General features: G+C 66.1%; 60 protein-coding genes (2 of these 60 running past the window's edge). 35 read left to right on the plus strand and 25 right to left on the minus strand.

Translation table 11 applies throughout. From position 1 onward, the window contains the following. From AC0MRV_RS10825 to AC0MRV_RS10870, 10 genes are all read left to right on the plus strand, one after another. Window positions 1-323, plus strand: partial view of a type II secretion system minor pseudopilin gene (locus AC0MRV_RS10825; RefSeq protein ID WP_472764482.1) — the 3' portion only. Its footprint begins 874 nt before the window's first position; 323 of the gene's 1,197 nt are visible here — the last part of the coding sequence; its start codon lies beyond the left edge, outside the window; its stop codon occupies window positions 321-323. Between the two features lies 1 nt (window position 324). Further along, on the plus strand, window positions 325-1,524 hold the full coding sequence (locus AC0MRV_RS10830; RefSeq protein ID WP_472764483.1) for a hypothetical protein: 1,200 nt from the start codon (window positions 325-327) through the stop codon (window positions 1,522-1,524). A gap of 11 nt (window positions 1,525-1,535) precedes the next feature. Beyond that, window positions 1,536-2,051, plus strand: a complete 516-nt coding sequence (locus AC0MRV_RS10835; protein ID WP_472764484.1) for a hypothetical protein — start codon at window positions 1,536-1,538, stop codon at window positions 2,049-2,051. A 16-nt stretch (window positions 2,052-2,067) separates the two neighbouring features. Then, on the plus strand, window positions 2,068-2,544 hold the full coding sequence (locus AC0MRV_RS10840; RefSeq protein ID WP_472764485.1) for a MarR family winged helix-turn-helix transcriptional regulator: 477 nt from the start codon (window positions 2,068-2,070) through the stop codon (window positions 2,542-2,544). 107 nt (window positions 2,545-2,651) lie between these two features. Continuing rightward, window positions 2,652-3,830 carry a DUF3570 domain-containing protein gene (locus AC0MRV_RS10845; RefSeq protein ID WP_472764486.1) on the plus strand — a complete coding sequence of 393 codons (1,179 nt, stop codon included), beginning with the start codon at window positions 2,652-2,654 and terminating at the stop codon, window positions 3,828-3,830. Between the two features lie 92 nt (window positions 3,831-3,922). Beyond that, complete coding sequence (locus AC0MRV_RS10850) at window positions 3,923-4,819, plus strand: FAD:protein FMN transferase (protein WP_472764487.1); 897 nt, start codon at window positions 3,923-3,925, stop codon at window positions 4,817-4,819. Next, window positions 4,806-5,312: a TlpA family protein disulfide reductase gene (locus AC0MRV_RS10855; RefSeq protein ID WP_472764488.1), complete on the plus strand. Its 507-nt coding sequence runs from the start codon at window positions 4,806-4,808 to the stop codon at window positions 5,310-5,312. Before AC0MRV_RS10850 ends, AC0MRV_RS10855 begins: the two co-directional genes overlap by 14 nt. A gap of 5 nt (window positions 5,313-5,317) precedes the next feature. Then, window positions 5,318-5,551 carry a DUF4266 domain-containing protein gene (locus AC0MRV_RS10860; RefSeq protein WP_472764489.1) on the plus strand — a complete coding sequence of 78 codons (234 nt, stop codon included), beginning with the start codon at window positions 5,318-5,320 and terminating at the stop codon, window positions 5,549-5,551. A gap of 31 nt (window positions 5,552-5,582) precedes the next feature. Continuing rightward, entirely contained in the window at window positions 5,583-7,493 is a 1,911-nt protein-coding gene (locus AC0MRV_RS10865; RefSeq protein WP_472764490.1) for an immunoglobulin domain-containing protein, read from the plus strand. A gap of 79 nt (window positions 7,494-7,572) precedes the next feature. Then, complete coding sequence (locus AC0MRV_RS10870; RefSeq protein ID WP_472764491.1) at window positions 7,573-9,630, plus strand: peptidylprolyl isomerase; 2,058 nt, start codon at window positions 7,573-7,575, stop codon at window positions 9,628-9,630. Between the two features lie 70 nt (window positions 9,631-9,700). Here AC0MRV_RS10870 and AC0MRV_RS10875 read toward each other — a convergent pair whose 3' ends face one another. From AC0MRV_RS10875 to AC0MRV_RS10885, 3 genes are all read right to left on the minus strand, one after another. After that, window positions 9,701-11,737 carry a rhamnogalacturonan lyase gene (locus AC0MRV_RS10875; RefSeq protein WP_472764492.1) on the minus strand — a complete coding sequence of 679 codons (2,037 nt, stop codon included), beginning with the start codon at window positions 11,735-11,737 and terminating at the stop codon, window positions 9,701-9,703. A gap of 78 nt (window positions 11,738-11,815) precedes the next feature. After that, a complete protein-coding gene (locus AC0MRV_RS10880) occupies window positions 11,816-12,697 on the minus strand; it encodes an alpha/beta hydrolase (protein WP_472764493.1) in 882 nt (293 codons plus the stop codon). 32 nt (window positions 12,698-12,729) lie between these two features. Continuing rightward, on the minus strand, window positions 12,730-15,315 hold the full coding sequence (locus tag AC0MRV_RS10885) for a glycosyl hydrolase (protein WP_472764494.1): 2,586 nt from the start codon (window positions 15,313-15,315) through the stop codon (window positions 12,730-12,732). 279 nt (window positions 15,316-15,594) lie between these two features. On the opposite strand from AC0MRV_RS10885, the gene AC0MRV_RS10890 reads away from it, so the two are divergent. From AC0MRV_RS10890 to AC0MRV_RS10915, 6 genes are all read left to right on the plus strand, one after another. Then, entirely contained in the window at window positions 15,595-16,785 is a 1,191-nt protein-coding gene (locus tag AC0MRV_RS10890) for a Gfo/Idh/MocA family protein (protein ID WP_472764495.1), read from the plus strand. Between the two features lie 343 nt (window positions 16,786-17,128). Further along, complete coding sequence (locus AC0MRV_RS10895; RefSeq protein ID WP_472764496.1) at window positions 17,129-20,809, plus strand: TonB-dependent receptor plug domain-containing protein; 3,681 nt, start codon at window positions 17,129-17,131, stop codon at window positions 20,807-20,809. A gap of 382 nt (window positions 20,810-21,191) precedes the next feature. Then, window positions 21,192-24,866 carry a TonB-dependent receptor plug domain-containing protein gene (locus AC0MRV_RS10900; protein ID WP_472764497.1) on the plus strand — a complete coding sequence of 1,225 codons (3,675 nt, stop codon included), beginning with the start codon at window positions 21,192-21,194 and terminating at the stop codon, window positions 24,864-24,866. A 165-nt stretch (window positions 24,867-25,031) separates the two neighbouring features. Next, window positions 25,032-25,397: a hypothetical protein gene (locus AC0MRV_RS10905; protein ID WP_472764498.1), complete on the plus strand. Its 366-nt coding sequence runs from the start codon at window positions 25,032-25,034 to the stop codon at window positions 25,395-25,397. A 197-nt stretch (window positions 25,398-25,594) separates the two neighbouring features. Then, entirely contained in the window at window positions 25,595-27,649 is a 2,055-nt protein-coding gene (locus tag AC0MRV_RS10910; RefSeq protein ID WP_472764499.1) for a sodium:solute symporter family protein, read from the plus strand. Between the two features lie 66 nt (window positions 27,650-27,715). After that, a complete protein-coding gene (locus AC0MRV_RS10915; protein WP_472764500.1) occupies window positions 27,716-31,003 on the plus strand; it encodes a glycosyl hydrolase family 95 catalytic domain-containing protein in 3,288 nt (1,095 codons plus the stop codon). 8 nt (window positions 31,004-31,011) lie between these two features. Here the strand turns inward: AC0MRV_RS10915 and AC0MRV_RS10920 are convergent, their stop codons facing one another. Then, window positions 31,012-31,671, minus strand: coding sequence for a DUF6250 domain-containing protein (locus AC0MRV_RS10920; protein ID WP_472764501.1), 660 nt, complete (start codon window positions 31,669-31,671; stop codon window positions 31,012-31,014). 111 nt (window positions 31,672-31,782) lie between these two features. Between AC0MRV_RS10920 and AC0MRV_RS10925 the strand changes: the two genes are divergently transcribed. Further along, window positions 31,783-33,366, plus strand: a complete 1,584-nt coding sequence (locus AC0MRV_RS10925) for a GDSL-type esterase/lipase family protein (protein WP_472764502.1) — start codon at window positions 31,783-31,785, stop codon at window positions 33,364-33,366. A gap of 16 nt (window positions 33,367-33,382) precedes the next feature. On the opposite strand, the gene AC0MRV_RS10930 is transcribed toward AC0MRV_RS10925, so the two are convergent. After that, window positions 33,383-34,480 (minus strand): LacI family DNA-binding transcriptional regulator, encoded by a 1,098-nt coding sequence (locus tag AC0MRV_RS10930; protein ID WP_472764503.1) that lies wholly within the window; start codon window positions 34,478-34,480, stop codon window positions 33,383-33,385. 131 nt (window positions 34,481-34,611) lie between these two features. On the opposite strand from AC0MRV_RS10930, the gene rhaM reads away from it, so the two are divergent. From rhaM to AC0MRV_RS10945, 3 genes are read left to right on the plus strand one after another with little or no spacing between them, the layout of a single operon-like run. Next, window positions 34,612-34,926 (plus strand): L-rhamnose mutarotase, encoded by a 315-nt coding sequence (gene rhaM, locus AC0MRV_RS10935; protein ID WP_472764504.1) that lies wholly within the window; start codon window positions 34,612-34,614, stop codon window positions 34,924-34,926. Between the two features lie 17 nt (window positions 34,927-34,943). Then, window positions 34,944-37,694, plus strand: coding sequence for an exo-rhamnogalacturonan lyase family protein (locus AC0MRV_RS10940; RefSeq protein WP_472764505.1), 2,751 nt, complete (start codon window positions 34,944-34,946; stop codon window positions 37,692-37,694). A gap of 11 nt (window positions 37,695-37,705) precedes the next feature. Continuing rightward, window positions 37,706-40,933 (plus strand): DUF5107 domain-containing protein, encoded by a 3,228-nt coding sequence (locus AC0MRV_RS10945; protein ID WP_472764506.1) that lies wholly within the window; start codon window positions 37,706-37,708, stop codon window positions 40,931-40,933. Between the two features lie 35 nt (window positions 40,934-40,968). Here AC0MRV_RS10945 and AC0MRV_RS10950 read toward each other — a convergent pair whose 3' ends face one another. From AC0MRV_RS10950 to AC0MRV_RS10975, 6 genes are all read right to left on the minus strand, one after another. Beyond that, window positions 40,969-41,493 (minus strand): hypothetical protein, encoded by a 525-nt coding sequence (locus AC0MRV_RS10950; RefSeq protein ID WP_472764507.1) that lies wholly within the window; start codon window positions 41,491-41,493, stop codon window positions 40,969-40,971. A 63-nt stretch (window positions 41,494-41,556) separates the two neighbouring features. Continuing rightward, on the minus strand, window positions 41,557-41,679 hold the full coding sequence (locus AC0MRV_RS10955; RefSeq protein ID WP_472764508.1) for a hypothetical protein: 123 nt from the start codon (window positions 41,677-41,679) through the stop codon (window positions 41,557-41,559). A 61-nt stretch (window positions 41,680-41,740) separates the two neighbouring features. After that, on the minus strand, window positions 41,741-42,103 hold the full coding sequence (locus AC0MRV_RS10960) for a hypothetical protein (protein WP_472764509.1): 363 nt from the start codon (window positions 42,101-42,103) through the stop codon (window positions 41,741-41,743). A gap of 12 nt (window positions 42,104-42,115) precedes the next feature. After that, window positions 42,116-43,480: a TolB-like translocation protein gene (locus AC0MRV_RS10965; protein ID WP_472764510.1), complete on the minus strand. Its 1,365-nt coding sequence runs from the start codon at window positions 43,478-43,480 to the stop codon at window positions 42,116-42,118. 13 nt (window positions 43,481-43,493) lie between these two features. Next, entirely contained in the window at window positions 43,494-45,068 is a 1,575-nt protein-coding gene (locus AC0MRV_RS10970) for an alpha-N-arabinofuranosidase (RefSeq protein ID WP_472764511.1), read from the minus strand. After that, a complete protein-coding gene (locus tag AC0MRV_RS10975; protein ID WP_472764512.1) occupies window positions 45,065-46,483 on the minus strand; it encodes a sodium:solute symporter family transporter in 1,419 nt (472 codons plus the stop codon). The genes AC0MRV_RS10970 and AC0MRV_RS10975 overlap by 4 nt, the downstream gene beginning before the upstream one ends. 166 nt (window positions 46,484-46,649) lie before the next feature. On the opposite strand from AC0MRV_RS10975, the gene AC0MRV_RS10980 reads away from it, so the two are divergent. After that, a complete protein-coding gene (locus AC0MRV_RS10980) occupies window positions 46,650-47,432 on the plus strand; it encodes a glycosyltransferase family protein (protein ID WP_472764513.1) in 783 nt (260 codons plus the stop codon). Window positions 47,433-47,534: 102 nt separating this feature from the next. On the opposite strand, the gene AC0MRV_RS10985 is transcribed toward AC0MRV_RS10980, so the two are convergent. Next, window positions 47,535-49,484: a family 43 glycosylhydrolase gene (locus tag AC0MRV_RS10985; RefSeq protein ID WP_472764514.1), complete on the minus strand. Its 1,950-nt coding sequence runs from the start codon at window positions 49,482-49,484 to the stop codon at window positions 47,535-47,537. A gap of 47 nt (window positions 49,485-49,531) precedes the next feature. Continuing rightward, window positions 49,532-51,565, minus strand: coding sequence for a S9 family peptidase (locus AC0MRV_RS10990; RefSeq protein WP_472764515.1), 2,034 nt, complete (start codon window positions 51,563-51,565; stop codon window positions 49,532-49,534). 161 nt (window positions 51,566-51,726) lie between these two features. On the opposite strand from AC0MRV_RS10990, the gene gnpA reads away from it, so the two are divergent. Both gnpA and AC0MRV_RS11000 read left to right on the plus strand, forming a co-directional pair. After that, window positions 51,727-53,928, plus strand: a complete 2,202-nt coding sequence (gene gnpA, locus AC0MRV_RS10995) for a 1,3-beta-galactosyl-N-acetylhexosamine phosphorylase (protein WP_472764516.1) — start codon at window positions 51,727-51,729, stop codon at window positions 53,926-53,928. A 25-nt stretch (window positions 53,929-53,953) separates the two neighbouring features. Then, entirely contained in the window at window positions 53,954-55,966 is a 2,013-nt protein-coding gene (locus AC0MRV_RS11000) for a beta-galactosidase (protein ID WP_472764517.1), read from the plus strand. Here the strand turns inward: AC0MRV_RS11000 and AC0MRV_RS11005 are convergent. Further along, a complete protein-coding gene (locus AC0MRV_RS11005; RefSeq protein WP_472764518.1) occupies window positions 55,949-56,947 on the minus strand; it encodes an LLM class flavin-dependent oxidoreductase in 999 nt (332 codons plus the stop codon). The two genes, AC0MRV_RS11000 and AC0MRV_RS11005, sit on opposite strands and share 18 nt — an antisense overlap. Window positions 56,948-57,008: 61 nt before the next feature. Next, on the minus strand, window positions 57,009-57,977 hold the full coding sequence (locus tag AC0MRV_RS11010) for a mechanosensitive ion channel family protein (RefSeq protein WP_472764519.1): 969 nt from the start codon (window positions 57,975-57,977) through the stop codon (window positions 57,009-57,011). A 226-nt stretch (window positions 57,978-58,203) separates the two neighbouring features. On the opposite strand from AC0MRV_RS11010, the gene AC0MRV_RS11015 reads away from it, so the two are divergent. Next, a complete protein-coding gene (locus tag AC0MRV_RS11015; RefSeq protein ID WP_472764520.1) occupies window positions 58,204-58,863 on the plus strand; it encodes a 4'-phosphopantetheinyl transferase family protein in 660 nt (219 codons plus the stop codon). A gap of 22 nt (window positions 58,864-58,885) precedes the next feature. Here the strand turns inward: AC0MRV_RS11015 and AC0MRV_RS11020 are convergent, their stop codons facing one another. From AC0MRV_RS11020 to AC0MRV_RS11050, 7 genes are all read right to left on the minus strand, one after another. After that, on the minus strand, window positions 58,886-59,440 hold the full coding sequence (locus AC0MRV_RS11020) for a YcjF family protein (protein ID WP_472764521.1): 555 nt from the start codon (window positions 59,438-59,440) through the stop codon (window positions 58,886-58,888). After that, on the minus strand, window positions 59,437-60,114 hold the full coding sequence (locus AC0MRV_RS11025) for a YcjF family protein (RefSeq protein WP_472764522.1): 678 nt from the start codon (window positions 60,112-60,114) through the stop codon (window positions 59,437-59,439). Before AC0MRV_RS11025 ends, AC0MRV_RS11020 begins: the two co-directional genes overlap by 4 nt. Window positions 60,115-60,132: 18 nt before the next feature. Next, window positions 60,133-60,702, minus strand: coding sequence for a nucleotide-binding protein (locus AC0MRV_RS11030; RefSeq protein WP_472764523.1), 570 nt, complete (start codon window positions 60,700-60,702; stop codon window positions 60,133-60,135). A gap of 85 nt (window positions 60,703-60,787) precedes the next feature. Further along, entirely contained in the window at window positions 60,788-60,967 is a 180-nt protein-coding gene (locus AC0MRV_RS11035; protein ID WP_472764524.1) for a hypothetical protein, read from the minus strand. Window positions 60,968-61,018: 51 nt separating this feature from the next. Then, window positions 61,019-61,531 (minus strand): YcjF family protein, encoded by a 513-nt coding sequence (locus AC0MRV_RS11040; RefSeq protein ID WP_472764525.1) that lies wholly within the window; start codon window positions 61,529-61,531, stop codon window positions 61,019-61,021. A gap of 121 nt (window positions 61,532-61,652) precedes the next feature. Beyond that, on the minus strand, window positions 61,653-62,432 hold the full coding sequence (locus AC0MRV_RS11045) for a thioesterase II family protein (RefSeq protein WP_472764526.1): 780 nt from the start codon (window positions 62,430-62,432) through the stop codon (window positions 61,653-61,655). Between the two features lie 16 nt (window positions 62,433-62,448). After that, a complete protein-coding gene (locus tag AC0MRV_RS11050) occupies window positions 62,449-62,679 on the minus strand; it encodes an MbtH family protein (RefSeq protein ID WP_472764527.1) in 231 nt (76 codons plus the stop codon). 152 nt (window positions 62,680-62,831) lie between these two features. Between AC0MRV_RS11050 and AC0MRV_RS11055 the strand changes: the two genes are divergently transcribed. Further along, a complete protein-coding gene (locus AC0MRV_RS11055) occupies window positions 62,832-63,917 on the plus strand; it encodes a polyamine ABC transporter substrate-binding protein (protein WP_472764528.1) in 1,086 nt (361 codons plus the stop codon). Window positions 63,918-63,949: 32 nt separating this feature from the next. On the opposite strand, the gene AC0MRV_RS11060 is transcribed toward AC0MRV_RS11055, so the two are convergent. Next, window positions 63,950-65,038: a prohibitin family protein gene (locus AC0MRV_RS11060; RefSeq protein WP_472764529.1), complete on the minus strand. Its 1,089-nt coding sequence runs from the start codon at window positions 65,036-65,038 to the stop codon at window positions 63,950-63,952. Window positions 65,039-65,063: 25 nt separating this feature from the next. Continuing rightward, window positions 65,064-66,695: a cyclic peptide export ABC transporter gene (locus AC0MRV_RS11065; protein WP_472764530.1), complete on the minus strand. Its 1,632-nt coding sequence runs from the start codon at window positions 66,693-66,695 to the stop codon at window positions 65,064-65,066. A gap of 208 nt (window positions 66,696-66,903) precedes the next feature. Between AC0MRV_RS11065 and AC0MRV_RS11070 the strand changes: the two genes are divergently transcribed. Then, a complete protein-coding gene (locus tag AC0MRV_RS11070; protein ID WP_472764531.1) occupies window positions 66,904-67,761 on the plus strand; it encodes a 2OG-Fe(II)-dependent halogenase WelO5 family protein in 858 nt (285 codons plus the stop codon). Between the two features lie 8 nt (window positions 67,762-67,769). Here the strand turns inward: AC0MRV_RS11070 and AC0MRV_RS11075 are convergent, their stop codons facing one another. Further along, complete coding sequence (locus AC0MRV_RS11075) at window positions 67,770-71,252, minus strand: non-ribosomal peptide synthetase (RefSeq protein WP_472764532.1); 3,483 nt, start codon at window positions 71,250-71,252, stop codon at window positions 67,770-67,772. 180 nt (window positions 71,253-71,432) lie between these two features. Between AC0MRV_RS11075 and AC0MRV_RS11080 the strand changes: the two genes are divergently transcribed. From AC0MRV_RS11080 to AC0MRV_RS11120, 9 genes are all read left to right on the plus strand, one after another. Beyond that, complete coding sequence (locus AC0MRV_RS11080; protein ID WP_472764533.1) at window positions 71,433-79,172, plus strand: type I polyketide synthase; 7,740 nt, start codon at window positions 71,433-71,435, stop codon at window positions 79,170-79,172. Next, window positions 79,169-83,776: a MupA/Atu3671 family FMN-dependent luciferase-like monooxygenase gene (locus AC0MRV_RS11085; protein WP_472764534.1), complete on the plus strand. Its 4,608-nt coding sequence runs from the start codon at window positions 79,169-79,171 to the stop codon at window positions 83,774-83,776. Before AC0MRV_RS11080 ends, AC0MRV_RS11085 begins: the two co-directional genes overlap by 4 nt. After that, entirely contained in the window at window positions 83,776-87,135 is a 3,360-nt protein-coding gene (locus tag AC0MRV_RS11090; protein ID WP_472764535.1) for an amino acid adenylation domain-containing protein, read from the plus strand. Before AC0MRV_RS11085 ends, AC0MRV_RS11090 begins: the two co-directional genes overlap by 1 nt. 115 nt (window positions 87,136-87,250) lie before the next feature. Further along, window positions 87,251-88,045 (plus strand): phytanoyl-CoA dioxygenase family protein, encoded by a 795-nt coding sequence (locus tag AC0MRV_RS11095; protein WP_472764536.1) that lies wholly within the window; start codon window positions 87,251-87,253, stop codon window positions 88,043-88,045. Window positions 88,046-88,121: 76 nt separating this feature from the next. Further along, window positions 88,122-95,984 carry an amino acid adenylation domain-containing protein gene (locus AC0MRV_RS11100; protein WP_472764537.1) on the plus strand — a complete coding sequence of 2,621 codons (7,863 nt, stop codon included), beginning with the start codon at window positions 88,122-88,124 and terminating at the stop codon, window positions 95,982-95,984. Window positions 95,985-96,001: 17 nt separating this feature from the next. Beyond that, entirely contained in the window at window positions 96,002-103,648 is a 7,647-nt protein-coding gene (locus AC0MRV_RS11105) for an amino acid adenylation domain-containing protein (RefSeq protein ID WP_472764538.1), read from the plus strand. Window positions 103,649-103,659: 11 nt separating this feature from the next. Next, window positions 103,660-110,019, plus strand: coding sequence for an amino acid adenylation domain-containing protein (locus AC0MRV_RS11110; RefSeq protein WP_472764539.1), 6,360 nt, complete (start codon window positions 103,660-103,662; stop codon window positions 110,017-110,019). Next, window positions 110,016-113,336, plus strand: coding sequence for an amino acid adenylation domain-containing protein (locus AC0MRV_RS11115; RefSeq protein WP_472764540.1), 3,321 nt, complete (start codon window positions 110,016-110,018; stop codon window positions 113,334-113,336). Before AC0MRV_RS11110 ends, AC0MRV_RS11115 begins: the two co-directional genes overlap by 4 nt. Beyond that, window positions 113,333-115,343, plus strand: the 5' portion of a protein-coding gene (locus AC0MRV_RS11120) for an SDR family NAD(P)-dependent oxidoreductase (protein WP_472764541.1). The gene runs 1,076 nt beyond the window's last position; the window shows 2,011 of its 3,087 coding nt (coding positions 1-2,011); its start codon is at window positions 113,333-113,335; its stop codon lies off the right edge, out of view. Before AC0MRV_RS11115 ends, AC0MRV_RS11120 begins: the two co-directional genes overlap by 4 nt.

The following is a 115,343-nucleotide window of genomic DNA, read 5'->3' on the forward strand; positions in this document are numbered from 1 at the left end:
TCATCACGGTGACGCAGGGCAAGTCCTCCTACCGGCTCAACGCCGTGATCTCGCCCAACGGCGGTGCGCGCCTGCCGGCCCTCGATCCCTTGCCCCGCAAGGTGTCCGACGCTCAGCGCGCGGCGGCCGATTCGGAGGCCGCGGAAGACTCCGCCGGCGCCGACTCGAGCGACGGGCAGCGCTACTCGGCCGCGGAACTTGCGGCGGCCGAAGGCGACGAATCAAAAATCCAAGACATCGAGTATCCCTTTACACTGCTGGAGATTCGCGAGATTGATGCCCCGCCGCTCTTGGCGGATGCTTCCGCCAGCCCGGAGTCCTGACATGCCCTCCCTTTCCTCACGCCTTTCGGTCTTCAAGACGCGCCCGCGGTCGGTCGTGCTGCTGCCCGATCACCGCTTCTTCGTCCGTTCGGTGCCGCTCTCCCGTGATGCCGAGGCGGGCAGTGAGCGCGACCAGATCGAGCTCGCGCTCGAGGGCATGGCCCCGTTCCCGCTCGCGCAACTGTATTGGGGGTATTGGAGCCGCCCCGACTGCGACCGGGCACTGGTTTTCGCCGCCTACAAAAAACGCTTCATGGCGGACGCGACCGAAGACTGGGCGGAGGCCGAATGGGTGGCGCCGCGTTTCGCCGCGCTGCTGGCGGGCGACGCTCCGGCGCCGGCGACCACCTGGTTGCTGCGTAGCGAGGAGGGACTGACGGCCCTGCACTTCGGCGACGCCACCGGCGTGCCGACCCAGGTGCGCTCGATTGAACTTTCCGATGAAGCCACCGAAGCGGAGCTGCGCGCCGCCCGCGAGCAACTCATCAAAGCTGCCGGGGGCAGTCGCTCGGTGCAGGACATCGACGACCTGGTGGTCGATCCCGGTCAGCCCGGCGACGACGAGCTCGAAATCCAGCGGGGCGCCGCCAAACACGAACTCAGCCTCAACGACGCCCAACGCCTCGATGTGCGTGATCAGGACGAGTTGACCGCCCGCCGTCGGGCGCGGGTGCGTGACACCTGGATGTGGCGCACGCTGGTGGCCGCGGCGTTGGTGCTGCTGCTTTCGGCGCTGAGCGAAGCGACGCTCTTTGGCCTCGAACTCTGGCAGAAAGGCCGGCGCGCCCAGATCGCCGCACAGACTCCCGTGGTGAACGAAATTGAAACCGCCCAACGTCTCGCCAGCCGCATCGAGGAGCTGCGCACCCAACGCCTGCGGCCCTTCGAAATGATCGCGCTGGTGGATGGTCCGCGGCCCGAGAGCATCATCTTCATCGAGACCGAGGCGACGGGACTTTACACCATGGAAATCGAGGCCGAGACCGACAATCAGGCCGATGTGGATGTCTACATCAACCAGCTCCAGGCCCTCGATGCCACGGAGAACGTGGAATCGCTCGGACTCAACGCCCGCGGCGGTCGCTCCACACTGACGCTGCGGGTGACCTTTTCGCCCAATGCCTTCGACACGCGCGCGCCGGAAGCACCGGTGGCCGAGGATGTCGCCGCGACCGATGGGGAAGGGGAGGTGTCGTCGTGAGAGCGTGGTTCATGGGCAAACTCGCGCGGGAAAAGATCCTGTTGCTGGCCTTTCTCGTCGCCGCCGCAGTCCTGTGGTCGAGCGACCTGAGCGAACGCCTGCGCGATTCGATTTACGAGGTAAAGATGACCAGCGGCACCCTGGGCACTCAGTCGCAGTGGTTGGCCGATCGAGAGCGCATCGAGGCCGAAGCGCGCGCGGCGGTCGAGGACCTCGACAGCTCGCGCACCTACAACAGCGTGCGTCTCTCGGCTGAGATGAACACCCTCGCCAACCAGGCCGGCATCGCTTCGACCCTGCGCTCCAATGTCATCGGCACGCAGCAGACCGCGCAGTTTTCCGTGCACCAGGTCGAACTCACGCTCACGCGCGTGCCGTGGAGCAACCTCCTGCAGTTTTATGAAGCGCTCTCGCAGCGGGCGCCCTACATCAGCATCGAGCGTTTCCGACTGTATTCAGTGCGCAGTGACACCTCCTTGCTCAACGCGCAGTTGTTGGTTTCCTCGGTTGAGATCCAGAATCCCTGAGTCTTCTTGAGCAGCCATGCCTTCGTCCGCTCCCATTGCCGATGATCTCGCTCCCACGGCGGCCCAGTGTCGCGCCGCGGCCGAGGTCTGCGCGTGCTTCAACGTGCGGCGCACGGCGCGCCTGGTGACGCAGGTCTACGACGAAGCCTTGGCGGGGGTGAAGGTGAGTTCGGGGCAGTTCGTCATTTTGCTCACCGCTCGCATCGTGGGCTCGGCCACCATGCAGGAGCTGGCGGAGGCGGTGTCGCTCGACCGATCGGCGCTGTCGCGATCGCTGCAGCCCTTGGTCGCGCGAAAACTGCTCCGCGTCTCCGTGGGCCAGGATCGGCGTCGGCGTGAGGTCTCCATCACGCCGGCCGGGCTGCAGTTGCTGGCGGACGGGACGCCCTTTTGGGAACGAGCCCAGCAACATCTTCAAACCGCCTTGGGCGAGAAGGGCTTCGTGGGCTTGCTGCGCACGAGTCGCGAGAGCTTCCAACGACTGTCGGTCTGAGAACCCAAATTTCTTCGATCTTCACGGGGAACTTTTTTGCCAGTGATTGTCTCTTTTGTGGTCAAAGCGGGTAGATGCACGTTTTGACCCGGCTTTCCCAAATCACTATGTTTACCCCAGTTTCGCGATTCGCGGCCGCCTCCAGCCGTTTGCGTGTCCTTTGTTTGGCTTGGATGCTCAGCCTCCTGCTCCCTCAACGTTCGGCGCGGGCGGAGGATAGCCTGTATTACAAGTTTCAATCCTGGCAGGAGGACGACGGCCGAGTTCGGGTCGACGCGCACTACGCGCAGGCGGAGACGACGTTATCCAACGAAACCAAACTGAAGCTGGTGGGGCTGGTCGATACCATCACTGGCGCGACTCCTTCCGGGCAGCCGCCGCCGGCGGGGTCAGAGCAAGTGCCGCTCTCCACGCTCACCGACCGTCGTGAAGCGGCGCAGGTGGAGGTGTCACATCCCTTTGCGCGGGTGACTCTGACCGCTGGTTACGGTCGCAGCGTCGAGAGCGACTACGTTTCGGATGTCTGGTCCCTGAACAGCCTATGGGACTTCAACCAAAAGAACACCACCTTGCTCCTCGGCTACGCGCGGGCCGACGATGACGTGACGGCTGCGGTCCTGCCGGGCCCGCGCGGGAAAGTGGTCGAGGATGCGATCATCGGCATCACCCAGGTGCTGAGCCCACGCACGGTGCTCACGGCCAATTTAAGCTACGGCTATGCGAGCGGTTATCTCTCCGATCCCTACAAGATCGTGCAGCGGCGCACCGAGGTGATTCCGGGCCTGGAGCTCAATCTGACTTTCCCGGAAAATCGCCCCGACTCGAAAGAGAAGTGGATCGGTTATTTCCGCCTCAATCACGCCTTCGAACCGCTCAACGCGGCGGTCGAGACCTCGTATCGCTGGGTCGATGATTCCTACGGCACGACGAGTCACACCCTTGAAGCGGCCTGGTTTCAGCGTTTCGGCGAACGGCTGATTGTGCGACCGGCGGTGCGTTATTACCAACAATCCGCCGCCGATTTTTACCGGGTCACGTTCACGGGCACGTCGATTGTGCCGGAGAATGTGGCGACGGGGCAGGCCCCCTACTATTCGTCCGACTATCGGCTTTCCGGCATGAACACCTGGATGGTCGGATTGAAGGTGCTGTGGAAGATCACTGATTGGTGCGAGGTCGATGCGACGGTGGAGCGCTACCTGATGGAGGGGCGCGATGGCGTCACGCCGCGAAGCGCCTACGTCGATGCCGATGTCTTTACGGTGGGGGTGCGGTTATGGCGATGATCCAGCCCGCGTCTCGCCAGGACGGTGCCGCCGGGGCCCAAGCGACGATGACCCCAGGTGACGTGCCACTGCGGCGACTCGATTTTCGCGCGATGGGCACGCGTTGTTTTGTGCAGTATGCGACCACCGACGCGGCGGCGGGCGCGGCGTATGAGCACGCGGTGCAGACCTGGGTGCAAAACTTCGAGGCGCGCTACACGCGCTTTCGCGACGACAGTATCGTTGGTCGCATCAACCTCGCCGCCGGCAACGGCGAGTGGATCGAAATCGACGCCGAGATGGAGCGTATGCTCGAGATGGCGGGCATGGTGCATTTCATGACGCGCGGCATCGTCGACTCCACCGCGGGGCCGCTGGCGCGCCTGTGGGACTATCATCAACCCAAGCCCACTTTGCCGCCGCCCGAGCGCGTCGACGAGGTGCTCGCGCTGGTGGGGTGGTCGAAAGTCGAACGCGAAATGGGTCGCGTGCGCCTGCCGCGCGCGGGCATGTCGCTCGACTTCGGCGGTTGGGGCAAGGAGCTGGCGGTCGACACCGTGACCCAGCTCGCCGGTCAGCATGGCATCGCCAATGTGTTGGTGGATTTCGGTCACGACATCCGCGTTGCCGGCACGCCGCCGGGCCGTCCGGCTTGGCATGTGGGGCTGGAGGATCCCAACCAACCCGGCGCGATGTGGGGCAGTATCGGGCTCAGCAATCTCGCGGTTGCCAGCTCCGGCGATTACCAGCGTGGTTTTGTCATCGATGGCCAGCGCTACGGGCACATCCTCGACCCGCGCAACGGTCGACCGGTGGCCAATGGTCTGCGCCAGGTCACGGTGGTGGCCACGAGTTGTCTGCAGGCGGGAATGCTCGCGACGGCGGCTTTTGTCGAAGGGCCCGATCGCGGACTGGAGTTGATTCAACAAACGATGGGAGCCGAAGGCTGCATGGTCTCGGCTCACGCCAAACACCAAACCCGGGGATTTTTTCATCATGTGGTCTCTTAAATCGTCCTCCTGGCGCCGCCTGGCCGGAGCCTTCGCCGCGGTCCTCGTGGCGACCGCCGCTTCCGCCGCCCTCGCCCCCGGTGACCCCCTCCCGGATTTTTCGGCGTATGAGCTTTCCGGTGAGGTGCCGGATCTGCGGGGCAAGGTCGTGCTGGTCGACGTGTGGGCCTCGTGGTGTGCGCCGTGCAAGGCGTCGTTCCCGGCCTTCAACACGCTGCAGGCCGAACTCGGCCCGGATGGGTTCGTGATCCTTGCCGTGAGTGTCGATCGCAAGGCCTCCGCCTATGCGAAGTTCATTGAGCGGCTCGATGCCTCCTTTGCCACGGTGCATGACGCCAAACAATCGTTGGTCGCGACGCTTTCCCCGCCGGCCATGCCCACCAGTTACCTCTTCGGTCGCGATGGTCGTCTGCGATCGGTCCACACCGGATTTCACGGCGACTCGACGGTCGATGAACTGCGCGCCGAAATCACCCGATTGCTGAAAGAATGAACCCCATGAAGTCTCCCCGTTTTCGACTCCTGCTCCTCTCCCTGACCCTGCTCGGCGCCGGCCTCGGGCTGACGGGGTGTCAAACCGTGCAACCCTGGGAGCGCGAGCTGCTGGCCGACTACACCATGCGGCCCGATCGCGATCCGCTGCACGAGACGATGTCGGAACACATCTATTTTTCGCGCGAGGCTTCGGCCGGCGGCAAAGGCGTCGGCGCCTCCGGCTGCGGCTGCAACTAACCCCCATCGAAACCACTTATATCTCTACCCCATGCATTCCCTGACTTTGCTCTACTTTCGCTTTCGCTGGCTACATGTGCCCGGCGCCCTGCTCGTGTTCCTACTGCAGCGGACGCCGCTGGTGCGGGCCGTGGTCTCGACCGAGTTCGTGCTTACGTCCTCGATCAGCTCGGTCCTAAAAGGCACGCTGGGTGTCGTTGCGGCGATGGGAGCCGTGCAGACGGTGGCTGGGGCCACTGAAATCGATCCGGCTCCCGGCGCCGACGGCAACCCGGCCAATGGGACGGTGGGTGAGCCCTTCACCGGAGGGTTCGCGGTCGTTGGCGCCCCGGCGGTCGCGGCCTCCTACCAGATTACCGGAACGATTCCCGAGGGCCTAACGGTGTCGGGCCTCACCGGAGACACGGTCAACGCTAGCGTGGTCACGATAACCGGGACTCCCACGGTAGCCGGTAATTTTGATCTCACGGTGCGAGCGTGGAAAGGACCCAATAAAACCGATCTCGGTGGCACACCGTCCTTCACTTATTCCATTCACATCGGCGCCGCGGCGGGGACCGCGCCATCCTTCACTACGCAACCGGTGTCGCAGACCGTGGATGAGGGGGCTAATGTCAATTTCACCGCCGCCGCCTCCGGCGATCCAACTCCCACCTTTCAGTGGCGCAAGGACGGCGTGAACATTGGCGGAGCGACCGCGGCAACCTTGAGCCTCACGAGTGTCGGCACCACCGACGCCGGTTCCTACACCGTGGTGGCGACCAACAGCGAGGGCAGCGCGACTTCGAATGCGGCGACCTTGACCGTCAATCAGGTGAGTTCGGGTGAGCTGACGGTGGTTCAGCAACCATCCAGCCGCGACGTCGACGCCGGGGCGAGCGTGACCCTTTCGGTCGGTGTTTCCACCGCGACCGGCAATACTTACCAGTGGTTCTTCCACCGTTCCGGCCTGCCCGCACCGCAGGCGATCAGTGGAGCGACCAGCGCCACTTACACGGACAGCAACGTGCAGGCGTCCGACATGGGGGCATACTTCGTGCGGGTCACCAACGGCACCCAGTCGGTCGATTCCCAGGCCGTTCTGGTGACGCTGTCCGGTGGCAGCAGCCGACTCGCCAATCTCTCCACGCGTGGACGCATTGCCGCCGGCGGTGAATTGAAACCGGGCTTCGTTCTTGGCGGCACCGGCAACAAGCAACTGCTCGTGCGTTCCATCGGCCCGACGTTGACGGCTCCCCCGTTCAACCAACAGGGATACATCTCCGATCCTTTCATGGAGGTCATCCCGCTGGGCGGTTCGACCGCGGTGGAGAGCAGCGATAACTGGGGCGACGAAAGCAATCCCGCCGCCATTCGCGATACCGCCAGCGCGGTCGGCGCGTTTGCGCTACTCGAAGGCTCCGCCGACGCCACGCTACTGAAGTCTTTGCCGCTCCCCAACGCCGCCGGCACGAAGGGCTACTCCGTGCGAATGGTGAATCGGGTTGCCGGCGAATCCGGTTTGGCGATTGCGGAGGTCTATGATCCCGATCTGACCAGCTCGCAGCGGCTCGTGAATGTCTCTGCGCTCGGTTTCAGCGGCAACGGCGCTGATGCCCTGGTGCCCGGTTTCGTCATCTCCGGCACCGCTGCCAAGACGATGCTCATTCGCGTGGTGGGTCCGTCCCTGACCGATTTCGGTGTCACTGGAGTCATGGCCGATCCCCGGTTGAGTGTGATCCCGATTAGCCAGAATTTTGTGGTCGCGAGCAACGATAACTGGGGAGGCACCCCGGAGCTCAAGGCCGCATTCGCATCGACCGGGGCGTTCAGTCTGCAGTCCGACGCATCGCTCGACGCCGTCGTATTGGTGCGTCTGCCGCCCGGCGGCTACTCTGTGGTGGTGAAGGGCGCAAACGACACCACCGGTAACGTGATTGTCGAAGCCTACGAGGTCGACTGAGCGGGGCGGACGGGCAATTTGGGCAAAACAGACCTTGCGGCGGCACCAAGTCCGCCAACGGTGGTCTCTTTTGCCCTCCATGACCCGCCCCCTGTTTCGTTCTCTCCTTCTTTCCCTCGCCGCCGCTGGCGGCTTGTTTGCCCAGGATCTCCCGCTGCCCACTGGGGCGGTTCCGGTGGTTTCGGCGTCATTGCCCAACCTTTCGGGTCAGGTAGGCGGCCCGACCGTCGATCTCGACCTGACCGGCCATTTTGGCCTCAACACGGCCCGTTCGACCTTTGTCCGTTTCGACATGACCTTCGGCAAGGTCGACATAGAGGTGCTTGAGGATCTGGCCCCGCAAAATGCGGCTAACTTTCTGGCGCTGACCCGAGCCGGATATTACGACAACACCATCATTCATCGGGCGGTCGATTTCTCCGACGAAGATTTCTACAGCAATATCGTCCAAGGCGGCGAATTCTCCAACGTGGATGATCCTCAACCCATCGAAGACTTTGGCAATGTGCCCTTGGAGATCAGCATCCCCAATGCTCGTGGCACGATCGCCATGGCGCGTATCGGCGGACAGCCCAACTCAGCCAACACCAGCTGGTTCTTCAATGTGAACGACAACAGCGAGATCCTCGGCGTGGAGAACGACGGCGGTTATTCCGTGTTTGGGAAGGTTGTTGGCTCCGGCATGAAGGTCTTGGACCAAATCGCGTTGATCGATTATTTTCAATACAACCTCACCTTCCAAAGCATTCCGCTGCGTTTCTACTCCGGTGGTGTCTTCACCACGAACAACTTCGTGAAGGTCTTCACCGTGAAGGATATTCCGGTGTATCCGTCATCCAATGACGATGAGGCCGTGCTTACCTTCAGTGCGACGAGTTCAAATGCTGCCGTTGTCTCGGTAGCGGTTGAGGGTTCCACCCTCACGCTCACCCCAGGCGTGGCGGGTGACGCCACCGTCACCGTTGCGGCTGAGACGAGCAGCGGTGATCGAATCGAGGGGTCGTTCACCTTTTCCTCCGGCGGGCTCGTGATCAGCGCGCAGCCCGAGGACCAATCCGTCGCGGTTGGCGGTTCCGCGACCCTGTCGGTGACCGCTCCCGCCGCATCCGGCACCAATACCTACCAGTGGTATTTTTATCGCTCCGGTATGTCGGGTCCGCAGGCCATTGCCGGTGCGACCGGCGCGACCTACACCGACAACAACGTGCAGAATGCCGATATGGGCGCCTACTTCGTGCGGGTGACCAACGGCGACACCACGCTGGAATCCGAGGCCGCGCTTCTCACCACCACGGGCGGTAGCAGCCGCCTCGCCAACCTCTCCACTCGCGGCCGCATCGCCGCCGGCGGGGAACTCACTCCCGGTTTTGTGCTCGGCGGCAGTGGGGCGAAGCAGCTCCTCGTTCGTGCGGTCGGTCCCACCCTCATGGAGGACTTTGGCCAGACCGGTTACATCACGAACCCCAGCTTCGAAGTCATTCCCCAGGGCAGCGCCACTGTCGTTGAAACCAGCGACGACTGGGGGAGTCAGTCCAACGCGGCCGAGATTCGCACGGTTTCGTCCTCTCTGGGTGCCTTCCCGCTGGTCGAGGGTGGTGCCGATGCCGCCTTGCTCAAGTCGCTGCCGCTGCCCAACGCGGCCAACAGCAACGGCTACTCCGTGCGCGTCAAAAACCTGACTGCCGGTGAAGCGGGTCTGGCCATCGCCGAGGTCTATGACCCGGACCTTAACAGTCCCCAGCGTCTCGTGAACGTATCCGCGCTCGGTTTCAGTGGCACCGGCGCCGACGCGCTCACCCCGGGATTCGTGATTTCGGGCACCGGCGCCAAGACGATGCTCATCCGCGTGGTCGGTCCTTCGCTCGAAGCCTACGGTGTCACCGGCCGCATGGCCGACCCGCGTCTGCGCGTCGTGCCGCTCGGCCAAAGCTTCACCGTGGCCAGCAATGACAACTGGAGTGGCACGGCCGAGCTCAAGGCCGCCTTTGCCAGCACGGGGGCGTTCCAGTTTTCCGCCGACAACTCGCTCGACGCCGCGGTGCTGGTGCGTCTGCCGCCGGGCGGTTATTCGGTGGTCGTCGCCGGCGCCAATGGCGGCACGGGCAACGTGATCGTCGAGGCCTACGAGGTCGAGTAAGCCACGCACGTCTTCAATCTTCCGAAGCCGGGGTCCTCGACCCCGGCTTTTCTTTTGTCTCCGGATCGAATCAGTTTTTCGGATACGTCACCGCCGGCGACGGCGGCAACGGCAGCGAGGGATCGAGTGCGAAGCTCGGGTGCGGCGGCTGGTTGTAGGCGGTGTTCTGCCACGCCACCGCCATGCGATACTGCGGATCCTGCATGAGCGTGATCAGGCGCGTGTCGGTCGGGATCGTGCTGGTGTAAATTCGGAGCTCGGAGTTGTCGCGCGCGCGCCAGATGACTTCTTCGCGCCAGTCGCCCCACAGGTCGGCGCTGACGGCCGGGGTGGCTTTGGTGCCGTTGTTGGACGTCGCGCCGTGGGCGACGAGCAGCGGTTCGATGGTGTGGGTCTCCCAGTTCCATTTCACAATGCGGTTGCCGTCGAGCAGCTCGCGCAGCAGGTCGCCATCCCACCAGATGCCGAAGTTGACCGGGAAACCGCGCGGGCGTTTTTCCAGGATCAGGGTGCCATCGGCGGCGAAGAGGCCGTCCACCCCGGCACCGGCCGCCCACATCTCGGCTCCGGCGAATCGCGGATCGATGTTGAAGGCGTTGCCGCGGCCCGGTCCCTCACCTTTGTCGCCCCCGGACTCGGCAGCCTTCACGGAGGGCAGCAGGAACAGGGGTTTGCCGGTGCGGGCGTCGCGCAGACTCATGCCTTCGGCGTCGAAGCGTTCCTGAATGTCGTGCACCTCGAGACCTGGATTGGTCCAGTCGAAGTCCGAAACGTGCAGGGCGTCGCCATGGCCCCAGCCGGTGGAATACAGACCCGTGCCGTCGTCATCGACCACCATGGCGCCGTAGATCACTTCCTGCCGGCCGTCGCCATCGACATCGGCCACCGAGAGCTGGTGGTTGCCCTGGCCGCGCCATGGGTTGCCCCGACCGGCCGGGCCATGCTTGTCGCTGTCGAAGACCCAGCGCGAAGTGAGTTGGCCGTCGCGGAAGTCCCAGGCGGCGATCACGGAACGCGTGTAGTAACCGCGGCAAAAGAGCAGCGAGGGGAGGTGGCCGTCGAGGTAGGCGACACCGGCCAGAAAACGATCCGAGCGGTTGGCGTAGCCGTCGCCCCAGATTGCGGCCATTTGTTCGGGGGTGGGGTCGTTGGTCTCCGGATGGCGACCGGGAATGTAGTCGACGGTCGCCAATGCCGCGCCGGTTTGGCCGTCGAAGACGGTGAGGTATTCCGGACCGCGCACGATGCGGCCTTCCAGGCGGGCGCGGAAGCCGTTGGGCGTCACTTCAGCCCCGGAGCGATCCGGCGAAGGCACCGTGGCTTCGCCGCCTTCGCGCCAATCGGCCTCCGGGTCGCCGATCACGCGGCCGGTGCCGTCGACCGTGCCATCGGCGGTCTTGCAGGCGACTTCGGCGCGGCCGTCGCCGTCGAGATCGGCCACCATGAACATGGTGTAGTGCGCGCCTTCGCGGATGTTGCGGCCGAGGTTGATGGTCCAGAGTTGCGTGCCGTCGAGGCGGTAGGCCTGCAGCAGGGTTTGGCCGGTGAGGCCGGCCCGGGAGTTGTCCATCGGCCGCTGCTCCTGCTTGAGAATGATTTCGTAGTCCCCGTCCCCATCGAGATCACCGAGCGACGCATCGTTGGGGGTGTAACCGGCGGGGGTGTTGATGGGCACCGCGTGGTAGGGCAGGGGCGCGGCGCCCGCGGCGAGGAAAAACGCGCCGCTGGCGGCGCCCTCGACGCCGTTGATCACCGGTCGCACGGTGTATCGGGTATCCCGATACAATGAGGCATCACGATCAACCAGCCAAGTGCCGGCGGTCAGCGGGGTGGCGTTGACCCGGTGAACGCCGGCGCGCGGATCAGGACGCGAGGCGAAAGGACCGGAGGTCGGACGGTCGGGGCTCGGACCGGTTTCGCGGTAGAGGTTGAAGGCAACACCGGTCGGATCGTCGGCCAGCAAGCGCCAGGAGACGAAGACCGAGCCGTCCGGCTGATGCACGGCGGTGACGCCGCGCGAAAGGCGTTCGACCATGGGTTGGGCGCTGAGGCAAAGGCCAGTCAGGCTGGCGCATAAAAGAGCGAGGCAGGAGCGAAAGGACAACATGGGTATTCCCATGCTGTCGCCCGGTCATGGGTTCGCACCCGATAGCGGAATCTGACGGTTCGTTCGGCTGGTGTCCGTTCAGCGAGTGAGGAGTCCGCGGTCGCGCAGCCATTCGCGGGCGCGGTCGGGCCAGTCGGAGGCGGTGCCCAATCCCGGCTTGAGCGCCATGCCGTGGGGACCGTGCTGGAAGATGTAGAGTTCGCCGGAAACTCCGGCCTCACTCAGCGCTGCGTAGTAGCGCAGGGCGTTGGCCACGGGCACGCTGCCGTCATCCTGCGTATGGACGATGAGGGTGGGTGGGGTGGCGGCGCTGACCCGATTCTCCAGCGAGAGCAGGGTGCGCAGGGCGGGGTCATCGCGGGTGATGTTGTGCCGGGAGCCCTCGTGCGTGACGCCGTCGGCCATCGAAATGACGGGATACATGAGGATGGCGAAGTCGGGCCGCGCGCTCACGGTGTCGATCGAGTTGCCGGTGCGGCCGTCGGCATGGTCAAACAAGGTCGAGGCGGAGGCCGCGAGATGGCCGCCGGCGGAACTGCCCATGACGCCGATGCGATCCGGATTGATGCCGAAGGATTCGGCCTGGCGGCGCACGGTGCGGATCGCTTGGAGGACATCCTGCAGCGGATAGGGGTGTCCGTATTCCTGGAGGCGACTTTTCAGGATGAAGACCGTGATCCCCTGGTTGGAAAGCCAGCGGGCGTATTGCCAACCTTCGCGTTCAAAGGAAAGAAATCTGTATCCACCGCCTGGGCACACAATCACGGCGGTGCCGGTCGGTCGGTCGACGGCCGGGGCGCAGTAGGTGAGGGTGGGGGTGTGGACGTTGCTGACGCTGCCGTTCTGCCAGACTTCGGGCGTGGCATCGACGTGTTGCCCCGGCACCCCGTCGGGCCAGAGCGCGAACTCGGTGCCGTCGGCCGGCGGGGCCGCGCGGGTGGTCGACAAAAGCAGGGTCATGACGGCAAGGGGGAAGACGGGGCGTGGTAAGATCATGGGGCGAGGCGAAGCGGGGTGAGCGTGACGGGGCCGAGCAGTCCGGATGGTGTGAGCGGCCATTCGGCGGCGTTGAACGGTTGGTAGCGGATGTTGACGAAGTTGATTTCGCGCATGATGCGCCACTCGACGCCGCGCCGGTCCAGGTCCCGGATGCGGTTGGCCGCGAGGTTGGTGACCTCGATCTCGAGCAAGTTGGGGCCGGGCCGCAGGCTTTCGCCGACGATCAGACGATGGGGTAGAGACCAGGACGTGCCGACGAGGCGACCGTTGAGGCTTACTCGCGCGCTCTCGCGCACGTCGCCGAGATCGAGCGACCAGGCGATCGTATCAGCCGATACTTCGGGCAGATCAAAGCGGAGGGCGTAGCGGGCGGTGCCGGCGAAGCGTTTGACTTCGGGATCGTCAAGAGTGGTCCAGTCGGTCAGGTCGCTGAAGGTGGCCGAAGCCGGGAGCGTCGGGCCTCCCCGCAGGAATGTCAGCGTCCACTCGCCGCTAAGCGGAATCGGATCGGCCGCCGGTGTTGCCGCCGGCCAGTCGGGTGGGGTGGCGCGCGGCATCGCGCGGTAGGCGTGGATCAGAATGGATTGCCCCGCCGCGAGCTGGAGTCGGGTTGCGCAGCCGTCGGCCCTTGTTTTCTGCGGCGGCGTGCCAACGCGACCAAGCGGGTCGTTCACGATGATGTGCTCGGCCGGGACCGACAGCGGGAGCCAGCCGTCGAAGTCGTCGGCGGTGAGGTTGGTCACAAAGTAGCTCCAACCGTCGGCGTTGCGGCGGCGGATGAATTCCAGGCCGTTGGCCGCCATGGGCTCTGCGCGCACGCCGCGATCGTTGAGCCAGGTCACCAGAGCTTCGTCGGAATGCAGTGACCGGAAAGCGTCGGTCTGGAGCAAAGCCGCCAGCTCCGCCCGACGCTCCTCCAAGCGGCCGAATCCGGGCACGTCGGTCGGTGGCGCCTGAAACCGAATCTGCGCGCCGCGGGCGGCGAGATCGAGAAGTTGGCGGAGGGTGGTCAGCGGGAAGTGGGTCACGAGCGGCACCACGATCGTCCGATAGGTCTGGCCGGGTGTTTGCAGCTCACCCGCGGGCGTGACCGTCGTGGCCGCGAGTTGGGCGTCGGAGATGTAATCGAACTGGATGCCGGCGGCGGTGAGTTCGCGCGCGGTTTGGCCGCAGGGTGACTGCGTGAGCCAGTCGACGTGGTGCACCGTGAGGAGTTGCACGAGGTCGCCGTCGGCGCGGTGAATGACGTCCGCATGCGGCCAGTAGAGCAGCACCTCGCCATCGGGTTCACCGGCCTGCAGGACTTCTTGGACGCGCGTCACATAGGCATTGAGGGCAGCGAAATCCGTCCACCATGGGTTGTTGGGGTTGAACTGGGTGGACGCGTAGAACAGCCAGCCCGGCCATGGCGCCTCGGGCGGGGAGTAGACCGTGCCGTGGTAAAAGAGGTGGTTGATGCCGTTGACGAACAGGCGGTCGATCTCGGGCTTGGCCATCGCCAACGATACCTTCCAATGTTCGCGCAACCAGGTGCAGGTCTCGCTCGAAACCAGCGGGCGGCCCGTCACGTGCGCCGCCGAGGAAGCCATCTTCATCATCAACGGCTCCGGCAGATCTTCGTTGCCGCGAACTTCCGCCGCGCTGCGTCGCAGGCCGGGAATAGGAAAGGGGGTGGAGCCGAAAGTCTCGGTTTCGGGGATGTCGACCGCGCCGTAGAGGTCCAGCAGGTTGGCCGGGGCACCGTGGGATTGGTTGCGGGTGATCCAACCGCGCGCGTGCGACCACTTGGTCCATGTATTCAAATACTGGAGATGCAGCGCCCCGAGGGTCGCGCGGTAGTCCGCGCGGAGCCGGGCCAGTTCGTCGGGCGGCAGCACGTCTTTGCCGAGCAGAGCGGCGGCGTAGGGCGCCAGCTCGTAACCGTGCATGGCGGTGAAAGTCGCGCCGATGTCCGGCGTCCAACCGGCGCCATAGTATTCGAAGGAGTCGTGAAACTGCGCGCGCAGACCGGCGGACTCCGGCACCGCGGCAAGGGCGTCGGAGATGGGAGAGAGGTAGCGGGTGAGGGCGGCCGTGGAAAAGGGGTCGATCACGAGGCCTTCGCCGCCGGGGCCGGCGCGTTTGACCATCATTCCAGTGGACGTGCCGATCAGTTGACCGGCATCAGAAAGGGTTGGTCGTTGGGAACCGTCCGTGGGATTCACCCACGGTCCGCCGAAAGGCCAGCCGGTGCCGGTGGCCATGTCGACCCCAAGCCCCAAACGCTCGGCTTCGCGCAGCGTGTGGGCGATCGCCTGCTGCCAGCCTGGCGATAGGAACGGACGGTAGAGATCCTCCGCCCCTTGGGCGCCGTAGATCGGAGTGATTTCAACCCCGCCCAAACCAGCGGCCGCGAAGGCTTCGAGTTGAGTGGTGATGCCGGCTTCCGTCACCGCGTTGCCCGGCCACCACCAACGGGTCCAAGGGCGCGTGGTCTCCGGCGGGGCGGCGGCCAGCATGGCGCCGATGAGGTGAAGGCAGAGCACGACCCGACTGCAGCGGGTGTGCCGCCGCGCCGTGGGGCAACAGGGGAGGGGCATGCGCGAGATCAAAACGTCCTGTTCTGTCGCGGCGATGGCGAAGCTATGTGGGTTTGCTCTGACTGTCAAAAAATGGGGCGCATGGCATCTGTTCACACCGATCCTAACGTGCGCCAGTTCCTCGCGCCGACGCGCCCCTTGTCAGCGCGGTATTTCTCTTTCCCCCATTCGGCTGGCCGCGTCTTAACCCCCCTTCGGTCGAACTTTTCCCCTGCATATCGATCCTGCTTAAGCGTCGCAGCACGCGGCTGGAGTGATTTGCGGGACGCTCTCCCTTCCATGTCATCCTCCTCTTCCACGTGTCCGCGAGTGGCTCTCATCGGAGTCTCGGGTTATGGGCGCATTTACCTGCAATTGCTGCAGGAATGCCAGACACAGGGTCGCCTGAAATTGGTGGCGGCGGTGGTCATCAATCCGGAGGAAGAGCCGGAGACGATGTGTTGGTTGCAGTCCCAGGACTGTCGCATTTACGCCGACTACGAGGTCATGCTGGCGACGGAAGCCGGTCGCTTGGACCTGTGCATGGTGCCGACGGGCATTCATTGGCATTCCCGCATGACCATCGCGGCCTTGCGCTGCGGGGCCAATGTGTTGGTGGAAAAACCCCTTTGCGCTTCGATGGCTGAAGTGCGTGAGATCGAAGCGGTTGCCGCCGAGACAAACCGATTTGTGGCGGTCGGATTCCAGGACTTTTACGAACCGGGCACCCAATGGTTGAAGGACCAGCTGGGGCAGGGGGTGATCGGCTCGATCGAGTCGGTGCGTTTTCTCGGACTCTGGCCCCGTGCGCGCCAGTATTTCCTGCGCAACAACTGGGCCGGACACCTGTTTTCCGAAGGGGCGCCGGTCTTGGACTCTCCGTTGAGCAACGCCTTTGCGCACTTTGTGATGTTGAGCCTATATTTCTCCGACCGAGGACGCGATAGCGTCGCGGCGGCGGAGATCGTCGAGGCCGAACTCTACCGTGCTCATGCGATCGAGAGTTTCGATACCGGAGTGGTGCGTTCACGCACGGCCAACGGCATTGAGCTTTGGTTCGGCGCCAGCCATGCCTGTCGCACCACGATCGAGCCCGTCATCGAAATTCGCGGAACGGGGGGCGTGGCCTGCTGGAGCTACGAGCAGGAGAGCTGGTATCAGGACCATGCCGGCCAAAAGTGCACCCGTCGCCTGCTTTCCGTGGAAGGGGCCCGGCAGCACATGCTCGCAGCGGTCCTGCAGCGGCTGGAGGACCCCACCGCGCGGGTTTGCACGCCGGCCATGGCCGCTCGGCATACCGCTTTCATCGAATCGTTGCACGAGGTGGGCACCATCATGGACTTTGATCCCGCGCTCGTCGATTGGGGCGCGGATCCGGCCGCGGTGACCGCCGTCCCCTTGGTGCGTGACCTGGAACCCGCCATCCGGACCGCGCATGCGTCAGGTGGAGCATTGCGTTCGCAGGAAGCGATGTGGGCCGTCGCCAAGTGACAGCCCGGCGGGCGGGGGTTTACGAAGTATCGAAAAATCGAATACGACGGTTCCAGGGTGAATTTGTCCGTGTCAGCAGAAACCGTGACCGGTGCCTGGCGGTGGTTTTGGCGGGCCGTCGGACTGTCCGACAGTGGGGTCGTTGTCGAACCGGGACTGCGCACCTGTTATCACCGCATCGCTTTTGAGTGCTGCGGCTTTCTGAGTCGTGGGGCTTTTGCTAGGCACCCCCTCCCCTTCCCTCAATCCCTGTTCCCTTTGGGGAACTAAACTTTGGTTGGAATCACGGACTGCGTATTTTCGCGTTCGTCGGTTCCGACCACTACCCAACCCCAAGCTACAAATGATGCAGAAACCCTCCACCCCCCGGAGTCTGTTTGGTCGCGTTCCGCGATCCCTGCTGGCTCTCGCGCTAGGCGCCACGGCCTACGCACAATCCACGGAAGACACCGCTTCCGTTTCCGATGAAGACGAGGACATCATCACCCTCACTCCGTTCCAGGTCGATACGACTCAGGATCAGGGCTACTTCGCCCAGAACACCCTCGCGGGTTCCCGCATGCGCACCAACGTCGCCGACTTGGCAGCGTCGATCACGGTGATCACGGCGCAGCAGCTGGAAGACACCGCTTCGACCGACATCAACGATGTCTTCCGCTACGAAGCCAACACCGAAGGTTCCTCCACCTACACGCCGGCGATCCAGTCGCTGCGTAACGACGGTGTGGTCGACGTGAATGCCGGTTACACCCACGGTGGTGATGGCAATCCGCAGACCAACGCCGTGGCCAATCGGGTGCGTGGTCTCGGTGTTCCGGGCTCCTCCCAGAATTTCTATCCGACGATTTCGCAGGTGCCGTTTGACGCCTACAACGTGCAGTCGATCGAGATCAGCCGCGGTCCGAACTCCATGCTCTTCGGTATGGGCAGTCCGGCCGGTATCGTGAATCAGAGCACCGCGCAGGCGGTGGTCAACAAGGAGAACTATTCGACCTCCTTCCGCGTTGATGATCGCGGTTCCTACCGGGTCGCGGCGACCTTCAACAAGGGTCTCATCGACGACAAACTCGCCATCTACGGCGCGATCCTGTCGGACAACAAGCGCTTCGAGCGCAAGCCGTCCTACGATGACACCACCCGCATGTATGGCGCGCTCACCTTCCGTCCCTTTGAGAAGACGGTCATCCGCGCCAACATCGAGCAGTATGACAACGACAACCGTCGTCCGAATACCCTGACGCCGCGCGACACCGTGTCGGAGTGGCGCCAAGGTGGTGGCTGGGCCTTCGATGCCGCGACCGGTATGCAGCACAGCACCATCACCGGTGAAGCGCGCGGTCCGGTTGCGATGCGCCCCGGCTCTCCCCGCATCGATGACACCCGCACGTTCATCATGAACCTGCCGGGCTACGACGACGCGCTATGGAATGGTGACATGACCCAATACAACGGGGTCAATATCTGGGGCGGCAACGCCTTCACCGATTCGCGTTCGGTGTTCTACACCCCGGGCATGGGCCTGGGCAACGGCTCGCGGCCGAAGCTGCAGATCCAGGACGGCGAGGTCGTCAATTGGAACTACTGGAGCGCCGATCGCTATCGCACCTACTACGGCAATCCCAACGGCCCGATTTATCCCTATGAAGAGGCGGACATCTTCGCCAACCCGGCTTGGGACGCGGCCTACAACACCGTCTTCACCGAGTCCTACCTTTGGACGCAGCCGGCCGGCGTGGGCAGCTACCGCTACCCGGGCGTGACCGACAAGAGCATCTACGATTGGGAAAAGGTGAACATCCTGGCGTCCAACTTCGCCCATCAGGAAAACACCACCTACAATGTGGAACTCGAGCAGGAGATCCTCCCCAGCCTCAACTTGAGCGCCGGCTGGTTCCGCCAGGACTTCGAGGATGCGGTGAACTACACCATCTCGCAGCTGAACGTCGCGACCATCTTCGTCGACACCAACATCTCGCTGCCGGACGGTTCGCCGAATCCCTTCTTCGGCGCGCCCTATGTGCAGGACTTCGATCCCGACCAGTTCGTCCACACCCAGGTGAATGACAACTACCGCGCGCTCCTCGCCTGGACGCCGGACTTCACCCAGAACGACAACTGGACCAAGTGGCTCGGTAGCCATCAGGTGCTCGGTTTGGTGAGCCGCAACGACGTGGAGTCGACCTTCATCCGCAAGCGTTGGTTCGAACTCGAAAACGACCAGATCGCCAATGGCACAATCTTCTGGCAACAGGATCCCTCCGCTGCCGACTGGACCCGTCTGCGCCGCTCCAACCAGCGTATGTATTATCTCGCCAATCCCGGCTCCCAGCCGCTCGGCCAGGTTACCCGCGACCAGGGTTACTTCAACAACGACACCTATAACGGTCGTCGCGGTTACTACGACTACAACAACTCCGAGTGGCGCGGCCTCGGCACCACCATGGGCTTCATCGACACCCCGTGGGGCACCGGTGCCACCCAGCGCATCGTTGATTCCTCCAGTCTCGGTATCACCAGCAACCTCTGGAACGGCCGCCTCGTGACCACCTTCGGTGTGCGCAAGGATGACTACAAAGCCCGCAACACCACCACCGGCGCCATCCTCGCGTCGGCCGGCGGCGAGCAGCTCGAGCCGGGTCTCACTTCGGCCGAGCAGTTCATCGACGGTCACTTCCAGACCGACCTCGTCATGAAGCGCTGGAACTACTGGGATGAGCTCAGCGGCACCACCCGCACCACGGGGGCCGTGCTGCGTCCGTTCGACAATTGGGGCAGCATTGAGGACCGCGCCGACAACGGCTCGCAGTTCCATCAGTTCATTCGCAGCCTGGGCTTCTCCTACAACAAGTCGGACAACTTCAACCCGCCGCCCGCGGCGCAGGTGGATGCCTTCGGCAATCCGCTCCCGAAGCCGACCGGCGAGGGTGAGGATTGGGGCGTCCAGTTCTCCCTCTTCGACAACAAGCTGTTCGCCCGCGTGAACTGGTTCAAGGCGACCAATCAGAACGAGCGCACCAATCCGGGCACCTCGATCTCCCGCCTCACCGGCAACGTCGACACCACCTTGTTCCGCAACTGGGCCCAGACCATCGCCATGATCAACTCGGGTCTCGATCCCACCAGTGACATGTTCAACACCGATGGTTGGAGCCAGAGTCAGATCGACCAACTCGAGGAAGACACGGCCGCCATCTGGGGTCTGCCCTACGATTACTACACCGACATCGGCACCATCTACGCCACGCGTGATGCCGTCGCCGAAGGTATGGAGTTCCAGCTCACCTACAACCCGAACCGCAACTGGACGATGAAGTTCACCGCCGGTCAGCAGGAGACCAAATACTCCAACGTGTTGAAGGAATTCGACGACTGGTTCGCCGTGCGCAATCCGGTGTGGTCCTCCGCTCGCGCCGCCGACTACCTGCTCCCGCAGTATCAGCAGTTCGCCAGCTACACCATGAACAACGGTGTTGAGGTCGACCTCACGGACTTCTGGTCCTCCTACGGCTACAACAGCAACATCCGCCTCGACAACCGCTGGGGCCTCACCAACGCCCAGCTCTATTACGACGGTGTGGTCACGCCGCAGTATGCGATCGCCTCCGATCTCGAAGGCCAGGCCGCTCCGGGTCAGCGCAAGTATCGCTGGTCCTTGCTCACCAACTACACCTTCGACGAAGGCCTCCTCAAGGGCTTCTCCGTGGGTGGCAGCACCCGTTGGGAAGACAAGGCCATCATCGGTTACTACGGTAAGCCGAATGTCGCCACAGGTTCGACGGACCTCACCCTGTCCGACACCTCCCGTCCGATCTACGACAGCTCCAATACCTACGTTGATCTCTGGGTCTCCTACACCACCAAGGTCTTCAACGACCGCGTGCGCATGAAGACCCAGCTCAACGTGGTCAACGCCTTCGAGAGCGGCGGTCTCCGCGTCGTCGGCGTGAACTACGACGGTTCGCCCAATGCCTACCGCATTGTCGATCCGCGTCAGTTCATCCTCTCGACCAAGTTCGAGTTCTGAGCGCCGCTCGATCGCAGTTTAGTTAAGGTATGCACACACCCCCGGGCGGTCCGCCCGGGGGTGTTTTATTTTCCTCCCGGGCGGGCAGGGGACGCAGGGGTTCGATTCTGACAGTGCGATGAGGGCTGCGAACTGTCCGAATCTCGGTTCGCTGTGCAGGCAGATTCGCTTGGCTCATGAGCAGATCAATCCCGAGCGGGTGCCTCCGAGGCACCGCCCGAACCCCGCCTCTCGACCCCAAGGATACCCGCTCACGCTTTCGTCTTCCGTTCTGGAATTGGCCAAGTGTTGTGGTGTGCCCTCTTGGAGTGGAGCAGCGACCCAAGACACCCAACCCCCAAGCAAAATGATCTCCCGACGATCTCCCCGTGTGGTCCGGCCTATGGGCCGACCGCAAGCCCTGTTGGCCCTCGCCTTAGCGCTGGGCGGCACGGCCTTCGCTCAGTCCACCAACGACTCCACCGCTGCGACTGACGAAAACGAAGATGACATCATCACCCTCACGCCCTTCCAGGTCGATACGACCAAGGACCAGGGTTACTTCGCCCAGAACACCCTCGCGGGTTCCCGCATGCGCACCAATGTCGCCGATCTGGCGGCTTCGATCACGGTGATCACGGCGCAGCAGCTGGAAGACACCGCCTCAACGGACATCAACGATGTCTTCCGTTATGAAGCCAACACCGAGGGTTCCTCGACCTACACGCCGGCGATTCAATCGCTGCGCAACGATGGTGTGGTCGACGTGAACGCCGGTTACACCCATGGCGGTGACGGTATCCCGCAGACCAACGCGGTGGCCAACCGCGTGCGCGGCCTCGGCACGCCGAGCTCGGCGCAGAATTATTATCCCACGATCTCACAGGTGCCGTTCGATGCCTACAACGTGCAGTCGATCGAGATCAGCCGCGGTCCGAACTCCATGCTCTTCGGCATGGGCAGCCCGGCCGGTATCGTGAATCAGAGCACCGCGCAGGCCGTCCTCAACAAGGAAAACTACTCGGCTTCCTTCCGCGTGGACGACAACGGTTCCTTCCGCGCCGCCGCGACCTTCAACAAGGGTCTGATCGACGACAAACTCGCCATCTACGGCGCCATCCTGTCGGACAATCGCCGCTTCCAGCGCAAGCCGTCCTACGATGACACCACGCGCATGTATGGTGCGCTCACCTTCCGTCCCTTCGAAAAGACGGTCATCCGTGCCAACATCGAGCAGTATGACAACGACAACCGTCGCCCGAACACCCTGACGCCCCGCGACACCGTGACCGAGTGGCGCAGCGGCGGGGGCTGGACCTTTGATGCCACCACCGGCATGCAGATCAGCACCGTCACCGGCGAAGTGCGCGGCCCGGTCGCGCTCCGCACCGGCTCGCCCCGCATCAACGACACGCGGGCCTACATCGAAAGCCTGCCGAACTACAACCCGGCGCTGTGGAATGGTGACCGCACGCGTTACAACGGCGCGCCGATCTTCGGCGGTGGTGCCTTCACCACGATCGGCGGCGTGTTCTACACCCCCGGTATGTGGATCGGTAACACCAACCGTCCCCGACTGCAGATTCAGGACGGTGCGATCCAGAACTGGTTCTTCAGCGATGCCGCCCGCTACCGCACCTTCTACGGCACGCCCTCCAATCCGCTCGCGAACGGTCCGGTTTTCCCCTACGCGGAAGCCGATATCTTCGCCAACCCGGCGTGGGACCAAGCCTACAACAACACCTACACCGAATCGGGCTTCTGGTCCGCCACCGGCAATGGCGTGGGCAGCTACCGCTACCCGGGGGTCTCCGACAAGAGCATCTACAACTGGGAGAAGGTGAACATTCTGGAACAGAACTTCGGTCACCAGGAGAACACGACCTACAACGTCGAACTCGAGCAGGAGATCCTCCCGTCGCTCAACTTCAGCGCCGGCTGGTTCCGCCAGGACTTCGAGGACGCGGTGAACTACACCATCTCGCAGCTCAATGTCGCGACGCTCTTCGTCGACACCAACGTCAAGCTGCCCGACGGATCGCCCAATCCCTACCTCGGCCAGACCTACGTGCAGGACTTCGAGCCCGACCAGTTCGTCCACACCCAGGTGAATGACAACTACCGCGCCATGCTCGCGTGGACGCCCGACTTCACCGACAACGACGGCATCACCAAGTGGCTCGGTCGTCACCAGTTGCTCGGCCTCTTCAGCCGCAATGACGTCAGCTCGACCTTCATCCGCAAGCGCCTCTACGAGATCGAGGACGACCAGATCGAGAACGGCACCATCTACTGGGCGCTCAACCCGGCCTCCGCCGGCTGGAGCCGTCAACGCCGCTCCAACGTGCGCAATTATTACCTGAGCAACCCCGGCGATCCCTACGGCACCGTCACGCGTTCCTCGGGCAAGTTCAACGACCTCACCTACAACGGTCGGTATTCGTATTACGACTACAATCACTCCGAGTGGCGGACCCTCGGCACCACCATGGGTTACATCGACATGAGTGCCTCCACCGGCGCCACCGAGCGCATCGTGGATTCCAGCAGCTTCGGCATCACCTCCAACTTCTGGAACGACCGCCTCATCACGACCTTTGGTGTCCGCAAGGATGACTACAAGGCCCGCAACACCACCACCGGCGCCATCCTCGACGGTCCGGGCGGCAACCAAATCGAACCCGGCATGACCTCCGCCGAGCAGTTCATCGACGGTTGGTTCCAGACCGATACCGTGCTCAAGCGCTTCAACTACTGGGATGAGCTCAGCGGCACCACCCGCACCACCGGCGCCGTGCTGCGTCCGTTTGCCAAGTGGGATGGGATTGAGGACAAGGCGAACAACGGTTCGCAGTGGCACCAGTTCGTGCGCAGCCTCGGTTTCTCCTACAACAAGTCGGACAACTTCAACCCGCCGCCCGCCGCGCAGGTGGACGCCTTCGGCAACCAGCTGCCCAAGCCGACGGGCGAGGGCGAAGACTGGGGCTTCCAGTTCTCCCTCTTCGACGACAAGCTGTTCGCCCGGGTGAACTGGTTCAAGGCCACCAATCAGGACGAGCGCACCAACCCGGGCACCTCGATCTCCCGCCTCACCGGCAACGTCGACACGACCTTGTTCCGCAACTGGGCAATGGAGCTCGCCATGATCAACCGGGGCCTCGACCCGACGGTCCGCACCGACTTCAACACCGACGGTTGGAGCCAGGCTGAAATCGACCAACTTGAGGATGAGGCCGCCGCCATCTGGGGTCTGCCCTTCGATTATTACACCGACATCGGCAGCATTTACGCCACTCGCGACGCCGTGGCCGAGGGCGTGGAGGTGCAGCTCACCTACAACCCGAACCGCAACTGGACGATGAAGTTCACCGCGGGCGAGCAGGAGACCAAATACTCCAACGTGTTGAAGGAATTCGATGCGTGGTATGACGTCCGCTACCCGGTGTGGAGCTCCGCCCGCGCCGCCGACTTCCTGCTGCCGCAGTATGCGCAATACGCCCAGCCCTTCGTCGCGGACAATGGCCGTGAATACAACTACGGCTCCTTCCTGAGCAGCTACGGTTACCGTAACGAAATCCGGCTGGAGAACGCGGACAACATCACCAACCCGCAGCAGTATTACGACGCCGTCGTGCTCCCGCAGTATGCCATCGCCCGTGACCTCGACGGTCAGGCCGCTCCCGGCCAGCGCAAGTATCGCTGGTCCTTCCTCACCAACTACACCTTCGATGAAGGCCGCTTCAAGGGCTTCTCCGTCGGCGGTAGTGCCCGTTGGGAGGACAAGGCGGTCATCGGCTACTACGGCAAGGTCAACCCCGGCAGTGGCAATCCGGACCTCACCCTGTCCGACACCAGCCGGCCTATCTACGACTCGTCCAACACCTACGTTGACCTTTGGATCTCCCACACCACCAAGGTCTTCAACGATCGGGTGCGCATGAAGACCCAGCTCAACGTGGTGAACGTCTTCGAGGACGGTGGCCTCCAGACCGTCGGCGTGAACTACGACGGTTCGCCCAATGCCTACCGCATTGTCGATCCGCGCCAGTTCATCCTCTCGACCAAGTTCGAGTTCTGATCCTGGCCGGTTTGTCTTGGGTTTAGGTTATCACACCCTCGGGCCGCTTCGGTCCGGGGGTGTTCTTTTTTGCATTGCGGGTGACTTCCTGAAACCTTGCCCGTTGGCGCGCGTCACACGATGAACGCGTTCGCCACCTCCCCCCCTTTGTCGACCTCATTTCCCATGAAGCCCCCGTCAGGCCTGTTGGCCGTTCTCCTGTTCGGAATCCTGTCCTCGCCCCTGCTCGCCAATACCTTGTCGCGCGAGACTGAGGTGGAGCGGCATCTCGAAATCGGCGTGGAGCACGCGCTCTTCGCTTCGTTGTGGGTCGAGGTCTACGATGCGCAGGACCGCTTGGTGGGAGCGTGGTATGCACCGTGGGACGGTGATTGTGAGGTGATTGAAGGCGTGGCTCCGGCCTGGATGGAGCAGTTGCTGTTGGAAGGCTGGAGCGGCTTCGGGATCGAACTACCGGAACCGGGGCTCTACCGGGTCGTCGTCAGCTCCTTGGATGACGTCTGGACCATCGAGCTCGTCACCGCGTTTTGAGGCGCCCGCCGCGGTGGGCGCGAACTGTCAGAAACGGGCATCCGTTGCCGGTGAGCCGGGGGGCGGGCGCAATGCGCCATCCGTCTTGAGTGCGGTTTGCCTCGCCAGCGCCGTGAGGCCCGGCACTTTCCCATTCAACCCCTTTTCGCCCCGCTGGCGAAGCCCGGTGGCACCAGTCACCAAAACCTGAATACCCCATGCGTTTCGGCAGTCTCCACCTCGTCGACCTGCTCGTCATCTTTGCCTACCTCGCGGTCGTCATTTACATCGGTCGCCGCGCCGCCGCCGCCTCGAAGACCGAGGAGGGCTACTTCCTCGCCGGTCGCAAGCTGGGCAAGCTCTACCAGTTCTTCCTTAACTTCGGCAATGCGACCGACGCCAACGGGGCCGTCAGCACCGCCTCCCTCGTTTACCAAAAGGGGGCGTCGGGCGTGTGGCTCTCGCTGCAGACGCTCTTCATGAATCCCTATTATTGGTTCATGAACCCGTGGTTCCGACGTGTGCGCCTTGTCACCGTGGCCGATCTTTTCGAGGACCGCTTCGGCACGCGCAGTTTGGCCCGGTTCTACGCCATCTTTCAGATCGTCGCGACGGTCATCGTCATCATCGGCTTCGGCAACCTCGTGGGTTACAAGGTCACGTCCTCGCTGCTGGTGAAACCCGAGGCCCGCTGGACCGCCGAGGAACGGGTCTCCGTGGAAGGTTACCGCGAGCTCCGCGCGCTGGAGGTGAGCGCCACGGCCGGCGCGCTCAGCGTCGCGGATGAGTCCCGGCTCGAGACCCTCCGCGACCTCAACAAACGCGGCGAATTGCGCAGCTTCGTTTCCTGGCTCGATAGCTCCACCGGCAAGTGGGCCTACTACATCCTCTACTCGCTCGTGGTCGGCGCCTACATCGTCATGGGGGGGCTCGAGGCGGCTGCGATCAACGAGGCCTTTCAAGGCACGCTCATTGTTATCTTCTCGATCATCCTCATCCCCTTCGGTCTCGCCGCCATCGGTGGCTGGAGTCAGCTCGCCGAGCGAGTGCCTCCCGATATGTTTAACCTCCTCGGTGGGGGAGGGGCCTCGAGCATAGGTGGCTGGGAACTCTTTGGCATCTTCCTCATCTCCATCGTCCAGATCCACGGCATCATCGGCAACATGAGTGTGTCCGGCTCGGCCAAGGATGAGTATGCCGCCCGCTTTGGCGCAGTCTCCGGCACCTACGCCAAGCGCATCATGATCATCCTCTGGGCCTTTTGCGGTCTGATCGCGATCGCGCTCTATCAGGGAGCCGATAAGCTCTCCGATCCCGATTCCGCCTGGGGCATGATGTCCCTGCAACTGCTCAAGCCCGGCTTCCTTGGCCTCATGATGGCCGGCCTGCTCGCCGCCAACATGTCGACCATCGCCTCGCAAACGATGGCGGTCTCGGCGCTCTTCACCCGCAACGTCTACGGTTACCTCGTGCCCGACGCCACGCCCACCCAAATGGTGCGCACCGGCCGCTGGGCCATCGTCGGCATCCTGGCGATCGGGGTCTACGCCGCGGCCAACATGAGCGACGTCTACCAGGTCGTGCAGCTCATGCTCACCGTCAACGTGCCCTTTGGCGCGTCGGTCATGCTCATCTTCTTCTGGCGCCGTCTCACCTCCACCGCGGTCTGGGCCACGGTCATCATCTCGGCCGTGCTCAACATCATCGTCCCTTCGCTCGTTGCGCCCAGCCTCGACAGTGTGACCCGCAGCGAGACGCTCACGCAGCAAGTCGACTTCAACGGCAAACCCATGCCGGTCTTCTTCGATACCGTGGTGCGCGAGAACGCCGAGGACCCCACCTCGCCCTTCATTGGTCAAAAGCGCCTGCACCTGGAGCTGGTGGTGCTCGATAAACTCGGTCTCGACGTCGCCGCGCTTTCCCCGTCGGGCCGGAACGCCGCCCGCTTCATCTACGACGGCCTCTTCCCCTTCCTTGTGCTGTGGATCGTGAGCCGCCTCACCCGTGCGCCTGACCAGCGCCGCACCGACCTCTTTTTTGGCAAGATGAAGACTCCCGTCGGGGCGACGCCGGCCCTGGAGGAAGAGGCCATGGCGCAAACCGCGCGTGAGCCGGGTCGGTTTGACGACACCAAACTCTTTGGCCGCGACTCCGTCTGGGAATTCACCAAGTGGAACAAGGTCGATGCCGTCGGCTTCATCGCCTGCCTGGCGGTCTCCTTCGGCATCCTCGGGGCCTTCTGGATGCTCCTCCGCGCCGCCGCCGGCGCGTAGGGATTCAGGGCGATGAAACCACGAATGAACGCAGCTGGACCCGGATCAGTGAAATCGAAGTCATCTGTGTTCAGCCGTGTTCTTTGGTGCTTAAAAAGCGCCCTGCTGGTCCTCTGCTGTGTCGCGCCCGCGCGCGCCGCCGACACCGCCTACCTTTTCACCTACTTCACGGGCAATGGCACCGATGGCCTGCACCTGCTTTGGAGTGAGGACGGCTTCAAATGGCATCCGCTCAACGAGGGTCGGTCGGTTCTGCCGGCGACCATCGGCCAAGGTGAAAAACTCATGCGCGATCCGTGTGTGGCGCGTGGTCCCGACGGCACCTACCACATGGTCTGGACCAGTGGTTGGAACGAGAATCACATCGGCTACGCGTCCACCACCGACTTCATCACCTGGTCCACTCCGCGCGCGATCCCGGTCATGGCGCACGAACCGACCGTGCGAAACTCGTGGGCTCCGGAGGTGTTTTACGACGATGCGGCGGGCGAATTTGTGATCTTCTGGGCGTCCACGATGCCGGACCGTTTTACCGAAACCGCCGGCACGTCCGAGAGTGCCTACAATCATCGCATGTATGCGACCGCCACGCGGGACTGGCAGACATTCACCCCGACCCGGGTCTTCTATGATCCGGGGTTCAGTGTGATCGACGCCACTTTCCTGCGCGATGACGCGGGGGCGTTGCACTGGATCGTGAAGGACGAGACGGTGAATCCGCCCAGAAAACACCTGCGCGTGGCCCCCGCGGCGACGGCGCAAGGCCCCTTTGGCGAACTCGGTTCCCCCATCACGCCGGCGGGCGTTTGGGTCGAGGGCCCCACCGCCTTCATGGCCGACGGCGCGGCGATTCTGCTCTACGATGCGTATCGAGACCGTCACTACGGTGCGCTCCGCTCGAATGATCTGGTGCATTGGGAGGATGCGTCGGCCGAGCTCGAGCTGCCCTTTGAGGGCACGCCTGAGCGAGTGCGCCATGGCACGGTGATCGCAGTGCCGCGTGAGCTGGTGGACCGTCTGCGCGATCCGCGCAGCTGGCCGGAGCGCCACGTGACCTTTGACGCCCCGGCGGATCACTTCACCGCCGCGATTCCGCTGGGCAACGGTCGACTGGGGGCGATGCCTTTCGGCGATCCGATCCGCGAACGTATCGTGCTCAACGAAACCGGTATGTGGTCGGGTTCACCGCAGGATTCCGACCGGCCCGACGCCGCCGCGGCCCTGCCGGAAATCCGCCGCCTGTTGCTGACCGGCGACAACGCGGCCGCCGAGCAGCTTGTCGCGGCCAACTTCACCGCCGCCGGCGCCGGTTCGGGACATGGGCGCGGCGCCGATGTCCCCTACGGTTCGTATCAGTTGCTGGCGGATCTTTGGCTCGAGTTTGACCGACCCTTTGAGGGCGCCTCGTTTTCGGACTATCACCGTTCTCTCGATCTCGCCGATGCCATCGCTTACACCCGCTACGTCCAGGGGGGCACCACCTTTCGGCGTGAGACCTTTGTTAGTCAGCCGCACGAGGTCGTGGTGTCGCAGCTGACGGCCGATCGCGGTGGGCAGATCAGTTTTACGTTGCGTCTCGATCGACCGGAACGGTTCACCACCGTCGCTACGGCTGATGGTCTTTTGCTGACTGGCCAGCTCAACGATGGCGTCGACGATGCGCACGGGGTGCGCTTCGCCGCGGGGGTGAAACTTCAGGTCCGGGGAGGAAACGTAACATCCTACGAAGACGGCACCATCCGAGTTGACGCCGCCAACGCCGTTACGGTGCTGGCCGCTGGGATCACCGACATGAGGTCTTTTGCCGGTCGTCGCTCCGATGATCCCGCCGCGACCGTGGCGGCCGATCTCGCCGCCGCGGCGGAGGTCTCCTATTCGGTCCTCCGCAACGCTCACGTCGCGCACCATCGGTCGTTCTACGATCGCGTCGCCCTGCATCTCGATGGCCCCGCCCCGCCTATGCCGACAACGGCCGCCCGCCTGGCGGCGCAATGGGACGGGGCGAACGATCCACGCCTGGCCCAGCTCTACTTCGACTTTGGCCGCTACCTGCTCATCGCCTCGTCGCGGCCGGGTGGACTGCCCGCCAACCTGCAGGGCTTGTGGGCCGATGGCGTGCAGACGACCTGGAATGGCGACTGGCACCTCAACATCAACGTGCAGATGAATTATTGGCCGGCCGAGGTGTGCAACCTGAGTGAACTGCACGATCCGCTCTTTTCCCTTGTCGAATCGCTCACTGGACCCGGGGCCGTGACCGCACGCAAATATTACGATGCCGATGGCTGGGTCGCCCACGTGCTCTCGAACCCCTGGGGTTTCACTTCGCCTGGAGAAGGCGCCAACTGGGGCGCGACCACCACGGGGTCGGCCTGGCTCTGCCAACACCTGTGGGACCACTACCTCTTCAACGGCGATGCGGCGTTCCTGCAGCGGGCCTATCCGCTGATGAAAGGTTCGGCGAAGTTTTATCTCGATATGCTCATCGCCGAGCCGTCGCACAACTGGCTGGTGACGGCGCCGGCCAACTCACCGGAGAACGGCTTCATTTTGCCCGATGGCTCCACCGCGCACGTTTGCATGGGGCCGACCTTCGACAATCAAGTGCTGCGCTACCTGTTTGAAGCCACCATCGCCGCGGCCGAGGAGCTCGGTGTCGACGCCGAGCTGCGCCAACGATGGCGGGCGGCAGCCGATCGCCTGCCCCCCACTCGCATCGGTGCCGACGGCACCATCATGGAGTGGTTGGAGGATTATGCGGACGCCGATCCGCAGCACCGTCACATCTCCCACCTCTGGGGATTGTATCCGGGCCACGAGATTCATCCGAGCACGACGCCCGAACTGGCCACCGCCGCGGCGGCCACGCTCGACTTGCGCGGCGACGGTGGCACGGGCTGGTGCCTTGCCCACAAGCTCGCGCTCTGGGCGCGGCTCGGCAATGGCGGCCGCGCCGCCGACATCCTGCGTTCCCTGTTGAAACCGGCCGGGCAAAAAGACGGTATCACGGTGCACGGCGGCGGCACGTATCCAAATCTCATGGACGCCCATCCTCCGTTCCAGATCGACGGCAACTTCGGCGGCACCGCGGCCATCGCGGAACTGCTCCTGCAGAGTGAGCCCGGTGTTCTCCACCTCCTGCCGGCGCTGCCTTCTGGTTGGTCAGAGGGCAGCGTGCGTGGACTCCGTGCCCGCGGCGGCGTCGAAGTCGACCTCATGTGGGCCGGCGGGAAACTCACCGCAGCTACCTTCACCAGCGAACGCGAGCAGCTGATCACGCTGCGGGTGGGCGACGACGAAATGAATCTGACGCTCGCCGCCGGAGAGCCTGCCTCGATTCGGCTGTCACGCTAGGCGGTCGGCTATTCTCCCTCGACGACTTCGAAGGATGTGACGCGGGTGGTGCTGTCGACCGTGCGAAAGCCGAACCAGCCGCGGAGCAGGGGCTCGGGGTCTTTGAAGGCGTAGATGACTTCGCCGTCGCGCGTGTAGCTGACACGGCCGTCGGCCGAGACCGCCAGCTCGATGGTGTAGGTGTGATCCGGAATCAGGAGGAACTCCGGCGTGCGCAGGTCGTTCTGTTTGTCCAGCGGCCGTGCGCCGGTGCCGTCGTAACGACGGAAACGCGTCGTGCTGTTGGTGTTGCCGCCGTAGCCGACATAATAGAGTCGCAGTTGGTCGTAGGTTGCGAACTTGCCGGTGCGGCCGTGCCCCTCGGCAAACAAGTCGTGCGGGTGATCCGGATCGGTGGCCATCCAGAAACAGTTCAGGTCCGACACCCGGCCCGCCGAAGTCACTGTAATTTGATAGCGGATACGCACGGGGGCCTGCAGTTCCTCCCGCCACCACACGGTGCAGCCGGCGGCGTCGGTGATGACCAGCGCGCCGTCCTCCATCACCACCGTGCCGCCGGGTTGTTGCTCGACGACCCATTGGTCGAGTCGGCCGGGCTTGAGCACGGCGGATTCGGCCTGCAGTGAGAGCACCAACAGGGGCAGGAGGGGCAGCAGTCGGAGTCGCATGACGCAGGGAATGGGGGCGGGGCAGGGTTGTCAGTGCCGGAATAATTCGGACTGTCTTTCCGTGCCCGAAGGCGACCCAGCCGCCATCCTGATTTGGTTTTCCCCAACCCCATGAAACTCCGTCTCCTTTTCCTGTCACTCTGCGCTGCCATCTCACTTTTGTCGGCGGCCGACGCCCCCCCCGCGCTTGATCCCGCCTTGCCGACCCTGTTCATCGCCGGCGACTCCACCGCCGCCCGCAACGGCAACCCCGATATCCAGGGCTGGGCCGAGCCTTTCGCGACGTTGTTTGATGCCGAAAAAGTGAACATCGCCAACCGGGCGCGGGGAGGACGCAGCAGCCGCACCTTCATGGCCGAGGGGCTTTGGGCGAAACTGTTGGCGGAGTTGAAAGCTGGCGACGTGGTGATCCTCCAGTTCGGCCACAATGACGGTAGCCCGGTCAATGAAGACGAGTCAGTGCCGGAGTCGCGCCGACGTTCGCGCGGCAGTTTGCCGGGGCTGGGAGAGGAGACCGTGGAGATCGACAACATTGTCACCGGTGAGCACGAGATCGTGCGCACCTTCGGCTCCTACCTGCAGCAGATGATCGACGAGGTGCGCGCCCATGAGGCGACGCCCGTGCTGGCCTCGCTCACCGTGCGTGACCGCTGGGAGGATGGTCGGGTCGAGCGCGGCTCGGGTCACTACCGCGAGTGGATCCGTGAGCTCGCGACCCGCAACGAACTGGGCTTCGTCGACCTCACCCGCCTCATCGCCGACACCTTTCAGGCGCTGGGCGAGCCGGCGGCGAAGACCTTTTTCACTGCCGACTACGTGCACACCAACGACGAGGGTGCCCGGCTCAATGCCGCCTTCATGTTGAGCGGCCTCAAGGGCCTGCGTCGCGGCAAGATCGACCGCCTCGACGACTGGCTCAACCGCACCGGCGCCGGTGTGCCGAGCGACTCCATCGGTTGGCTCGCCCTGCCCGAGCCGGCCAACCCCAAGCTGCCGTCCATTGTGCTCATTGGTGACTCCACCGTGCGCAACGGCGGGGGCGACGGAGGCGGCGGCCAGTGGGGCTGGGGTGAGCCGCTGGCGCAGATCCTTGATCCCGACGAAGTCAACGTGGTGAACCGCGCCATCGGCGGACTCAGTTCGCGCACCTTTCTTACCCAGGGCCACTGGGACCGCGCCAAGACCCTGATCAAACCCGGTGACTGGGTGCTCATGCAGTTTGGGCACAACGACGCCGCGCCGCTCACCGACGACCGCCGCGCGCGCGGCACGATTCGCACCGCTGGCGACGAGACCCAAGCCGTCTACAACCTGCTCACGCACGAGACCGAAGTGGTGCGCACCTACGGGTCCTACCTACGTGGATACATCAACGATATCCGGGCGCTCGGTGCGCACCCGGTGATTTGCACGCCGGTGCCGCGCAAGATTTGGGATGAGGAGACGGGCCTCATCGAGCGCAACGGCGGCGGATTTCCCGCGATCGCCCGCGAAGTGGCGGCGGCGGAGCGCGTGTCGCTTATCGACCTGAACGAGCTGGTCGCCACTCGCTACGATGCGCTCAGCCGCGACGAGGTGGAAGCGATGTTTGCCGACGAGCGCACCCACACCTCGTGGGCGGGCGCGGAGCTCACGGCGCAGGTGGTCGCGGATGCGCTGGCCCTGTTGATGAGCGAAGCTCCGAACGCGCCCTGAGCTCAGACCACGGCCCTTAGCGGGACGAAACTTTGCGGCCGGCTGTCTTCTTGGCCGGGGCTTTCTTCTTGGCTGTAGCCCTGGCCGTCGTCGGCTTCTTGGCCGGGAGGGTGTAGCCTTCGACCAGCAGGGCTGAGATGGTGGTCAACGACGGTTGTGACGGCACGCCGAGTTCGTTGTGCAACAACTGGGCGGTCACGAGTTCGGCCGCGCGAGCGCCGAGTTGGCCGGATTGCAGATCGAGGCAGGCGCTGTCGGCCGGCGCACGCAGGGAATTGAGGGCGACGTAACCGTGGGTTTCGGGCACCTTGGCCCCGGATTTTTTCATCCACCCGAGCGCGTCGCCATCGTGGCCAAACACAACGTCGGGTTGATACTGTTCGAACCACTCCCGGAAGTTTTTCTCGGTGATCGAACCCACGCGCAGTGGCGGAACTTCCGTGATGTCCGGCAGGTATTTTTGCAGGGCGACAAAGGCTCCTTCCCAGCGGAACTGCAGGCGCTCGTCCAAGGGGATCTCCATATAGAGCCCCGGCCGCCGGTAGCCGCGTCGATGCACCTCGTGGAGCAGCGCCACCATCGAGCGGTAGTGGTCGGAACAGACACAGTGCAAACCGGGGCGATCGATGAAGTAGTCGGTGTAGACGGCCGTGTAGCGGTTCCAGTTGAGATCCGACAAATCCGGGAAACCAACCGCGGGCAGGATGATGAGTGCCTGGATGCCGCGCGTATGCAGGATCGTGTCGAGGCGCTTGAGGTGCATACCGTTCGGCCCGACCTCAAAACGTTCCACTTTAAACCCCAGTTCGCTGGCGCGCAGGTTGATGCCGGCCACGACCGCATCGGCATAGCGCTGGGCATGTTGGGAGCGGTTGGTCGGCACGAAGTCGATCGCGCCGATCACGCCGCGGAAATCCTGTCCGCCCGAGCGGCGCAGCAAGGACATCACGGTGCCGGTGAGGGGATTGCGTTGGTAGCCAGCGGCTTCGGCCGCCGCGATCACCCGTTTGATGGTGTCCTGTTTCACGCGCGGCGAACCCCGGAGGGCGTCGGACACGGTGGTGCGGGAGAGACCAAGTTGCTTGGCCAGGGAGCGCAGGGTGGGGTTTGGCATGCGAACTGTCCGAAGACAGGTTGCGCCGCACTTGGTTTCAAACAAATTCGGACTGTCCTCCCGGTGCCTCGTGGCGACGTTCACCCCGCCGCGTTGAAGTGCCCGTCACCCCAACCCCTTTTGTCCGAACCATGATTCGCCAAGCCTTTGTGATGTCCGTCGCTGCCGGACAGGAAGCTGAATACGAGCGTCGCCACCGCCCCATCTGGCCCGAGTTGGAGGCCGTGCTCAAAAGCCACGGTGTGCACAACTACTCCATCTTTTTGCATGCTGAAACGCGCCAGCTCTTCGCCTACGCCGAGATCGAGGATGAGGCGCGTTGGAACGCCATCGCCCAAACGCCTGAATGCCAGAAGTGGTGGGCGCACATGGGCGACATCATGCCGGCCAATCCCGACAACAGTCCTGTCAGCCAACCCCTGCGCGAGGTCTTCCACCTCGATTAACCCTTTCTCGACTCGCCATGAAACCCGTTACCCGCCGCGACTTCGTTCGCACCGCCGCTTTCGCCACCGCCGCCGCCAAGTTTGTCTCCACCGCCCGCGCCCAAACGCCGGGCACCGTCGCGCCCGCCATGCCACGTGCTTCCGCCGCGGGGGCCGCGCCGGTGCGGTGGCTGGATGGCGTGCCGCCGGCTCAGTTTGGCGGTGCCACGTGGGGCCTGTCCTGGCCGCAGGGGCAACACCGGGATGCGGGGAGCTTGACGATGAAAAGCGCGGACGGCGCCGCGGTGCCGGTGCAGTCCTGGCCACTGGCTACTTGGCCCGATGGTTCGCTCAAGTGGAGTGCCCACGCGGTGCCGGCCGACGTGCCCCTGGCCGATCACTACGAGGTGTCCACGGGCGCTTCGGTCACTCCGGCGCGTCCGCTTTCCGCTCGGGAAAACGCCGCTGGCATCACCGTCGACACTGGCGTGATCAAGGCGCGCATCGCGAAGTCCGGCGGTGTGCTGGTGCCGGAGATCACGCGGGGCGGGGAGGTCATCGCGCGCGACGGACGTTTGGTGTGCCTGCTGGAGGATCGCAGCCAACCGGGTGTGACGCGCCAGCATGGCTTTGATGGCGTGATCGACGCCGTGACCCTGGAGCAGGACGGCCCGGTGCGCGCCGTGGTGAAGCTGGAGGGGCGTCACAGTGATGGCGATCGCCAGTGGCTGCCGTTTGTGGTGCGGCTCTACTTTTACGCCGGCGGCGACCGGATGCGGGTCATGCACACGATCACGTTCGACGGTAACGAAAACCAGGACTTCATCACCGGTCTGGGCCTGCGATTCGACGTGGCCCTGCGGGGGGCGCTGCACGATCGCCATGTGCGTTTTGCGGGTCAAGACGACGGCCTCTTCGGCGAAGCGGTGCGGGGTATCACCGGCCTGCGGCGTTATCCCGGTCGTGACGTGGTCGAGGCACAGGTGGCGGGCACCGCCACGCCGCCTCTCAGCGAGTGGGATGAGCGCGTGTCATCCCGACTTGAATACATCGCGGCCTACGATCAGTGGACCCTCAGCCAACCCAATGCGGATGGTTTCCAAATCCGAAAACGCACCCAGGAAGGTTACACTTGGCTGACCGCGGCGCAGGGCCAGCGCGCCGGCGGCTACGGTTATGTGGGCACCCCGGCGGGCGGTCTGGGTTTCGGTCTGCGCAACTTCTGGCAGAGTTATCCGGCGGGTTTCGACGTCACCGGTGCCACCACCGACGCGGCGACCGTGACGGTCTGGATGTGGTCGCCGGACGCGCCGGCGATGGACCTGCGTTCCTATCACGACGGGCTTGGGCAGGACACCTACGCCAAACAATACAATGGCGGGCTCGAGATCACTTACGAGGACTACGAGCCCGGCTTCGACACCCCGATGGGCGTGGCGCGGACCAGCGAACTGTTTCTCGATTTCTGCGGGGCGACGCCATCGCGCGAGGCCCTGGCCGAGCTGGCCGCGACGACGCGGGAACCGGCCGTCCTCACGACCACGCCCGAGCATCTGAGCGCAACGGGGGTGTTTGGCGGCACCGATATCTGGCAGCCGGTCGATCGTTCCGACGCCGCCCGGGCCCGCATCGAGGACAAGCTCGATTGGTATTTCGATTTTTACCACGACCAACGTGAGCAGCGCCGCTGGTATGGGTATTGGAATTATGGTGACGTCATGCACACCTATGACAGCGATCGTCATGAGTGGCGCTACGATGTGGGGGGCTTCGCCTGGGATAACTCCGAGCTCTCAACCGATATCTGGCTGTGGCTCGCCTTTCTTCGCAGCGGTCGGGCGGACATCTTTCGTTTTGCGGAGGCGATGTGCCGCCACACCGGCGAGGTTGATGTGCATCACATCGGCAAGTTCGCGCCACTCGGTTCCCGGCACAATGTCCTGCACTGGGGCTGCAGCGCGAAACAGTTGCGCATCAGCACGGCCATTAACCGCCGCTACTATTACTACCTGACCGGTGACGAGCGCACCGGCGATCTCATGCGCGCGCAGATCGAAGCCGGTCGCGCGCTGCTGCGCGTGCCGCCGGGCCGCAAGCTGGCGCATGCCGCGAATCAGGGGGACCTCGATCGCGGTGAGAACCAGGGGGACCAGATCGGTCTGAGCCTCGGCACTGACTGGGGTTCGCTGGCGGGCGCTTGGTTGACCGAATGGGAACGCACCGGCAGCGAGTTGATGCGCACCCGGCTCGTGAACGGCATGCGCACCATCGGCGCGCAGCCCAATGGATTCTTCAGTGCGGGCATGACCATGAACCTCAATACGGGCGAGTTCACCCTCGCGGCGCCCGATGCCATGGGCATTTCCCATCTCAACGCCGTTTTTGGTTTGGTCGAGGTGTGTGCGGAGTTGATTCAGAACTTCGACGTGCCGGAGTTCCGCCGCGCTTGGCTGCAATATTGCGAGCTCTACAGCGCGCCCGACGAAGTGCAGACCGCTCAGCTCGGCCGCGCTTTCCGCGGCAACAACCTGCGCCAAGGCCACGCGCGCCTCACCGCCTATGCGGCGGTCAAGCTGGGACGGGCCGACCTGGCGGCGCGCGCCTGGGATGAGTTCAAAGGCAACAATCGTTGGGAAACCGTCACCCCGGAGCGCACCCGCGTGGAGGGACCCGATGTCCTGCGGCCGGTGGACGAAGCCCGCGGCGTGTCGACCAACGGCACCGCCCAATGGGGCCTCGCCGCCATCGAGTGCCTCGCCCTCGTCGGGGACACTTGGCCGGCTGAATAGGGCTTTCGCCGATGCCGAAGGGAACCGTCTCCGTTCGCGACGAACAACTGGTGTTGCCGACCTATGAGCCGGCGGCGCCGGAGCGGCATCCGCTGTTCTTGGAGAAACGGGTCTATCAGGGGTCCAGTGGCCGGGTGTATCCGTTGCCGGTGATCGATCGCATCGCGGAGAAACCGCGGCCGCGAGCGTGGCGGGCGATCACCTTGGAGAATTGTTTTATGCGGGTCGTGATTCTGCCCGAGCTCGGTGGCCGCGTTCATCGGCTGTGGGACAAATCCAGTGGGACCGATGTCATCTACCACCAGCCGGTCATCAAACCCGCGCTGGTGGGGCTGGCGGGGCCGTGGATCAGCGGCGGCATCGAGTTCAACTGGCCGCAGCATCACCGGCCTTCTACCTTCATGCCGGCCGACGCGGTCATCGAGCAACTGCCTGCCGGCGGGGTGGTGGTCTGGTTGTCCGAGCACGATCCGATGACGCGAATGAAAGGCATGCACGGTGTCTGCCTCGAGCCCGATCGCGCCGCTCTCGAGCTGCGCGTGCGCGTGCACAACCGCACGGACGACACGCAGACCTTCCTCTGGTGGGCCAACGTCGCGACCGAAGTGCACGAGCGCTACCAGTCCTTCTTCCCGCCGGACGTCACCATGGTGGCCGATCATGCCAAACGCGCGGTCAGTTCCTTCCCGCACTGCGCGGGCCACTACTACGGCGTCGATTATGCCGCGCGGGCCCGCACGGGTGTGCCCACCGCCGAAACTCCGCCGAAGTATCCGATCAATGGTGACATCGTATCGCCGGACGACCTGTCCTGGTATGCCAACATCCCGGTGCCCACCTCCTACATGGCGGTGGGGTCGCGCGACGATTTTTTCGGTGGTTACGATCACCGCGCCCAAGTAGGGCTCATGCATGTGGCCGACCACCACATCGCGCCAGGCAAGAAGCAGTGGACCTGGGGCAACCACGACTTCGGCTACGCGTGGGATCGCAACCTCACCGACGCCCGCGACGACGGTTCGTATCCGCCATACATTGAGCTCATGGCGGGGGTGTTCACCGACAACCAACCGGACTTCGCCTTCCTCCAGCCCGGTGAAACCAAAACCTGGATACAGACTTGGTATCCGTTTCACGGGATCGGCCCGGCCATCGCGGCCAACACCGAGGCCGCGCTCAGCTTCCGCCGCACCCAATCCACCCTCCACCTCGGCGTCGCCACCACAAGTGAGCACGCCCAACTCCATGTTCGGGTTACGAACATGGCGGGGAAAGTCGTTCATGAGGAGCGGGTTGGGGTGGGGCCGGGGCGGCCCTGGTTGAGGGACTTGCGGGTGCGGGGCAAAGTGCGCGTGGCGGTCGGCGAGTTGCTGGTGTTCGACGAGGCGGCGAAAAGGGCGGCGGCACCGTTGGAAACCGCCAGCGAACCGCCGGCGCCGAGTGAGATCGCGAGTGCCGACGAGCTTTACGTGACCGGCCTTCATTTGGAGCAATACCGCCATGCGACGCGCGACCCGGTGGCCTACTGGCGTGAGGCGCTGCGCCGTGATCCGGGTGATGCCCGCTGCAACCTGGCGCTGGGCCGCTGGCATCTGCGGCGCGGTGAGTTCGAGGCGGCGGAGACGTGTCTGCAGCGCAGCGTGGCGCGGGCGACGCAACGCAACCCGAATCCGGCGGACGGCGAAGCGCATTTTCAGTTGGGTCGTTGTCTGGTCGCGCTGGAACGTTGGACCGAGGCCGAAGAGGCGTTTGGCAAAGCGCAGTGGAATCAGGCTTGGACGGCGGCGTCCGGGCGGGCGTTGGCGGAACTGGCGTGTCGACGAGGCCACTGGCGTTTGGCGGATGAACGCCTGGCTCAAGCGGCGCGGTTCGATCCGGATCATCTTTGGACGCGCTGTTTGCAGGTCCTGGTCTGGCGGGAACTTGCGCGCGATGTGGATGCGCAACAATTGATCGAAGCCACGACCGCGTTGGATCCGGCGCACGGCTTTGCGTGTGAATTGGCGGGGCGGGGTTTTGTGGGTGACAACCGCGTGCGGCTCGATTTTGCCACGGACCTGTGTCGAGCCGGCTTTTTCTCCGCCGCTCTCGACCTGCTCGGCGGCGCCGATATCCGGGCCCGCGATGGTTCATTGCCGCTGATTCACTATGCGCGCGCCCGCCTGTTGGATCAGCTGGGACGCGGGGCGGCCGCCGCGAAGGCGCGGTCCCAGGCTCGGCGAGCTCCGACCGAGGGTGGATTTCCGGCCACGCTCTACGATTTGGCCAACTTGCAGGCCGCGGTGCGCGTCGATCCGAGCGACGCGCTCGCGCATCGATTGCTGGGCTGCTGGCTCTACGATCGCCGCCGTCACGAGGAAGGCATGAACCACTGGCGCCAAGCCGTGCGCCATGATCCGGCGGACGTGGTGGCGTGGCGCTGCCTCGGGATCGGGGCTTTCAACATCAATCGCGATCCGGCGGCAGCGCGGCGGGCCTACGATCGTGCAGTGAAGTTGGCCCCGGACGATGCGCGGTTGATTTACGAACGAGATCAGTTGTGGGCGCGGTGCGGCGAATCGGCCGTCAAACGTCAGCGGGCTCTGGCTCGGCGACTCGATGTGGTTTCGCGGCGCGATGACCTGAGTGTGGTGTGGGCTGAGTTGCTCAATGCGCTCAACCGACCCGCGGAGGCGCTGCGCTACCTGCAGTCGCGCACCTTTCAGCCGTGGGAAGGCGGCGAAGGCGGCGCGCTCGGCCAATATGTGCGGGCGCGTCTGCTGCTGGGCCAAAGTGCCTTGTCCTCCGGTAACGTCGATGAGGCCCGGGCGCAGTTTGCGGCCGCGCGAGAGATTCCGCCGAACCTCGGCGAGGCGCGTCACCTTTTGGCCAATGAAGCGGACGTGCGCTACTGGAACGGGGTGGCAGCGGAGGCGGCGGGTGATCTGTCCGCTGCTCGCGAGCATTGGGAAGCGGCCGCGCGCACAACGCAGGATTTTCAGGGCATGGCGGTGAAGCCGTATTCGGAGCTAACCGAGTTTGCGATCCGATCCCTGCAGAAGCTGGGTCGTCAACGGGAGGCGCGTCAGCTGGCCCGCGGGCTGCGTGATTACGCGCGCACCTTGCGACGCACGCCGGCGAAGATTGACTACTTCGCGACCTCGTTGCCCACGTTGCTGTTGTTCGAGGACGATCTCGACGCGCGGCAGCAAGTGTATGCCGAACGCCTGCTTGAGCAGGCGCAGGCCTTGCTGGCCTAGCCTGGCGCACCATCCCGGGCCGCCTGGGGAGCAGCTTACATCGCGCTTGCGACCAAAAGGAGCAGACCGACGACCAAGAGGATGAGCACGGCCCAAGCGAGGAGGCTGGTCTTGTATTTGATGTGCGGGGTGGCGGCGATGATCTCGCGATACTCGGGGGAGAACACCGTGGCGCCCTTCTTGGACTGCAGGAGGTAGAGGATGTAGCCGTTGATGAGGGTGCCGATGGGGAAGGCGATCAGGCCGATGACCGCAAGGAGCGTGGCGGGCATGCGGCCCTTGGGGTCGAGCAGGCGAAGCCACCGGCCAACGATGATGTAGATGCCGCCCAGCACGAGCGGAATGGCGCTGACTGCCAAGCTTTCCAACGTGGCCCCTCGGCGTTCGATGAGCGCGAGCACCACCCCCGAAGCGGAGCCCAGGATGACGAGGACTGCACCGATAAGGTAGAGCGTGCCGATTGATTGAACTGACGCCTCATGGGTGAGGTGCCGACGGCGAATGGCCTCGGCTTGGTCGTCGCCGGCGGGTGTGGAAGGAATTTCAGGAGGGGGGGGCATGGGATGAAAGCGCGGCCACCCAAACCAAATTCGTGCCGGGACGGAATCCGAATGTGCGCCGGCTCAGGGGTGGCGCACATCGGGCGCCGACAAGGGCGCGGTGGCCTCGTCGTAGGTGCGGGCGAACCAATCTGCGGGGATGGGAACGATGCAGGTATTCAGCGCGCGACCGTCTTCGGACAGCATGGCGGACTGAACCTGGCCATGGTCATGGCGGCTGATCCAAAATGTGTGACGCCGGCGGGACTCATGGCTTGGTCGGCTCGTCGCCGATCATCTTGGCGGACAGGAATGCCGGTGGTTTGGCTTCGATGACCGCGGTCTCAGCCGGCTTTTCCAGATGATGGATCAGCAGGTCGAAGTGACGGTTGATCGCGCGGCGGGTATCCTTGATCACCGTGAGCAGGATCGTGGCGAAGGAGGTGTAGACCGCGAGCCAGATGAAGGGATTGGCCGGACTTACGTGGTTGAAGACGAGCAGAACCACCGCGTGTAGGATCAACAGCCCATAGGTGCGCCAGTAGTCACGAAGTTGGACGACTGGTTCGCGGAGGAGGCGACGGTCGCGCAGATTGGCCAAGATTTCCGCAGGCTTGATGGCAGTGCTCATGATGGTGGAGATTTAAGGTGTGTTGATATCCGGGATGGGCACGGGTGCGGTGGCCTCGTCGTAGGTGCGGGCGAGCCAGTCAGCCGGGATAGGCACGATGCAGATGTTCAGCGCGCGGCCGTCTTCGGACAGCATGGCGGACTGAATCTGGACGCGGGTGCCGTCCATGCTGAAGGTCGGGTGCACGTGGTCGCGGGCGGAAGTTTTGTGGCCGGTGGTCAGCAGGCGCATCTCATGCGTGCGACGGTCGATCAGCCAGAGGTTGCGGGCAAAGTCGTCGCCGACGGCCCAGCGGCCGTCGGGTGACGCGTGCACGTGCCAGAAGCCGCTGCCGGTGCGGGTCTGGCCTTCGATGAAGATTTCGTTGGTGCGCAGGTTGACGATGGCGAGGCCGGTCGGACGCAGTCGGCTGCCGGCTTTGCCCCAGTCGTCGTCCACTCCGATGGGCCGGTGGCCGAGGATCGCGAGGGCGACTTCGTCGGGCCCGGTGATGGCCTCGTGCGTGACCCAGTCGTATTCATTTTCTGGGAACAGGGGGCGCAGGCCACTGCCGTCGGCGCGCACCGTCCAGGTGCGTTGGGGCGACTTGCCGCCGGTTTCCCAACAGAACACGATTTCGCCGGCGACCCAGGGGTTGGCCTGGATGTGGCCGACCTGAAACGGGACGGCGACGACCGGCGAAACCTCACCGGTGGCCAGGTCCATCTTGGCCACCCCGGTGGGACCGGCGCCCATGTTGCGCGGACCAAAGGTCGGCTCGATGGGAGTATCCTTCGGCAGCAGGGGACCGGCGGCTTCGCCGAGCATGCGGAAGTAGACAAAGTCCTCGTTGGCATCCAGCGCGAGCTCCCCGGCACCGTCGTAGGCGAGCGGGATGGTGCCGTGGACGGTGAGGTAACTGTCGGCCGCTTGGAGGGTGCCCGCCGCGCTGTCGGCGAAAAGGCGGGCGAGGTCGACCGACACGACCTCGACGGGCGTGGCGGGATCGCCGCGGCGGCGTGCGGACATCGGTTTGGTGGCCCAGTCGACGTAGCGGTTGTAGAACAGCCGCATCGACTGCTGGGCGATGCAGAGCGAGCCGCGGTAGCCTCCTTCCGTGACCTGCACCATCTCACCGGTGGCTTCATTGACCGCAACGGCGTCGCCGTTGGCACGCCGGGTGCGGAAGATCACCCACTGCCCGTCAGCGGTCCACTGCGGGTGCGTCGGGTAGATCTTGGAATCACCGCCGTCGGTCGTGGTGAGGAAGTTCAGCTCAACCCCGGTCACCGGGTCGGTGACCAACCGCCGCTCCGACGGAAACCTTTGGCCGAGCTCGGCGAAAGCGGGCAGAGCGAGGCTCAGTGACAGGGCAAGTGAGAGGAGTCGACGGGCCATGGTGATCGGCGGTTTAGAGCTCCAGTGCGACGACGGACTTCGCCGGCAGCTCGATGGTGAGGGTTTGGTTGTGCAGGGACGCGCCGTTGAAGGCGGCAGGGCTGACCGTGTCGGGAGCGTCGAATGTATTGTGGGTGTTGATCGTATCGGCGGTGAGGATACGTCCGGTCACACCGGTCGGCGCGGGGCCTTCGATCGTGCAGGTTACGGTCTGCGGGTGCGTCGGGTCGGCGTTGGTGAGGGTGAGGTGCAACCGACCGTCCGCGTCGCGCGAAGCGGAGGCACTGACCGCGGGCATGGTCTCGTCGCCGTGGCTGTAGTCCGGCGAGAGCAGTTGCAGGGGGACGACGGTGGCGCCTTGGTGGACCTTGAACATCTCGAACACGTGATAGGTCGGCGTGCGCAGCATGCGGGGGCCGTCGGTGAGGATCATGGACTGCAGCACGTTGATCGTCTGCGCGATGTTGGCCATGTGGATGCGGTCCGCGTGCTGTTGGAAGATGTGGAAATTCAGCGCGGCGACGAGGGCGTCACGCATGGTGCTTTGCTGGCGCAGGAAACCGGGGTTGGTGCCGGGCTCGACGTTATACCAGGTGCCCCACTCATCGACGATGAGACCGACCTTTTTGTCCGGGTCTTGCGCGTCCATGATGTCACTGTGTTCGGAGACGAGTTCCTCCATGCGCAGGGTGCGGCTGAGGGTGGAGAACCACTGGTCCTCGGCGAAGTCGGTGGCCGAGCCCTTGTCGCTCCAGTTGCCGGTGGGCAGCGTGTAGTAGTGGAGGGAGAGGCCGTTCATGCGGCGCGGGCCGACCTTGGCCATGAGGACCTCCGTCCAGTGGTAATCGGCGACATTGGGTCCGCAGGCGATGCGGTAGATGGGGTTCGCCCGGTCGTAGTTTTTGACGAAGGTGTTATAGCGCCGGTATTGGTCGGCGTAGAACTCGGGCGTCATGCTGCCGCCGCAGCCCCAGCTCTCGTTGCCGACGCCGAGGTAGCGCACGCGCCAGGGTTTGTCGCGGCCGTTGGCGCGGCGCAGATTGGCCATGGGCGAATCGGCATCGGAGGTCATGTATTCGACCCATTCCATCATCTCCTGCACGGTGCCGCTGCCGACGTTGGCGGAGACGTAGGCCTCGCAGCCGAGCAGCTCCACCAAGTCCATGAACTCATGGGTGCCGAAGTGATTGTTCTCCACCACGCCGCCCCAGTGAGTGTTGATCATGGCCGGACGCTTCTCGCGCGGGCCGATGCCGTCCTTCCAATGGTATTCGTCGGCGAAACAACCGCCCGGCCAGCGCAGGACGGGGATGTCGAGCTCGCGCAAGGCGTTGAGCACGTCGTTCCGGATGCCGCGGGTGTTGGGGATGTCGGAGTCTTCGCCGACCCAGATGCCTTCGTAGATACAGTGGCCGAGGTGTTCGGCGAAGTGGCCGTAGATTTCGGGCGCGATGACGGGGCCGGATTGGTCGGAATGCAGGACCAAGGTGGCGGAGCCCGCCTGGGCGGAGGCGGCGACAAAGAGCCCGAGCAGCAGCGCGGGCAACTTGTCTCGTAGGACGTGACAAAGGGCGCGAAGGGGTTTCATGAGCGCAGGGTTTGGGGGTTGAACGTGGCGCGGCGGCCAAAGAGCAGTCGGTTAACGCTGAGGGCAAAAGCGCCGTTGGCCAAGAGGGTGATTGCACCGATATGCACAAAATGAAGGCCGCCCCACAGGCTGGTGCCGGCCCAGTAGGTGAGGGCGCCGAAAATGAGGGTCGCGATGATGGCGCGGGCGTCGATGCCATCGAAGGCGAGACCGATGATGAAGATTGACAGGATCGGGATACTGAAGACCCCGATGAGCTGCTGGATGAGCTGGATAATGCTCTCGGCGCCAATGTAGGCCGGCACGAGCGCGATGCCGAGCAGGGCGAAGAGCACGGAGGTGATCACACTCACTCGCGGCACGGAAGCATTCGGGTTCACGTAGCGCAGGTGCAGGTCGCAGACGTAGAGGGCGGCGGAGCTGTTGAGGGTGGAGTTGAAGCTGGTCATCGTGGCCGCGACCATGGCGGCGGCAAAGGCGCCGGTGAGGCCGGTGGGCAGCACCTCGCGAACGATCGTGCCGTAGGTCGCATCGCCGAGTTCACGGTGGAGCTGGTAGGCGCAGATCCCGGGCACCGCGACCACGATGGGCACAATGGTGGCGCGGATGACGGCGGCGGCGTAGCAGCCGCGCTGGGCCTCGCGGAGGGAGGTGGCGGCGAGGGCGCGCTGGGTGATCGTCTGGTTGGTGCTCCAGTAGTAGAGCTGCCACAGGATCATGCCGGTGAAAAGGATGGGCCAGGGCACCAGCGAGTCGCCGTCGCCGATGAGGGTCAGGCGTTCGGCGGGCACGTTGCTCCAGGACCAGTCTACGCGGTCCATCGCGAGGTAGGAGACGAGCAGCGCCATGCCGAAGAGCAGGAGGCCGCTGTAGGTGTCCGAAATGGCGACCGCGCGGAGTCCGCCGAAGATCGCATAGGCGGCGCCCACGACGGCCACGCCGGTGGCGATGAGGAGCAACGGGATCTCCAGCCCAAAGAGGCTGCGCAGGAAGAGCGCGCTGGTGTAGAGCATCACGGGCAGAAAGACGAAGACGTTGCCGAGCAGGAAGAGGCTGGCGACGGTCGCGCGCACGTGGCGGCTGCCGTAGCGGCGTTCGAGCAGTTCGGTAACGGTGGCGCAACCGAGGCGGTAGTAGACCGGCAGGAATACCCACGCGAGGAGGAGCAGACCGAACACCCCGAACAACTCCCACCAGAGGATGAGCAGCATCTGGTTGCCGTTCCAGCCGACGAGGGTGTCGGTGTTGATGTTGGTGAGGGTGAGCGAGCCGGCGACGAAGACCCAGTTCAACCCGCCGCCGGCGAGGAAGTATTCCCGGGTGTCGGTGCCATCGCGGCGGGCGTGGCGACAATGCCACCACGTGACGGCGGCGATGGCGGCGGTAATGGCCAGAAAAACGGAAAGCTGAAGCATCGGAGGGGCGGCCGAGAGGGGCGGGGGGCGTTGAGCGGAGGCGGATCGCCGAGCAGGCTCAATGACGACAAATTCGCACCGTCCGAAACGACGGACGGCCGCGCCCGGTTGCGGCCCCACGCTTCGTCGCTTGTCCCGGTGTGGTTGGCCGCGCATCCTGTCTTGCTTGGATCCCCACCCCTCGTCCTCCGATGCCTGCCTCGTCGTCTTGACCGACCCGCTGTATCTGCCGGGCACGCGGCGCTTGCTTGAGTCTTGGGGCCGGCACCATGCGCCGATGCCGATCATTGCGCTGAGCGCGGATCCGGTGGCGCTGGAGGATCCGTTCTTGGTCACCCAATGTTGTCGACGGATTGCGATCGATCCGGCGCCCTATGCGGGCATTCGACCCTACAAAAAGCGTCATTCGCGGCGCCATGCGCAGACCTTCTTCAAGTTCGAGGCCTTCGGCGACTTCGGCTTCGCGCGCAACGTCTTTCTCGACAGTGACATCCTCTGTCGGCGGGAATCTCCGGCCTTGCTCGCGGCGGGCCCGGCGCCATTGCGGGCGGTGCGGGACAGTGGTTTCCGCAAGACCCGCGCCTACAAAGGGCATGCGGTCGAAATCAACAGTGGCGTGCTCTCGATCGGGCGTGCGCTGCAAGGCGCCGAAACGATCGCGCGCTTGCAGGGCCTCGCGCGAAACGAACCGGGGCGCGGCGGTTACAACGCCGGTGACCAAGGCATCGTGAACAAGTGGATCCACGCCGATGGCATCGAGGTCGAGCTGCTGCCGCCGGATTACAACCTGATCAAGAAGGATTACACCGACACGGCCGGACTGGAGGCGTGTCGGCTCCTGCACTTTGCCGGCCATAAACCCTGGATCGGGAGGCAACGCACCGATGGTTCGGCCGCCTCTCAGGAGGCGGTCGAGTTGCTTTGGCATGATTGGCCGGTGCAGGTGTAAGGGCCAGGCGGATACGTCAATCGAGGTCGGGGGCGTCGTGGTAAATCAACTCGAAGTCGTCGATGGCCACACAGCCGATAAGTGGAGCAGGGCCGCGCCGGATCATTTGAGACGCAGGGTGCCGTCGACCTCCTCGACCGCAAAGAAATGCTCGCGCTCCTGCCGCGGTTCGTTGGGCGAGTGCAGCGCGAGCATGAGTTGGCCGTCGAAGCGGCGGAAGAGCATGGGGTGGCCGCCGTCGGCGGTGTAGAGGGGTTCGGCTTGCTGCACCCACGGACCGGCGAGCTTGCCGCTGGTCGACTCGGCGATGCCCACGGTGTAGCCGCCGGCACCAAAGCTGGACCAGAGCATGAGCAACTTGCCTTCGGCCGTGCGATGCAGCCATGGACCGTCGGTGACGAAGCAGCCGTATTCCTCGCTCTTGATGGCCCACGGCGCGTCGCTGCCATGGAACAGGCGGAACGGTTCGCCCACGGTCGCGGAGAGGTCGGGCTTGAGCTGGATGGCATTCACGGTGCCGTCCTTGATCTGCACCCACTCGTGGCAGAAGACCATGTAGGGCACGCCGTCCTCGACCCAGAGGGTGCCATCGAGCGTCATCATGTCGGCGGGCAGGGTGGGTTGTTCGCTGAAGGGTTCGAAGGGGCCGACGGGCGAGTCGGCCACAAGAATCTGGGAGGCCCGTTTCACCCGCGGGCGCCAGTTGCGCCACTGCTCGGGGAATTCGTGCGACGAATCGAAAGTAAGGAAGAGGTAATACTTTCCCTGATACGCGTGCATCTCCGGAGCCCAGATGCCGCGGTCGGCCCACCAGTCGTCCGGCTTTTCGTAGACCACAATCGGACCGGTCCAGCGCTCGAGATCGGTGCTGCGGTAGGCCACGACCGTGGACTTGGGTTTATCGCCGCGCACCCGGTAGGATGTATACATGAGGTAGCCGCCGCTGAGCGGATCCGGGTAGATGCAGGAATCGCGGGCGCGGAGGTCGGCACGATCCCAGGTATTGACGGCGGGCGCGGTGTTGGGCGGCGGCACCCCGAAGTCGGGTGTGCCGTCCTCCCGCCACTGCACCGCTTTGACCCGGGTGTGGCGGTTGGGGTCGCGCAGTGGGTCGCCGCGCATTTCGGTGTAGTCGCGGGCGTGATACACGATGACATCGGTGACGCCGTCCTCGGCCTTGGTGAAGGTGTGGTGACCGGGGCCGTAGATCCGGTGCTCCGGCGCGGATTGGAAAACCGGGACGGGTGACTTGGTCCAGGCGGCGGGGTCCATGATGTCGGCGTCGAGGTCAGCGGTGAGCATGCCGACGCAGTATTCCGGTCCGGTGCCGGCGGCGGAGTAGGTGAGGAAGAGTTTGTCGGGCCCGCGCAGGATGACGGGTCCCTCGTTGACGGCGTAACGCACCTTTTCCCAGTCGTAGTCGGGCTGCGAGAGCATCACGGCCGGGGCGGCGAGGGTGATCGGGGTGGCGAGCGGCGCGATGTAGAGATTGGAGTTGGTGTTGGCGCCGAGGCCTTTCTGGGCCCAGAGCAGGTAGGTCGTGCCGCGGTGGGCGAACAGGGTGGCGTCGAGGGCGAAGTTGTCCCAGCCGGTGTCGACAGGGCCGAGTTCGGTCCATTCACCTTCCATCGGATCGGGGGAGCTGTTCTCGAGCACGTAGATACGCAGGTGCCAGCGGTTCTCCGCGTCGCCCGCGGCAAAGTAGACATACCATTTGCCGTTCATGCGGTGGATTTCCGGTGCCCAGATGTGGTCACCCATGGGACCGGTGTCGTGCTTGCGCCAGATGACCTTGGGGTTGGCTGTGCGGAGTCCGCCGATGGTCGACGCGTGGCGGAGCTCGAGACGGTCGTAGGCGGGCACCGTGCCCATGTAATAGTAGGAACCGTCGTCGTGGCGGTGGATGTGCGGATCGGCCCGTTGCAGGATAAGCGGATTCGGCAGCGCGTCGATGGCGGCGGCGACGGCCGGATCGGGTGTGGCCGCGGTGGCCACGAGACTCAGGCCGGAGGCGAGGAGGAAAAGAAAACGACGACAAACAGAGGGCATCATAAATGGGTTGATTGGGTAGGGGGCGGTCGCGGGTGATGGCGAAGCGACTACGGGGCGGGGTTAAAGGGCACGCCGGGGCCCAGGTGCTTTTCAAGGAAGGCCACAATGGTTTCAAAGGCGACCAGCCGTTCGCCTTCGTCATTGAAACCGTGGCCGGTTTTTTTGAGCCACAGCATCTCGGGTTCACGGCGAACTTTTTTGAGCGCGTCGAGCATGGCCCGGGCCTGGCGGGGCGGGACGGTGCGATCCTCGCGGCCCTGGATGAGCAGGACGGGGGCTTTGATGTCGGCGGCGAAGTTGACGGGGGAGATGGCGCGGAAGAACTCGGGCTCCTCCTCCGGGTCGCCGATCCGTTCGACCCAGTTGCGGCGGGCGGCGGCCATGTCGCGGTCCTTGTCGACGCGGGCAAAGATCTGTTCCCAGTCGGTCACGGCGAAGAGCGAGATTCCGCAACGGTAGAGGTCGGGCGACTTGCCGAGCCCGAACAGCGCGGAGTAGCCACCGTAGCTGCCGCCGGCGATGGCGATGCGCGCGGGGTCGGCGAGCTTGGCTTTGATGGCCCAGCGGGTGGCGTCCTCGATGTCGTCCTGGATACCGCGACCGACGTTCTTTTTGCCGAGGATTTGGAAGGCGGAGCCGTAGCCTTTGGACCCGCGGTAGTTCATCTGCAAGACCGCGTAACCGCGGCTGGCGATGAGTTGAACGAGGGGATTGAAGCCCCAGATGTCGCGCACCCAGGGGCCACCGTGGGGCATGACCACGAGCGGCAGGTTTTTGGGTTCGTGTCCGGCCGGCAGGGTGAGGTAGCCGTGAATCTTGGTCCCATCGCGCGCCTCGTAGTGCATGGCCATGGTGGGCGCCATGGTGGCGGGATCGATCCAGTCCATGCGTGCGCCGAGCGGTTTGAAACTGCGGGCCTGACGATCAAGCAAGTGGTAGGAACCGGGATCGCGGTCGGAATAGGAAAAAAACAACAGGCGCTGGTCGTCGCTGGACTGGTTGACGAGCAGGTTGAGCCGCCCGGGCAGGGCGCGGTCGACGGCGGCTTGAATGGTGGCGTATTCGGGCGACAGCCACTTCACGCGGGGAAACTCGGCGGTGTAGGCGATGCCGAGCAGAGTCTGACGACTTTGCGAAAAAATCGGGCGCGTGAGATCAATGCCCGCGTAGAAGGCGTGGGAACTGTTGCCGGCGACGTCGTAGACCGGGTCGGAAAGCAGGGGCGTGTCGCCAAGGGCACCATCGGCGAGGTCATAGGTGAAGATGCTGAATCGATCCTGATCATTGAACCCGACCACGTAGAGGGTGGTGTTGTTGGGATCGAAGGCGTAGGGACTGAGCTTTTCGTGACCGCGAATCGGGAAGGGCAGGCGGCGCCATTCGGCCTCGGCGTTGTCGCGATAAATCACCCCGCCGTCGTCTTCGTCACGGAAGACGCCGAGGCGAATGACGCCCTCGTGATCGCTGATCCAATCGATCACGTTGCCCGGATTTTCCAGCACGGTCTTGGAGAGTCCGGTGCGGGTGTCGACTTCCAGCACGGTGGGGTGTCGGCGGACGGAGCCGCGGCCATCGTTGCGGTCGAGGACGAGCATCCGCTCCGAGCCATCGCGGAAGATGTGGACCGGTTCAACGGCGAGGGTGCCGTGGCGCGCGTAGGGATCGAATTCGTAGCCGGTGAGACCACGCCAGTCCTTGCCGTCCCGGTCGACCGCGGCGGTGCCGATGACGCGATCCCAGACGGTGGTGGTGAGCACGAGGCGGTCGTTGCCCGCCCACTCGAATTTGCCGACCTCCTTGGGCATGGGGGAACCGTTCCAAGGAATGGTGCCGATCTGGAAGCGCGTGATCTGGTCGGTGTTCAGGTTCAGCACGCAGAGGTGGAGGCGGCCGCCGTAGTCGCGGATGAAGGCGAGGGATTCGCCGTCAGGGGAAAGGCGGGCTTGGCTGATGATCGGCGTGCGGGCGAAGTCGGCGACGGGCGGCCTTTCGGCGGCAATAAGGCGGACCGTCGGTGGGGTCAGCCAGAGCAAGGCGAGGAGGGGCAGGAGGGTTCGGACGGGGCGGGGTCGGGCGGTCATGGGCGGGGCGCCGGCAGTGGACGGGAGCGATCTGGCGCGAGGCAATGGGCGCGGAGTCGCACGGTCCGATTTTTGGAGTCTTTGCCGGTTGAGGGGGAAGATGCGCTATGGTTTTCCCCTTTGGTCCGCTGCGGCGGACCGACACCCCGCTCCCTTTTCCCATGTCCGACCTTTCCCAGACCCACGGCGACTTCACCCTGCCCGGTGAAGCCGGCTACGAAAAACTGACCCTCGATCTCGCCGCCAAATGGGGCGCGGACACCATCCGCGATTCCGACGGCACCCAGCTCTCGCCGGAGATTCTCGAGTCCGGCCATGCGATCTATTCGACCCTGTGCCTGGTGCGCTCGGTGCAGCCCTGGGCGCGCACCCACCAGAATCAGTTGCAGCAAAATTTTCTCATGTCGCTGCCGCAGATCGCGACGCGGACAAAGCTCACGATCACTCTGTTGGAAGGGTATTACACCGAGCAGTTCGTGTTGAACGTCTCCGACAGCCCCAAGCGCTGGTGGCAGGTCTTTGACCGCACCACCGGCGCGGAGGTGCCCAAGCGTCATTGGACGGTGAATACAAAGCGCGGCACAGTGACCATCGACGGCGCCGAGCCGGGGCACACCTACACGGTGAACTTCCTCGCCTTTCGCATCTGGGAGGAGATTTCGATGTATAATCACCTCACCAACAACTGGGGTGACCGCGAGCACCTGGCGGCGGTCGATCCGATGCAGCCGGCGGTGCAGAAGGTGATCCTCAAGTTTCTCGACGGCTGGCTCCGCGATCATCCGGCCACCTCGGTCGTGCGCCTCACCTCGATGTTCTACAACTTCTCGTGGTTTTGGGGCAGCGATCATCAGAAGTTGCGGGATCGCTACTCCGACTGGGGCGATTACGCGATGACGGTGAGCCCGCGGGCACTGAAGCTCTTCGAAAAGCGTTATGGCTACGCGCTCACGTCCGAGGACTTTGTGCAGGGTGGTTGCTACAACTCGACGCACAACCCGCCCACCGCGCGCTACCGCGATTACATGGATTTCATCCATGACTTCGTGATCTCTTTCGGCCGCGAGTGCATTCGTCGGATCCAAGCCGCGGGCAAGAGAGCCTACGTGTTCTATGACGATCACTGGATCGGCGTGGAACCGAGCAGCGAGCGTTTTCCGGAGTTCGGTTTCGATGGCCTGATCAAGTGCGTCTTCAACGCCTTTGAGGTGCGGCTGTGCGCCCACGCCAAGGGCAACTGCACCCGCGAGCTGCGGCTGCATCCCTACCTGTTTCCCACCGGCCTGAAGGGGGAGCCCACCTTTGCCCCCGGCGGCAACCCGACGCTCGACGCCAAGAATTTCTGGATCGATGCGCGCCGCGGCATCCTGCGCGCGCCGATCGATCGCATCGGCCTCGGCGGCTACCTCTCGCTGGTGGAGCCCTTCCCGGATTTTCAGGATTACATTGCCAAGGTCGCGCAGGAGTTCCGTCACCTCAAGAGCCTGCACGCTGGCGGCAAACCGTGGACGGCGCCCTTCAAGGTCGGCGTGCTGACCGCCTGGGGGGATCTGCGCGCCTGGACCTGTTCGGGTCACTTCATCAAGGGGATGGAGCTTTACGACGTAATCGAAGCGCTGTCCGGTCTGCCGGTGGAGGTGGAGTTCCTGTGCCTCGCCGAGATCGCGGAGAACGGGGTGCCGCGTGGGATCAAAACCATCATCAACTGTGGTGCGGCCGGCACGGCCTGGAGCGGGGGCGAACACTGGGCCGACCCCGCGGTCGAGGCCAACCTGACGGCCTTCGTGCAAAAGGGCGGTGGTTTTATTGGCATCGGTGAACCGTCCGCCTTGCCCCAGCCCGGTCGGACCTTCCGCATGGCGGGCGTGCTGGGGGTGGACCGCGACAGCGGCGATCGTCTGGTCAACGGCAAATACAAGTTCGACGCCCCGGCGAACGGGCTGGGCGAGCACTTCATCACCCGCGACTGCACCGCCGCCCCGGTGGTCGGTGAAAAGGTGCACGGGCTTTACGTGCTCGACGGCGACACGACCGTGCTCGCCGCGCGGGGAGCCGAGCCGGGGTTGACCGTGCGCGATTCCGGCAAGGGGCGCAGCGTTTATGCGGCCGGAATGACGTTCACGCCGGAGAACACGCGTCTGCTGCACCGGGCGCTGTATTGGAGTGCTGGTTACGAGGCCAAGTGGTCGGATTGGAACACGAGCAACGTCCGCACCGAGTGCGCGTGGTTCGCCAAAGCCAAGCAGCTCGTCATCATCAACAACGATGGTGAAGCGCAGACCACCAGCGTGCGACCCGCCGGAGCGAAGAAGCCGGTTACGGTCGATCTCGAGCCCCATGGCATCGCGGTCGTGAAACTCTGAGGGGCACGTGGTTCCCTTTTCTGCGATGAACAAGCTTTACCACGGCGTTTGCTATTATCCGGACCTTTGGCCGGAGGAGGACATCGATCGCGACATCGCGGAGATGCAGAAGCTCGGTTTGAACATGATCCGCATGGGCGAGGCGGTGTGGTCGCGCCTCGAGCCCAACGAGGGCGAGGTGTCGTTCGATTTTTACCTCATGGTGATGGATCGGCTGCACGCCGCGGGCATCGATGTGGTGTGGTGCACGCCGACGCCGTGTCCGCCGGTGTGGCTCACCCATGGCCATCCGGAACGCTGTTTCGTTGATGGCGAAGGTCGCGTCATGAACCACGGCGCACGGCAGCACGTGTCGTATGCGCATCCGTATGTGTTCGACGCCTGTGTGCGGATCGCGCGGCAGAGTGGCGAAGCGCTGGGCCAACATCCGGCGCTGGTTGGTTTTCAGGTCGACAACGAACTCTGCTGCCACACGGCGGAGGACTTCAATCCGCACGCCATCGCCGGTTGGCACGCGTGGCTGGAGCGCCGCTACGGTGGCGACATCGAGCGGCTCAACGCGGCCTGGTGCACGGCGCTCTTCAGCGAACGTTACCAGCGTTTCGACCAGGTGCCGGCGCCGGTGCGCACCCCCTTTCTGCACAACGCGTCGCTCAGCACGGCATGGCGGCTCTATTCGCGGGAGCGCATCGCGCAGTTCATGGACGCGCAGGTGGCGGCATTGCGGGAGCACACCGACCGTCCGATCACGCACAACTTTGGTCTCGGATTCCCGGCGGGCTTTGAGCGCATGTGCGAGCAGTTGGATTTTGCCTCGGTGGATGACTATCCGCCCTTCGATCGCTGGACCGATCTTATTCTCGACCACGACATGTATCGCCCGGCGAAGCCTGGCCGCGCGCACTGGCTGATGGAAACGAGCGTGGCTCACAACGGCTGGTTCGGCGCCCATGAGACGGTGCACCCACCGGGCTTTCTCGCGGCGGAGGTGGCGGTGTCCTACGCGCTCGGCGCGCAGACCGTGTGTTACTGGCTTTGGCGGCAACAGCGGGCGGGGTGCGAGCTGCCGCACAGTGCGATTTTCAGCGCCTGGAATACGCCCAGCATCGGTTACCCCGAAGTGGTGAAGGCGGATCAGGCCCGGCAAGAGTTGGAGCCGCTGATTCTGCGCACGCAGCCCGCTCCGGCGGAAGTTGGGCTGACCTGGAGTGACCGTGGCCGCGTCATGCTCGATGTGGAACCGCTTGGGGCCAATCGGGAGCGACACACGGTCGACTACGTGGCGACGATCAAACAATGGCACCGGCTGCTCTGCGACAGCGGCGCGCACCGCGACGTGTTGTTCGAAGGTGCGCCCATTCCGCCCACCATGAAAGTGTTGTTCACGCCGGTGATGGCCTGCGTGGACGAGGCCTTCCTCGCGAAGGTGACGGCCTGGGTTGAAGCGGGTGGCACGTGGGTGGCGGGACCGCTCACCGGCACCCGCACGGCCGAGCACAACGCCAACATCGATGCCGGGCTCGGCGCCGCGTTGGAAAGGTTGGCCGGCGTGCGCACGGTGTATGCCTATCCCATCACGGATACGGGCGTGACCTCGAAGATCGATGGGGTTGCGGAGCCGGTTCCCTTGATCGGCTGGTGCAGTGCCTTGGAACCGATTGGTGATCAGACGCAGGTGCACGGTCGTCTGGTTTGCGACGGCGTGGCGGATGGTTTGGCCTGGTGGACGGAGCGAGCAGTCGGCGCGGGCCGCGTGATCATGCTGACCACGGAGGTCGCTCCGGATGCGGCCGATGCGGTGCTTGGCACCATCATCGCGCATGCCTATGCGGCGGCGGGGGTGCAGCCGGCGCCGGTTTCCGCCGGCACGATGGTGGCGCCGCGCGTGGAGGCGGACGGCCGTGAGCATTGGATTGTCGTCAACCTGGACGGCAAAGGTGGTGTGGTGCGCTTGCCCTCCGGCGAGGTCGCGGTTGAGCGCTATGGCTGGACGGTGATTCAGCCGGGTGACGCTTGCGCGTTACGCGGGCAGGGGTGAAGCGGCCATGGTTTCGGCGATGAGTTGGTAGGAGCGCAGCCGCAGGGCGTGGTCGAAGACGTCGCTGACGATGATGAGTTCGTCGGCGCCGGTTTCGTCGATCAGTGCGGCGATGCCGTCGCGCACCTGCGCGGGTGTGCCGATGATGGAGCGGGCCATCATTTGCCGGGCGTGGCTTCTTACGGGTTCGGACCAATACGTCTCAATGTCATCGATGGGCGCTTGGCTGAGCGTGGGCGTGCCGAGCAGCAGGTTGGTGAACGACATCTGTTGGGTGGTGTGCAGGCGGCGCGCCTCGGCCTCGGTCGGAGCGGCGATGATGTTCACCCCCACCATGGCGTAGGGGCGATCGAGTTGGCCGGAGGCTTGGAAGCGCCGCCGATAGGTTTCCAACGCGGGCAACAAGTCGCCGGGCGCGAAGTGGGAGGCAAAGGCGTAGGGCAGACCGAGCTCACCGGCGAGTGCGGCGCCGTAAAGACTCGAGCCGAGAATCCACAGCGGCACGTCGGTGCCGGCGGCGGGCACGGCCTGCAGTGGCGACTCGGCGGAGGCCGCCGCGAAGTAGTGCTGCAGTGCGCGAATATCGCGGGGGAAGGACTCAACCGCGCCGGGACGTCGGCCGAGAGCGCGCATGGTTTCCTGATCGGTGCCGGGGGCGCGGCCGAGGCCGAGGTCGATGCGATCGGGAAACAGTCGGGCGAGGGTGCCGAACTGTTCAGCGATGACCAACGGGGCGTGGTTGGGCAGCATGATGCCACCGGCGCCGACGCGAATACGTTCCGAGCCGGCGGCGATGTGGCCAATGACGACGGCGGTGGCCGCGCTGGCGATGCCGGGAAAGTTGTGGTGTTCGGCGACCCAAAAACGTTCGTAGCCCCACTGCTCGGCGTGGTGGGCGAGATCGCGGGCCTGGTCGAGCGCGGCGCGGGCGTCACTGCCTTCGCGCACGCGGACCAGATCGAGGATCGATAGTTTGACCATGCCCTCAACCAGTTCAGTCGAGCGCGGAAATCAACTCGGGGTGGGCGCGGCGTGGTTTGGGCTAGGAGTCGGCGGTCGCATCCGCGAAAACCGGCGACAGGTTGTCGGTGAGCGTGTCGCCGCCGCGGGCGTTGAAATCGAGCGTGCGGATCGGGAAGGGGATGAGGATGTCGTGGTCGTCGAAGGCGGACTTGATCGCCTTGATGCCGGCATCGATGGCGTTGAAGTAACCGGCCTCGCCGTCCGGGTAGTCGATCCAGTAGCGCACAGTGAAGTTGATTGAGCTGTCGCCGAACTCGAGCGCGTAGACGTCGATGCCCTTTTCCGCCTTGCGGAAGTCGAGCGTCTCGATCGCTTCCCGCAGGATGTCAGTCACCTCCTTCAGGTCCTCGCCGTAGGAGACGCCGACCGCGAGATCGATCCGCCGTTCGCCGGATTTGGAGTAGTTGATGAGGACGTTTTTGAAGACCTCTTTATTGGGGATGTAGATGATCTGCCCGGAGAAGTTGCGGATGATCGTGTTGCGCAGGTTGAGCTTCTGGATGAAGCCGAACTGACCGTTGGACTCGATCAGGTTGCCCGGCTCAAAGGGTTTGCGAATGCCCATGAGCAGGCCGGCGAGCAGGTTTTCGGCGAGGTCCTGAAACGCGAAACCCAGAGCCAGACCGATGATGCCGGCACCGGCGAGCAGGGACACGACGGCCTTTTGCAGACCAACCAATTCCAGCGCGGCGAAGAACCCGATGAGCACCACGGCGATGCGCGCGAGGGTGGAGAACAGACTGGCAACGGCTCCGGAATCGAAGGCGCGGTTAAAAACCTTGTTGGCGGTGCGGGCCACCACGGCGCCGACGGCGTAGGTGACCGTCATGATGATCGCCGCGATCAGCAGGTTGGGCAGCAGCGCGACGCCGGTGTCGAACCAGGAGACGAATTTCTCCTGCAAGATGGTGAAGGTGCGATCGAGCGTGATGGGCTCGATCTGGGTGCTGAGGGCGGCGGCGGATTCAGTTTCGGCGGGAGCGGGCATGGCTGGAGGACGTGCGACGGTGCATCCGCAGCACAAAGCGCGTTGACCGGTCGGAACGAAAACGGTTCTCGCTGCACCCGGCGGGCGATTGACGCTTGCGGGCCGAGGGCGGCCCAGCGCAGCGTCGCCGCCGTTGATGGACGCTCTGTTGTCATGGCCGCCACGATCCGCGCCACCGCCATTGTCGGCGGACGAAGTTCACGTGTGGCGGGTTCATGTGCCCGCCGTGCGAGCGGTGCTCGCGGACTGGCGTGCTTGGTTGAACGCGGACGAGCAGGCGCGGGTGGATCGCAAGCGTAGAGAGCCGGACCGTGAGCGGGAGCTGGCGAGTCGGGGAGCGGTGCGGGGCTTGCTTGCAGCTTACGTGGAGCGTTCCCCGGCAGGGCTTGCCTTTGCCACCGAGGCGCGCGGCAAACCGGTGCTGGCCAGTGGTGACGAAACGCCGCGGTGGGAGTTCAATGCGTCACATTCCGGCGACTGGGTGTTGGTCGGCATCGGGCGCGGACATGCGCTCGGCGTCGATGTGGAGCAACAGCGCGAGATCGAGAGTGATGAACTGGTGCAGGGCTTTTTCACGCCGGATGAAAAGGCCCAGTGGGCGGAGGTCCCGGCGGGGGATCGGGAGACGGTGTTTTTTGCGACGTGGACGCGAAAAGAGGCCTACCTCAAAGCGTTGGGGGTGGGCCTCATGAAACCTTTGGACAGCTTTGCGGTGCAGGTCTCGCCGGAGCGGGCGCCCGCCCTGCTGTGGTGCGCCGAGGATGCGGCGGCGGCGGCGAACTGGCGGTTGTGGGACGTGGCGCCGGAAACGGGTTACGCGGCCACGGTGGTGACCCGAAGTGAAGTGCGGCGTGTGAGAACCTTTACCCTCGCCCCGTCGTCGTAGTGGTATCCTACGGTCGGATACGTCAGCCCGGGCTGACGCTCCGGGCGGCGGGCGGGAGGCCGAGCTTGCGCCGCAGTTCGTGCCGGAAGTCGGTCCAGTTAAAATTGTGGTAGTCGCCGCCCTGTTCGTAGTGCCGGATAAAGGCGTTGCCGAGAATGTAGGTGTAACCCGCGACCAAGGCGGGGCCCGTGAAGAGGCGCAGCGGCAGCGCAATGAGGGGCAGTGCCGTGTTCACGAAGTTACGCAAGGCGCCGGTGATGGGGTTGGCTGAGAGCAGGAAGTTGAAGACCCCGCCGGCGGTGGCGAGCAACATGGCCTGCGCGATGTTCTGCGCGAAGGGCACGTTGTAGTGACGGGACAGGTCGGCGAGCATCTTGAGCTGAACGCCGGTGACCGCCATGCTGTCGGCGATGGGAATCGGGGTGAAGGAGGCGGCGGCACTCATGGCGGTGTATTCCCGCACGATGCCGCGGGCGCGTTGGGAAACGGCGGCGGTGATGGCGCGGGGCGCGTGCTTGAGATCGACCTCTTCTTCCAGGAGCTCGACCGGAGACTCGACGTCGGGGGCGTTGTTCACGAGGACGCTTTGCCCAGGACACGCCGGCCCTCGGCGGCGAGATCGTTGAAGTGCTGCTTCATGGCGGCGGCGTCGAAATCGAGCAAGGTGCCGCCGGATTCGAAATGATCACGGAAGACGTGGCCCACGGCATAGGTGAGTGCGGCGGAGGTGACGGGCAGGGCACTCATACCGATGAGGGAACCCGCGCCGGGCAGGGCCTTGGCGAGACTGCCGAGCATGCCGGCGGCGAGGGAGTAGGAGCCGGCCCCGCCGAGCAAGGCCAGCGTGACGGCTTGGGCGCGGTGGCGGGAGAAGGGCACGTCGTAGATCGCGGAAAGCGAGGCGATGAGCTTGAGCTGCACGCCGGTGACGGAGGCGACATCCAGCAGGGGCACCGGAATGAGTCCTGCCCCGAGGGCGTAGGAAAGGTGGCGGTTGATGGCCTCCGTGGCGGCTTCGGATCGCGACGGAGCGGCCGACGAGCTGCTGGTCGTGGATGCGACGGGTGGCGGCGGCGCGGTCTTGCGTGGCGAAGCGACGGCGGCGGGTGGAGTGGCGGCGGCCTTACGTGGGGCGCGCTTGCGGGGGGCGGGTTTGGCTTTTGCCGGGGGCACGGTTTTGGCCGCGGTGGGCGTGGGGTGGTCGTCCAAGGATTGGCTCAACTTGGCCAGCAGTTTGTCACTCTTCTTCATGGCGGCAGGGGTGGGGCATCATTTTTTCAACGCGGCGATTTCCAGCGCGGCTTGGAGCAATTCCTCGCGGCTGGCGGCGTCGAGGGCGGTCCAACCCATCAGTGCCGCATGTTGGAAGGATTGGCGACGACCGATTCGCACCTGGAGCGCGGGCAACCCGATACGATCGATCAAGGTGTCGAGGCTGCGTGCGAGCACAGTGCGGTGCTGGACTTGGTTGAACAAGATCCGGGCGGGGCGGCCGGCGGGCAGGTGCTGTTGGATGACACCGACGGTGTTCTTCGACGTCCAGAGGTCGGCCGGCGAAGGTGAGCTGACCAACAAGGCGACATCGGCGCGGGCCAGCGACCGGTGCAGTTGCGGGGAGTCGAGCCGCGGCGGGGTGTCGATGATGAGGTGAGGATGCTCCTCACCGGGGCGAGCGAGGGGCACGTCGCCCGTTTCCTGCAGCCACTGGGTGGCGGTGCCCTGCGGGTCCTCGTCCAACAATGCCACCGGGAATCCGGCCTTGGCCAGTGCGGTGGCCAGGAGCACGGACAAGGTGGTCTTGCCGGCGCCGCCTTTGCCGTTGCAGACGGTGATGATCATGAGATGCGGGGGGCGGGGAAAGCGGGGGGAACGGGCACAAAAAAACTCCCAAGGGAAGCCTTGGGAGTTTCGAAAGTGGTTGGTTTCAGGCGCTGGTGGCTTCGGCGATCGGGCGCTTGTCGGAAGCGAAGACGATCACGAGACCGATGAGCGGCGTGAAGATCAGGGAGCAGAACATGTAGCCCCAGAAGCCGAACTTACGATCTTTGCCGATGTAGCCGACGATCGCGCTGAGAACGAGGAGGGAGATGAGGGTGAGCAGCATGATGTGGTATGACGGTTGATTTGTTTAGACGGGCGAGTGAGTGAATGGCGGTCAGATGTCCAGCGTGGAGCTGATCTTGGAGTCGACCTTTTTAGCAGTCGATTTGAGGTCGTCCATCCCTTCTTTGAGGGCATCGGAAAACTGTTGCTTGGCCGCCATGCTGTCGAAGTTGAGGAAGGTGCCACCGGACTCGAAGTGCTGGATGAACACCTTGCCGACCGCAAAGGTCGCGGCACCGCCGATGACCGGCAGGGTGCCGGCACCGAGCCAGGTGCCCAAGCCGGGAATGGATTTCACCAAGCTGCCGAGGGTGCCCAAGGCCAGGGTGGTGGAGCCGGCTCCGCCCAAGAGGGACAGCAGGATGGACTTGCCGCGGTTTTCGGAGAACTTGATCCCGTAGGCGGCGGAGATTTCAGCGATCATCTTCAACTGCACACCGGTCAGCGCGGCCACATCGACCAACGGGACGGGAACGAAGCCCGCGCCCATCGACCACGGGACGTATTTGTTGACGATCTCCTGAGCCTCAGCCTTCGGGCTGGCGATAGTAGTTTCCGTGGACATGCGTATAAGGGGGTAGAACTGCAGATCTGCCTTTGGTTCCGAGGCTCGTGAGCACGGTCGATCGACTCAAGATAAAAGTCAAACGGTCGGCGGAATGTGACATCGCTGAAACCGCGAGGGTTCAGGGGGTTAGCCACCCCATGCGATATCCCAAGAACCTATCAATGCAGCGGGTGACCGGGACGACCTGACTGGCGGTGAAAAAGTGGTCGCCGGGGAAGAAGGCGACCTCGCAGGTGGCGGAGGTGTGTTTTTGCCAAGCTTCGACCTGCGCGATGGACACGCGATTGTCCTGTTGGCCACCGAGCGCCAGCACCGGCATGTCAAGCAGCTGAAGTCGGGTTTGATGGCGGTAGGTCTCGAAGACCGTGAGGTCGGCGCGCAGGGCGGGGAGAAACAGTTCGAGAAACTCGGGGTTCTCCATGATGGCGGCGGGGATGCCTTGGTAGCGCTCGTGCACCTCGCGGGCGAAGTCGGCGTCCGGGAGGGGGTGGAGGTCCGGTTCGGTCCGGGGGCAATGCGGGGCGCGGGAACCGGACACGATGAGGGCGGCCGGACCCGGATGGCCGTTATCGCGGAGGCGATGGGCGACCTCGTAGGCGATCCAGCCACCCAGACTGTGTCCCCCGAGCACGTAGGGGTCCTGGGTGTGCGGACCGATCACGGCAACGATGGCGTCCGCCAGTGCCTCCATGCGGGTGAAGCAGGTTTCACCGAGGCGGCTTTCGCGGCCGGGGAGGCGCACCCCGACCATTTCAATCCGCGGAGCGAGGGCTCGGGCCCAGCTGTGCCAAGCGGCGGCGCCACCGCCGGCGAAGGGGAAGCCCCAATAGCGCAGGGCGGCGTGTGGCTCCGGTCGCGGGCAACTCAGCCAGGGACTGGCGGGAAGGGGCGTCAGCATGCCGTGAAGGCCGGCGTCAGTTGGCTTCGGCGGTGCCGGCGGCTTCGGCCATGCGTTTGCGCAGGCTGAGGGGGCGCATGTCGGTCCACACCTCGTTGATGTAGGCCAGGCATTCCTCCCGGGTGCCTTCTTTGCCGGCATCTTTCCAGCCGGGCGCGTTCTCGCGGTAGGACGGCCAGATGGAGTATTGCTCCTCGTGGTTGACGACGACCTTGAAGCGTTCGGGGGTGGATTCGGCAGTGCTCATCGGCAAAGGGGACAGGGCGGCGGATGCAGCGCAAAGTCAACGCGGCCGCGCGGGCCGGTGGCCAGCGGAAAGTGGGCGTGCCATAGGTCTCCTTGACATCCCCATGGCGTTGGGGCGATCTGGCACCTTCGCGCGCCGCGACTTCCCGTGCCATGTTTTTCAAGACCCGCCAGGCTCGTTCGATGTTTTTCCGACTGGTCGGCGTTGCGGTCGTGGTGGGGGCCGTGGTGTGGTGGGCAACTCGGGAGACTCGCGAAACCTTGGTGCTCTACATTTGGGACGGCTATTATCCGCAGGCGGTGATCGACGACTTCGCGGCGGAGGCGAAGGTCAATGTCGAGGTCCACACCTACCGCAGTAACGCGGAAATGCTCGCGCGAGTGATGGTGAGTTGGAGCGAGTTCGATATCATCATGCCGACGAGCTACATGATCTCGGAGATGCGGCGGCGGCGGCTGTTGGTGAAGTTGGACCAGGAATCCATCCCGAATCTGCGTAACTTGGCGCCGGAGTATTTGGATGGCCGGTTGGGTGACGCGGAAAACGTGAACTACGCGATTCCGTTCATGGTGAACTTCTCCGGCATCGGCTACGACTCGGCGCGGGTGGCGGAACCACCGACCACGTGGGCGGAGTTCTTCAGTCCGACCTTCAGCAAGGTCTACGGTGACCAGATTGGCGTGCTGGACGAACCGCGCGAAACCTTGGGGGCGGCGCTGCTGGCCCTGGGCTTTTCCCCGAACACGCAGGACGAGGCGGAACTCAATGCCCTGCGCGAATTGCTCCAGGCCCAGCAGCAGGCGGGCGCGGCGCCACAGTTTGTGCTCACCGAAGGCGGCGGCCAATTGGCGGCCGGTGAATTGAGCCTGCTGAGCACCTGGTCGCCGGAAATCACTTGGGCGCAAAAGGCCAAGGCGTCGATCTCACACGTGTTGCCGGCCGAAGGGTCCATTATGACCCTCGATACGCTGGCGGTGCCGCGCACGTCGGTGCGTCAGGACCTGGCCAAGGCATTCATCAACTTTTCCCTGCGTCCCGACATTGCGCGCCGGATCACGGAGTGGAGCCTCTACCTGAACAGTCTCCAGCAGGACCTCATGCAGTTGGACGAAGCGATCCTCTCGACTCCGTCGTTTCGGCGGCCGCCGACCGAAAAGATTTTTGTGCTCAAGGATCTGGGCGAGGCGCAACACCTGCACGACGCGATCTGGTCGGAATACCGACTCGGTCCGGAGTAGGCTCCGGTTCGGACGATTACGCGGCGGCGCGATCAGCCGCCGTTGCTCGGGGTGGGCGGGGAGACGCTGCCGGGCGTCTGGCGGTCCGTGGGCCCGGGCGTGAGGCTCGGACCCGGCGTCACGGTCGGACCGGGCGTCGACTGTGTCGCGTCCAAGTTGCTGTTGTTGGCCGGCGGATTGCTGAAGGTTGGCTCGGGCACGACGGAGGGCGCGCCGGTCTCGGTATTGAGGATGAGGGGCAGGCCTTGTTCGCCGCCGCCAACCACCACGATCTTCGCGTTCTGGGATTGGGCGAGGGAGAGGGTGGCCTCGATGCCTTTGTAGCGGAGGAGTTCCGGGGTGAGGGTGGAATTGATCCGGCTGTGGTAGACCGCGAGACCGGAGGCCTTGGTGGCGAGACGTTCGGCCTCGAGCTCTTCACGGCGGAGGCGGAATTCGTATTCCTTGGCCATCTGTTCCTGCGTGAGCTTGTTCTCGATCGCCTGGCGCACCTGCGGGGGCAGGCGGATGTCCTTGATGTTGATGTCATCGAGCACGATGAACTTCTCCGCGACGCTGCGGACCACGCTTTGGATAATCGCGCGGGAGATGTCGCTGGTCTTCAAGGTGTAGAGGTCGTCCGGCCGATATTTGCCGATGACTTCACGCACGCCGGCGACGACCTCGGGCACGACGACTTTGGTGGCGTAGTCAGGTCCCACCTTTTGGTGCAGCAGCGGCAGATTGGGGTAATCGGGGTAGTAGCGCATCGACAGCGTAACGTCGATGGTGAGGCCGTTGCTGCTCAGGGCATGCACGACTTCGGAGTGCTCCTGCACGCGCACGTTGTAGATGAACATCTTGTTCCACGGCCAGATGACGCGCATGCCTTCGTGGTAGGGCTTCTCGAGGTGGGTGCCGTCCTGCAGGCGGCGGAAGAGCACTCCGGCTTCACCGGGCCCGATCAGGATGAATATCCGATTGGCCAAGAAAACCACCAGGAAGGTGAAGATGAGGCCGGCCAGCATGAAAAAGACCGAATGTTCCCGGATGTAGCGGCGCAGCCGCAGCAGCAGGGACTCCGCCTTTGATACGGTCGGGCGGGGAGGAACGCTGGGCTCGGTGGGGATCGGGTCGCTCATGCGCGGTCAGAGGGGTAAAAGAGATTTAGGTCGCGGGCGCAATGCGACCATATTCCAACTTGATCACCCGGTCGGCGCACTCGAAGTAACGATCGTCGTGGGTGACCGCGATGACGGTTTTGCCCTGCGCTTTCAGTTCGGGCAGCAGGGTTTCGTAGAAGAAGGCCCGGAATTGCGGGTCCTGATCGGCCGCGAATTCGTCGAGCGCAAAGATGGGGCGGTCCTCCATCGCGGCCACGATGAGCGCCAGGCGCTTTCGCTGGCCGGTGGACAGGTTGAGATTGGTGAAGCGGCCGTTGGCGAAGCTCGTCACCTCGTCGAGCTTCATGCGCTGGAGTAGCTGCAACAGTCGCTTTTCATCGACGTCCACCAAACCATAGAGGCGGTCGAACAGATGAAAGTCGGCGAAGATGATGGAGAACAGCTCCCGGTAAGCCGGCAGGTGGGCTGGTTGCAGCCGCAGCCCGTCGACCCGCAGTGCGCCACCTTGGGGAACGTAGAGTCCGGTCAGCAGCTTGAGGAAGGTGGATTTGCCGGCGCCGTTGCCACCCACGATGAATACCACTTCGCCGGCCTGCACCTTGAGGTCGATGGGGCCGGTCGCGAAGCCCGTGCCGGTGCCCGTCTCGCTGGGGTAGGCGAAGGTGACCTGGTCGGCGGCGATTTCCTTGAAGTCCTCGAAGTCGATCTTGGCCGCCACGATGTCGCGCTCGGCGGAGGCCTCGGGACGGTCGAGCAGGGTGTCGAGGGCAATGATGTCGTTCAACGCGACGTTGGCGCGGGCGTAGATCGGGATCGATCCGACCAGTGAAGTCAGCGGCCCGATGATGAACAGGATGATCGCGGTCGCCTTGATGATGACGTCGTTGTAAGCCTCGCTCAGGCTGGGCAGCAGAAAGACCAGCACGGCGATGAGCAGGTAGAAAAAGACCTGCGAGAAGATGAAGTTGCGCACGTAGGCCAGGCCGGTGCGGACCTTCAGGGCCTGCGCGTCGCGGCAGACCTGGGCAAAGTTGTTTTCGAAGACGTCGTCGGACTTGGCCTGGTTGACCTTGAGCTCCTTGAAGCCGCCCATGATCTGACTGAGCGCGGCGAAAAACTCCGTCTCCTTGGCGGTGGCGGCCTGCAGCTCGGCGTTGATCCGGCGCTGGTTGCGCAGGTAGATCGAGACGCCGCCGACGATCATGGCCACGGTGATGAGGAACGCTGCCTTCGAGAGCAGGGCGAGGTAGCCCACGCACACCACGATCATCACCGCCGATTGCACCGCGTTCACGATTTCGCCGGCGGCCTGCGAGATGGTGACGGTGTCCTGCGACAGACGCGCCTCGACTTGGGCTTTGCCGATGCGTTCGGCCACCATGAGGTTGGAACGGCGCAGCTTGTTGACGATGCGCAGACGCAGGCTCGCGATCACTTCCTCGGCGACCACGAAGGAGCGATCCAGCGCAACGCGTTTCGCCAGGATGAAGATGGTGATGGCGAGGCCGAACATCACCAGATAGCGGAAGTTGAGGTCCGGGAAGCTCGCCGTGGACGCCGCCGCGTTGATGATCGCCAGGATGATGCCCTGCGCGATGCCTGAAATCAGCGTGAGCGCCGTGATCGAGCGCAGGGAAACGGAGGTTTCGTTCCCGATGAATTTCAGCAGGTGCATGGTGGTGGCGGGGCGAGGCGGAGGACGGCAAGGAAGTCGGCGTCGGAGGGGCGAATCAAGTTCAGACTCCCGGCCTCACTTCTCAGCCCCGCCGCGACTGGGCCATGGCCCCTGTTGCGGGATTGTGACGCATCTCTCCCGCGGCGGCTTCCAGTAACGTCTGGACATGCCCCCGGGCTAGGCAGACAACCTCTCAAAGCTTCCGCTCATGGATACCTCCACTTCCGTTTCGATCACCGGCAAGGTCTTCTCCGAGGACTATTTTCGCATCAACGAATTCACCGCCCTGAACGCGGCCGAAATCGTGCGCGTCATGCGTGGCGAAGTGGCGGGCTGCATTTTCCGGGGCGCGATGGATCCGGCGCTGTGCGAGGTGATCACCAAAAATTTCTGGGCGAGTCCGCATCTGCGGCAGCGCGGCGACGCCGTGCCGGCCTACTACGTGGGCACCTACCACTACGGGAAGGAACTCGGTCTCTACTGTGACGAGGCGGAGAAAACCCGTGATGCCTTGCACGACCTCTTTGACGGCGGGCGCAACGTCTTCGCCGAGCTCATGGCCGAAGTGCGAGCCGAGCTGGCCAAGGCCGAGGTCGAGCTGCGGGTGGCGGAGCACGAGGGGCGCGCCGCGGGCGAGTTTGTGGCCCGCGCGTGGAGTGGCGACGGCAAGTTCTCCCTCGCGGCCCACGATGACGCCGCCCAGCTCTTCGCCAAGAAGCAGGCCGGGTTTGAGATTCAGGACGTGGGCCGGGGCGATGCCTTTGCGGCCGTCAACATGTGCCTGCAAAACGGTGCCGAGGGCGGCCAATTGGTTTATTGGAACATCGAGCCCGACATGGCCACGCGGCGCGCGCTGGGTTTGGAGGAGACGGGCTACCCGTATCAACCGGAGTGGTTGGAAAACTTCGATCGCATCGACCTGCCGATCCACGCCGGCGACATCTATTTCTTCAATGGCAAGCTCATCCACGCGGTGCAGGCCCAGGCCAAGGCCGGGGAGTTCCGCTCCACCATCTCGTTCCTGATGGGGCTGAAGGACGACAAGACCGCGATCTACTGGACCTGAGCCCGAGCTCAGCCGCGTCGCGCGGCCAACTCGGTTCGGACCTCTTCGTCCGTCATGTCGCGCACCCGCCCGTGGATGCGCGCCACCGCCTCCGCCCGTCCCGGGCGTGCGTGGTCGGCGTCGACTTTGGCGCTCAACGCGGCCGCGAAGCCTCGCACCGTCGGATGATCAAAAAGAAGTCGCAGCGGCAGCTCCGTTGCGAAGATTTCGTAGAGTCGCCACATGATCTTTGTCGCGAGCAGCGAGTGCCCGCCGCGGTCGAAAAAGTTGTCCTGCCGGCCGAGGCGGTCCGCGCCCAGGACCTCTCCCCACAGTCCGGCCACCGTGTCCTCCACCGCGCTTGCCGGGGCGGTGTAACGAACCGCGTCGGCGGTCGGGGCGGCGGCGGCCAGAGCCAGTAGGTCGGCACGCACCACCTTGCCATTGGCGTTGAGGGGAAACGCGGACACCACGTGAAAGGCCGCCGGCACCATGTAATCCGGCAAGCGGGCCGTCAGGTGCTCCTGCAGCTCGGCGGGCGTGGGCTGCGGTGCGCCGGCCGGAGGTTGCACAAAGGCGAGCAAACGTTTCTCCCCGGCGGCGGCGCCTTCCGCCAACACCAAGGCTTTTTCCACGGCGGCATGGGTGACCAACGCGCTTTCGATTTCGCCGAGTTCGATGCGGAAGCCGCGCACCTTGACCTGAAAGTCGCGGCGACCGAGGAACTCTGCGGTGCCGTCCTCCGCCCAGCGGGCGAGATCGCCTGTGCGATACAAACGTTCGCCGGGCGTGCGCGGATGCGGGTGTGGCACGAAGGCCTCGGCCGTGAGGTCGGGTCGCCCCAGGTAACCGCGGGCGTTGCCGTCGCCGCCGATGTAGAGGTCGCCCGGCACGCCCACCGGGACCGGCTCGAGCTTCGCATCGAGGATGTAGAGGGTGGTGTTGGACATCGGGGGGCCGATCGTCACCGAGTGCCCGACGTCCTCGGGGCTTCGCAACATGCCGCAGGCGGCGAAGGTGGTGGTCTCGGTCGGGCCGTAGCCGTTGATCAGCGTGAGCTCGGCATGAGCGGCCAGCACCCGACGGGCGTGGGGCGGGGAGATGATGTCTCCTCCCACCAGCAGGTGGCGCACGGTGGCGAAGGCCTCCACGCGTTCGTCGACCATCAGGTTGAACAGCGCCGAGGTCAGGTAGAGCGTGGTGATGCGTTCGCGTTCGATCAGGTCCGCCAGTTCGCGAATCGAGGGCGGTCCCGGCCGCCACACGACCAGCAACGCTCCGTTGCAGAGGGCGCCCCAGAGTTCGAAGGTGGAGGCGTCGAAGGCGACGGTAGCCAGTTCCAGGATACGCAGGTCGGGGCCGTAGTTGAGGTAGTTGGTGTTGCGCACCAACCGCACGACACCGCGGTGTGGGATGCAGATGCCCTTCGGGGTGCCGGTGGAGCCGGACGTGAAGGTGGTGTAGGCGAGGTTCTCCGGGGACAGGGCGACCACGGGGCGTGTGTCCGGAGCGGTCGACCAAGGCGCGTCATGAAGCGAAACCGGGATCGCGGTTGCGCCGAGGTCGGGCAGGTGTTCCACCGCATCCGCCGCGGCGAGCACGAAGCGTGGTCGACTCTGGTCGAACACTTGTTGCAGGCGTGCGATCGGATCGGTCGGGTCGAAGGGCAGGTAGTGCGCCCCGGCCTTGAGCACGGCGAGCAAGCCGACGACCATTTCGATCGAACGTTCCGCGCTCACCGCGACGGCTTCGTCGATTCCGACGCCTTGGGCCTGCAGGTGATGGGCGAGCTGATTGCTGAGCCGATCGAGCTCGGCGTAGCTCAGTTCGCGGGCGCCAAACTTGACCGCCGGCGTGTCGGGTTGGCGGGCCACGACTTCCGCGAAGAGATCGGGGATGGTCGCCTCGCTCGGGTAGGCGGTGGCGGATTGGTTGCGTTCCACCAACAGCGCGTGACGTTCCGGGGGCGTGAGCAGCGCGTAGTCGGCGAGCGCTTGATCGGGATCGGCGACGATGCCGTGCAGCAGCGTCTGATAGAGCCCCATCAACCGCTCGATCGTAGCCGGTTCGAACAGATCGCGACTGTATTCAAACGCGACGAGCAGGCCTTGCCGGGTGTTCTCCACCGTGATGCTCAAGTCAAAGCGGGCGCTCGGGCTGTCGACATTGAGTTGTTCGAGCGTGAGCCCCTCGCCGAGGCGCAGCGTGTCGCGGTGGGCCTGCAGCAGTGAGAAGCAGACTTGGAAGAGCGGGTTCTGGCTCATGCTGCGCTCGGGCTGCAGCGTCTCGATGATGCGTTCCAGCGGCGTCTCGGCGTGCGCGTAGGCAGCGGCCGCGGTGGCCTTGGTGCGGACGAGGAGCTCGCGGAAGCTCGGGTTTCCGGCGAGATCGGTGCGCATCACCAGCGTGTTGGTGAGGAAGCCGATCAGTGGTTCAAGGTCCGGATGATTGCGGTTCGCGATCGACGTGCCGATGGCGATGTCGGTCTGGCCGGTCAGGCGCTGCAACAGCACCTGGAACGCGGCCAGCAGGACTTGGAAGAGCGTCGCCTGTTCGCGCTGCGCGAGGGCGTTCAGGCCGGCACTCAGCTCCGCTGGAAAGGTCTCGTAGCGAGTCGCGCCGGCGTAGGACATGGCCGGCGGGCGCGGATGGTCGGTCGGCAGGTTGAGCACGGTCGTGCCCGCGAGCGTTTCCACCCAAAAGGCGAGGTCGCGTTCGGCGGCCGCGCTGCCTTGGCGCTGGGTTTGCCAGGCGGCGTAATCGCCGAATTGCGTCCGCAGTGACGGCAGCTCCGCCTTCTCGGGCGCCTGTCCCGCTGCCGCCGCCGTATAGAACGCGGCCAGGTCGCGCACGATCACCCCCGACGACCAACCATCGGAAATGAGGTGGTGAATCGTGAAAATGAAGACATGTTCGGTGGCGCCGATTTCGAGCAGGGTGGTGCGCAGCAGAGGTGCTTGGGTGAGGTCGAAGGCTTGCTCGGCTTCCGCCCGCAGGCGGTCGGCGACGTCTTCCGCGCGAACGGTGTCCGCGGTCCAAGGCACCGTGACGGTGGGGGCGATGACTTGCTCGGGTTGCCCGGCGACGCTGCGAAAGGCGGTGCGCAGGGTCTCGTGACGCGCCGCGAGCGCAGCAACGGCGGCGCGCAAGGCCGCGATCTGCAGGGGACCGGTGATGCGCACAGCAGCCACGATGTTGTAGGCGGCAATGCTGCGCGGATCGAGTTGGTTGAGAAACCACAGGCGCACCTGGGCGGAGGACAGCGGCGCCGGTTGATCGGCGGGGCGAGGGGGAATGGGCGTTGTCTGCTCGCTGCCGTCGGCCTGCGCCTGCAGCAGGTGGGTCAGGGCCGTCTTGTGCGCCTTCAGGGCCTCGCGCAGCTCCGGGGTCAGTTTGCCGGCCGGGGCCCGCACTTTGAGCGCGCCATTTTCACCGAGACTCACCGCGATGCCCCGGGCGGCGCAGGCATCCAACAAGGAGAGAAGTTCGGTTGACGGGGAAGGCGTCGGCATGGCGCAGATACCGCCCTAGGCAGGGGGCTGGACCGAGGGTGTCAATGGGTTTACTACGCGAGAGTTAAGGCAGAAGACCCGGTTTCGGTCCGACGTTTGGCGGCAAACGTTTTTGGTGCTTACGCAAACGTCCATTTACCCCTTGCGGTGGGTATGGCGGGGTTTTCACTTCTGCGGCTTGTGACGCTGCGTCCCCCCAACCATGCCCCCGTTTGGCGGAGTGATTCCGCGGTCACGCTGGGTGGCATTCTGCGCTGGCGGGCGGAACACCAGGCGGACCGCGCTGCTTTGACCTATTTGGCGGACGCGGCGAATGACGAAACCACGCTCACCTACGCGGAACTCGACCGCCGCGCGCGGGCGGTGGCGGTGCGGCTGCGTGAACAGGCCGTGCCCGGCGATCGCGCGCTGCTGCTGTATCCGGCGGGCATCGATTTCCCCGTCGCCTTTTTTGCCTGCCTTTACGCCGGGGTCATCGCGGTGCCGGCCTATCCGCCGCGCAACCCCGGGCACCTGCCGCGATTGCGTGCGCTCATGGCCGATGCCGGCGCCCGGGTCGCCCTCACCAACGCCAAGACCCTCACCGCGCTGCAGCGTCAGTTTGCCGACGAACCGGCGTGGTTGGACCTGAGTTTGTTGGCCACCGACGAGGTCGATCCCCGGCGGGCGGCCGACTGGCGCGACCCCGGACTGAAGTCGGCCGATCTCGCTTTCCTGCAATACACCTCCGGCTCCACCGGCGCGCCCAAGGGGGTGATGGTCACGCAGGACAACATCGTCTACAACGCGCACTACATTCACCACGCCTTTGCCCTGCACGCGGACAGTGTCTCGGTGAGCTGGCTGCCCGCGTTCCACGACATGGGTCTGATCGATGGGCTGCTCACGCCGATCTACGGCGGTTTCCCCGGCGTGATCATGTCTCCGGTCAGCTTCATTCAACGTCCCCTGCGGTGGCTCGAAGCCATCACGCGCTTTCGCGGCACCCACGGCGGCGGCCCCAATTTTGGTTACGACCTGTGCGTGGAGAAGGCCACGCCCGAGGCACTCGCGACGCTCGACCTCTCCAGTTGGGAAAGCGCCTACAATGGCGCCGAGCCGGTGCGCGCGCGCACCTTGCACGCCTTCTCCGCCGCCTACGCGCCGGCGGGATTTCGGGCCACCGCCCACTACCCGTGTTTCGGCATGGCCGAGACGACCCTCATGGTGTCGGGCGGGGACGTCGACCGTGCGCCGGTCATCACGCCGGTCGACCGCGTGGCGCTGGAGCAGGGCCGCTTTACGCCGGCGTCGTCCGGCGCGGAACCGGAGGCGACCTTCGATTTGGTGAGCTCCGGCCGTGCCTGGTTGGACACGAGTATCGCCATCGTGGATACGGAGACCGGCGCGCGGGCGGCGGACGGTGTGATCGGCGAGGTCTGGGTGGCGGGGCCCACCGTCGCCGCCGGTTATTGGCAACGTCCCGACGCCACCGCCGAGACCTTTCAGGCGCGCCTGCCCGGCGACGAGCGGGCGTGGTTGCGCACCGGCGATCTCGGTTACGTGGATGCGGCCGGTGAGCTGTTCATCTGCGGCCGGGCGAAGGACCTCATCATCATTCGCGGCCGCAATCATTATCCCCAGGACCTCGAACTCACCGCCGAGCAGGCGGACCCGGCGCTCAAGCCCGGGGGCGCCGCCGCCTTCTCGGTCGAAATCGACGGCGAGGAGCGCCTGGTCGTGGTGCAGGAAGTCCTGCGCACGGCGCTGCGTTCGGCCGATCCCCAGCAGCTCGGGGCGGCCATTGCCCGCGCGGTGTTGGTGGAGCACGAGGTGCAACCCGCCGTGGTCGTGCTGCTAAAGACCGGCACGGTGCCGAAGACTTCCTCGGGCAAGATTCAACGCCGTGGCGCCCGGGCGCAGTTTTTGGCTGGTGAACTGGCGGCCATCGGCGAGTGGCGTTTCACGCCGCCGACCGCCGCGACCCCGGCTGCGGACGAATCGTCGAAGGTCAGCCGGCCCGAGCTCGTCACCTGGCTGCAAACCCGTCTGGCCCGCCGCCTCGGGTGCGCGCCGACGGCGATCGCGGTGACGGAACCTTTCTCCAGCTTCGGGTTGGATTCGGCCTCGCTGGTGGCCTTGTCGGGCGACCTGCGGGACTACCTCGGTCGGGAGGTTCCGCCGATGGTCCTGTATGACTATCCCGACATCAATCGTCTGGCGGATCATTTGTGTCCCAACGCCGTGGCGAAATCGGCCGTGACTCCCGCACCGGAGGCAACCGGCGACGACGCCGTGGCGATCATTGGCATGGGGCTGCGGTTCCCGGGTGGAGCGAACGACGCGGCGTCGTTCTGGCGGCTGTTGCGTGACGGCGTGGACGCGATCACGCCGGTGCCGGCCGATCGATTTGATGTCGATGCCGTGCATGCGGACGAGGCGGCAACACCGGGGCGCACCAATTCCCGTTTCGGTGGCTTCCTCGCGGGCATCGATCTGTTCGATGAGAGCTTCTTCGGCATCGCGCCGCGGGAAGCGGCGGCGATGGATCCGCAGCACCGGCTGCTTTTGGAGGTGGCGTGGCATGCGCTGGAAAATGCGGCGATCGCGCCGGGCTCTCTGGCCGGCAGCGACACCGGCGTGTTTGTGGGGCTGAGCACCCACGACTACGAGCAGCGCGTGTTGCCGGCGGACGACCTTGGGCGCATCGACGCCTACGGCGGCACGGGCAATGCCCACAGTGCCGCGGCCGGTCGACTGGCCTACGTGCTCGGTCTGGAAGGTCCGGCCATGGCGATCGACACCGCATGTTCGTCGTCGCTCGTGGCGGTGCATCAGGCCGCGCAGGCTTTGCGCGCCGGAGAGTGCCGCCTCGCTTTGGCCGGCGGCGTGAACGTCATTCTCAACCCCGAACTTGCGGTCAACTTTGCCCAAGCGCGCATGTTGGCGCCCGATGGTCGCTGCAAGGCCTTCGCCGCCGAGGCCGATGGTTACGTGCGCTCTGAAGGGTGCGGTCTGGTCGTGTTAAAGCGTTTGGCCGACGCCGAAGCGGACGGAGATCCCATTCTGGCCGTGGTGCGGGGCAGTGCGGTGAACCAGGATGGTCGCAGCAATGGCCTCACTGCACCCAACGGACCTGCGCAGGAAAAGGTCGTGCGCGCCGCGTTGCGACGGGCGCGGCTGCAGCCGACCGACATCGGTTACGTTGAGGCGCACGGCACCGGCACCGAGCTCGGTGACCCGATCGAAGTGCGCGCTCTGGCGGCCTCTTTGGGCGACGGTCGCGAACGCTCGCAGGCGCTGCGGCTGGGATCGGTGAAGAGCAACCTGGGCCACCTCGAGGCCGCAGCCGGCATCGCCGGGCTCATCAAGGCGGTGCTGGCACTGCAACATGGCGAATTGCCCGCCTCACTGCACTGTGCCCGCCTGAACCCCCACTTGGAGTGGGACACCTTGCCGCTGGCGGTCGTCACCGCGCACACGACCTGGCCGGCGGACCTGCCGCGCCGCGCGGGCGTCAGTTCCTTTGGCTTTACCGGCACCAACGCTCACGTCGTGGTTGAGGCACCGCCACCGGTCGCGCGAACGAGCGCGCCGGATCCGGCGCCAACGCTGCTGGCGCTCGCCGGGCGGGATCCGACCCAGGTTGGAGCCTTGGTCGACGCGGTCGCCGGTCGCTTGGCGACCGTGATGGCGTCCGAGCTGCCGGATGTCGTGCACACCCTCAACGCGAGCCGCAGCGTCGGCCCCGTGCGCGTGGCGGTGTCGGGCTCCACGTCGGCGGACTTGGTCGCCGCGCTGCGCCAAGCCACCGTGTCGGCAGGGGCGGCGGTCGCGCCGGTGCGGGTTGGGTTCCTCTTTACCGGCCAGGGCGCGCAAACCGCGCGCATGGGGCGCGAGCTTTACGACTCCGAACCCGTGTATCGGACGGCCTTGGATCGATGTGCGGGTATTTTGGATACATTGTTGCCGGAGCCCTTGCTCCCGGTGCTGTTCGCGGCGCCGGATGAGCCCCGGGCGGCGCGTTTGCACGAAACGGCGTTCACTCAGCCGGCATTGTTTGCGCTGGAGTGGTCGCTGGCGGAGTTGTGGCGCGCCTGGGGACTGACTCCCTCCGTGGTGACCGGACACAGCGTGGGTGAATACGTCGCTGGGACTGTGGCGGGCGTGTTTTCGCTGGAGGATGGTTTGCGTCTCATCGCCGCGCGCGGGCGCTTGATGCAGGCGTTGCCGGCCGGGGGCGGTATGCTGGCCGTCTTTGCTGATGAAGCGACGGCGGCGGCCGCGGTGGCCGGCCGACCCGACACCGCCATCGCCGCCGTGAACGCGGCGACCGAGGTGGTGCTGGCCGGACCACTCACGGCGTTGCAGGAAATCGCACAGGCCTTTGCGGCCCGGAACATCGCCTGTCGGCCACTGACCGTCTCGCATGCCTTTCATTCACCGCTGATGCGGCCGATGCTGGCCGAGTTTGAGCGCGAACTTGCCGCGACCACCTTTGCCGCGCCGAAGTTTCCGGTGATCTCCAATCTGGGCCCGGACGCCGATCTTGCCACCGCGGCCCACTGGCGCGACCACGTGCTGGGCGCGGTCCGCTTTGCCGATGGCGTGCGCGCCCTGCAGGCCACCGGGGTGGCGCACCTGCTGGAAGTGGGCCCGCGGCCGGTGCTTACCGGCTTGGTGCGCAAGACCTGGACGGGGCCGGTGACGGCGGTCGCCTCGCTGCGGCCGGGCCACGCCGAACTTGCCAGCCTGCTCCAGTCGGCGGCGACCCTGTTTGCGGCGGGCGCGGCGGTGCAACCGGCCGCGATCTCGGCGCCGCACGGCCGCCGCCGGGCCGATCTGCCGCTGCCCGGCCAACCCTTTTCGCGGCGCCGGCATTGGCTCGAACGCCCGGTGCGGGTGACGGCGACTGCGGCTGTATCCGAAGTTGCAATACCGAACAATCCCACCCTGCGCGACTGGACCGCGCCGGCGTCAGCCGACCGGATGGCACTCGGCGTCATGTTCTTCAACGGCGAGGAAACGGTGGGCGATCCGGCCAAGTATAGCCTGGTGCTGGAGGCGGCCCGTTTTGCCGATGCGCACGGCTTCTCCAGCGTTTGGGTGCCCGAGCGCCACTACACCCGCTTTGGCGGCCTTTACCCCAACCCCACGGTGTTGGCGGCGGCGCTCGCCCGCGAGACGCGCCAGGTGAGGCTGATGGCCGGCAGCCTGGTGGCGCCGCTGCATCATCCCCTGCGGGTGGCGGAGGATTGGTCGGTGATCGACAATCTGTCGGACGGGCGCGTGGGCATCTCCTTCGCGCCGGGATGGAATCCGGGGGATTTCGCCATGGTGCCGGAGGCCTACGCCAAACGACGTGAATTGGTGAATAACATGGTCGAGCAGGTGCGAACCCTGTGGCGCGGCGAGGCGGTGACGGTCACCTTGCCGGACGGTTCCGCAAGTGAAGCCCGCGTCTTTCCGACCCCGGTGCAGCCGGAGCTGCCGCTTTGGCTGACGGCGGCGGGTAATCCCGAGAGTTTCGCCTACGCGGGCCGCATCGGCGCCCACCTGCTCACTCACCTGCTCGATCAGGAACCCGCGCAGCTGGGCGAAAACATCGCCCGCTACCGGGCGGCTCGGGCCGAGGCCGGGCTTGATCCCGCCGCCGGCCGGGTGGCCGTGATGCTGCACACCTTCTGCGGGCCCGATGATGACAGCATTCGGGCCCGGATTCGCCGACCCTACGTGGACTTTCTCAAGGCCAACCTGCACTTGCTGAAAGGCCTGGCCGCCAGTCGGGGGCAGGAAATGGATCCGACAAAGCTCAGCGAAGCGGACCGCGAGGATTTTGCCGGCATGTTGTTTGACCGCTTTTATGCGCGCCGCGCCCTTTTCGGCACGGTCGACGCGTGCGCGGCGCTTGTGCGGCAGCTCGGTGAAGTCGGGGTGAACGAGATCGCCTGCCTGCTGGATTTCGGCGCCAAGACCGACGACGTGCTTGCTGCGCTGCCTTACCTCGACCAGCTGCGTGCCCGGTTTGCGGATACGCCGGCGGTGGCGCCGGCGACGGCGGCACCGAGCTTCGATCGTCCGCCGGCCACGCGGGTTGCCGACGTCCTGCACGCGGTGACCTGGCATCCGGCGGCGCCGCCCGTGCCGGCCGATGTATCCGGAAACTGGATCGTGCTCGACGAGGGCAGGGGTTTGGGCGCGGCTTTGGCCGACGCCTTGCGGGCCCGGGGCGGCGCCGTCACCATGGTGGAGCCGGAGGCGACGGATTTTGACGGGGTGCTGGAATCGATCGACGGATCGCTGCGCGGGGTGCTGCATTCCCGGAGTCTGGCCGTCGTGGGGCAGGAGCTCACCGCCGAAACCATCGCGGCGGGGCAAAGGCTTGGCTCGGCAACGTTGGTGAATCTTGTGCAGGCCCTGGAGCGGGCCGGGAAACCGGCGCCAATTTGGTTGCTGACGCGCGGCGCGGAAGGATTGGCAGGACCGGAGGCGACCGCCGGTGATCCGGCCCAGGCTGCGGTGCGGGGCCTGGCGAAAGTGGTCGCGATCGAGCATCCGGAGTTGTGGGGCGCGGCATTTGATCTCGATCCGGTGGCAATCGATCTCGTCGCGGAAGCTGAACAGGTGGTGGCCCGCCTTGGTTCGGCGGACGAGGATCAATTGGCCTGGCGCGGCGGTGAAGTGTGGTGCGCGCGTTTGGTTCCGGCCGAACTTTCAACGTCCGCGGCCGTGGCGGTGCGCGCGGATGCGACGTATTTGATCACGGGCGGTTTGGGCGCGATGGGGCGCGCGGTGTTGCGTTGGTTGGTGGCGCGGGGTGCTCGCCGCTTGGTGGTGACCGGGCGGCAGACGCGTGAGCAACTTGATGATGCCAAGCAGACGCTGTTGGCGGAGCTCGGTGACGCGGTGCGTTACGTGGCGGTGGACGCCGCGGACGCCGATGGCATGCGGCGCTTGGTGGCGGAGATCGGTGCCGGCGCCCATCCGCTCGCGGGTGTGCTGCACCTGGCGGGAGTCGCGCAGGACCGACCGGTGCGCGAACTGGAGTTTGCCCGGGATGCCGCGGTGCATGACGCGAAACTTCGTGGCGCATGGATTTTGCACGAGCTCACGCGCGAGCTGCCGCTGGACTGGTTTGCGACCTTTTCTTCCATCACGGTGGTGTGGGGCACGATGGGTTTGCCGTTGTATGCGGCGGCGAGTCAGTTCCTCGACGCCTTGGGTGATTACCGCCGCGCCCAGGGCCTGCCGGCGACCGTGGTCAACTTTGGTCCATGGTCGGATGGCGGCATGGTGGCGGGCGATAACCGCGAGCAACTGGCGCGCGTCGGGGTGTTCACGATGACGCCCGAGACCGGCGTGGCGGTGCTCGAGCAAGCCTTGGCGGGACAACACACCCGGCAGGTCGCGGTGTCGATCGATCGGCAGGTGCTACGGGACCTGTTCGCGGTGCGCGGCCGGCAGAGCCTTTTTAGTCCGCCGCCGGAGGCGTCGGCGGGTGACCCGACGGAAACCGCGAGCTTCAAGTCGTCCGCGCCGACTGCACTGTGGGTGGAGCTCGTGGCGCTGGGGGCCGACGAACGGATCGCCCGCTTGTCGACTTGGCTGCAAACGGCGGTGGCTGCGACCTTGCGACTCGGCGCCGATCAACTGCCGGGCGCGACCCGCGGCTTTTTTGAGATGGGCATGGATTCGCTCATGGCGATCGAGATCAAGAACCGGTTGCAGACCGAGCTGGGGGTGCCGCTGCGTGCCACGGTGGTGTTCAACTATCCCAACATCGGCGCCTTGGCCGCCTACCTTGCATCGCTCCTGCCGGCGACGCCCGCAACCGGCGCTGGCGACGACGAGGAACTCGGCACCCTCTCGACCGACGAGTTGACCGCGTTGCTGGAAGATGAACTGGCGGCGTTGGAGAAAAACGAAGGGAACCACGCATGAGCGAAGCGACGCCTCGTGATCCGGCCGCGGCCTTGCGCGCGGCCTTGAAGGCGATCCGCCAGCAACAGGCGCGGATCGCGGAATTGGAGGCCGCGCAGGCGGCGTCGACCGAACCCATTGCGATCGTAGGGGTGGGGTGCCGTTTTCCCGGCGACGTCCGTGGCCCGGCCGCGTTCTGGGCGAAACTGCAGACAGATTTTGATGCGGTGAGTGAGGTGCCGCCGGAGCGTTGGGCGATCGATGCCTACTTTGACCCGGACCCGGAAAACCCGGGCACGATGTATTCCCGGCGCGGCGCATTCCTGCGTGATGTCGACAAGTTCGACGCGCGCTTCTTCGGCATCTCGCCGCGGGAGGCGGCCTCGATGGATCCGCAACAGCGCCTGTTGTTGGAAACGGCGTGGGAAGCCTTTGAGGACGCCGGCATTCCGCCCGCCACGCTGCGTGGTTCGGCGACCGGCGTGTATGTCGGCCTCACCGTCATCGACTACGTCAAGCTGCTCTACCGCGACGACCTCACCCGCCTCGACGCTTACGCGGCGACCGGCAACGTGGCCAACATCGCGGCCGGTCGGCTGAGCTATTTCTTCGGCCTCAACGGCCCGGCCGTCACGCTCGACACCGCCTGTTCCTCGTCGCTCGTGGCGGTGCACCTCGCCTGTCAAAGTCTGCGCACGGGCGAGTCCGGGGTCGCGCTCGCCGCCGGCGTGAACCTGATGCTCGCGCCCGACAACTCCGTGGCGGTGTCGCGAGCGCGCATGCTGTCGCCCGACGGCCACTGCAAAACCTTCGACGCCCGCGCGGATGGCTACGCCCGCGGCGAAGGCTGCGGGGTGGTGGTGCTGAAGCGACTCAGCCAGGCACAGGCCGACGGTGATCGCATCCTTGCGCTCATCCGTGGCACGGCGGTGGCCCAGGATGGCGCCAGCAGCGGACTCACTGTGCCGCATGGTCCCTCGCAAACCGCGGTGATTCGCCAGGCCCTCGCCGCCGCCCAGCGCCGGCCGGCGGAGGTGGGTTACCTCGAGGCGCACGGCACGGGCACCGCGTTGGGCGACCCGATCGAGGCCGAGGCCTTGGTTGGCGTCTTCAGCCTGGACAAGGCGCGGCCGCATCCGCTGGTGCTCGGGTCACTGAAGACCAACCTCGGTCACATGGAGTCGGCCGCGGGCATCGGCGGGGTGATCAAAACCGCGCTCTGCGTGCGGCACGGTCTGATTCCCGCGCACCAACATTTCGACACGCCCAACCCGGAGGTGCCCTTGGCGGAGATCCCGGCGGAGATCCCGCGGCAGTTGATGTCGTGGCCCGATGGATACAAGGAGCGAATTGCGGGAATCAGTTCCTTCGGTTCCTCCGGCACGATCGCCCACGCGGTGCTGGCGGCGCCGCCACCCGCGCCGGCACGATCGCCGTGGCCGGCCGGCCGACCCTTGACCTTGTTCCTCTCGGCCCAGAGCCCCGGCGCCCTGCGTCGCCTGAGCGCGGCGATGGCGGCGACCTTGCGCGCCTTGCCGGCGGAGGTGGAGGTGGCCGACGTGTGCTGGACGGCGGCGACCGGCCGCACTTGGTTTCGGCATCGACGCGTCGTGCGCGCTGCGGACGCAACAGGTTTGGCCGCGGCGCTGGCGACGGAACCCACGAATACCACGGTGGTGCCCGATCCGGATCTAGCGGCGTGGTTTGGGGACTGGCGGGGCCAACGCGTGGCGCTGCCGACCTATCCGTTTGAACGCACGCGCCATTGGGTCGACGAACCGGCGGCCTTGCGCGGCAGGTCTGCGCCGGCGCCGGTGACGCCGGAGCATGCCGCGGTCGATTTCGGCATCATGTTTTTCAACGGCACCGAGCGTCCGGAGGGCGACAGTTACCGTATGCTGTTTGAGTCGGCGCGCTTCGCCGACCGCCACGGTTTCAGCAGCGTCTGGCTGCCGGAGCGCCACTTCACCGACTTCGGCGGGCTGTATCCCAATCCGGCCACGCTGCACGCGGCCTTGGCCCGCGAGACGCAGCGCCTGCGTTTGATGTCGGGCAGCAGTGTGTTGCCGCTGCACGACCTGCGCCGCCTGGCGGAGGAATGGTCGGTGGTCGACAACCTGTCGGGCGGTCGTGCGGGCATGTCATTCGCGTCGGGCTGGAACCCGGCGGACTTCTCCCTGCGCCCCGAAAATTACGCCGAGCGGCGAGAGCGGTTGTTCAGTGGCATCGAAACTCTGCGCAAACTCTGGCGGGGAGAAACGATGGTGGCGCCGGCGGGCGACGGCGGCGAGGTGGCGGTGCGCATCTACCCGACGCCGGTGCAGGCCGAACTGCCCTTGTGGGTAACGGCGGCGGGCAACCCCCAGACCTTTGCCCGAGCCGGCGCGGTCGGCGCGAACGTGCTGACGCATCTGCTCGACCAGGATGTGACCGAACTGGCGGCGAAGATCGCCACCTATCGTCAGGCGCGGGCGGCGGCCGGACACGATCCGGCGAGCGGTCGGGTTACGGTCATGCTGCACACCTTCATGGGGCCGGATGCCGCGGCGGTGCATGCCAAGGTCAGAGGGCCCTTCACGAGGTATTTGCGCGACAACCTTCACCTGCTCGGCGGGCTGGCGGCCAGTCGCGGCCAGAGCGTCGATGTCGCTTCGCTGGCGGAGGCGGAGAAGGATGACTTTGTAGCTTTCCTCTACGATCGTTTTGCCACGACCCGCGCGCTGTTCGGGACGCCCGACGATTGCCTGCCGCTGGTGCAGCAACTGATCGGCGCCGGGGTGACGGAGATCGCGTGCCTGCTCGACTTCGGCCCGGCGGAGGCGGATGTGCTGGCCATGTTGCCCGACCTGGCCGCGTTTCGGGAACGGGCGGCCCGTGAAGCGATTCCCGCGGTGCCCGGCTCGGTGGCGGGGGCTCCCGTGGTTGCGGCCGGTTGGCATGAACTCGCGTGGGTCCCGGCGGAAACACGGGACGAGGTCGCGCCAACGTCCGCCCGTTGTTTCGTCTGTGGCTCCGCCGGGGGGGATGCCGACGCCGTCGCGGCCGCGCTGGCGGCGGCTGGACGTGCGGTCGTGCGAGCCGCGACCATGGACGAGTTGTCCGACCTCCACGCGACGGATCAGGTGATCAACTGTCGGCCGCTCGATCCGGGTATCGAGGCGACGGATACGCTGGCCCTGTTGCAACAGACGGTCGGGTCCTTCTGGACCCTGACCCGGGGTGCGCAGGCCGCCGGCGGCACGGTGCCGGACCCGCGTGCGGCGGCGCACGCCGCGCTGCTGCGGGTTTTGCCGGTGGAGCAGGCGCCGCGGTGGGGTGGTCTGATTGATCTCGATCCGGCGGCCGAACTCGGACCGCAGCTGGCGGCGGCGGTGCGCGTGTTGGGCGGGGAGTATGCCGAAGACCAATTGGCGGTGCGTGACGGCCAGGTGTGGGGGGCTCGCCTGCACAGCCGGAGCGCTCCGGTCGCGGCGAGTGAAACCTTCGCTCCGAGGGCCGACGCCACCTATCTGGTGACGGGCGGCTGGGGCGGTGTCGGCTGGGCCGTGGCGCAATGGCTGGTGCAGCGTGGCGCGCGGCACCTGCACCTCTGCGGCCGGAGTGTTCCGAGCGCGGCGCAGGCCGCGCAGGTCGAAACGTGGGCGAGTGATGGCATTCACGTGACCTCTGTCGTCGTGGACGTGGCGGATCGGGCCGCCCTGGCCGCGGCCCTTGCGATCGTCGCGGAGCCGGTGGCCGGGGTGTTTCATGCGGCGGGCGCGTGGCGCGATCAACCCTTGGCGGAGCTGACGCCGGCGCAATGGGACGAGGTCTGGCAGGCCAAGGTCGAAGGTGCCCGGAATTTGGATACGCTGTTGGCGGACGCGCCGCTTGAGGTCTTTGTGCTGTTTTCGGCCTTTTCCGCGCTGCTGCCGGCGCCGGGGCAGGGCAATTACGCGGCGGCGAACGCCGCGCTGGATGCTTTGGCCCATCAGCGCCGGGCGCGGGGCGTGCCGGCGTTGGCGATCAACTGGGGGCCGTGGCGCGAGGTCGGTTTCGCGGCGACCGCGCATGGTGCACGGGCTCACTCCCGGCTGGAATCGCTCGGCATCGACCGCTTCGCGCCGAGCGAAGGCGTGGCCGTGCTGGAGACCGCTCTCGCTCAAGCGTCACCGCAGCTGGCCTGCATGCGGGTGGATTGGCGGCAGCTCTTTCAGGCGGACCCGCAGGCGCAGCGTTCGCCGCTTTTGCGCGACCTCTTGGCGCAGCACGCTCCGGCCGCCCCTGCCCGGGCGCCGGAGGCGGGACGGATTGTTCGGCAGCTGGCTGAGAGCGAGTCAGCGGATGCGTCCCGGGTGCTGACGACCGCGCTGGCGGAAGTGGTGGGCGCGGTCCTGCGCCTGCCCTTGGAGGACGTCGATCCCGGGATGCCGATCACGGATCTTGGCGTCGACTCGTTGGTGGCGATTGAAATCAAGAACCGCATCCAACTCGAGGCGGAGGTCGACGTCCCGCTGACCCGCCTTTTGGCCGGACCCCTGTTGCGGGATCTGGCGGCGGAACTGTTACCGCGCCTGAAACTCGCGGCGCTCAACGCAGCGGCGGGTTCGGCCGGGGATGAAGACGTGGAGGAAGTGGAACTTTGATGAGCACCGAGGCGGATCGTAAGGCCCTGTTTGAACTGCTCCTGGCGGAGTCCGGCTGGGCCGGCGCGGCAGCAGGCCCCACGGTGGATGCGATCGTGCCGGGCGCGGTCGACGCGGAGACGGCGCCCTTGTCGTTTGCGCAGCAACGGCTGTGGTTCCTGGAACAGTTCGAACCGGGAGGTTCGGCCTACCACGTGCCGGGCGCCTTGCGTTTGCGGGGGACGTTGGATGCCGCCGCGTTGGCGTCGGCGGTGCGGGAACTGGCCATCCGCCACGACGTGTTGCGGACGGTGTTTGGGGCCGAGGGCGATGAGCCGGTGGCGCGGGTGTTGCCCGACTTGCGCCCGGATTGGACAGTGGTCGATTTGCGCGGTCAACCGGTCGACGATCGCGAGGCGGGCTGGCGGGAGCAGGCGCGCGGGGAAGCGGCGAAGACCTTTGATTTGGCGCGGGGGCCGCTGTTGCGCGGGGTGCTGGTGCAACTGGCCGACGATGACCACGTCCTCCTGCTGACGATGCATCACATCATCAGTGATCAGTGGTCGTTGAGCCTCTTGGCGCAGGAGTTGTCGGCCGGATATGCGGCGGCGCGCGGGCAGGGGCCCGGACCGGTGCGGCCGGCGGTGCAGTATGGCGACTTTGCGCGCTGGCAACGCCGGTGGGGGACGAGCGCGGCCTGTCGGGAGCAGGTGGATTTTTGGCGGCGGCAGTTGGCCGGGGTGACGCCGCTCGAGTTGCCCACCGATTTTGCCCGACCGGCCGAACCGAGCCCCCGTGGCGGGACGGCGAACTTTCGTATTCCCGCCGCGGCGCGCGCCGCGCTGACCGCGCTGGCCCGAGCGGAGGGGGGCACCGCCTTCATGGCGCTGCTGGCCGTATTCAAAGTGCTGTTACTTCGCTACACCGGGCAGGCGGACCTGGCGGTGGGCTCGCCGGTGACCGGCCGGGCGCGGGCGGAGACGGCGCCCTTGATCGGCTTTTTCACCAACACCTTGGTGTTGCGCACAACGGGGGACGGCCATCGTCCGTTTGTCGACTGGCTGCGGGCGGTGCGGGAGACCTGTCAGGCGGCCTACGCGCATCAGGAGGTGCCGTTTGAGTTGTTGGCGGAGGAGTTGCAGCCGGTGCGCGAGCTGAACCGGAATCCGTTCTTTGACGTCATGTTTGTCCACCAGACCGAATTGCCGGCGCTGGTGCTGGCGGGGGTGGAGGCCAGCTTTCTGCCCACGGAGATTCCCGACGCGAAGTTTGATCTGACGCTGACGGTGCGGGATGCCCCGGACGGTGGGTGGGACGGCTGGGTCGAGTATCGGACGGACCTGTTTCGGCCGGAAACGATGGCGCGAATGGGTCAGCATTTTGCGACCTTGCTCGCGGCGGCGGCGCTGCAACCGGATCAGGCGGTGTTGGACCTGCCGATGATGGCGGCACCGGAGCGGAGGCAGGTGTTGGAGACCTTCAACGCGACGGCCTGCGAGTTCCCCGCGACGCCGGCGAAGCGGTTGCACGAACTGGTCACGGTTCAGGCGCAACAATCCCCGGAGCGGTTGGCGGTGCGGGATGGGGCGGAGGCGTTGACCTACGCGCAGTTGGAGACGCGATCCAATCAACTCGCGCAAGTGCTACGGGCGCGCGGGGTGGGGCCCGATGTGATCGTCGGTCTTTGCCTCGGGCGCACGGTCGACATGATCGTCGCGGTGCTGGGGGTGATGAAGGCGGGTGGTTGTTACCTGCCGCTGGATCCGGGTTACCCGGCGGACCGGCTGGCGTTCATGTTGGCCGACGCCGCGGCGCCGGTGCTGGTGTTGCACGCCGAGACGCGCACGCAGTTGGAGTTGCCGGGCGACATCGCGGTGGTCGACCTCGACCGCGATGCGGACCAATTGGCGGCGGCGCCGGATGCCGTGCCCGTGTCCGGGGTCGCGCCGGATCATCTCGCCTACATCATTTACACCAGTGGCTCCACCGGTCGGCCCAAGGGCACGACCTTGAGTCATCGCGCGATGATGAATCTCATCCGCTGGCACCACGCGACCTTGTTGACGGGGGCGCGGGGACTGTTCTTCGCCTCCCTCAGCTTTGACGTGAGTTTTCACGACCTCTTCGCGGTGCTGGGCAGTGGCGGACAACTCCACATCGCGGACGAAGCGATGCGCGGCGATACCGCGTTGCTGGTTGAGTGCATCGAACAGCAGCAGATTGAAAAGATCATCCTGCCGGTGGTCGTGTTGCAGCAGTTGGCGGCGGACTACGCGGATCAGACCGCTCGCTTCGCCTCCCTGCGCGAACTCACCACCACGGGAGAGGCGCTCATTCTCACACCGGCGGTGTTGGACTTCTGCCGGGCGCTGCCGGACTGCGTGTTTCACAACCACTACGGACCTTCGGAAACGCATGTGGTCACGGCCTACACCTTCGATGGACCGCCGCGCCGGCTTAATCCGCCGCCGCCGATCGGTCGCCCCATCGCCAACACGCAAATCTACCTGCTCGACGCCCGTCTCAATCCGGTGCCGGTCGGCGTGCCGGGTGAACTCTACATCGGCGGGGCGAATTTGGGGCGTGATTACCATCGCCGTCCGTCGCTCACGGCGGAGCGTTTCGTGCCGCATCCCTTCGCGCGCCGGCCGGGGGAACGTCTCTACCGCACCGGTGACCGCGCGCGGTGGTTGCCGGATGGCAACATCGAGTTTTTCGGCCGCCTGGATGATCAGGTGAAGATCCGCGGTTTCCGAGTCGAACTCGGCGAAGTGGAAACCCACCTGCTGGAGTATCCGGCCGTGGTCGGCGCAGCGGTGGCGCTGCGCGAACGACCGACCGGCGAAGCGTGTCTGGCCGCCTACGTGGCGTTGGCGGCGGATGTTGAGGTGCCAAGTCATGAGTTGCGGGCCTTCCTCAACGAGCGGGTTCCCGACTACATGGTGCCGGCCGCGTTTGTCGTGCTGCCCGCGCTGCCCCTGACTCCGAGCGGCAAAATCAACCGCCGGGCTTTGCCGGCGCTCAGCGCGGCGGACTTTGGGGGCGGCGCGGAGCATGAACCACCGGCTGATGCGAGTGAAGCCCTCGTGGGGGAAATTTGGGCGGACCTACTTGGGGTCCCCCGGGTGGGTCGACAGGACGATTTTTTCCATCTGGGCGGACATTCCCTGCTCGCCACACGGGTGATCGCGCGCCTGCGGCATCGCACGACGCTGGAGGTGCCGTTGCGCGCGCTATTCGAGCGTTCGACCCTGGCGCAATTCACCGCGGCGGTGGCCGAGGTCGCCGGTGGAAAGGATGTCCTGGCGACGATTGTTGAAACGGTGCGGGAGGTTGAGGCGGAATCCATTCCCGAACCGGGGGATTCACCCACGTCATAAAATCGTTAATTCCAGTCAGCTCGGGGAGGAAATCGACTTTGCATTATGCCCGCGCTTGCACGCGTTCGGGGCGCTGTCTCAGGCTGCTGCCCGTCTGCTCAACCCCACCATTCTTATGGAACTTTCCCCCGACCAACTGAAACGCTACGACGAGGAGGGCTTTTTGTTTCTCCCCTCGGTCTTCGCCGCGCAGGAAGTTGACGCGTTGCGGGCCGCCACCGGTGACCTGGCTGCCATCGATCACCCCAGCCGCGTGCTGGAAAAAGATGAACAGACGGTGCGAGCCCTCCATGGCTGCCACCTCTACAGCGACACCATGGGGCGGCTCACGCGGCTGCCGCGCATGTTGCGTCCGGCGGAGCAGATCCTCGGCGACCCGGCCTACGTCTACCAGTTCAAGATCAACTTCAAGGCGGCCTTCGGGGGCGACGTGTGGAAGTGGCACCAGGACTACATTTTCTGGGCCAAGGGTGACGGCATGCAGCGGCCGGATTGCGTCAATGTGATGCTCTTTCTCGACGAGGTGACGGAATTCAACGGCCCCTTGATGCTCATCCCGGGTTCCCATCGTCACGGTTTGGTCGATGTCGCCCCGGCGGGCAGCGGCGGCTGGAAGGACAATGTGAGCGCGGACCTCACGTATTCACTTTCTCGCGACGTCATTGCCGGCATGGTGCGGGAGGCGGGCATCGTCGCCCCCAAGGGCCCGCGGGGCAGCGTGCTGGTGTTTCACCCCAATCTGGCGCACGGCTCGACCCCCAACCTGTCGCCGTGGGACCGGACCATGATGATCGTCACCTACAACAGCGTGAACAATGTCCCGGTGCCGGTCGGTCCGCCCCGGCCCGACTTTTTGGTGAGCACGGACACCCGTCCGCTGCAGGTCACGGAGGAGGCGCTCGTCGCGTGACGCGGCGCCCGTCCTTAGATTTTCGATACCGGCGGCTGTCGCGACTGGCCCGCCGTCCCGGCGCCCCGATATCCGCATGACGACGGACCGGCAGGCTTTGTTGCGCGCCCGGCTGGCGCAGAAGGGGGTCGCGCTGCAACCGGCCACTGGCGCGGGCCCTGCGCTGACACCGCGCCCGGCCGGCGCCGCGCCGGTGATGTCCTTTGCCCAGGAACGGCTGTGGTTCGTGCAACAACTGCAACCGACCAACACCGCCTATCACCTGGGCGAGGTGTTTGCGCTGCGCGGTCCCCTTGATGAAGCCGCGCTGCGGCGGGCATTCGCCGATGTGGTGGCTCGCCATGAGGTGCTGCGAACGAGCTTTCGGGAGGTGGACGGGAAGGGGAGCTGCGTGATCGCGAGCGCGGACGATGGCTCGGTGCTGCAGGCCGCGGATATCAGCCAGCTGCCGCCGGCCGCGCAGGAGGAGACGGTGGCGGCCCAGGCGGATGAACTGCTCGCCACTCCGTTTGACCTCAGCCGTCCGCCGCTGCTGCGGGCCCGGTTGCTGCGGTTGGCGGCGGAGGATCACCGGCTGATTTTTTTTGTGCATCACATCGCGTTCGACGGTTGGTCGATTGACGTGCTCGTGCGGGAGCTCGGCGCGCGCTACACCGGCGCGGTCCTGCCGCCGCTGAAGCTGCACTACGCCGACTACGCGCAGTGGCAGCGTGAGCGGGCCTGGCAGCCGGAGTGGCAGGAAGCGTTGACCCGGTGGACCGAGCGTCTCGCCGGCACGCCGGTGCTCAACCTGCCAACGGATCACCCGCGGCCGGCGGCACTCACGGGGCGGGGAAGCGTGCATCGCTTCGCAGTGCCGGCCGCGCTCGCCGCCGCCCTGCGGAAACTGGCGCAAGACGAGGGCGCCACGACCTTCATGGTCCTGTTGGCGGCGTGGCAGACGTTCCTGGGGCGCTACGCGGGGCAGACTGATTTTGCCGTGGGTTCCCCGGTGGCCAACCGACCGGAGACCGCGCTCGAAGATTTGATCGGTTTCTTCGTCAACATGGTCGCGCTGCGCACCGATCAAAGCGATGATCCCGACTTTCGCACCTATCTGCGTCGCACCGCGGTGAATGCGCGGGACGTGTTTGCCGATCAGGAAACACCGTTTGAACAGATCGTCGACCGGCTCCAACTGCGCCGTGATCCCTCGCGCCATCCCGTCTTCCAGGTCGGCTTTTCGTTTCAGAATGAACCGAGTGCGCCGGTGAAATTGGCCGGTCTGAACCTGACCACGGTGCCGAGTCCGGTGACGGCGGCGAAGTTTGATGTCCTGTTGGCCGTGACCGACGACCCGCGGGGCGGTCCGCTCACGGCTTTGCTGGAGTTTTCCACCGAGCTCTTTGCGCCCACGACCATGGCGCTTTGGGCGGAGAATCTGCTCACCCTGCTGGGCGGCATCGTGGTCGCCCCGGAGACGGCCTTGTCGCGTTTGCCGTTGGTGTCGGCGGCGGAGCGCGCCTCGTGGCCGCCCGCCCCCGTCGCCCGGGCGGAGCCGGCGGGGCGCGATACGCTGGTGGCCTGGTTCAATGCCACGGCGGCGGCCCAGCCCGATCGGGTGGCGGTGACGGATCAAGCCCACTCCCTGACCTACGGGGAACTCGCCGCGCGCTCCGATCAACTGGCGTATTCACTCCTTGGTGACGGCGTGGGGGCGGACCGGCTGGTGGCCATTGCGATGGAGCGTTCGGTGCACGTGCTGGTGGCCATCCTCGGCACGCTCAAAGCGGGCGGGGCCTACCTGCCGATCGACCCCGCCTACCCGGCGGACCGGCAGGAGTTCATGCTGCGGGACGCGGCGGCGGTGGTGCTGCTCACGGATCGGACTTTGCGCGATCGGGTGGCGGTGCCGGCGGAGTTGCCGGTGCGCGTGATCGATGCCGACTGGGATGTGATCGCCGCCACCGACCCGGTCGATCTGCCGGTGACCGCGGCGGAGGACACGGCCTATGTGATCTACACCTCGGGTTCGACCGGTCGACCCAAGGGCGTGCCGGTTACGCATCGTAATGTCACGCGCCTGTTCACGCAGACCGATCACTGGTTCGGATTCGGACCGGACGACGTGTGGACCTTGTTCCACTCCTTCGCCTTCGACTTTTCGGTTTGGGAGATCTGGGGCGCGCTGCTTTATGGCGGGCGCCTGGTGGTGGTGCCCTTCACGGTCAGTCGGGCGGTCGATCGATTCCATCGCTTGTTGGTCGACGAACGGGTGACGGTGCTGAGCCAGACGCCGTCGGCGTTTCGACAACTCGTCGCCCACGAGGAGTCGGCCGGCAACGCGCCGGCCGCACTGGCCCTGCGCTGGGTGGTGTTTGGCGGCGAGGCGCTCGATCTGCCGATGTTGGCGCCGTGGGTGGCGCGTCATGGCGACCGAGAGCCGCGTCTCGTCAACATGTATGGCATCACCGAGACGACGGTGCATGTCACCTACCGCGAGCTGACGGCGGCGGACATTGCGGCGGGCAAGGGCAGTGTGATTGGCGAACCGATTCCCGACCTCACCGTGCACCTGCTCGATGCGCATTTGCAGCCGGTGCCGCGCGGCGTGGCCGGCGAGATCGTGGTCGGTGGTGCTGGCTTGGCACGGGGTTATCTCAATCGACCGGAGCTGACGGCGGAGCGCTTTGTCGCTCATCCCCTGGCGGGATCGGGTGGCCGCCTTTATCGCTCGGGTGATTCCGCGCGGCGACTGGCCAACGGTGATCTCGAATACCTCGGGCGGATCGATTTTCAGGTCAAGGTGCGCGGCTTCCGCATCGAGCTCGGTGAGATCGAATCGGCACTTTCCCGCCATGATGCGATTCGTGGCGCGGTGGTGTTGGCTCAACGGGCGGACGATGGCGAAACGCGACTCGCCGCCTGGCTGGTCGCGGCCGGCTCGACCCGACCGTCCCTGGAGGCCCTGCGCACGCACCTGAAGGCATTCCTGCCCGACTACATGGTGCCGGCGAGCTTCACCTGGTTGGAGGCCTTCCCGCTCACCCCCAATGGCAAGGTCGACCGCACCGCCTTGCCGCAGCTCGCGGGCGAGCGCGCGGCCACCGCCGGTGAAGTCGTGGCGCCAGCGACGCCGCGCGAGCAGGTGCTCGTTGAGGTTTGGGCCGGCGTGCTGGGCGCGGATACGGTTGGCGTCACCGACAACTTTTTTGCCTTGGGCGGTGATTCCATTCGCAGCATCGAAGTGCGCTCGGCGACGCGGAAACGCGGCTTCGACTTTCCGCTGCAGGCGCTGTTCCAGCATCAGACGGTGCGGGAGCTGGCGGTGGTGCTGGAGCCGCTCACGACCACCGCGACCGTAGCGCCGGGCGCGTTTGCCCTGCTCGAGGCGGCGGACCGCGCCCGCTTGCCGGCTGAGGTGGTCGATGCCTATCCGTTGAGTGCCTTGCAGGCCGGCATGTTGTTTCACGCCGAGCTGCATCCGGAGGCGCCGGTCTACCACGATCTCTTTTCCTACCACTTGCGGATGGCTTGGTCGGAGGACGCGCTGCGGGCGGCGCTGGATGCGGTCACCGCGCGCCACGCCATCCTGCGCACCTCGCTGCATCCGCAGGGATTCAGTGAACCCGTGCAATGCGTGCATGCGACCGGCCAGGTGCCGTTGCAGGTTTTTGATTTGCGCGCCCAAATGGCAGCGGAGCAGGAGCAGTCGCTGGCGACCTATCGCGAGGCGCAAAAGGCGGCGCGCTTCGACTGGACCCGGGCCCCCTTGCTGCGGGTGGCGGTGCACCGGCGGTCTGACGCGACCGTGCAGGTCACGCTCACGCTGCATCACGCGATTCTGGATGGATGGAGCCTGTCTTCACTGCTGGCGGAGCTTTTCACCGACTACGCCGAGCGGGTGGCCGGCCGCATTGGGCCCACCGGTGCGCCGCCGCCGGCATTTCGCGATTTCATCGCGCTCGAACGGGAGGTGTTGGCGTCGGCCGCGAGCCGGGCGTTTTGGTTGAGCGAGCTGGAGGATCCGCCGGCCGCGCGTTTGCCGCGACGGACCGGCCGCGCCAGCGCCGAGGTGCCTGCTCAGGACGCGGTCTTTCACACCTGGACCGGAGACACGCTGCGCCCGCTGCGGGCACTCGCGGCTCAAGCCGGGGTGGGCCTCAAACACCTCCTGCTGGCTGCTCACGCCAAGGTCGTGGCGCACCATGCTGGAGCACGCGAGGTGGTCACCGGCGTCATCACCAACGGTCGACCGGAAGACGATGGCGCGACCGCAACCCTTGGCCTCTTTTTGAACACAGTGCCTTACCGCCTGCCGGTGGCTCCGGGCACCTGGACCGATCTGCTGCAAGCCGCGCTGGCGACCGAGCAGCGTTTGCTGCCGCATCGCCGCATGCCCCTGTTCGAACTGCAAAAAGCCACCGGGCGAGCTGCGCTGTTTGAGACCTCGTTCAACTACATCAATTTTCACGTGCTCGACGCGATCCGCGCGCGCACGGACTTGGAGGTGCTGGAGGCGGAGTTTTTCGACCAAAACAGCTTTGCCTACTTCGCCCAGTTCAGCGGTGACCACCTGAATGACCAACTGGAGTTGGAGCTGCGGTTTGATCCGGCCGAGTTCACCCGCGAGCAGGTGGCGGATTTTGTCGCAGCCTACGATCGGGTGTTTGCCGCCATGGCCACGGAGGGCGCCGCGCAGGCGCGCCACGAAATCGCGTCCTACCTGAGCCCGGCGGAGTTCACGCAAGTGGTGCACACCGCCAACGCCGCGCCGCTGCCGTCGGGGGGCACGCCGCGTCTGCAAGATGGGTTTCTAGCGCAAGCCGTTCGTCAGCCCGATGCGGTGGCTTTGATCGCCGGGGCGACCCGCGTGACCTATGGCGAGTTGCTGACGCGGGTGCGAGCCGGCGCCGCCCATCTGCGGGCGCAGGGCGTTGGGCCGGAGCACTTGGTCGGGGTCTGCCTGGAGCGTGGCGTCGACCTGGTGGCCTCCCTGCTGGCGGTGCTGGAGGCGGGCGCCGCCTACGTGCCGCTCGATCCCTCCTACCCGGCGGAACGCGTGGCCTTCATGTGCGAAGACGCGCGTGTGGCGGTGCTGATCAGCCGGCCGGCTTTGGCGGAGCGTTTGCCGGCCGGGCTGTGGACCCTGGTCGAACCCACGACCTTGTTCGCGCCGCCCGCCCCGGGTTCGGCGGCGGTGCCCGCGGACCCGGCGAATCTCGCCTACCTCATCTACACCTCCGGTTCAACCGGCCGCCCGAAGGCGACCGCGATCGAGCACCGTCAGGCCGCCGCGCTGGTCGCGTGGGCGCGGGCGGAGTTCACGGCCGATGACCTGACGGGCGTGCTGTTTGCGACCTCGGTCTGTTTTGACCTCTCGGTGTTCGAGCTCTTTGTGCCGCTCGCGGTGGGTGGAACCGTGATCGTGGCTGACAACGCCTTGGCCTTGTCCGAGCTGCCGGAGCGCGACGCCGTGACGCTGGTCAACACCGTGCCCTCTGCGGCGGCGGAGCTTGTGCGGCAAGGCGCGTTCCCGCGAAACGTGCGCGTGGTCAATCTCGCCGGGGAACCGCTGAGTGCCGCGCTGGCCGATCGTATTTACGAAACGACTACGGCGTCCCGGGTGTGTGATCTTTACGGCCCTTCGGAGGACACGACCTATTCGACTTGGACGACACGCGAGCGCGGCGGGCCGGAGACGATCGGCCGCGTCCTCCCGGGATCGCAGCTCTACCTCTTGGATGACGACCTGCAGCCGGTGCCGATCGGCGCAGTGGGTGAAATCTATCTCGGTGGAACCAAGGTGGCCCGCGGTTATCTGGGCCGTCCCGATCTCACGGCGGAACGGTTCCTGCCGGACCCCTTTGCCGCCACGCCAGGCGCGCGGTTCTATCGCACGGGCGACTTGGCGCGGCGGCGTGCCGATGGTCGTCTCGAGTTCCTCGGCCGGCGGGATCAGCAGGTGAAGCTGCGCGGCTTCCGCATCGAGCTGGGCGAAATCAAGGCCGTGCTCGAGCAGCACCCGGAGGTGAAGGAGGCCGCGGTTCTGGCGCGCGACGACGCGCCGGGCGGTGGCAAGCGCTTGGTGGCCTATGTCGCCGGTGCGGGGTGGGGCGGCAGTGCCGGTTGGGAGACGCCCTTGCGGGGGTGGTTGAGCGAACGCCTGCCGGAGTATTTTGTGCCGGCCGTGTTTGTGGCGCTGGAGCAATTGCCGCTCACGCCCAACGGCAAGCTGGACCGCAAAGCCTTGCCCGCGCCGCCGGACCCGACCGATCAAATCGCCGACCCGGCGTCCGCACCCCGCACCGAACTCGAAGCGCAACTGGCGCAGATTTGGGCCGACGTGCTCAAGGTCCCGCAGGTCGGGGTGCACGACAACTACTTCGCTCTGGGCGGTGATTCGATCCAGGTGCTGCAGTTGGTTTCGCGAGCGCGTGAAGCCGGCTTGGGGCTGTCGCCCCGCGCGGTGTTCGAGCGCCCCACCGTGGCGGAGTTGGCGCGCGGACTCGAGAGCGCCGCGCCGGCGACGGCGGCGACGCAACCGGTCGAGGACTTGGCGGGTGACCTTGAACTGACCCCGATTCAGCGGTGGTTCTTCGCTCAACACTTTGCCGATGCGCATCACTGGAATCAGACCGTGCTGCTGGAGGCGCGCGAGGCGATGGACCCGACGCGCCTGGAAAGGGCCCTGCGCCAAGTGGTCGCGCATCATCCGCTGCTGCGGGCGCGTTTCCAATGTGGTGAGGACGGCGCGTGGGTTGCCCGGGTGGCCCCGCCTGATGAGTCCGCGTTCGCGTTTCAGGTCGTGCCGTTTGCGGAGGCGAGCGAGATCAGCGCCGTGTGCGCGGCTGAACAGCGTCGCCTCGATCTCGCGGCGGGACCGTTGATGCGGGCGGTGTGGTTTGCGCCGCGGGGACCGGGGGCGGGTCGCCTCTTTATCGTGATCCATCACCTCGTGGTGGATGGGGTGTCGTGGCGGGTGTTGCTGGCCGACCTGCTTGCGGCCTATCGTGGCGCGGCAACGCTGCCGCCGGTCACTCGGTCGGCGTCGGGTTGGGCGCGCCACCTGCATGGTCTGCTCGACTCGTCCGCCTTGGCGGCCGAAGCCAAGCATTGGCAGACCCTCGCCGCCGCGCCGGTGTCGGCCCTGCCGCGTGATTTTCCCGGGGGCGCGAACACCGCGGACACCACGGCGACGGTCAAGGTGGAGCTGACGGCCGCAGAGACCCAGACGTTGTTGCGGGAGGCGCTGGGCGCCTACCGCTGCCAGATCAACGACCTGCTGCTGACGGCGCTCGCCCTGGCGCTGCGCGACTGGACCGGTGCCGCGGCCCACACCGTGAACCTGGAGGGCCATGGTCGCGAAAATCTGGATACGGATATCGATTTGTCGCGCAGCGTGGGCTGGTTTACCGCACTCTATCCGCAACGGCTCGATCTCGCCGGGGTGGATGTCACGGCGCCGGCCGCGGCGGTGCCGGCGATCGCGGCGCAGCTGGCGGCGGTGCCGCGCCGTGGACTCGGTTATGGCATCGGGCGGTGGTTGGCTTCGCCGCCACGCTGGGAGGTGCCGGCGGCGGAGTTGTGTTTCAATTACCTCGGGCAGTTCGACGACCTCGTGTCGGCCGACGCGCCGTTTGGTCCGGCGGCCGAGGACGTGGGGCCGCAGGTCGCGCCGGCGAGCGAGCGCGCTCACCTGATCGACGTGGCGGGTTTGGTGGCCGACGGCACGCTGCGTTTTGAGTGGCTCTACGGCAGCGCGCTGCACCGACCCGAAACCATCGCGGCGGTGGCGGAAGGTTTTCTGCGCCACTTGCGCGCGCTGCTGGCCGCGGCAAGCGAGGGCAGCGCGAAGGCGGTGGCGCCGACGGGAACGGGGGCGAACGCAGCGCGCTTCGATCTGGCTGACCTCTCCGATGATGATCTCGACGAGGCGATCGAGGAGATTGAGTTTTAACGACCGGCGACGGAACCATGGCAAAATCGGACATCGAGGATATCTATCCCCTGACCCCGCTCCAGGAGGGCATGTTGTATCATGCCCTGCTCACGCCGGGCGATGCCGCTTACCATGACCAGTTCAGCGCGGTGCTGCGCGGTCCGCTTGCGGTCGAACACCTGGTCGCCGCCTGGCAGGCGGTGGCGCGCAACCATGCGATCTTTCGCACGGCTTTTGCCTGGAAGTCCGGCAAGGCGCCGTTGCAGGTGGTCGGTCGGCAGGCGGCGACGCCGGTGGAGCAAGTGGACTGGCGGGGGGTGGCGGAGTCCGAACAACGCCAACGGCGGGCAGCGTTGATTCGCGATGACGCGGCGCGGGGCTTCGATCCGGCCAAAGCGCCGCTGACCCGCCTGACCCTGGCGCGTTTGGCGGATGACGCGTGGTTCCTGCTTTGGAGCCGGCATCATCTGCTGCTCGACGGTTGGAGTGTGGCGCACGTGTTGCGCGAGTGGCTCGAGGCTTACGCGGCGTTGCAGGCCGGCCAAGCGGTGCCGCCGACCCGGGCGCGGCCGTTTCGGGATTATTTGGCGTGGCTGAAGCGACAGGACACGGTCCGCGCCGAAGCCTATTGGCGGGCGGAGTTGGGGGACTTCTCCGATCCCACGCCGCTCGGGCTGGCGCTGCCGACGGGTCGGAACGGGGCGGACCGGCACGCCGAACGCACGCTGACGTTGACGGGAGAGGAAAGCGCGGCGCTCCAGCAACTCGCGCGCGACGCCCGTGTCACCTTGGCCACCGTGTTTCAAGGCGCGTGGGCCTTGCTGCTGGCGCGCTTCTCCGGCGAGCGCGATGTGGTTTTTGGCCACACGGTTTCCGGTCGGCCGCCGACGCTGGAGCGGGCCGATTCGATGGTGGGTCTCTTCATCAACACGCTCCCATTGCGCGCCCGGCTGACGCCCGGTCAGGCATTGGGGGAGTGGTTGCAGGGCCTGCAAAGCCGGGTGATGGCGGCACGGGAGTTTGAGCACACGCCGCTGGTGCAGATTCAGGGCTGGTCCGAGGTGCCGCGGGATCGGTCCTTGTTTGAGACGCTGCTGGTGTTTGAGAACTATCCGGTGGAGGAGGCCATGGCCGGGGCGGCCGGCGCCCTGCAGGTGGAGGAGGCGCACAGCCATGAGCGCACCCATTACCCGGCGACCCTGATCGTGGCTCCGGGGGAGCAGGTTTCGCTGCTGTTCCTGCACGATCGTAACCGGATACCGGATACCTTGGCGGAGCGTTGGCTGGCCTACCTGCGTCAGTTGCTGCGCGCGATGGCGCCGGCGGTGGCGCAACCGTTGGGAACCCTGCATGGCCTGGACGCGGCGGATTGGGATGCATTGGTGCGGGCGCCGAATGAGACCGCGCTCGCGCATGATCGTGCGGCGACCTTGAGCTCCTCGTTTGCCGCGCAGGTGGCGCGCACACCGGCCGCAATCGCGGTGCGGGACGGAGCCGCGCGTCTCAGCTACGCCGAGCTCGCGACCAAGGCGGCAGCGGTGGCGGCGCGACTGCGCGCCCTGGGAGTGGGGCCGGAGGACTGTGTCGGCGTGTGTCTGCCGCGAGGCGCGGACCTCGTGGTCGGTTTGCTGGGCGTGCTGGCCGCCGGCGCGGCCTACGTGCCGCTGGACCCCACCTATCCGACCGAGCGGCTGGGGTTCATGTTTACGGATGCTAAGCTCGTGGCGGTGGTCACCGGCGGCGGGGCCCCAAGCGTGTTGCCGGAGCATGAGGTTCCGATGGTCGATCTGGGCGAACTGGAGGTCGCCGCGGATGCCGCCTTGGAACTGGCACCGGTCGATCCGGCGAACCTGGCTTACTTGATTTACACCTCCGGCTCGACCGGTCGGCCGAAGGCCACGGCAATCGAGCACCGGCAGGCGGTGGCCCTCGTGCACTGGGCGCAGGCCAGCTTTTCCGCGGAGGCGTTGCGCGGGGTGCTGTTCTCCACCTCGGTCTGTTTCGACCTGTCGGTGTTTGAGCTCTTCGTCACCTTGTCGAGCGGTGGCACGGTCATCGTGGCCGAGAACGCCCTGGTTTTGCCCGATCTGCCGGCCCGCGACGAGGTCACCTTGCTCAACACGGTGCCGTCCGCCGCGGCGGAACTGGTCCGCCAGGAGGCACTGCCGGCAAACCTGGCCACCATCAACCTGGCGGGCGAGCCTCTGACGGCGGACCTGGCTGATCGGCTCTACGCCTTGGCGGGCGTGCGGGAGGTGAATGACCTCTACGGTCCGTCCGAGGACACCACCTATTCAACTCACGCCCGCCGCGAACCGGGTGGGGCCGCGACCATCGGCCGGGTGATCGCCAACTCTCAACTTTATCTCGTCGACGCCGATCTGCACCCGGTGCCGGACGGCGCGGTGGGCGAGATCGTGCTGGCGGGCGAAGGGGTCGCCCGGGGCTATCTGGGCCGGCCCGATCTGACGGCGGATCGCTTCGTGCCCAACCCGTTTGCGACCTTGCCCGGCGACCGCCTTTACCGCACGGGCGACCTCGCGCGGCGCCGACCGGACGGCCAACTCGATTTCCTGGGGCGTTCGGATCATCAGGTGAAGATTCGGGGGTTCCGGATCGAGTTGGGTGAAATCCAAGCGCGTTTGGAGCAGCACCCGGCGGTGTCGGAAGCCGCGGTGTTGGCGCGGGATCATACTCAACGCGGCAAATACATCGTGGCCTTTGTGGTGGCCGCCGCTGATCAAACGGTATCCATTCCTACCCTACAGGAATGGGTGCGTGCGACGATGCCGGTGCACATGACGCCTAGTCGCTGGCACGCCTTGCCCAGTCTGCCGCGCACGCCCAACGGCAAACTGGATCGGCGCGCCTTACCGGTCGACACCGAGACGGAGTCCGCTCCGAGCGCGGCGCCGCCGGCCGCGCTCGATCCAATGTCCGAGATTGTGCGCGGGATCTGGGCGGAGGTGCTGGGCGTCGCGACTGTCGGGCCGGAGGACAATTTCTTCGATCTTGGCGGTCATTCGCTGCTCGCGACCCAGGTCGTCGCCCGGGTGCGCACTGCGGTCGGCGCCGACTGCACGCTCCGCCTGTTGTTTGATCATCCCACCGTGAGGTCGTTCGCAACGGCGGTGCGGCTTCTGCGCGATCAGTCGGCGGACGCCGCCGAGCCCGCGGCCGAGCTGGTGCCGGCGGCCGGGGAGCCGGTGATTTCGCCCGCCCAGCAACGCCTCTGGGTGTTGGCGCGTTTGAGTGACGCGGGCTCGACCTATCATCTGCCGGCGGTGCTGGAAGCGCGCGGCGTCTTGGATCGGGAGAACCTGATCGCGGCTCTCGACGCGGTGGTCGCCCGGCATGAAAGTCTGCGCACGGTGTTCCCGCCGCAGGATGATCGGGTGACGGTGCGGGTTTTGCCCGAGCTGACGGTGCCGTGGCGGGAGATCAACCTGCCGCCGGGGCCGGAGGCGGACATGGAGCAGGCGGCCCGACGCGAAGCGGTGAGGGAGGTGGAGCGCCCCTTCGATCTGGAGCATGGCCCCTTGCTGCGGGCGGCTCTGATTACGTTTTCGCCGGAGCGCCATTGGGTGGTGTTCACCGTGCATCATCTGGTGACCGACGGTTGGTCCGAAGCCGTGCTGGTGCGCGAGCTCGGGCAGCATCTCGCCGGGCAAGCGCTGCCGCCGTTGGTCTGGCGCTACCGGGACTATGCGCGTTGGCAACAACAGCGCCTGGCGGCCGAAGCGGCCCGGAGCCGGCTCCAAGCGTGGGCCGACGAACTGGCAGGGATGCCCGCGTTGGAATTGCCGACCGATCGTTCGCGGCCCGCCACGCAGACTTACCGCGGAGGGATGGTGCGGCAGGATCTCGACGCGGCGACGACAGCCCGAGTCGAGACCCTCGCGGGGGCCGAGGGCGTGACCCCCTACATGGTGTTGCTGGCCGCGTGGCAAGTGTGGTTGTGGCGGCACAGTGGCCAGACGGATTTTGGCGTGGGCACGCCGGTGGCCGGCCGGACTCGCGCGGAGTGGGAGCCCTTGATTGGCCTCTTCGTCAACACCCTGGTGCTGCGGTCCGATGTCGCGCCGGAACTGACGGTTCGTGAGTTGCTCCGGCGGGTGCGGAGCCGGACGCTGCGGGCCCACGATCGGCAGGACACGCCCTTTGAACGCGTGGTCGAAGCGGTGCAGCCGGCGCGCGACCCGAGTCGCTCGCCGCTCTTCCAGGTGATGTTCAGCCTGCAAAACACCCCGAAGGCCACCCTGACCTGGGGCGGAGTGGAACTGACGCCGATCGCGCAGCCGGTGACGACGGCGAAGTTTGATCTGACCCTGACGATCGGCGCGGCGGCCGATGCGAGGATGTCGCTGAATCTTGAATACAACCGGGACCTGTTCGACGAGACGACCGCCGCCGCGTTCCTCGCCCGGTATGCGGTGTTGGTGGGCGCGTTGGTGGGGCAACCCAAGGCGCCCCTGAAGACCTTGCCGTGGATGACTCCGACCGAAACCACCGCGGTGATGACCTGGAGTCGGGGGCGACCCGCGCCGGCCGAAAACCCACTGGGGTGGACGCGGCTGGAGGAGCGCGCGCGACGCCACCCGGACGCTCCGGCGGTGAGTCAGGGCACGACGGTGTGGACCTACACCGAGTTACTTCAACGGGCGGCGGGACTGGCGGACACGCTGCGGTCCGCGGGCATCGGGCCGGGCGCGGCCATTGGCGTGTGCGGCGAACGGGAACCTGCCTTGGTGGCGGCGATGCTGGCCTGCTGGGGCGTGCGCGCGGCCTACGTCCCGCTCGATCCGGCGAATCCGGACGCACGGCTGCGGGCCCTTGTGACGACGCACGGCCTGAACGCGGTGCTCACGGCGCCGACCTTGCGCGCGCGGTGGGACGAAGGGGTGGACGTGCCGGTGTTGACGTGGGAAACCGCGCCAGGCGCGCAGCCCGAAGTGCCGCCGTTGTCCATCGACGGATTGGCGGCGAGTGATGTCGCCTACGTGCTCTTCACCTCGGGGTCGACGGGCGAACCCAAGGGCGTGGCGGTGTCGCAGGGCGCGCTGGCGCAGCACCTGAACTGGTTTGTCGAAGCCTACGCGGTGACGCCGTCCGACGTGGTGCTGCAGAAAACCCCCTTCACCTTTGACGCGTCCGTGTGGGAATTTTGGGTGCCCCTGATGGCGGGCGGACGACTCGAACTTGCACCGCCGCAGGCGCAACGCGACCCCGCGCAACTGCTGGCGGTGGCGCAGGCGGCCGGTGCCACCCTGCTGCAGGCGGTGCCAACCTTGTGGGAACAACTGGTGGCGGCGCCGGGCTTTGCCGCCACCCGAACCCTGCGGCATCTGTTCGCCGGTGGCGAAGTGCTGACGGCGGCGCTGCGCGACCGTTTGTCGCGCGCGTTGCCCGTGCCGCTGACCAACCTTTACGGCCCGACCGAAGCGACGATTCAGTGCGCCACGTGGACTTGTGGCGAGGCCGACGGCGCGGGTGAAACGATTCCGTTGGGCCGCCCCGTGCCGGGCACCCGCCTCTGGGTGTTGGACGCGACGGGTGCGCCGGTTGCTCCGGGAGTTGTCGGCGAACTGCATGTGGCGGGCGGGCAGTTGGCCGACGGATATTGGCGGCGACCGGATCTGACCGCGGAACGATTCAAAGCCGCGGATGCGGATATCGAAGCGGGAGGCCGTTGGTATGCCACCGGCGATCTGGTGCGGTGGCGCCCGGACGGTGTCCTCGAATACGTGGGGCGCTCCGACGATCAGGTAAAAGTGCGGGGTTTCCGCGTGGAGCTTGGCGAAGTCGAAGCGGCGCTGGCGGCTCACCCCGGGGTGAGTGCGGCGGCGGTGGTGCTGCGCGAAGGACGTCTTTGGGGTTACGTGGCGTGGCCGGACGCCCCGGTGGATTGGGAAAAGCAATTGCGGCGCGATTTGAACGCCCGATTGGCGGCCTACATGGTGCCGGCCCGACTGGGGCGGGTGGAGGCTTGGCCCTTGCTGCCGAGCGGCAAAATCGACCGGGCGGCACTGCCAAACTTGATCGATGCACCCGGTGCGGCGGTGCCGACGGGAGCCGCCCCGACGGGCGAAGTGGAGCCGGTGCTCGCCGCGTTGTGGCGCGACTTGCTCGGGGTCGCGACGGTCGGCCGCGAGGACAACTTTTTCGCGCTCGGCGGCGACTCGATCATCGCGTTGCAGGTGGCCGCCCGGGCGGCCCGCGCGGGCGTGCAGGTGCCGGCCCAGGCGGTGTTTGCCCATCCCACGCTGGCGGAGCTCGCGGCGGTTTGCACGGCTGCGACGACCACGGTCGAGGCGGAGGCGGACGCGACGCCGGTGCTGACCCCCGCGCAACGTTGGTTCTTCGAACTCGGCCTGGCTCAGCCGGCGCATTGGAATCAATCGGTGCTGCTCGAAACGCCGGCGGGCCTGGACAGCACGCGTCTTGAACAGGCGCTGATGGCGGTGGCGTCGCGGCATGACGTGTTGCGCAATCGGTATCAACAAAATGGTGACACCTGGACGGTGATGCCGGAGCCTGGCGCGGAAGCGGCCCAGTTTTCGATCGCGGAGTTGGCGGATCTCGCCTCGGCCTGCGAACAGGCTCAGGCCGGGCTGGATCTGGCGACGGGACCCTTGTTGCGAGCGGTGCATTTCGTCGGTGCTCCGGGAGGGGCGGGACGTCTGCTGCTCGTGGCCCACCATTTGGTGATCGACGGGGTGTCGTGGCGGATCTTGTTGGGCGAATTGAGCCGCGCCTACGCCGGCGAGACACTGCCGGCGCCAACCACGCGGTGGAGTGCGTGGACGCGGGCCTTGGCCGCGGAGGATCGGTCGGCGGAACGAGCGTATTGGACGGCGCGGCCGGCGGCGCGGCCCTTGCCGCGGGACCTGAGTGATGTCTCGACCGAGCGGGGGCTTTGCGCCGACGAGCGGGAGGTGGAGTGCCGGTTGACGACCGCGGAAACGGCGGCGCTGCTGCGCGATGCCGGACAGGCCTACGGGACGCGGATCAACGACCTGTTGCTCACTGCTTGGGCGCGCGCGATGGGGGAGTGGACCGGCTGGAACGAGCAGAGCGTGATGCTGGAAGGCCATGGTCGCGAGGAGCTCGCGACGACAGTGGCGCCTGCGGATGCATTGGGCTGGTTCACGGCCCTTTATCCGGTGTCGCTGCGGGCCCCGGAGGACGCGACGGATACCGGGGCCTGGATCAAGACGGTGAAGGAGCAACTGCGGGCGGTGCCGGCGCGGGGCCTGGGCTACGGTTTGCTTCGTTATGGGGACGATGCCGCGGGGCGGGAAACGCTGATGGCGCTCGCCGAACCGGAGTTTGCCTTCAACTATCTGGGGCAGGTCGACGTCGGCACGGCGGAAGCGCCGGATGATTTTCCAGGGGCGCGCGAATCCCGCGGTCCCGACCGGGCGCCACAAAACGTCCGTCCCTTCCTGTTGGAGGTGAACGCGGCGGTCACCGGGGGGGAGTTGCGGGTGGTTTGGTCCTACAGTGTGGCGCATCACCGGCCGGCCACCATTGAGGATCTGGCGGCGCGTTTTGCGGCGGGTTTGCGTGAACTCATCACCCACTGCACCGGCGGCACCGCGGGTGGATTCACCGCTTCCGATTTCACTGCTGAGGACGTCAGCCAGAGCGACCTCGACAAGCTCTTTGACCGGCTGCAATGAACAACGCGCCCATGCCAGCCAACGACCCCCGCGCCAATGTGGAAGACGTGTATGAGTTGTCCCCGCTGCAGCAGGGATTTCTCTTCCACCACCTGCGTGATACGGATGGCGGCGATTACGTGGAACAGATGCTGTTTCGGCTGGCGGGCGACCTGGATCTGCCGCGCTTCAAGGCGGCCTGGGAGACGGTGGTGGCGCGGCATCCCGCCCTGCGCAGCTCGTTTCAATGGGAAGGGCTGGAGCAGCCGCTGCAAGTCGTGCATCGCCGCGTGGCCGTGCCGGTGCAGGAGGAGGACTGGAGCGCCCTGGCGGAGGATGCGGTGGCAGCGCGCCTGGCGGAGTGGTTGGCCGCGGATCGACGGCGCGGCTTCGAAGTGAGTCGGGCACCGTTGCTGCGCCTCACGGTGCTGCGGCTGCGCGATCGGCAGTGGCAGATCGTGTGGACGCACAGTCATCTGCTGCTCGATGGCTGGAGTCTGTCGATCGTATTGCGCGAAGTGCTCACCGCCTATGCCCGAAGTGGGGCGGCGGCCTTGCCGCCAGCGCCGAAGTATCGCGATTTCATCAAGTGGGTGCGGGGAGTGGGGGGGGCCGCCGCCACGTCGTTTTGGGCGGACGAGTTGGGCGATTTCAGTGAACCCACGCCGCTGCCGGTGCTCGGTGGCCGGTCGGCGCCGACTGGCGGCGAAGCCGGCGGCGAGGAAACCGTGCGTTGGTCGGCCGACGCCACCACGGAGCTCAAGACTCAGGTGGCGACGCGAGGGGTGACGCTCAGCACGGTGCTGGCTTCGGCCTGGGCCTTGGTGCTGGCCCGCGTGACCGGGGAGCAGGACATTGTTTTTGGCACCACCGTCGCGGGTCGACCGCCGGCGCTACCACGCGCCGAGGACACCGTGGGTTTGTTCATCAACACCCTGCCGGTGCGCGTGCGCGTGCCGGAGTCGACCGGCGTGGGGGATTGGTTGCAGCGCCAACAACGCCACCAGGCGGCGTTGCGGGAGCACGAGCAAACTCCGTTGGCGGTTGCCACCGCGCAAAGTGGGGTGGCCCCGGGGCGCGAACTGTTCCGCACCTTGTATGTGTTTGAAAACTACCCCGGTGCGAGCGAAGCGGCGGCGGCCCTGCCCGACGGTTTGCATCTGGTGGCCGCGCAGGCGCTGGAACGCACGCACTATCCACTCACGATCGTGGCCGCGCTCGATGCCGGCGAGTTGGTGGTGCGGGTGCTCTTCGATGGCCGCGAAGCCGATCGCGAGACGGCGGCGACCTTGGCGGCGCGACTGCGCCTGGCGGTCGCGGCCTTGGTGACCGCGGACGACCGTCAAGCGGTCGGGCAACTCGACCTGCTGTTGCCTGCGGAACGAACGCAATTGGCGGCTTGGGAAACCGGACCGTCGTCAGCGGCGGCTCCGCTGGATATCGTCGGCCAGGTGCTCGAGCAGGCCGCCCGCACACCGCACGCCGTGGCGGTCAGCTGGCCCGATCGGCAACTCACTTACGCGGAGCTCGACCGGTTGAGCGCGGTGGCGGCCCGGCGGCTGCGCGCGGCGGGGGCGGGGCCGGAAACCATTGTCGCGCTGGCGCTGGGGCGTTCGCCGGACTGGCCGGTGGCCGTGTTGGCCACGCTGCGCGCCGGCGCGGCGTTCTTACCGGTGGATCCTGACTATCCGGCGGAACGGATTCGGCACATGCTGAGCGACAGTGGGGCCAACGTGGTGGTGATCGGCGACACCCCACCGCCGGCGGTGACCGCAACGAACGGTCGTGTCCTGGCGTGGTCCGACCTTGTCGCAGCGACCGACGACCATCAGGACAGGACGGTCGACCTGCCGGCAGCCGACGCGGCGCAGGCGGCCTACGTGATTTACACCTCCGGGTCGACCGGTCGACCCAAGGGCGTCGTCGTGACGCGGGGCGCGATGTCGCGCCTCGCCCGTGATCAAGGGGAGTTTATGGCGGTGAGGCCGACCGACCGCGTGCTGCAGTTTGCCTCGCCCAGTTTCGACGCCTCGGTGTTGGAATGGGTCTGGGCCCTGCCCCAAGGCGCGGCGCTCGTCGGGGCACCGGCGGAGCAGTTGCTGCCGGGCGAGCCGCTGGCGGCGACCTTGGCGGAGCGGGTGGTCAGCTTGACCCTGTTGCCGCCGAGCACGCTGGCGCAAATGCCGGAGGGGGCGGGCGGCAGCCTGCGCGTGCTGGTGGTGGGGGGCGAGGCCTGCCGCCCGGAACTGGTCGAACGCTGGAGTGCGGCCGATTGCCGCTTCGTCAACCTGTATGGTCCGACCGAGAACACGGTGCTGGCGACCGGCACCGAGCTGGGCGCGGACGATCGCCACAGTCCGATCGGGGCACCGCTGGTGGACCTGTGTGCTTATGTTTTGGATACGTCGGGTCGGCGGGTGCCGCCGGGCGCGGCGGGTGAGCTCTATCTGGGCGGCGCGGCGTTGGCGCGGGGTTACCTGGGGCAGGCCGGGCTTACCGCCGCCGCGTTCGAACCCGACGATGCGTCCGCGACAGCGGGAGCCCGCCGCTATCGCACCGGCGACAAAGTGCGCTGGGGCGCCGATGGTCGGCTGGAGTTTCTGGGCCGGATCGACCGGCAGGTGAAGCTGCGCGGGTATCGCATCGAACTGGGCGAAATCGAAACGCGCCTGATGGCGCACCCCGGGGTGCGCGAGGCGGCGGTGCGGGTGCGCGGCGGCGAGCAGCTGGTGGCCTGGGTCGTGCCGCGCGACGGCGCCGCGGCCGACCCGGCGGAGTGGGCGGCTTGGCTGCGGCAAAGCCTGCCGCGGTTCATGGTGCCGGGGGCCTGGTGCGGGCTGACCGCGCTGCCTCAGACCCGGGGTGGCAAGCTCGACGAAGCGGCCTTGCCCGAGCCGGACGCAGACGGCGGTGCGTCGACCGCCGCGACTGGGTCGGTGGCCTCGCCCTTGGTGGCCATCGTGACCGAGGCGTTCGCCGAGGTGCTCGGCGGGGCGCAGGTCGGACCGCGGGATAACTTCTTTGCGTTGGGTGGCCATTCCCTGTCGGCGACGCGCTTGTTGGCGCGACTGCGTGAGCGTTTGGCGCCGGGCCTGCCGCTGCGCGTGATTTTTGAGGCCCCGACCCCGGAGAAACTGGCCGCAGAGGCGGCGGCGCATCGCACCGGTGGGAGCGGCGTGCCTCCGCCCCTGCGTCCGCGCGATGCAGCGGTCGGCCCGGCGCCGGCGTCGTTTGCGCAGCAACGCTTTTGGTTACTGGAGCGGCTGACCCCGGGCAACGCGGCCAACCACCTGCAGCTGACCGTGCGATTGCGCGGCGCCTTCGACGCGGACCGCTGCGAGCAGGCGTTGCGGGCGGTGGTGGCGAAGCACGACGTGTTGCGGACCACCTTCGCGCTGCAGGGCGACGACCTTCGCTTGGTGGACCTGAACCTCTCCGCGCTGCCGTGGGCGGTCACCACGACCACGGATTGGGAGTCCGCGTTGGCGACGGATTTCGACACGCCTTTCGATCTCGTCACCGGCCCGCTGTGGCGCGCCCGTTTGGTGCGGGTGGCGGCGACGGAGCACGTGCTTGGATTCACCTTTCATCATGCCATCTTTGACGGTTGGTCCGCCGGGGTGCTGGTGCGTGATCTGACGGCGGCCTATGGCGGGCAGGAGTTGGTGGCGCCGTCGATCGGTTATGCCGACTACGCGGCTTGGCAGCGGGCGTGGCTGGGGCAGGGAGAGTTGGCCCGGCAACTGGATTATTGGCGCGAGCACCTGCGCGCGGTGCCGGCGCTGGACCTGCCGACGGATCGTCCCCGGCCGGCGGTGCAAACCTACTGTGGCGGGTCAGTGGAACGCGGGCTGCCGACCGCAGCGTGGCAGGCCTTGAAGACCTTTGCGCGGCGCGAAGGCGTGACCCCGTTCATGCTGCTGCTGGCGGGTTGGCAGGCCTTGATCCAGCGCACGACGGGCCAGACGGATTTTGCGGTCGGCACGCCGGTGGCGGGCCGTCAGCGCGCGGAGCTGGAGGGCTTGGTGGGACTCCTGCTCAACACGCTCGTGCTGCGGGCGGACCTCGCGGGTGAGCCGAGTTTTGGCGAACTCCTGCGCCGGGTGCGCGCGACCACGCTGGATGCCTACGCGCGGCAGGACGCGCCCTTTGAGCAGGTGGTCGAGGCGATCAACCCGCCGCGCGATTTGTCGCGTCCTCCCCTGTTTCAAACCCTGGTGGTTCTGCAGAACGCGCCCACGGCGGAGGTGACGGTGGAGGGCGTGCAGTTGGAGGCGGTGCGACCGGCGGTGCGTCATGCGAAGTATGAGCTCACGCTGGGAGCCACGGAACGTCCGGACGGTCTGGAGCTCTCGCTGGAATACAACACCGACCTGTTCGATGAGCTCACGGCGAAACGTTGGCTGGACCGCTTTCTCACCTTGCTGGCGGCGGCGGTGCGTTCGCCCAAGCACCCCCTTTCGCGTCTGTCGTGGCTGCCGACGGAGGAAGCCGGGGTGCTGGCGGCCTGGAACCGCACCGCGCGGCCGTATGTCGCGAAGGATTGGATACATGAGCGGCCCGTCCGGCAATCGGCGACAGCGGTGGCCTTGCGGTTTGGCGGCACGGCGTTGACCTACGCGGAGTTTAATGGGCGGGTCGATGCGATGGCGGCCGCGCTGCAGGCGCGTGGGGTCGGACCTGAGTCGCGGGTCGGCGTTTGTCTCGAGCGTTCCTTTGAATTGGTGATCGCGCTGCATGCCGTGATGCGGGCGGGCGGCGCCTACGTGCCGCTGGATCCCGGTTATCCGACCGAGCGCGTGCGTCACATGGTGCGGGACGCGGAGGTGGCTGGCATCGTGACCACCGCCAGCTTGCGTGAACGGTTGCCGGTGGCGAACGACTCAGCGACCTGGGACGTGGCGGAGTTGTTTGAGCCGGATGCGACGCTCGCGCCGGTGGGGTTGAGCGGCGATCATGCGGCCTACCTCATCTATACCTCGGGCTCCACCGGTTTACCCAAGGGTGCGATCAATACACATGCCGCCATTCGCAATCGCCTGGACTGGATGCAGGAGGCGCTGCCCCTGACGGCGGCCGATCGCGTGCTGCAAAAAACACCGTTCAGTTTCGACGTGTCGGTGTGGGAGTTTTTCTGGCCGCTCATGACCGGGGCGACCTTGGTGGTGGCCGAGCCGGAGGTGCACAAAGATCCCGCGCGGTTGGTCGCGCTGATTTGTGCGGAACAGATCACGACTCTGCATTTTGTGCCCTCGATGCTACGCGCCTTTCTGGAGGCCCCCGGAGCGGCGGAATGTCGCTGTTTGCGGCAGGTGGTGTGTTCCGGAGAAGCGTTGCCGCGGGAGTTGGTTGAACGTTTCCACGCCGTGCTGCCCACCGTGGCGCTGCACAACCTCTATGGTCCGACCGAAGCGGCGGTGGATGTGACCTGGCAGCCCTGTCCGCCGGGGGATATAGGTCCGGTGCCCATCGGTCGGCCGATCGCCAACCTCGGTATTCATATTCTGGACCCGTCGTGGCAGCCGGTGCCGATCGGCGTGCCGGGGGAAATTTGTCTGGCCGGCCTGGGGCTGGGCCGCGGTTACCACCGGCGGGCCGGATTGACCGCCGAACGGTGGATTCCGCAACCGGCCGAAACCGGCGGGGCGCCGGGGGCGCGGCTGTATCGCACCGGTGACCTCGGCCGCTGGCGGCCGGATGGCACGGTGGAATACCTCGATCGGCTCGACTCGCAGGTGAAGCTGCGAGGCTTCCGCATCGAGCTCGGTGAAATCGAAGCGGTGCTGCGAGACCAGCCGGCGGTGGCGGACGCCGCCGTGCTGTTGCGTGAAGACACGCCGGGCGACGAGCGGTTGGCGGCCTACGTGGTGCCGAAGGCGGGGGCGGCCCCCACGCCGTCGGCGCTGCGCCACGCGTTGGCCGAACGCTTGCCGGACTACATGCTGCCGGCGGCCTGGGTGATGTTGGAAACACTGCCCTTGTCGCCCTCCGGAAAATTGGACCGGCGCGCGCTGCCGCCGCCAATCAGCTCCGTGTCGGACGCCGATCAAACGGTGCCGCCCGAGGGGCCGGTGGAGGAGTTGGTTGCAGCGCAGTGGGCGGAGGTCCTGCAGGTGCCGATGGTGGGCCGGGAGGATAACTTTTTCGTCTTGGGCGGACACTCCCTGTTGGCCACGCAACTCATCTCTCGCCTGCGCGAGCAACTGAAGGTCGAGCTGCCGTTGATGGACTTTTTCGCCGCGCCCACCGTGGCGGGATGCGCGTTGGCTTTGCTGGCAGTGGAACCGGAGCCGGGACACGTGGAAAAACATGCCCGCGCGCGCCTGCGCCTGCGCAACATGTCGGACGAAGAAAAGGCCCGTTTGCTCGCGGCCGCCAAGGACGCCGGATGAGTGACGCATCGACACCGTCCGAGGACGATCTGCTGCTGGCGCAATTGCTGGCGGAAGGAGATGGCGCCGCGCCGGCGCCGGCGCCCGCCGCTTCGGCGCCAACGACGATTCCGCGTCGCCCGGTCGGTGCGGCTGAGGCGCCGCTGTCGTTTGCGCAACAACGCCTGTGGTTCTTCGACCGACTGGTGCCGGCGAACACCGCCTACAACGTTTCGGCGGCGTTCCGTTTGAGCGGCGCGCTCGATGTGCCGGCGCTGGAGGAAAGCGTGCGGCGGCTGATCGCCCGGCACGATGTGCTGCGCACGGTGTTTGATGAAGGTGACGGCGGACAGCCCGTGCAACGCGTGCGGGCGACGGCGGATTTCCCGTTGCCGGTGACGCACGACGATGTGAGCGGCGAAGCGGACCCGCTGGCGGCGGCGCGGGTTCTGGCGGCGGCCGAAGAACGCTCCCCGTTCGATTTGGCGCGCGGCCCCCTCGTGCGCACCCGTTTCATCCGGCTCCGGTCCCGCGAGCACGTGATCGTCTTCACGCTGCATCACATCGTTTCCGACGGTTGGTCGACGGGTGTGCTCATCCGTGAAATCGGCGCGCACTACACCGCGGCGACGGCGGGCCAGGCGAGTGCCTTGCCCCCGCTGCCGCTGCAGTATGGCGACTATGCGGCCTGGCAACGGCAGGCGCTGGGCGCGCGGGAATTGTCGGGGCAACTGGAGTGGTGGCGGGAACAATTGGCGGATCTGCCGCCCCTCGCCTTGCCGACGGATTTCGCCCGTCCGGCGGTGCAGCATTTCCGCGGCGGCCGGTTACCGCTGACGCTCGACGCGGCCTTGCGCGACGGCCTGCATCGGCTGGCGCGCGAAAACGGCACCACGCTGTTTGCGGTGCTGCTGGCGGCAGTGCAGGTGGCGCTCGGCGCGTGGTCGGGCCAGCGTGACTTTGCGATTGGCTCACCGGTGGCGGGACGGACTCGCGGTGAGCTGGAGCCGCTCATTGGGTTTTTCGTCAACACCCTAGTGCTGCGCAGTCGTCTTGCGTCGGCGACGAGTTTCCGGGACCTCATCGCACAGACCAAGGACGGGGTGCAGCGGGCGTTGGCGCATCAGGACGTGCCCTTCGATCGCCTGGTCGAAGCGCTCAATCCCGATCGCACGCTGGGCACCACGCCGCTGGTCCAGGCGGTGTTCACCCTCGAGAACGCGCCCGATGGTGGCCTCGCCTTGCCGGGACTTGCGCTGACTCCGATCGACCCCGCGGAGGTGGTGGCGAAGTTTGATCTCACCATCGCGTTGACCGATGCGCCCAGCGGACTGACGGGAGCGGTCGACTTTGCGGCGGATGTGTTTGCCGCGGCCGGCGTGCAACGTTTTGCGGACCTCCTGCAGCACGTTCTGCGGACGGCGGTGGCGCATCCGGAAACGCCGTGGACCGCGCTCGCCGCGCCGAATGCGAGCGAGCGGGCGCAACTGCAGGCGTGGGGGAGCGGACCGACCCTGGAGCCCGCCGACCAGGGCGGCGTGCTCGCGCAAATTGTGCGGCTGGCCGAAACCCAACCGGACGCCCCGGCGGTCACCCATGGCGACACGACGGTGAGTTACGGGGAGCTGTTGGCGCGCGCCGATACGGTCGCGGCCGCACTGGCGGCATGGACCCAGGGCAGCGAACCGTTGATCGCAGTGTGTTTGGAGCGGTCGATCGACCTGGTGGTGGCACAGCTTGCCATCTGGCGCGCGGGCGCGGCCTATCTGCCGCTCGATCCGTCGCATCCGCCGGCGCGCCGGCGCGATCTGGTGGTCGAGGCGGGGGCGCTTGGCGTGATCACGACCGCGGCTTTTGCGGACGCGACCGACGGGCTGGTCGAGACGCTGCATGCGTTGGCGCAACGAGGTGCGGCGGTGGCCGACTTCACGCCCCGCGAGCCACCGGAAGACGCTTTGGCCTACGTGATCTTCACGTCGGGTTCGACCGGGCGGCCGAAGGGCGTCGCGGTGGAACACCGCGCCTTGGGCAACCTCGCGCGCTGGCATATCGACGCCTTTGGGGTGACCGCGAATGACCGCATGACGCTGGCGGCCGGAGTGGCGTTCGATGCGTCGGTGTGGGAAACCTGGCCGGCACTCGCGGCAGGCGCGCACCTGCTGGTGATCGATGCGCCCTTGCTGGCCTCGCCGCCGGACCTGCGGGATCACTTGCTGGCGGCGGGGGTGACGATCAGCTTTCTGCCCACGCCCGTCGCCGAGCGGCTGCTCAGCGAAACCTGGCCCGCCGCGGCGGCGCTGCGCTGGTTGCTCACGGGCGGCGATCGCCTGCGCGTCGCGCCGCCGGCGGGACTGCCTTTCCGTTTGAGCAACAACTACGGCCCGACCGAAAACACGGTGGTCGCGACCTCGGGGATTGTGCCGCGCGAGGATCGGCGCGCGCCCTCCATTGGCCGACCCATCGCGGGGACGACGATCCAGTTATTGGATACAGCCGGCCAGCTCGTGCCACCGGGCGCGGTGGGGGAGCTTTACGTGGGCGGCGCCAGCCTGGCGCGCGGTTACCACCGGCAACCGGAGCTGACCGCGCAGGCGTTTGTTCGGGATCCGACCGGTGGGGGTGCGCGACTCTATCGCACCGGCGACCTGGCGCGCTGGCGGGACGACGGGACGCTGGAGTTCCGCGGCCGCGCCGATCAACAGGTGAAGGTGCGCGGGGTGCGCATCGAACCCGGTGAGGTCGAGGCGGCGCTGTTGGCGCAGCCCGGAGTCGAAAGTGTCGCGGTGCTGGTGCGGGTTTGGCGCGGTGAGGCGGTGCTGGTGGCCTACGTGGCGCCGGGGGGAGACGAGGCCGTGCTGCGCGGCGCGCTGCAGCAGCAGTTGCCCGCGGTGATGGTGCCGAGCCGCTGGGTCTTTTTGCCGACCTTGCCGCTGACGCCCAACGGCAAACTCGACCGGCGGGCGCTGCCGGACCTCGATGCACCCGAGCGGTCGGCGGGCGTGGTGGACGAGCCGGCCGCCGGCCTGGAGGCGACGGTGGCCGCAGTGTGGGCGGAGGTGCTCGGCCGGACCGCGATCGGGGCGAATGACAATTTCTTCGACCTTGGCGGGCACTCGCTTCTGCTGGTGGAGGTGCAAAAGCGTTTGCAACAGAACCTGGGTCGACCGGTGGCGGTGGTGGACCTGTTTGCGCACCCGACGGTGCGTAGCCTGGCCCGTCATCTGGCGCCGGCGGCGGCGGTTCCTCCAAGCGCGGCGAGTGTGACGGCGGCGGAACGCGCCGCGCGCCAGCGCGAAGCGCTCGCTCGCCGACGCGCGGGAAGGAGGCCGGGCGCATGAGCGAGTCGCACGCCGCCGAATTCCCACCGGACGCGATCGCCATCGTGGGCATGGCGGGTCGCTTTCCGGGCGCCGTCGATGTGCCGGCGCTGTGGGAGCTGCTGTGCGCGGGCCGGGCGGGGCTGCAACCCTTGTCCGCGGCCGAGCTGCAGGCCGCGGGGGTGGCGCCGGCAGAGTATCAACAGAAAAACTACGTGCGGATGTCCGGCGGCATCGCGCACTACGATTGTTTTGATGCGGGTTTCTTTGGCATCAATCCGCGCGAGGCGGCGGTGCTCGATCCGCAGCACCGGGTGTTTTTTGAATGCGCCTGGGCTGCGCTGGAGTCGGCGGCGATCGACCCGGGTCGTTTTGCGGGCAGCATCGGAGTTTTTGCCGGGGCGAGTCTCAACACCTACCTGCTCTACAATGTGGCGGCGAATCCGACGGTGTTGGAACAGGTGGGGGTCTTCGGCGCGGCCATCGCCAGCGACAAGGATGCGCTCACGCAGCGGCTTTCCTACCTGCTCGACCTGAAGGGGCCGGCGATCACGGTGCAGACCGCCTGCAGCACGTCGTTGGTGGCGGTGCAGCAGGCGTGTCAGAGCCTGCAGAATTTCCAATGCGACGCCGCTTTGGCCGGCGGGGTTTCGATCAAGGTTCCGCATGCGGCGGGCTACCGTCATACCGAGGGCGGCGTGTCCTCTCCCGATGGTCATTGTCGGCCCTTCGACGCGGCGGCGCGCGGCACGGTTCCGGCGAGCGGTTGCGGGGTGGTGTTGCTGCGCCGCCTGGAAGACGCCTTGGCGGACGGTGATCCCATCGTCGCGGTGATTCGCGGGGCGGCGGTCAACAATGACGGCGCGCAGAAGGTGGGCTTCACCGCGCCGGCCGTGGCGGGGCAGGCGGAGGTGATCGCCTTGGCGCAGGCGGCGGCCGACGTCGAACCGATCAGCATCGGCTACCTCGAGGCGCATGGCACCGCGACGCCGTTGGGCGATCCAATTGAAGTGGCGGCGCTGGCGCAGGCCTTCGGCGCCGGTGCGTCGTGCCAACTAGGTTCAATCAAATCCAACCTGGGCCATCTCGATGCGGCGGCGGGCGTGGCCGGACTGATCAAGGCGGCACTGATCGTGCGCGAGGGCCAGATCCCGCCGACCCTTCACTTCAAAACACCGAATCCCGAGGCGGGGCTCGAGGCGGCTGGCTTCCGCGTGAACGCGACGCTCATGGATTGGCCGGCGTCCGCGCAACCACGGCGGGCGGGCGTGAGTTCCTTTGGCATCGGTGGCACCAACGCCCACGTCGTGGTGGAAGCACCGCCGTCGCTTGGCGTGCCGCCGGCCGCGGCCGGTCCGCAGTGGTTGCCGCTGGCGGCGCGCACGCCGGAGGCTTTGGCCCGACAACGGGCGCAGCTCGCCGCCTGGTTGGCGCAACCGCCGGTCGGGACGCAGCTGGCCGATGTGGCGACGACTCTGCAACGCGGTCGCCGGGCCTGGGCGGAGCGTTGGTTGGTGCGGGTTGATTCAATCGAGGCGGCCGTGGCCGCGTTGGAATCCGGCACCGAAGCCGATCCCGCGACGCTGCCGGCGGAGTTGCGTGCCTGGCGTGAGGGCACGACTGCGGCCTGGCCGGAGAGTGTGCTGGCGGGAGGTCGTCGCATGGCGCTGCCGACTTATCCTTTTGCGCGGGATCGCCATTGGATCGAAGCGGCCCCGGCGGCGGTGCCAGCCGCGCGGAGCACCGAGCGCGGACCTGAGTTTCAGCAACTGGCGTGGCGGCGTGGCGGCCGGGGCGGCACACCCGAGCTAATGTTGACCCTGGCGGACGAGTCCTTCCCCGCGGTGGTGAGCACGCTGGCGCAAGCGGTCGCCGGTGGAGCCCGCCGGCTGGGCGTGGCCTTTGACCGGGCCGCGCGGGCCGATCTGCTCGCCCTGGCCGGCGTGATTCCTTCGCTGCAGCGCGAGGTGCCGGACCTGGATATCCAGATGATGGATACGGAGGGCCGGACATGGTTGCCCCGCTGGT

Origin of the sequence: Actomonas spartinae (genome assembly GCF_051209155.1) — a bacterium.
Classification (GTDB): domain Bacteria; phylum Verrucomicrobiota; class Verrucomicrobiia; order Opitutales; family Opitutaceae; genus Actomonas.

What these genes read in the sequence shown, in the direction of transcription:
- AC0MRV_RS10845 (WP_472764486.1), top strand. Translation starts at nt 2,652, where the DNA reads ATGTTTACCCCAGTTTCGCGATTCGCGGCCGCCTCCAGCCGTTTGCGT.
- AC0MRV_RS11100 (WP_472764537.1), top strand. Translation starts at nt 88,122, where the DNA reads ATGACGACGGACCGGCAGGCTTTGTTGCGCGCCCGGCTGGCGCAGAAG.
- AC0MRV_RS10985 (WP_472764514.1), bottom strand. Translation starts at nt 49,484, where the DNA reads ATGATGCCCTCTGTTTGTCGTCGTTTTCTTTTCCTCCTCGCCTCCGGC.
- AC0MRV_RS10880 (WP_472764493.1), bottom strand. Translation starts at nt 12,697, where the DNA reads ATGACCCTGCTTTTGTCGACCACCCGCGCGGCCCCGCCGGCCGACGGC.
- AC0MRV_RS10895 (WP_472764496.1), top strand. Translation starts at nt 17,129, where the DNA reads ATGATGCAGAAACCCTCCACCCCCCGGAGTCTGTTTGGTCGCGTTCCG.
- AC0MRV_RS10960 (WP_472764509.1), bottom strand. Translation starts at nt 42,103, where the DNA reads ATGAGCACTGCCATCAAGCCTGCGGAAATCTTGGCCAATCTGCGCGAC.
- AC0MRV_RS10830 (WP_472764483.1), top strand. Translation starts at nt 325, where the DNA reads ATGCCCTCCCTTTCCTCACGCCTTTCGGTCTTCAAGACGCGCCCGCGG.
- AC0MRV_RS10990 (WP_472764515.1), bottom strand. Translation starts at nt 51,565, where the DNA reads ATGACCGCCCGACCCCGCCCCGTCCGAACCCTCCTGCCCCTCCTCGCC.
- AC0MRV_RS11025 (WP_472764522.1), bottom strand. Translation starts at nt 60,114, where the DNA reads ATGAAGAAGAGTGACAAACTGCTGGCCAAGTTGAGCCAATCCTTGGAC.
- AC0MRV_RS11115 (WP_472764540.1), top strand. Translation starts at nt 110,016, where the DNA reads ATGAGTGACGCATCGACACCGTCCGAGGACGATCTGCTGCTGGCGCAA.
- AC0MRV_RS10855 (WP_472764488.1), top strand. Translation starts at nt 4,806, where the DNA reads ATGTGGTCTCTTAAATCGTCCTCCTGGCGCCGCCTGGCCGGAGCCTTC.
- AC0MRV_RS10840 (WP_472764485.1), top strand. Translation starts at nt 2,068, where the DNA reads ATGCCTTCGTCCGCTCCCATTGCCGATGATCTCGCTCCCACGGCGGCC.
- AC0MRV_RS10885 (WP_472764494.1), bottom strand. Translation starts at nt 15,315, where the DNA reads ATGCCCCTCCCCTGTTGCCCCACGGCGCGGCGGCACACCCGCTGCAGT.
- AC0MRV_RS11055 (WP_472764528.1), top strand. Translation starts at nt 62,832, where the DNA reads ATGTTTTTCAAGACCCGCCAGGCTCGTTCGATGTTTTTCCGACTGGTC.
- AC0MRV_RS10975 (WP_472764512.1), bottom strand. Translation starts at nt 46,483, where the DNA reads ATGCTTCAGCTTTCCGTTTTTCTGGCCATTACCGCCGCCATCGCCGCC.
- AC0MRV_RS11045 (WP_472764526.1), bottom strand. Translation starts at nt 62,432, where the DNA reads ATGCTGACGCCCCTTCCCGCCAGTCCCTGGCTGAGTTGCCCGCGACCG.
- AC0MRV_RS10850 (WP_472764487.1), top strand. Translation starts at nt 3,923, where the DNA reads ATGGGCACGCGTTGTTTTGTGCAGTATGCGACCACCGACGCGGCGGCG.
- AC0MRV_RS10925 (WP_472764502.1), top strand. Translation starts at nt 31,783, where the DNA reads ATGAAACTCCGTCTCCTTTTCCTGTCACTCTGCGCTGCCATCTCACTT.
- AC0MRV_RS11070 (WP_472764531.1), top strand. Translation starts at nt 66,904, where the DNA reads ATGGATACCTCCACTTCCGTTTCGATCACCGGCAAGGTCTTCTCCGAG.
- AC0MRV_RS11085 (WP_472764534.1), top strand. Translation starts at nt 79,169, where the DNA reads ATGAGCGAAGCGACGCCTCGTGATCCGGCCGCGGCCTTGCGCGCGGCC.
- AC0MRV_RS11105 (WP_472764538.1), top strand. Translation starts at nt 96,002, where the DNA reads ATGGCAAAATCGGACATCGAGGATATCTATCCCCTGACCCCGCTCCAG.
- AC0MRV_RS10910 (WP_472764499.1), top strand. Translation starts at nt 25,595, where the DNA reads ATGCGTTTCGGCAGTCTCCACCTCGTCGACCTGCTCGTCATCTTTGCC.
- gnpA (WP_472764516.1), top strand. Translation starts at nt 51,727, where the DNA reads ATGTCCGACCTTTCCCAGACCCACGGCGACTTCACCCTGCCCGGTGAA.
- AC0MRV_RS10970 (WP_472764511.1), bottom strand. Translation starts at nt 45,068, where the DNA reads ATGAAACCCCTTCGCGCCCTTTGTCACGTCCTACGAGACAAGTTGCCC.
- AC0MRV_RS10945 (WP_472764506.1), top strand. Translation starts at nt 37,706, where the DNA reads ATGCCGAAGGGAACCGTCTCCGTTCGCGACGAACAACTGGTGTTGCCG.
- AC0MRV_RS11000 (WP_472764517.1), top strand. Translation starts at nt 53,954, where the DNA reads ATGAACAAGCTTTACCACGGCGTTTGCTATTATCCGGACCTTTGGCCG.
- AC0MRV_RS10930 (WP_472764503.1), bottom strand. Translation starts at nt 34,480, where the DNA reads ATGCCAAACCCCACCCTGCGCTCCCTGGCCAAGCAACTTGGTCTCTCC.
- AC0MRV_RS11040 (WP_472764525.1), bottom strand. Translation starts at nt 61,531, where the DNA reads ATGTCCACGGAAACTACTATCGCCAGCCCGAAGGCTGAGGCTCAGGAG.
- AC0MRV_RS11075 (WP_472764532.1), bottom strand. Translation starts at nt 71,252, where the DNA reads ATGCCGACGCCTTCCCCGTCAACCGAACTTCTCTCCTTGTTGGATGCC.
- AC0MRV_RS11060 (WP_472764529.1), bottom strand. Translation starts at nt 65,038, where the DNA reads ATGAGCGACCCGATCCCCACCGAGCCCAGCGTTCCTCCCCGCCCGACC.
- AC0MRV_RS10950 (WP_472764507.1), bottom strand. Translation starts at nt 41,493, where the DNA reads ATGCCCCCCCCTCCTGAAATTCCTTCCACACCCGCCGGCGACGACCAA.
- AC0MRV_RS11010 (WP_472764519.1), bottom strand. Translation starts at nt 57,977, where the DNA reads ATGCCCGCTCCCGCCGAAACTGAATCCGCCGCCGCCCTCAGCACCCAG.
- AC0MRV_RS11035 (WP_472764524.1), bottom strand. Translation starts at nt 60,967, where the DNA reads ATGCTGCTCACCCTCATCTCCCTCCTCGTTCTCAGCGCGATCGTCGGC.
- AC0MRV_RS10920 (WP_472764501.1), bottom strand. Translation starts at nt 31,671, where the DNA reads ATGCGACTCCGACTGCTGCCCCTCCTGCCCCTGTTGGTGCTCTCACTG.
- AC0MRV_RS10905 (WP_472764498.1), top strand. Translation starts at nt 25,032, where the DNA reads ATGAAGCCCCCGTCAGGCCTGTTGGCCGTTCTCCTGTTCGGAATCCTG.
- AC0MRV_RS11110 (WP_472764539.1), top strand. Translation starts at nt 103,660, where the DNA reads ATGCCAGCCAACGACCCCCGCGCCAATGTGGAAGACGTGTATGAGTTG.
- AC0MRV_RS10890 (WP_472764495.1), top strand. Translation starts at nt 15,595, where the DNA reads ATGTCATCCTCCTCTTCCACGTGTCCGCGAGTGGCTCTCATCGGAGTC.
- AC0MRV_RS11090 (WP_472764535.1), top strand. Translation starts at nt 83,776, where the DNA reads ATGAGCACCGAGGCGGATCGTAAGGCCCTGTTTGAACTGCTCCTGGCG.
- AC0MRV_RS11065 (WP_472764530.1), bottom strand. Translation starts at nt 66,695, where the DNA reads ATGCACCTGCTGAAATTCATCGGGAACGAAACCTCCGTTTCCCTGCGC.
- AC0MRV_RS10835 (WP_472764484.1), top strand. Translation starts at nt 1,536, where the DNA reads ATGGGCAAACTCGCGCGGGAAAAGATCCTGTTGCTGGCCTTTCTCGTC.
- AC0MRV_RS10955 (WP_472764508.1), bottom strand. Translation starts at nt 41,679, where the DNA reads ATGCTGTCCGAAGACGGTCGCGCGCTGAATACCTGCATCGTTCCCATC.
- AC0MRV_RS10940 (WP_472764505.1), top strand. Translation starts at nt 34,944, where the DNA reads ATGAAACCCGTTACCCGCCGCGACTTCGTTCGCACCGCCGCTTTCGCC.
- AC0MRV_RS10870 (WP_472764491.1), top strand. Translation starts at nt 7,573, where the DNA reads ATGACCCGCCCCCTGTTTCGTTCTCTCCTTCTTTCCCTCGCCGCCGCT.
- AC0MRV_RS10865 (WP_472764490.1), top strand. Translation starts at nt 5,583, where the DNA reads ATGCATTCCCTGACTTTGCTCTACTTTCGCTTTCGCTGGCTACATGTG.
- AC0MRV_RS10900 (WP_472764497.1), top strand. Translation starts at nt 21,192, where the DNA reads ATGGGCCGACCGCAAGCCCTGTTGGCCCTCGCCTTAGCGCTGGGCGGC.
- AC0MRV_RS11030 (WP_472764523.1), bottom strand. Translation starts at nt 60,702, where the DNA reads ATGATCATCACCGTCTGCAACGGCAAAGGCGGCGCCGGCAAGACCACC.
- AC0MRV_RS10965 (WP_472764510.1), bottom strand. Translation starts at nt 43,480, where the DNA reads ATGGCCCGTCGACTCCTCTCACTTGCCCTGTCACTGAGCCTCGCTCTG.
- AC0MRV_RS11095 (WP_472764536.1), top strand. Translation starts at nt 87,251, where the DNA reads ATGGAACTTTCCCCCGACCAACTGAAACGCTACGACGAGGAGGGCTTT.
- AC0MRV_RS11050 (WP_472764527.1), bottom strand. Translation starts at nt 62,679, where the DNA reads ATGAGCACTGCCGAATCCACCCCCGAACGCTTCAAGGTCGTCGTCAAC.
- AC0MRV_RS10860 (WP_472764489.1), top strand. Translation starts at nt 5,318, where the DNA reads ATGAAGTCTCCCCGTTTTCGACTCCTGCTCCTCTCCCTGACCCTGCTC.
- AC0MRV_RS10875 (WP_472764492.1), bottom strand. Translation starts at nt 11,737, where the DNA reads ATGTTGTCCTTTCGCTCCTGCCTCGCTCTTTTATGCGCCAGCCTGACT.
- rhaM (WP_472764504.1), top strand. Translation starts at nt 34,612, where the DNA reads ATGATTCGCCAAGCCTTTGTGATGTCCGTCGCTGCCGGACAGGAAGCT.
- AC0MRV_RS11005 (WP_472764518.1), bottom strand. Translation starts at nt 56,947, where the DNA reads ATGGTCAAACTATCGATCCTCGATCTGGTCCGCGTGCGCGAAGGCAGT.